The organism is Spirillospora sp. NPDC048911 (assembly GCF_043198015.1).
Lineage (GTDB): Bacteria > Actinomycetota > Actinomycetes > Streptosporangiales > Streptosporangiaceae > Spirillospora.
Window position 1 is genome coordinate 401801 of the sequence record NZ_JBICUD010000006.1, and the last position, 115042, is coordinate 516842.

Genomic DNA, 115042 nt, shown 5'->3' on the forward strand with positions numbered 1-115042 from the left:
CCGCGATTGGTCCGGTACCTGACAGCGGGGGCGAGGATCACCGCGCTGGCCGCCTCCCGGGATGGCGGTGTCGTCGCGGTGGGCACGGCGTCCGGACGCGTGATCCGCTGGGACCTGCGCAGCGGGCACCGTGACGAACTGACAGTGGGCAGCCGAGGGGTCACCCAGGTGGCGCTCAACAGCGACGGCATGGTCGTCGCGGTGGCCGACGGCGCGGCCGTGTGGGTAAAGGACATGGCGGCCACCGCAGCGTTCACGACGATGGGCGCCCACCTGGGCACCGTGGACCTCGCCGTATCCCCATCCGGAAAGACGGTAGCGGTGCTGGACGGCGGCCCGTCCAACAGTGCGAGAGCCACGCTGACGATGCATGTGCGTGCGTCCGGCGCATCCGTCCAGGTCCGTTCGGACTCTTTCGAGCATGTGGGGTTGACAGACGACGCCGAGGTCACGATGTTCAACTCGCTTGGCATGTGGCGGCGGATGGTTGCGAGCAACCTACGGTCCAAGGCCGCATTTCTGACGATGAGCACCCCCGCCGGAGGCTTCGCCCCGGGCAGTTCCCCTGATGGGGAGTACCTCGGCTACGCCAAATATGGGCAGGTGACGGCGTGGTCCACCCGGGACCCGAACGTCGACACCTCCACCCCCTCTGGTTTCCTCTCCTCACGCACACCCAACGCGCCGTCCGACGACCTGGTGATCAGCCGGGACGGGAAGTGGGCAGCGACCACTCGCGGCGGCGCTCTCTACGTCGGCCCCTTGAGCAAGGATTCGCAGTCGGCCGAGACAGCCCCCGCGGGGGAGCTGTTGACCGGCACCCGCGAAGTCCGCGGCCTTGCCTTTCTGGGACGTGACGGCACGCGCCTGGTTTCGGCGGTGGGCGAGTCGGTCGCGCTGTGGGACCTGCGCTACCCGGGGCGGCTCGCCGAACGCACCGGCATAACGGTCGCGGACGCCGCAGCGGCAGGGAACCCGCCGACGCTGGTGCTGCCGCCGGACGAACGGCTGGTTCTCATGAGCGGCTCGATCCAGGGCGCCGCGGTCTACGACTTCAGTAGCAGGCCTCCGCGCACGCTCGTCCGGAACGATACTGCCTCGAATACAACGCCGGTCTGGGATCGGGCACGGAAGCGTCCGCTGCTCCTGCGCTCGCTTGATCAGGAGGAGGAGCTCCAAACGTTCGAGGCGAAGCCGGTGACCGTCGGCCGCTGGACCACCGACGGCTCCGCCCCCATCGCCGCGAGCCAGACCCCCGACGGTGGAGAGGTCGTCATCGTGGACTCCTCCGGTGCCGTGCGCGTCAACAACATCTCGACCGGACGGAGCCGACGGATCGCCGCAGGCCCTCGCAGGAGGAACGGCCTTGACTACGTCGCCGCCGGCGCCGTTGACCCCGAGGCGCATTCCGCCGCCGTCGCGAGCACTCTCGGCGCAGCGCTCATCGACCTCGGCACCGGCCGCATCCGACAGGTCGGCGACGGCGCGGCCGTCCAGGTGGTGTTCACACGGAGCAACCTGTACGTCCAGCGCGCCACAGACGATCTGGAGGTCTGGAGCCGCGATGGCCGGACCCTTCAACGGACCTTCCCACCAGATGGCGGCTATCACTGGTCGTTCGCGGTCTCCCGGGATGAACGGCTACTCGCCCGGTTGCGCACGGATGGCTCGGTCGTCCTGACCGACCCCATGACGAGCGAGCTCGTCGGGAGCTTCCAGCTCCCCTATCCCGAGGGCTCGACGGCCACGACCCCGTACGGAGGCACGACGCTGGCCTTCACGACGGATCAGCGGGAACTTCTGACGGCCACCGCTGGGGGCGAACTGATCCGCTGGGCGGTCTCGGCCGATGCATTGACGGTGCGCGCCTGCGCGACGGCGGGTCGCGCCCTCACTCACCAGGAATGGGAGCGCGAGGTTCACCTCGGCCCGACGTCGAGTCGATCCTGCCCTCCGGCCGTGCGCCGATGACGGTGGCCTGCCTCTGCGGGTCCCTCGAGCACCACCTCAAGTTCAACCGTCCTATGAAGCAAGCGTAAGGATCAGGGTGGCTCCCAGCCCGTGGCCGTCACCTGGTGGACATGGCGGCAGATACCAGGGAAACCCATGCCCGTGGGCCAGGCGGAAGGCTTCGACCTCCCTCGGCTCCATCGCGATCAGCAAGATCAGTTGTTGTGGGACATTCCTGACGGCCTGCTCCATTTCCCACACAAGTCCCTCTCCGTGGCCCGCGCCGAGTATCACGGACCAGTGCCGCAACGGAATCGTCACTGGCGAAAGACCTGAGATAGAGCACGAAGGGCCCCTCGACGTCGGCCGCAGGGTCCAGGACAACGGTGAGCAGCCGCCGGCCATGCTCATGCGGCTGAGGCGCTCCGACTGCGCGGTTCGCGAGACGCGAAGATACAGCGCTCCGCAGTCGACTCCAGCCCGGCTATTGATCACCGCCCACATGGCCGGCGTGCCGCAGCCTCTCCATCCCATGTGCGCGCCATAGACCATCGCGGTCACGAGGTCGAGCGTGGTCACCGGCTCACCGTTCAGTGCACGCGCGTACTGGAAAAGAGGAACTAGCCCCCGTCGCCTCATGGTGAGGCACCCCGTTTTCGTTCTCCAGGGACGGCACATTCCGCCGTCTTCCACCGGCTCCATCAATAGCTCACCAGCGCCGCCAAGGCGCTACGCCTGAGGGGCCCGATGACGGAGGTACCCCGGACAAGCGTCCGACTTCGGCCAGTCAGAGGTCGTTTCCGGAGAGACGACGCGTCTCCACAGGCTTCTATGCGGTCAGAAGCGGTCTTGAGTTTCCGGTGCGGCGGATACCGAGGTCAGCCGGACAATCTGGAAGCCGGCGTCAGCGAGTACTTTGGGAAGGGCGCGGACCGCGTCCCTGTCCTTGTCTCGGCTCTCCTCATCCAGCGCCGCCCAGTCCACCATGTGCGGGTGACGCCGGCGCCCTTCATCACGGTGGGTGCCGTAGCTCCAGCCGGATCGTTCGCGCTCGCTGATCCACCTCACATGCTCCATACGAGCCAGCCGTTCGATCTCGTCGTCACCGAAGACGAACGGCGGATTCTCGCCGACGTGTGGAGCGAGGGTCGCGCCGATGGCCGCGAGCTTGTCCCCGACTCCCAGCGCCTGATCACGGTTGGCGTTTCGCAGGGACTCAGAGAGGTGCGCCCAAGGCACGAGCGCCGGAGTGTCCCAATGGGTCCTTCCACGCCGGGCCTGATTGAGCTGATAGTGGTCGTGGATGGCGCGGGCCAGCTGCTCGATCAAGTCGTCGCCGATGCGCGCCGGGTCACACGCCGCGTCCAGAACGCCGTGCACGACCAGCCGTCCAGCCAATCCATCCAGCAGAGTCTCGGCGCCGCGGTCGGCGAACGCCTCTCCGTAGGTGGTGTCCTGGTCGACCACCACGATGAGCGAGCCGGGCGAGCCGTGCCAGAGCCGGACGGCGGTCAGAGCGATGTGCATGGCCTTATCAGGGTCGTCGTGACAGAGGATCGTGCGGTCGGGCAGGGCCGAGTCATCGAACTCCTCCGGACGGAAGGCTCCCGGTGCGCTGTCGACCGCCCGGGTGTTCCACGACTGGAGGAAGGGATAGCGCTGAACGAGATCGGCCAGCGCGCACTCAGCACCGCGGTCCACGACCGTCAGCGTCGGCTGGCGCTTCCTGTACCTCTCACCGGAGCGGGCCGTCAACAACCGATGCTGGCGTGCCAGTTCCACCACCGCCTCCCGGCCGAAGGCGGTCAGCCCGACGATGAGGAAGCTCCAGTCGTCCTCGTTCAGAGGGTGCCGTTCCAACAGAACCCGTGCCGCTATCTGAGCCGGATTGAAGAAGTCGAGCCGGAAGCCCCGAGCCCGTCCCAAGCCGAGCCGGCGAGCCCTCAGCACCTGGCATAGATCTGGGTCGTCCACATACATGAAAGCCTGGAGCGGACGTTCAGAGACGCGCGCGATACGTCCGGCCGTCAGCGCCACCCGCGCGTTCGCCGCGCTCTCCGCGGAGAACGCGTACAACGCTTTGGCATGGCGCACACCGGCCGCCAAGAGCAGCTCACCCTCAGCAGGATCTCCATCGAGATGCCGATGGCGGTGCGCCGTCCCGCGGCCGCCGTACGGGCCAATGGTGACCACGTGCTCTCCCGCCGCCGTCAACTTCGCCGCTAGCACGGTCGAGGCCGGACCGTCCCCGCAAACCAGGCAGTGCCCGCGCGCCCTGCTCAGGCGGAAGCGCCGCCACCGCTCCGCACAGATCGTCCAGACCGCGTCAGCGATGGCGTATATGGCCACGATCGGCGCGACGAACCTGGCGATTTCCAAGGCGGCCGGATAGGGACCACCGTGGTCCAGCGGGACAGAATCCAGCACATAGAGCTGCAGCGAGTAGTAGAGGACGTCGGTGAAACTCCGGCCGAGATCGGGTCGCCGCGGAAGGTAGTCGGTGAAACCCACGATCCCGAGTACCAATGCCGCCAACGCGGCCATACCGAACCACAACCGCAGGACGGTCCTGCGAGACATGCCCTCCGAGATCTGTTTCACCGGCACGCCATCCCCTCGGCCCTTCGAACGGCCCGACGGACACATCCTCACGCTCAGCCACCCTCCGACCACCGCTTTGGCCGTTGCCGGTCACGCTCGCTCCGGCACGATGACGGCGAAGTCTTCGGATGCGCTGGCAGACGTTCGCGTTTCATCGTCTGTGCGGCCCTCCCGCACCCCCTGAGAGACATCACGAACGCTGGCCAGGTGCCTGCCAGCGGGATACCTTGCCGTCATCGGGACGGGGATGTGGTCGCCATGCACCGGCAGACCAGTGGGTACGACGCCTTCATCTCATACAGTCACCAGCGTGACGGGGCGCTCGCCGAAGCACTCGGGTCAGAGCTTCAGCGTTTTGCCCGGCCTTGGTACAGGGCCCGTGCGCTCCGCGTTTTCCGTGACCAGACCAACCTCGCCGCGGCTCCGGAGCTCTGGCCCGCCATTGTTCAGGCCCTGGAGAAGTCCGAGTGGTTTGTACTCATGGCCTCGCCCGCCTCAGCGCAATCAAAGTGGGTACAGCGTGAGATCCATTGGTGGGCGGCCCACCGTGCCACCCAGCGCGTTCTCATCGCCCTCACCGACGGCGACATCCGGTGGAACAACGGCGACTTCGACTGGAGTCGCACGGATGCGGTGTCACGGTCTCTCTCCGGTGCCTTCCCGCATGAGCCCCTATGGATCGACCTGCGCCATATTCGTCCTGCCACCGCCGATGAACGACCCCAATTAGGAGATCTGGTCGCCGAGTTCGCCGCCCCGATCCACGGCAGGGACAAAGACGCCCTCGTTGGTGAGCACGTTCGCCAGCAGAGGCGGACCCGACGTTTGACCCGGACGGTCATCGCGGCACTGACCACCCTTCTCGTCGTCGCCTCGCTCCTGGCCGTCCTGGCCTACAACTCCCGCAACCAGGCGGTCGAGCGGCAACGTATGGCGACCTCGCGCTTCCTCGCGTCCGAAGCTCTCACCGTGCTCGACGACCGGCAGGACCTCGCCGCCCTGCTCGCGGTCCGGGCGTTCTCGCTGGAGCGAACGGACGAGGCTAAGAGCGCCCTCCTCGCGGTTCTCCAGCACACGCCGACCGTCCAGCGCTTCCTCCGGAGCGAGGGACCGCGTGTCGAATCGGTGGCCATCAGTCCCACGGGCGACCTCGTCGCCGCGGGTGACAGCGACGGCGGCGTCAGCTTCTTCACGAACTCCGGTCGGCAGACCGTTCCCCGAATCACCGCGCACGACGGCATGACCTGGGCGGTCGCCTTCACCCCGGACGGCCGGAGCGTGGCTTCGGCCGGCAACGACGGCGTCGTCCGGCTCTGGAACCCTCGCGCCGGGACCCGGCTACGCGAATTCCGCCATCGTGACGAGGCCGTCCAAAGCCTGGCCTTCAGCCCGGACGGGCGATGGCTTGCGGCGGGCGGATCAGCGAAAAGGCGAATCGATCCCGGCGGCGAGACGGGGCGGATCAAGCGCTACATCACCATCGTGGACACCCGAACGTGGAAGTCGACCGTTGACCTGTTCGGTCATACGGGCGAGGTGACGAACCTGACCTTCGCTCCCGACGGGAAGAAGCTCTACTCAGGCGGAGGGGAAGCGCGGCTCATCGGCTGGAGCGTGCCTTCTTGGAAGGCAATGGACGAGACCTTTCTCCCGTACCCGCCCGACGCCATCGCCGTCAACCCGCGAGGCGATCTCGTCGCCACGACCGACATCGCCGATGGCGTCGCGACCGTGTGGGAGATCGAGACGGGGGCCGTCCGGGCGAGACTGAGAGTCTCCGACGACGTGGTCACCAGTCTCGTGTTCGCCCCGGACGGGGAGGAGCTCAAGGGGGGCACGATGTCATCGGCCATCGTGGCCTGGCGGATGCGGGACCTGGCCGCCGGACCCAGAACGGTGGCCAGGCACATCACCCGTGGCGAGAGCGGCTGGCCGGAGCTCGCCATCGCACGGACCGGCGCGCTCGTCGTGGGCACCGGCATGGGCGCGGTGATCCTTCATCAGCCCGGTGACCAGTCCCGGCTGGTGCTGCGGCACGGCCGGTTGTGCGGCACCGGGGCGTTGCGCAAGGCCATCTCTGTCCACCAGCACATCCTCGCGTCAGCTGATGCCTCCCCGGGAGCAGCATGGCAGTGGGACCACTGCTTCAAGGAAAAGATCGATTCACTGCTGCCAGCAGAGGAGAAGCGCTTGTTCTCGGCGCTCAGCCCAGATGGAAGGCGGCTGACCACCCAGGCCACGGTATTCGATCTTGACAGAAAGCGTGCGCTGTTCCCGTGGCCGAAGGGAGTGGCCTCCATGGCGTTCTCCAACGACGGCAGCATGATCGCCGTAGCCGGTGAGAACGGGGCCGTCCTGGTTCACGACGCCCGAACAGGTGCGCGCCTGGAGCATATTCCGCCCCAGGCGCCGATCAAGGAGGAGCTGGCCCTGCAGGCTTCGCTTGAGGTCTGGGATCCTCATGGGCCCGCGCTCCTGTTCTCCCCCGGAGACGACATCCTCGTAGTCGCCGATGTCAAGGGCCCCGTCCGGCTCTGGAAGGTGGACCGCGTACTGCGCACCCGTGATGCGGCGATCAGTCATCCTCTCCTCGGTCATGGCCGGGTCAATGCCCTCGCCTTCAGCCCCACCGAAGATCTGCTCGCGACCGGCGGGCAGGACCAGAAGATCAGTTTGTGGACGCTGCCCACGGGTCGGCGCGTGGCCTCGATGGCGGCCAACGGCCGGATCTACAGCCTGGCGTTCAGCCCAGATGGCCGGATGCTGGCCAGCGCGTCGATCGACCACGACCTCTGGGCCGTTCCGAGCGGACGCCGACTCGGCCGCTCCTTCCAGGTGGCCGACCGCAGTAGCAGCGACATCCGGTTCGCCGCCGACGGTGCCGTCCTCATGGTCATGGCCGACGAGTTCGACAAGGAATTCCATCAAGTCCGTACGGTCGCCACGGTCGACCTTGATCAGCAGTCCTGGGTGGCCAAGGCGTGCGCGCTGGCCAATCGAGAGCTGACGGTAGAGGAATGGCGCCAGTATGTGGATCCGACAACGAGACCTCGCAACCTATGCCAGCACGCCACTTGAGGCGAGATGCCGCAGGTCGAGGGAGCCTATGGGTCCGGTGCTCACGATTGAGCCTGAGGTGTTTCGGCACTTTGCAGAAGGTCCGGGACACATGAACGCGGAGGGTCGGTGCGTTCAGGCGGGTGATGGGGTGGGGTGTGTTCGGGGGGTTGTTGCGGGCTGGTTTTGGGCCCAGCGGATGGCTAGGGGGGCTAGGAGGCCTGTCAGTAGGAAGAGGGCTCCTACTACGTACCAGCCTGGGCGGCCCCAGGTTATGCAGAGTGTGATCAGGAGGGCGGGGCCTAGGGCGTCTGCCAGGCCTGCGCCCAGGCCGAACACGCCCAGGTATTGGCCGGTGGCGTGAGTTGGAGCTAGGGCGAAGGAGACTTCGAAGCCTCCGGCGGAGTGCCATAGCTCGCCGATCGTGTGGATTACTACTGCGGCCATGATTAGCGTTACGGCGGCCCAGGCTGGTATTCCGGCGGCTAGGGAGAGCAGCGCGCAGGAGATGAAGAACGCTAGGCCGGAGCGGCGGTAGGCGCCTCCACCGGCGGTGGGGGAATTGATGCCGCGGCTGGCTCTTACCTGGAGCGCTATGACGAGGATGGTGTTGACGAGCATGGTGCCTGAGACGAGCCAGCGGGGTGCGGTGGTCTGTATCAGCCAGAGCGGGATGGCCACCGTGAGCACCTTGAACTGGATGGCCATGATGCCGTCGATGGTGGTGAGCACGAGGTAGGGCTTGTCTCGGAGGGCGATCCAGCGAGGGCCTTCGGTGTGCGGTTCGGGCCTGATCGGGGGGAGAAAGATCAGGACTGCTGCGGCGGCCATGAAGGCGATCGCGTTGCCGGCCACTAGGAGTTGGTACGCGGTGAGGTTGTCTACCTGGACGGCCCAGCCTGCCATGAGGGCGCCCAGGGAGACGCCTACGTTCGTCACGGCGCGGAGGTAGGCGCGGAATTCCTGCGGCCGGTCCCCTCCGTAGTGCCTGATGAGCGGGCTGCGGGCGGCCAGCCCGGCGGCGCGGGCTGCGGTGGCTGTGCAGACCGCCAGAACGAACGGCCAGAAGGTTTCTGTGAGGACGAAGGCTGCTGTTGCGAGCGCCTGGATGACGAGGGTGGTCGTGTAGACGCCACGTGCTCCGTACGTGTCGGCCAGGTGGCCGACGGCGATTCCTACCGCCAGCGCGACGAAACCTGCGATGCCTAGGCCCAGCCCCACCTGGCTTGCCGGAAGGTGAACCGCCTGGGTGAAGTACAACACCCCGGCGGTCAGGTAGAGGCCGCTACCAACGGTGTAGACGAAGTTGGAGGCGGCGATGACGCGTTGTGGTCCGGCGTCCGGCAGCAGGTGGGGCATGGCGTTCCTGGGCAGGCGTTATGAGGCCTGCCCAGCTTGCTGCAAATAACTTGCAATAGCAAGGTGCTTGCAGTTGCCTTCTTTAGGCCAGGCGTTCTATGCGGGCTCTGCGGATCAGGTTCTTGCCCGGCTCGCGGACCTGCTCGAACGCGGCGTTGTTGAGCAGGGCGCAGCTCCCTGAGACCGACGTGACCTCCACGGTGGTGGACTTGTTGTTGTCGAGGTTGGTCACCTTGATCCGCGTCCCGACCGGGAGCTGGTTGCTGGACGCGGCGGGGGCGCCGGCCTCGCCGGAGAGCGTGACGGTCGAGCCGGGGCACACGACCTGGCCCACCGCGCCTTGGTCTGGGGCGGGCGCGGCAGGGGCCGTGCTTGCCTCGGGGCTGGTCGAGCCTTGGGCCGGGCCCGGGTTGGCGCCGCCGGTGGACGAGCCGGACTGCTGTGCCGCCGCTGCGGCCTCCTCCGGGCCGCAGAACGTCTCGGTGAACGCGTCGACGGTTTCGCCGCGCGCCTTCTTCGCCCGGGCGCCCAGGCAGAGCGAGGTCACCTTGTTCGCCGGACCCGCGCCGGTCTGCGCGTTCTTGGCGTTGGCGAACCGTTCACGCTGGCGGCACGTGAAAGCGAGGTCGAAGTTGAGCGCGGGATCGCCCTGGGCCGCCCGCGCGTTCACTGCCTCGCACGTCTTGCTATTGAGCACAGCCGGTTGCTCACCACGAGCCCTCGCCGCCTGCCGCTCCTGTTCGAGCGCCGCGAACTCCGTCTGGTCGCACTGCTTGGCGGCACCGACGTCCACTGCCTGTCCGGCCGAGATCTGCTGCTGGATCTGCGCGCAGGCAGCGGACGACTGAGCGGCGACCCTTCCGGCGACGCGCTGCTCTCCTGAGCCACAGGCCGCCGTTCCCGCCAGGCACAGCACTCCCAGCAGGCCGACCATGAGCCTTGTACTTCGCACAAATCCGCTCCTTCCACGGGCGATCTTCGCCCGTACTACGGAGCCCTCCGGCGCGAAGGTTCATCCTTTAAATCGGCCTGTACTGTGCCTCAAATCCGGCAGAAGGCCTGGTCGCGCGGCCTGTCCCGGCTCGCGATCGGTGAACGCCTCGCCGTTCGCCGCCGGACGCGGTGGCCCGGCGTTCGGCGCGGCCAGTGGTCGGATGAATCAGTGTATTGACGGCCCTGCCGTCCGCGTTTAGCGTCTCGAAGGATGTATACATAGGATGTATTTGCGTCGGGAGTGAGAGCCCCATGCCATCCCGCAGGCTCGCCGCGTTCGTCTCCGCCCTCGTCCTCGCCGTGACCGCACTCGTCCCGGTCGCGCACGCCGAGCTCTTCCATCCGCGCCAGCAATGGCTGCGCGCGTCTCTTGGCGGGCTCTTCCTCCATTGGGGCATGCGCACCGCCCCTGGCTACACCGACTGCGCCGCCTGGGAGAAGGCCGTCACCGACGGCGGCTGGACCCCTGACTACTGGGTGGACGAGGCGCGCAAGCTCAACGTGCAGTATCTGGTGCTCGCCTCGTTCCACAGCCGTCTCGGGTACGCGCGTGCGTGGCCGTCCAAGGTGCCCGGCACGTGCAGCACCAAGCGCGACTTCCTCGGTGAGCTCACCAAGGCTGCCAAGGCCAAGGGCCTGAAGACCATCCTCTACATGACCGACGACCCCAAGTGGTACTGGGAAGGGCTGCCCGAGGGGCAGAGCTGGATGGACTCCGCGGCCTACTCCGCCTACAAGGGGAAGCCGGTCGACCTGCACACCCGGCCGGGGTTCGGCGAGTTCAGCTATGACAACTTCGTCGAGGTCATGCGCACCCACCCCGACCTGGCGGGCTTCTGGATCGACAACGACAACGAGTACTGGGAGCAGAACGGCCTCTACGAGCGGATCCGCGCCGAACGCCCGTCCTGGACGCTCAGCAACAACAACGAGGACACGCCGATCATGGACATGGTCAGCCATGAGCAGAAGGTCGGCATGACCCCGCCCTACGACTACCCGCAGGCGGTGCTGACCCCGATGCCGCGGCTCACCGAGGGCGAGTGGAAGCTGCCCACCAAGGGCGCCTGGTGGTACGACGGCACCGACGCGGACGTGGACTACCCCGTGACGATGGGACGGATCTTCACCAACGCGGGATCGTCGGTGAAGTCGCTGATGGCCGAGACCGCCATGGTCAACGGGCGGTTCCCGCCCAAGCAGGAGGCGTTCAACGACTTCGTCGCCGGTTACCTGCCGAAGGTGATGCACACGATCCGCGGCGTCGAGGGCGGCGGTTACATGTACGGCGGCCTCCAGCCCGGCTTCTGGAACGACGGCGCGCACGGCGTCACGACGATCAGCAAGAGGAACCGCGATCTGCACTACGTCCACGTGCTGACCCGGCCATCGACTGATCACGTCACCATCCGCGACAACGGCTACAAGGTGCTGCGGGTCACCGACGTCCGGACCGGCCGGAGAATGCCGTTCAGCCAGGCGGACGGCTCGTTCACCATCAAGGGCATCAGCCAGTGGGACACCTACGACACCCCGTTCCGCGTCGACACGCTCGGACGGTACGGCCGTTACCCGAACGGCTGGGTCGCCCCGTCGGCGACCGCCTCGGCCGAGGGTTTCCCGGCGGCCAACCTGACGGACGGCGACTACCTGACCTGGTGGGACAACGGGCGGACGCTGCCGGTCTCGATCACGCTCAAGCTCAAGGTGCCGCTGCTGCCCGTCAAGTATCTGGCGATCAACCAGCGCGAATGGTCTCCGACGTACAACCGCAACTCCTTCGGCCGCCCCGAGGACTCCGCAAGGATCAAGAATTACCGGGTCTATGCGAGCAAGGACGGGGTCAACTGGGGCGAGCCGGTCAAGACGGGCACACTCGAAAGCGCCCGCGGCGTTCGTTTCGTCGACCTCGACCTGCGCGGGGCCCGCTTCGTGAAGCTGGAAGTGCTCGACACCTGGGCCAAGCCCGACGCGCCGAACTACTACCAGCGGCTCCTCATCGACGAGCTGTGGCTCGGCACCCACTACGTGCGATGACGATCTAGAGGAGTTTGTCGAGGGTGATGGGAAGGTCGCGGACGCGCCTGCCGGTGGCGTTGAAGACCGCGTTCGCGACCGCCCCCGCCGCCCCGACGATGCCGAACTCGCCGATGCCGCGGGCGCCGAGCGGGCTCAGCGCGGTGTCGGGGTGATCGAGGAACCGCACGCCGATGTCCGGAATGTCGGCGTTCACCGGGACGAGGTAGTCGGCGAGGTTGGCGTTCGCGAACCGTCCGGTCGTGGGCTCGATCTTGGTCTCCTCCAGCAGGGCGTGGCCGATGCCCATGACGACGCCGCCGATGATCTGGCTGCGAGCGGTGTCGGCACTGACGATCCGTCCCGCGTCGGCGACGGTCAGCCAGCGGGAGACGCGGGGTTCGCCGGTCCACCGGTTGACCCGCACCTCGCAGAAGTGCACGCCGAACGACCGGAAGCCGCGCGTGCGGTCCTGGTTGCGCGGCGAGGTCGCGGTGGCCTCCACGCCGGGCACGTCGAGACGGGTGAGCAGATCCCCGAATGACATGGTGAGGCCGTCGGCGACGAGCCTCCCGTCCTCGAAGCGCGTCGCCTTCCCGTGGAACGGAGACCGCTCGTCCGTCACCGCCACCCGGATCATCTCGGTCATGGCGGCGTCGGCGGCGAGTTGGACGGCGGGGCCGTTGGCTGACGTGGAGCCTGAGCCGCCGGCGTTGGCGGCGACCGGTGACGCCGAGTCGCCGAGCTCGGCCCGGACGCGGCGCACCGGGATCCCGAGGCTCGCGGCGGCGAGGCGCGCCCACACCGTGGACTGGCCGGTGCCCAGGTCGGCTCCCGTCCCCGAGACGGTGGCGGTGCCGTCCGCCGCCAGCCGCACCTTGATCGACGCCTGGCCGCGGGACGCGCCGTAGGTCGCCGTCGCGACGCCGAGGCCGACCCGCCAATCCCCGTCGAGGACCGCTCCGGGACGCGGGTTCCGCCGCGACCAGCCGAACTCTTCGGCGCCGACGCGGTAACACTCGTCCAGGTGCTTGCTCGACCAGGGCAGGCCACTGCTTGGCACGACCGGCGAGTCGTTCTTGCGGCGGAGTTCGAGCGGGTCCATGCCGAGCTTCTCGGCCAGCTCGTCGAGCGCGCTTTCCAGGGCGAACGAGCCGTTGGCCTCCCCCGGCGCGCGCATGATCGTGGTGACCGGCACGTCGAGGGTGACGACCTTGCGACCGGTGTGGAGGTTGGCCGAGCCGTAGAGAGACATCGTCAGGTTGGCCACGGACTCGAAGAAGCCGTTCGAGGCGGACTTGCTGGAGATGCCATCGTTCTTCACTGCCGTAAGCACCCCGGCGCGAGTGGCCCCAAGCGACACGGTCTGCGAGGACGCGGGACGGTGCCCGACCACGGTAAACGTCTGCTCGCGGGTGAGGATCGTCTTCACCGGACGTCCGAGGGCGCGCGCGGCGGCCGCCGTCAGCGGCGTGTGCGCCCACATGCCCCACTTGTTACCGAAGCCACCGCCGACGTGCGGGTTGATGACGTGGATCTTCGCGGCGTCGATGCCGAGGGTCTCGGAGAGCCTGGCGACGGCGAGCATCGCCCCCTGGGTGGCGGTGTAGATGGTGAGGTGGTCGCCGTTCCAGGTCGCCGTCGTCGGGTGGGGCTCCATCGCGGCATGGCTGTTGCTCGGCGCGGTGTAGGTCGCGGTGATCCGCACCTCGCTCGCGGCCAGGGCCTCGTCGATGGAGCCGACCCCCGGCGCGAGCACGTCGGTGGTCGGCGAACCGGAGGGCGGCGGCGTCGCGTCCTGGATCCCGTCCTTGAACGAGGCCCGCACCGGCTCGGCGGCGTACCGAGTCTGGATCAGCGCGGCGGCGTCCCGCGCCTGCTCGAACGTCTCGGCCACCACGACGCCGATGGCCTGGCCGTAGTAGCGGACGCTCGTGTCCTGGATCGGCGGGGTGAGCTCCGCGTTCTCCTCCTTGGCGTAGCGGAAGAGCTTGAGCGGATTGAACGGGGTGTAGACGGCCAGGACGCCGGGAGCGCGCTCGGCCGCGCCGGTGTCCATGGCGGTGATCGTGCCGCGCCCGATGGTGCTCGTGACCAGGTATCCGTAGGCGAGGCGATCGAGATGGTGGTCGCCGGCGTACGCCGCGGCCCCGGTCGCCTTGAGCCGCCCGTCCACTCTCATGATCCGCTCGCCTCCATCAGGGCGCGGGCGATCGTGCGCCGCACGAGCGTCACCTTGAACGCGTTGTCCGCCAGCGGCCTCGCCCCCTCGGCAGCGGCCTCCGTAGCGGTGGTGAACGCCTGCTCGGTCGCGGGGCCGCCGCGCAGCGCGGCCTCCACGCCGGGCAGCCGCCAGGGCACCGTGGCCACGCCGCCAACGGCCACCCGCGCGTCCCGCACCCGTCCGCCCCGCAGGTCGAGCGCGACGGCGGCGGAGGCGAGCGCGAACTCGTACGACATCCGGTCCCTGACCTTGACGTAGGTGGAGCGCCGGGCCCAGCCCAGGCGCGGAACGACGACCTCGGTGATGAGCTCGCCGGATCTCAGGTCGTTCTCGACGTGCGGCGTGGCGCCGGGGATGCGGTAGAAGTCGGCGAGCCGCACCGAACGCCGCCCACCGGCCCGACTTACCAACCGGACGGACGCGTCCAGGGCGACCAGCGCCACCGCGAGGTCACTGGGATGGGTCGCGACGCAGTTGGAGCTGGTGCCGAGGATCGCGTGTGCGCGGTTCTGCCCGGTCTGGGCGGGACATCCGCTGCCAGGCTCGCGCCGGTTGCACGGCGTGGTCACGTCGCGGAAGTAGCCGCAGCGGGTGCGTTGCAGGAGGTTGCCGCCGATGGTGGCCATGTTGCGCAACTGGGGCGAGGCGCTCTGCAGCAGCGCCCGCGAGACGACCGGCGGTACGGCACGGTGCCTGGCGACGTCGCCCATCCGTTCCAGCGCGCCGATGTGGAGCCCGTCGTGGCCGCCGCGGATACCGCGCAGCGGGAGGTCGTTGATGTCGATGACGTGCTGCGGCGTCAGCACGTCCAGCTTCAGCAGGTCGACCAGCGTGGTGCCGCCCGCGAGGAACGCCGATCCGGGACCGGCCGCCAGCCGCAGCGCCTCGTCGGTGCGGGCGGGGGCGGCGAAGTCGAAGGCGTGCATCAGGGGGCCACCTTCTTGATCGCGTCCACGATGTTGGGGTAGGCGCCGCAGCGGCAGATATTGCCCGACATCGCCTCCCGGATGCCCTCGTCGGTGCGGGGACGACCCTCGCGTAGGAGCGCGGCGGCCGACATGACCTGGCCGGGCGTGCAGAAGCCGCACTGGAGGCCGTCGCAGTCGATGAACGCGCGTTGGAGCGGATGCAGCCGATCGCCCTTGGACATCCCCTCGATGGTGGTGACCGTTCGTTCGTGCACGGCGGCGGCGAGGGTGAGGCAGGCGAGGACGCGGCGGCCGTCCACATGAACCGTGCAGGCGCCGCACTGGCCTCGGTCGCAGCCCTTCTTGATGCCGGTGAGCCGGAGCCGTTCGCGCAGCAGGTCGAGCAGGGTCACGCGCGGGTCGACGGCCAGCCTGGTGGTCTTCCCGTTCACCTTGAGCACGACCGTGACCTCCGAGCCGGGCGCTACGCCCGCCGCGTCCGCTGCACCCGTCGCGCCCGCCGCGCCGAGGTCGGTGGGCGCGACGGGGACGATCGGGGTGGCCGGGACGAGCATCGCGCCGGCCGAGACGGCCGTGCGGCCGAAGAATCCGCGCCGCGACAGCGTCATGGTGGCCTCCTCCAGGCTCAGGGGTTGTTCGCGTGGGTGAGGGTCTCCCAGGCCAGGAAGTAGTTGGCCCCGGCAGGCCGTTTGCTCTCGGTGTAGCGCTGGGTGGTCGGCATCTCGATCCCGGCCCGGTTCCGGTAGTGGTTGAAGACGACCTCGGTGGTCGGGCCGAGGCCGAGCTTGACCGAGCCCCCGCACAGGGAGGACGGCACGGACGCGCCCGTCTCCAGCCTCGTGTGGAAGTAGAAGCCGTCGGTGAGGCGCTTCTGAACCTCGCCGTAGAGGTTCAGGCCCTGGTGGTGGGCGGTTTCGGCGACGTGCGCGGCGGCTTCGAGTCCCCAGCCGGTGTGGCCGAAGTCGCGGCAGGTCTCCTGGGCGAGCCCGTCGGTGAACGTCGACTGCCCCTGCCAGTAGTCGATGAGCGCGGAGCCGGACTTCGCGCAGTTCGGCGGCGCCTTCGGCATCGCGCCGTCCGAGGTCTGGTAGACGTACGCCGGGACGCGGCCGCGCCAGATCCCGACCGCCTTGTCGAACGAGGCCCGGTCGTCGAGGAACACCGCGATCCCGGTCGCGGCGTCCATCATGATGAGCTCCCAGTTGCCGTTCGTGCAGCCGCGGCCGTTGACCACCTCGGGCAGGTAGACGGTGCGGAGCATGGTGGCGAAGCGGCTCGCCTGCGCCCAGCTACCGGTGTAGGTGTGCTTGATGAGCTCTCCCGCGCGGGAGAACGGGGCGCCCGCCCAGCCCGTCTGCAACGGCGCGTTGTGCCCGGTGTGATCGGTGACCACCGCCGACCAGGCGTCCATGATCTGAATGGCCTTCTTCGCGTACCGCTCGTCGCGGGTGACGTACCAGGTCAGCGCGTGGGTGTACGCGGCGATCGCGTCCCCGCGCTCGTCCGTGCAGCCGAGGTTGGGATTGGACGAGGGGCCGCACTCGACGACGGCCCGCGGCTTCGGCGTCCACGAGAGCGACGCGTACGAGCTCGCGCGCATCGCGTCGTAGGCGGCCTTCTGCGGCTGCGTCCCGGCCAGCGCGCGCTGGCGCATGACGTCGAGCTGGCCGCGGCTGACCAGCACCCCGGGATGGACGAACGGAGCGGCGGCCCGCGCCGCCGGGCCGGACGGCGCGGCGGAGCCGGACGGCGCGGCCGAGGCGGGCGAGATCGCGGCGGGGAGCGGCACGGCGAGGAGAACCGCGACGGCTACGGCGAGAAAACGGTGCATCGGTGACCCTTCGGGGTGATCATCGGTGAACTTTCACGGTGAGCGGCAGGTTTCGGGAGGAGGTGCCCGCCGACACGGTGTACGTGCCGGACGGGACGACCCAGGCGTGCGCGCCCACGTCCCAGCTGGCGAAGGCACGTTCGTCGAGCGTGACGGTGACGCGGCGGTGCCGGCCCGGGGCCAGCGAGATCTTGGTGAATCCCGCCAGCCGCCGGGGCGGGGCCGCCGCATCGTGCCCGTCGGCGCCGCCGACGTACACCTGGACGACCTGGCTGCCGCGCCGGTGGCCGGTGTTGGCGACGTCCACGCTCACCCGATCACCACGCACCTTCAGCCGCGAGAGGCGGAACGTGGTGTAGGAGAGGCCGTGGCCGAACGGGAACAGCGGCTCGATGCCCTTGGCGTCGAAGTGCCGGTAGCCGACCCGGAGCCCCTCGGAGAAGGTGGCGACCCCGTTCACGCCCGGGTATTGCTCGGGCGTGCTCGCGGGGGTGTCGGCCAGGCTCTTCGGGAAGGTGATCGGCAGCCGTCCGGACGGGTCGCGGTCGCCCAGGAGCACCGACGCGGCGGCGTTGCCGTGCTCCTGGCCGGGGTACCAGGCCTGGACGATCGCGGCGACCTCGCCGGCCCACGGCATGAGCACCGGGCCGCCGGTGTTGAGGACGACGACCGTGCGCGGGTTGGCGCGGGCGACGGCCTCGATCAGCTGGTCCTGGTGACCGGGGAGTCCCAGACCGGGCCGGTCGCGACCCTCGGTGTCCTTGTTGGCGGCGAAGACGACGGCGGTGTCGGCGGTGCGCGCGACCCGGACGGCCTCGGCGATCTGCGGGTCGGCCAGGCCCGGCGGCGGCGTCCACGCCACCGAGATCATGGCCTGCCCGCTCGGCTTGCTCCAGTCGACCTGGAACGTGTGCCGCTGCCCGGCCGTCAGGTGCACGGTGACCGACTTGGTGGCGCTGGGGAAGGAGCCCGCGTTCTCGATCAGCTTGGTGCCGTCGAGGTAGAGGGACGCTGCCCGGTAGTTGGTCAGGTGAAGCGTGTAGTCGCCGTCGGCCGGGGCGGTGAGCGAGCCGTTCCAGCGGATCGACCAGCCGTCGGGAGGAAAGCCGGGTACGTGCGGCGGCCCGCCGGAGGGGTCGATCGCGATCCACGGATCGACGCGAGTGAGCGCGGGTTCGCCCGTCCAGGTCGGGTTCTTGAAGTAGCGAGCGGTCAGGCCCGGCTTGCCGTCCTCCGAGGTCAGCGCGTACGTGGGGATCGCGGGCTGCGGGCCCAGCTCCACCGGCGGCATGCCCTGCGCGTGCGTGACCCGCACTCCCCTGCGCTTGAACGCGTCGAGCGCGTTCACCTGGTAGGTCGGGGCGACGCCGACGCTGCCACCGCCGCCGATCACGGCGGTGCGCGAGGACGGGCCGATCAGCGCGACCGAACCGCCCCTGCGCAGCGGCAGCACCCGGTCGTTCTTGAGCAGCACGGTCGCGTCTTCGGCGACCTGGCGCGCGACCGCGCCGTCCCCCTCCACATCGATCGGCCGCGTGACCTGCGGCCGGTCGAAGATCCCGAAGCGGAACATGGGGGTGAGGACGCGGCGCACATGGTCGTCGAGGTTGGCCATGCTCACCTGACCGGCCTCCACCGCGGCCTTCAGCTTCGCGCCGTAGTACTTGCCGACGGGCAGCTCGAAGTCGAGGCCGCCCTCGGCGCAGCGCACGGTGTCGTAGCAGGAGTTGAAGTCGGAGACCACGAGGCCGTCGAAGCCCCATTCGTTCTTGAGCACCCCCTGCAAGAGCTCCTTGTGCTCACACGCGTGCGCGCCGTTCACCAGGTTCTTGGCGCACATGATCGCGCCTGCCCGGCCGTCCTTGACCGCCATCTCGTAGGGCCGCAGGTAGATCTGCCGGAGCGTGCGCTCGTCGATCTTCTCGTCGACCGTATTGCGATCGATCTCCTGGCTGTTGGCCACGAAGTGCTTGGGCTCGCCAATGACGCCCTGCCCCTGAATGCCCTTGACCGCATCGGTCACGATGCGGCCGGAAAGATAGGGATCTTCACCAAAGGCCTCGAACGTGCGGCCGTTCAGCGGCACCCGCGCGATATCAACATCGGGCCCCTCCATCAGGTTGCGCCCGGTGTCGCGGGTCTCCCGTCCGAGCACCTCCCCGTACGCCCGCGCCGCCGCTCCGTCGAAGGTCGCGGCGACACCGAGCGGTGCCGGCAGCGCCGTCGTCTGGGGCTGGACCGGCCCGCCCGACCCGACCCCCGCGGGCCCGTTGTTGAGCCGCAAGGCCGGTATGCAGAGCCGCTCGATGGGCAGCGTCTCGCGCGCGTACCGGTCGTCGGACAGTGAGGCGGTCATCGACGCCTTCTCATCAAGCGTCATCCGCGGCAGCAGCAGCGCGGCCCTCTGCGCAGCCGGGAGCCTCCGGTCCATCCAAGGTTCGCCGGAACAACCGATGGGGCGGTCCTCGGCCCGGGCGGGCGCCGAGAGCACCGAACTCAGGAGCAGGAACGTGCCGATCGTAAGCAGTACGGGGTGCCTGGCCATACCTCAGGAAAGCGCTTACTAGCGACCCTGTCCAGAGATTCATCCGATCAATCCCCGCTAGAATCGCCACACCTCCCCCGAACAGGCCCTTTGATCACACATACATCGGAGGAAAGTTGAAACCTGGATCACCTCGGTAGGTTCGGCCCATGGAAGAACTCTCCACGGGGATCGGCCCCGCCGCGAAGATCGCTCTAAAGCACGCAGCGGCCGAGGACGACGCGTCCATGTGGTGCGCGAGGCTGGCGCGGTTCGGAATGATCGAGGAGGCCGAACGCCACTTCCGCCCAGCAGCCGAGGACGGCGATCTCGCCGCGATCAAGTGCATGGTGTGGCTCGCGTGGGAGGCCGGCCGCGACGCGCAACCCTGGCTCGAACGCGCCGTCGAAGCCGGAGACCCGTGGGCGATGTACGAACTGGGCGCCTCCCTGCCGCAACACCCGAAGGGACGGCAGGAAAAGGAGCGGTGGTACCGCCGCGCCGCCGAGGCGGGCCATGCTCTGGCGATGAACGACCTGGCCGCCCTCCTCAGCCGCGCCGGTCTCCGCGAGGAGGCCATGCGCTGGTACCAGCGCGCCGCCGAGGCCGGTGTCGAGATCGCGATGAACAACCTGGCCGTCCAGTACGTCCTGCAGGCCAGACCACAGAGGCCGAGCAATGGTTCCGAACGGCCATCAACGTAGGCAACGTCAACGCGATGGCCAACCTCGGCCGCCTCAAACTGGAGGCCGGCGAGCCAGAAGCGGCCGAGTCATGGTTCACCGCCGCAGCCGAGAAAGGCCACGAGGGAGCCATGCAGCAACTCATCGACCTCATGGCTGAGGGTGGCCACCAAGACGAAGCCAACCAATGGCGCGCCCGCCTCGAAGGCGGCGCCGAGCCGATCTAGACGCACGCCTGCGGTGGAATGAGTTGGGGCATCAAAGCGCCCCATTCTTTCAGAGGGCGGTTCGGAGGCGGTTCAGGCGTAGGGCCAGTTGGAGTTCTAGGGAGCGGTCTGGGGATTGCCAGTCTTCGCCTAGGAGTTGGGCTACGCGGTCGAGGCGTTGCGTGACTGTGTTGACGTGGATGTGGAGGCGTTCGGAGGCTCGGGAAAGGCTGCAGCCTGCGGCGAAGTAGGTTTCGAGGGTCTGGATCAGGGCGGTGCCCCGGCGTTCGTCGTAGGCGAGGACGGGGCCCAGGGCGGAGGTCAGGAACGCCGGGACGTCGCGTCCGTCGCCTACGAGGAGGCCCACGAAGCCCAGTTCGTCGGAGCTGGCGCCGTCGCCTGAGCGGCCCAGGGAGAGCAGGGCCTCGGCACAGCGTTCGGCCTCGCGGTGGGCGGAGGCTATGTCCGTGGGGGTGTGGATGGGGCCGGCGGCTCCGGCGGTGGCGGGGTGGCCCAGGGCCGCGGTCAGGTCACGGGCCACCTGGCGGGCTTCGGGGCCCGGTGTGGTTCCGGGGAGGAGCAGGATGACCTCGTCGCCGCGGGTCGCGACCAGGCCGTGGCGCAGGGAGGCGTGGGAGGTGGCCCAGAACGCGGCTCGTTGGCGGTCGCCGTTGTGGCGGGCCACGACGAGGATGTGCGGCGCGGTGAGGTCGACGCCGACGAGTTTCGCGCGGTCGCGGAGGGCCTCCTGGTCGGCGCGGTTGGTGAGCAGGTCGTTGAGGAGTTCGCCGCGCACGCGGCCTTCGGCCTCGGCGACGCTGCGGCGGAAGAGGAGAAGGAGAGCCGTGACGAGGGCTGCGCGTTCGAGGATGCGCTGGTCGGGATCCGGCATGTCGTCGGACGTGCGGAGGACGAGTGTCCCGAGGACCTCGGCGCCGGCGGCCATGGACGTGACCCAGAGGCCGCCGCGTTGAACGGTGCGGCCCAGAGAGCGGGACGCTGCCGCGGCCTCTTCGATGTCGGATTCGTCCAGGTCACCGCCTAGGGCCGCTAGACGGCGGCCTTCGGAATCTAGGACTACCAGGGCACCGCCCAGGACGTCGGTTACTACGGCGGCCACGTCTTCTACGCCGCCGCCCCGTACCACTAGGGCCGTCATGCGGTCGTGGGCTTGGGCGGCTCTTTCTACTGCGGCGCTGCGGGCTTGAATGAGTTTGTTGGCAGAGGAGAGCTCTTCTAGGGCAGCTCTGGTTTCTTCTAGGAGACGGGCGTTGTCTATGGCTATTGCGGCGTGGGCTGCTAGGGAGCCTAGGAGGGTGACTTCCTCTTGGACGAAGGGGCGCGCGCTGCGGTTGGCCGCGTAGAGAACGCCTATGCCACGGGCTCCTAGGCGCATGGGAACGCCCAGGATCGCTACGAGGCCCTCTTCACTAACGGCGGTGTCGATGAACGACATGTGGTGGAAACGCTCGTCCGCCGGATAGTCGGCGCTGGTGTAGGGCGTCGCCGTTTGGGCCACCAGGCCACCTAGACCCGCGCCCATGGGGAGGCGGAGGGCCCGGAACGCGGCGGATACGGAGCCGTCGGTCACGCGCATGTACGTGTCGCCGCGTTCGTCGTCGTTCAGCGTCATGTACGAGATGTCGGCGTGCAGGAGGCGGCGGGCCCTGCGGACGATGGCCTCCAGGACCGCGTCGAGATCGCGCAGCCCGGCGAGGTCGCCCGCGGTGTCGAAGAGGGCCGACAGCTCCGCCTCCCGGCGGGCGCGGCGCTCCAGGAGCGTCCGCACCCGCAGGGCGGCGAGCTTGGTCCGTTCGAGCTCGGCGAGCTCCTCCGGCGGCACGCCGGCGGCCCGGGCCTCCAGCAGCGGTGCCTCGAACTCGACCGGGGAGGCCTCCCGGGCGAGCAGTTCGAGGAAGATGGCGCAGGTCATGGTCCGACCATTGTCGGTGTCATCGTCAGTGAGCCGTCCAGCCGCCGTCGATCGCGAACGACGCGCCGGTCACCATCGCCGCCGCCGGGGAGCACAGGTAGGCGACCATCGCGGCGACCTCGTCCGGCTCGATGAGGCGACGGACGGCCGCGCGGGCCAGCATGATCTTGTCCAGGACCTCGGCGGGCGACAGGTCGTGCGCGGCCGCCTGGTCGGCGATCTGGGACTCCACCAGGGGGGTGCGCACGTACGCCGGGTTCACGCAGTTGGAGGTCACGCCGTGGGGCGCGCCCTCGAGGGCGATGACCTTGGAGAGACCCTCCAGCGCGTGCTTGGCGGCCACGTACGCGGCCTTGTACGGCGAGGCGCGCAGGCCGTGGATCGAGGAGATGTTGACGATCCGGCCCCAGCCGCGCGCGTACATGCCGGGAAGTGTCCGGCGGCCCAGCCGGAACGGGGCCTCCACCATGATCCGCAGGATCTCGGCGAACGTGTCGGGCGGGAACTGCGTCACCGGCGCGACATGCTGGACCCCGGCACTGTTGATCACGATGTCGGGGTCGCCGAGGTCCAGCGCGTCGACCGCCGCCATGTCGGACAGGTCGGCGGCCAGCGCGGCCGCGCCGATCTCGGTGGCGGCCGCCTCGGCCATGTCCGCCCTGATGTCCACGATGGTCACCGCGGCGCCGGCGGCGGCGAGCCGGGCCGCGCAGGCGCGCCCGATCCCGCTCGCCCCGCCGGTCACCAGCGCCCGCCGCCCGGAAAGGTCCAGGCCCTCCGCCGAACGGGCCGTGCTCGTCTCGATCACCGTGCGGTCACTTCCTGCCGGTCCGGCGTCTCGACCTGATCGGCCGCTGGGTCCGTCCCCTCGGCCGGGCTGCGGCGGGCGGCGCGGGCGGCGATGAGGTCCCGGGCCGTGCCCCAGACCCCGCGCCGGAAGACCAGCACGATCACCACGAAGATACCGCCGGTGACCAGGCCGGTCTCGGTGAAGCCCGCGGTGGCCAGGTAGTCGTTCAGCTCGACGATCAGCGCCGCGCCGATCGCGCCGCCCCACAGCGTGCCGATGCCGCCGAGGACGACCGCCATCACGGCCTGGCCGGACGTCGTCCAGTAGACCTCGTGCAACGACGCGAAGCCGTGACTGATGGCATAGAGCCCGCCGGCCAGCCCGGACAACGCGGCCGAGAGGACGAACGCCAGCAGTTTGTAGCGTTCGACCGGATAGCCGAGTGCCTGCGCACGCGCCGGGTTGTCTCGAATGGACACCAGAACGCGGCCGAACGGTGAACGCACGACCCGCCACACCGCGAAGAGCCCGAGCAGAACGAACGGCAGGCCCGCGTAGTAGAAGAAGAACGGGTCCGACAGATCCACCCCGAAGAACTCCCGGGGCACGCCCTGCAGGCCGTTCTCCCCTCCGGTCAGGTCACGCCATTGGTTGACGACGAAATAGACCATCTGGGCGAACGCCAGGGTCACCATGGCGAAGTAAATGCCGCGCAGCCGTACCGACAGATAGCCGATCGGCACGGCGAGCACCGCCGCGAAAAGCGCGCCGCCCAGCACCGCCACCGGGAACGGGACGCCCCAGTGCACAGCGATCAGGCCGGACGCGTACGCGGCGCCGCCCCAGAACGCGGCATGCCCGAACGACAGCAGCCCGGTGAAGCCGAGCAGCAGATCGAGTGCCGCCGCGAACAGCGCCCAGCAGGCGATGTCCATCGCCACCGGCGGATAGATCATCCACGGCAGCGCGAGCGCGGCGACCAGCCCGATAGCGAGGAGGACGGGCCGTGCGGCCAGCTTGGAGAGGATCACGGTGCCGCCACCCCCGAACGAAGATCGACTGCGTGCCTCACGACATCGCCTCCTCGCGGCCGAAGAGACCGGCCGGGCGCCACAGCAGCACGGCGGCCATCAGGATGAAGACCAGGGTCTGCGACAGCGCGGGGACGTAGAGGTTGCCCAGCGCCGACACCAGCCCGATCACGAAGCCCGCCGTGACCGAGCCGAAGATCGAGCCGAGCCCGCCGATCACGACCACCGCGAACACCGTGATGATCAGATCGGCGCCCATCAGCGGGTTGACCGCGCGCATCGGGGCGGCGAGCACGCCCGCCAGCCCGGCGAGCGCGATGCCGAAGCCGAACACCGGCGTGACCCAGCGGCCGACGTCGATGCCGAGGCCCCGGGTGAGCTCGGGCTTCTCGGTCGCGGCCCGCACGATCATGCCGACCCGCGTCCGGGTGAGCGCGAGCCAGACCAGCGCGCAGACCGCCAGCGACACGGCCAGCACGAAGACCTGGTACGTCGGGTAGGTGAAGAGCCCTAGGTCGAGCGATCCCGACAGGGCCGACGGGCGCGGATAGGGCTGCGACTGCACCCCGTACCGGCTCTTGATCAGGTCTTGCAGGATCAGCGTGAGGCCGAACGTGAACAGGAAGTTGTAGAGCGGGTCGAGTGGCGCGAGCCGCCGGATGACCAGCCGTTCCAGCACGACGCCGACCACGCCGAGCGCGACCGGCACCGCGACCAGCGCCACCCAGAAGTTGACGCCGAACGAGTCGAGCAGGACGAAGGCGCCGAACGCGCCGAGCATGTAGAACGCGCCGTGGGCGAAGTTGACGACGCCCAGCATCCCGAAGATGACGGCGAGCCCCAGGGCGAGGAGGGCGAAGAACGCCCCGCCCACCAGGCCGTTGAAGGCCTGTTCGAGCATGGGTGACCTCCCTACGAGGACGGGCAGCGGGCAGGCCTCAAAGCTTGCAGGCGGGGTCGGGCTGCTGGAACGCCTGGTCGGCCGGGATGGTCTTGAGGATCTTCTCGTAGTCCCAGGGCTCCTTGACCTCGCTGGACGGCTTCACCTGGGCGAGCGACACATCGTGCAGGAGGAGGTGGTCCTGGGCACGGATGGTGGCGTTCTTGGCGAAGACGTCCTGGAACTTGTGGCCTTCGAGCTGCTTGACCACGTCATCGGACTTGTCGGTGCCGGCGCGCTGCACCGCGTCCAGGTACTGGAGCGCCGCGCTGTAGTTGGCGGCGTGCGCGAACGTCGGCCGCTTGCCGGTCTTGGCCTGGAACTTGTCGGCCCAGGCCCGGTTGCCCTGATCGGCGTTCCAGTACCAGGGGTCGGTGAACTTCGTCCCGGCCAGCGCGTCCGCGCCCAGCGAGTGGATGTCGGTGAGGAACATCAGCCCGACCGCGAGCCCGATGCCCTTGTCGCGCAGCTTGTACTCGTTGTACTGCTTCACGAGGTTGACCAGGTCGCCGCCCGCCTGCATGGTGCCGAGCACCTGCGGCTTGGGGTTCAGGCCCGGCGCCTTGAGCAGGAACGTGGAGAAGTTGTCGTTCGGGAACGGCGCCGGGTCGCTCTTGACGACCGTGCCGCCCGCGCCCTTCACCGCCGTGGTGAAGCTCTTGTTCATGTCCTGGCCGAACGCGTAGTCCGGGTAGACGACGTACCAGTTCTTGGCGCCGTCCTTGGTCACCGTGTCGCCGGTGCCGTGCGCCAGCATGTAGGTGTTGTAGCCGTAGTGGAACGTGTACTTGTTGCAGTTCGCGCCCGTCAGCGCCGTGGTCGCGGCGCCGATGTCGATGAAGAGCTTCTTCTTCGTCTTGGCGATGTTGGCCACGGCCAGGGCCGCCGAGGACGTCGGCACGTCCAGGATCGCGTCGGCCTTCTGCCGGTCGTAGAGCTCCTGCGCCTTGGAGTTGGCGATGTCGGGCTTGTTCTGGTGGTCGGCCGAGATGACGTCGATCTTCTCGGCGACCGCCTTGTCCCCGTATTTGGCCTCGTAGTCGGCGACGGCCATCTTGACCGCCTCGATGCTGTTCTTACCGGACAGGTCGGCGTAGATCGCCGACTGGTCGTTGAGGACGGCCAGCACCAGCTTCCCGTCGCTGATCTTGCCGCCGCCCCCGCCCGGCCCGCCCCCGCAGCCCGCCAGCATCGTCCCTGCCACGGCCACGGCGGCCGCGCGTCCCAGCGCCTTCATATCGGTTCTCCCTAGATTCCGAGGTGGTGCAGGAGCTCGCCCTCGCGGGCCTTCATCTCGTCGTTGTCGAGCGACTCGACGATCCGGCCCTCGGCGAGCAGGTAGTGGCGGTCGGCGACGGTCGCGGCGAAGTGCACGTTCTGCTCGATGAGCAGCACGGTCACGCCCTGCGCCTTGACCTCGCGGAGGATGTCGCCGATCTGCGCGACGATCAGCGGCGACAGGCCCTCGGTGGGCTCGTCGCACAGCAGCAGCCGCGCGCCCATGCGCAGCACCCGGGCGAGGGCGAGCATCTGCTGCTCACCGCCGGAGAGCTTCGTCCCGGGGAACCCGCGCCGTTCCTTCAGCCGCGGGAACGTCTCGTACACCCGTTCCAGCGACCACGGATCGGGCCCGACGCGCGGCGGGAGCGTCAGGTTCTCCTCGACGCTGAGCGTGGCGTAGATGCCGCGGTCGTCCGGCACGTACCCGAGACCGCGCCGCACTCTCCGGTGCACCGCGAGCCGCGTGACGTCCTCGTCGACGAACGAGACGCGCCCCTCGGCACGCCCGTGCATGCCCATCACGCACCGCAGCAGCGTGGTCTTGCCCGCGCCGTTGCGGCCGACGAGCGTGACGATCTCGCCCTCGCGCACCTCCAGCCCGGCCTCGCGCAGAACCTGCGCCTCGCCGTACCAGGCCGACAGTCCCTCAACCCGCAACATGGGCGTCCCCTCCTGCCGGCGCCTCGCCGAGGTAGGCGGCGATGACCCGCGGGTCGTCGCGGATCTCGTCGTACGGCCCTTCGGCCAGAACGCGCCCGTTCTGCAGGACCGTGACCCGGTCGGCGAGCCGGGAGACGACGTTCATGTTGTGCTCGACGAGGACGACCGTCCGTCCTTCCCGCACCTTCTGGACGAGGTCGACGGTCCGGTCGATGTCCTCGACGCCCATCCCCGCCGTGGGCTCGTCGAGGAGCAGCACCCGTGGATCCAGCGCCAACGCGAGCGCCAACTCCAGAGCACGCTTTCGCCCATACGCCAACGTGCCCGCCGGAATGTGCGCGTGCGCCGCCAGCCCGACCTGTTCGAGCAGTTCCGAGGCGCGTGCCGAGAAACGGTCCAGCGCGCTGTCCGAACGCCAGAACCGCCAGGTGATCCCGCTACCGCCCGCCAGCGCCAGCTGCAGGTGCTCGCGCGGTGTGAGCTGCGCGAACAGGCTGGTGATCTGGAACGAGCGGGCCACGCCGAGCCGCGCCACCTGCTCGGGCCGCCGCCCCGTGAGGTCCCGGTCGCCGAGCCGGATCTGGCCCGCGCTGGGTTTGAGGAATCCGGTGAGCAGGTTGAACAGCGTCGTCTTGCCCGCGCCGTTCGGGCCGACCAGCGCGTGCACACTGCCGTCCGCCACGTCCAGGTCCACGCCGTCCACGGCGCGGAACCCGCGGAACTCCTTGACCAGGCCCTGTGCACGCAGAACAGGACCGTCCATGCGGCCTCCTCGGATAGCGGGGTGCCCGGAGCCGTGACTCCAGGTGGTGTGACGCAGGACACTAAGTCGCCATCCAGGGCCGTTCCATGTGGCACAGCCACACAATCCCCAGCCGCGCTAAGGGTGTGATCCACACCACACGCAGGTCAGGAACCTTTACACATCTCTCGACAGCTCAACATGTGGCTCACCCACGTAGCCCGACCCCGACCACCCTCAATACGTTCGCGACCGGCCCGCCGACCCCACGAAGAAGCGGCGCCGGCCTGCTCCCCACCACGCCTGTCCTCGCCACTCCCCTGGTGGCCGACGACACCCGGGCACGCCGCGATGTGGTGCACGCCCACGTGGCCCATGTCACTACAGCTCAGCACCATGAAGGCGGACCTCCCACCCCCCAAGGAGCCGCCATGAAGCCGCCCCGCCACACCCCCGACCAGTCGTCCCCACACCCGCGCAGCGTTCGCACGCGCGCCACAGACGCCGCCGCCCCCGGCCGGGGCCTTGGCGATCTGAGGCGTGCGGGCCGAAGCGTGGTGGCAGTAGCGACGGGACTGACCCTGGTCACAGCAGCCCTGAGCACCGCCTCCGCCCAGGCAGCGCCAGCCCAGATGGGGGGTGGGGGTTGTGGTGGGGTTCGGGTTCCTGGGGCGGAGAGGCAGGTCTCCGCTTGCCTGGATGATCTGACCACGGCCGGGACGGTGGCGTCAGGGCATACCATTCCCGCGGACTGGGCGGGCCTGCATCCGGCGGGGGCGCGCAATCCGAGCGGCGTGCGGGGCGTGCAGATCGACGGCTACTTCCCGGACACGTCCACGTTCAACGCGGCGCACGGCTGGAACCATGACTCGCAGTTCGTGATCCGGCTGCCGGCGCGCTGGAACGGCGGGCTCGTCGTGGCGGGGTCGCCGGGCGTGCGCGGGCAGTACGCGAACGACTACACGACCTCGGACTGGGCGCTGGCCAAGGGTTATGCCTACGCGGCGACCGACAAGGGCAACGTCGGCGCGACGTTCTACCGGGACGGCGCCCGGCCCGGTGACGCCATCGCCGAGTGGAACCACCGCGTCACCCAGCTCACCCGGGCCGCCAAGAAGGTGGTCGCCAACCACTACCGGCGACCGGCCCGCCGAACGTATGCCGCCGGGGTCTCCAATGGCGGCTACCTGGTCCGCTGGCAGCTCGAACATCACCCCGAGCTGTACGACGGCGGCGTTGACTGGGAGGGCACGCTCTGGCGGGAAGACGGCCCGAACCTGCTGACCTTCCTGCCGCGTGCGCTTCGCGGCTATGCCAAAGGCAACGCGGCTGAGGTGCAGGCAGCTGGCTTCCCGGCGGGCTCGTCTTTCCTCTGGGACTACCACTACAAGGTCTACTGGGACCTCACGCAGCGCATCTACCGCGAGGAGCTGGATCCCGACTACGACGGCGCCACCGAGGCGGGCACACCGTTCTGCGCGTCCGGCACACCGGCCTGCGACGCTGATTACGACTACGCGTCGCGGCCACGCTCGGTGCGCAAGGCGGTCAAGAAGATCTCGCTGAACGGGCGCATCGGGCGTCCGCTCATCACCCTGCACGGCACCCTCGACACGCTGCTGCCGATCTCCCTCGACTCCGACGCGTACGAGCGCCTCGTTCGCGCGAGGGGCCGGGACCGGCTGCACCGGTACTACCGGATCGAGGGCGGCAACCACGTGGACGGCCTGTACGCCGCCCACCCGGAGAAGATCCGGCCGATCCTGCCGTGCTTCCGCAGCGCGTTCACCGCCCTGGAGGGCTGGACGACGAGGGGCGAGACCCCGCCGCCGGACGCCACGCTCCCGCACCCGGCCACCGGGGATCTGCCGAACGAATGCTCGCTGACGCCGTAGGGCCTCCACTCCCGTGGAGGCCCCATGACCTTGACCAATTCCGGTCAGGCGGGCGGCAGCGGAGGCGTGAAGAGCCCGAAGCGATTGCCCGCCGGATCGACTACGTACGCGTACTTCAGACCGGAACCGGTCGCGGTGACGGGCAGTTCGACCTTGCCGCCGAGACGCTCGGTGCGTTCACACATGGCCGCCACGTCCTCGACGAGCACCAGGAACAACGCCTGGTCGTCCTTGCCCTCGACGAACGCCTCCGTGCCGGGATGCGCGAGACCGCCGCTCGGACGGTCGGCGCCCGGGTAGCTGATCAGGTCGTACCCGTCCTCGGCCGGGTCGTGCTGGAACCGCCAGCCGAACAGCTCGCCGTAGAACCGCCGGGCGTCCTCGGGCGCGGCGGCCCCCACCTGGAACCACGCGACCGTGTTGAACATGGGAACTGTCATTGGTCTCCTCCACAACGAGTGACATCGCCGCTTACGAGACCCACCTTCCAGCGCCGTCGCGACAACCCCCTGTCGGTGTTTATGTCAACGTCTCGCCATTATGCGAAGCCCCACCCCACCGCTGGCAGATCTGAACAAACCTCAGATAAGGGATTGACCACTCTTACCGCCTCATAGACGCTGACCTCACTCTGAGGAGCACCACGTGCGCCCCCGCTCGGCCAGCGACTCCTCAATCCCCTTGAGTGCCATGGAGGCGCGATGAGGCGCAAAGTCACCTCATTCTTCGCCGCGTTGACCCTCGGAGCAGGATTGGTGGCGGCCGCACCCGCCACCGCCGCGCCGACGGGCCCGACGCGGGCCAATGACAAGATCGAGGTGTTCACCGGTCAGCTGACGGTGGATCACGTCAAGAAACTGCGGGACGCCGGCCTCGACCACGAGGACGTCGCCCTGGGCAAGGCGTCCGGCGGCAAGATCTCCGCCGAGGTCGTGACGAGCCGGGCCAAGGGCGAGGCGCTGATCGCCAAGGGCGTGCCGCTCAAGCTCAAGACCGTGGACGGCAAGACCGCCAGCCAGCAGGCCAGGACGCTCGCCGCGCAGGGGAACGTGTTCCGGCCGTACTCCGGCGCGGGCAACATCCGCGAGGAGATCGTCAAGGCGGCGGCCGACCATCCGGCGATCGCCAAGGCCTATGACCTCGGCACGTCCCTGAAGGGCAAGCCGATCACCGCGGTGCGCGTCACCAAGGGCGCCCGGAGCCAGCCGTTCAAGAGCGGCCGCCCGGCCGTCGTCTACCAGGCGACGCAGCACGCGCGCGAGTGGATCACCCCCGAGAACGTGCGCCGCCAGCTCCACCACTTCCTGGACAACTACGGGAAGAACGCCGAGATCACCAAGATCGTCGACACCACGGACCTGTGGTTCGTCCCGGTGGTCAACGTCGACGGCTACGACCAGACGTTCAACCCGGACTACCGGCTCTGGCGCAAGAACCTGCGCGACAACGACGGCGACGGGCAGCTGACCAACCTCGACGGCGTCGACCCCAACCGCAACTTCCCCTACCGCTGGGGCTACGACGACGAGGGCTCGTCCCCGTATCCTGAGAGCGAGACCTATCGCGGCAAGAGCCCCGGCTCCGAGCCCGAGACCAAGGTCCAGGACGGGTTCATCAAGCGGCTCAAGCCGAAGTACATCATCAACTACCACTCGGCCGCGGAGTTGCTGCTGTACGGCGTCGGCTGGCAGACGCAGACGCCCAGCCCGGACGACCACATCTTCGAGGCGCTGCTCGGTGACGACGCGCATCCCGCGGTGCCGGGCTACGACCCGGACCTGGGCGCCGAGCTGTACACCACCAACGGCGAGTACGACGGTCACATGACCGAGAAGCGCGGCGCGCTGACCACCACCCCGGAGATGTCGACCTGCCAGACGGCCAGCGCCATCGACCCGAACGACCAGTGGGACCCGGCCGACTGCGCCAGCGTCTTCAACTTCCCGGACGACGAGAAGCTCATCGCGCAGGAGTTCCAGAAGAACCTGCCGCTGGCGATCGCCACCGCGAAGTCCGCGCACACCCCCGACCACCCGGTCTCGGTCGTCGGCCGCACCACGCCCGACCTGGTCGCGGACGCGTTCGACACCTCCTACGGCCGCACCCAGCCGGTGGCGGTCACGGCCCGGCGCTCGCTGAAGGGCCTGGAGCTGAACTACCGGATCAACAGCGGCCGGACCAAGACCGGCGACGTGCGCCGCTGGAAGGGCGGCGAACGGTACGGCGACGAGGGCACCGACTACTACGCCGAGTACCGCGGCACGGTCCGCAACACCAAACCGGGTGACAAGGTCGAGGTCTGGTTCGAGGCGCGCAACAAGAAGACGCCCGTCTCCAGCAAGCACTTCACCTACACCGTGGCGTCGCAGATCGGCGGCAACGTGCTCGTCCTGGCGGGCGAGGACGTGACCGGCGCCAGCCCGGCGCAGGGCGCCACCGAGGCCAAGTATGCGTCGCGCTACGTCGCCTCGCTCAAGAAGGCCGGTTACAAGCCGGACGTGTACGACATCGACAAGCAGGGCCGCAAGGCCCCGCACCACCTCGGTGTGCTCGGCCACTACAAGGCCGTCGTCTGGGAGACCGGCGACGACATCATCACCCGCAACGTCGGCCAGCCCGGCGGCACCGCCGCCAAGCTCGCGCTCGACACCGAGCTCAGCGTCCGCGACTACCTCAACGAGGGCGGCAAGCTGCTGTACGCGGGCAAGTTCGCCGGCTACTCCTCGAACGCCAACGGCGCGTACTTCTACCAGCCGAACGTGCCGTCGACGCCCGAGTGCGCCGACCCGAACGACCCGACCTGCCTGCCGCTGCTGAACGACTTCCCGCAGTACTACCTGGGCGCCTACGTCTACATCGACGGGGGCGGACAGGACGCCGACGGGAACATCTTCCCGCTCAAGGGCACGGCCGGGACCTTCCAGGGCCTCGCCGCGACCCTCAACTCCGGGGACTCGGCGAACAACCAGGACCACACCGGGGCGTTCGTCACGACGTCCAGTTTCCTGCCGAAGAAACAGTTCCCGCAGTTCGCCAGCGAGGCGCCGGTGAAGTGGACACGGCCGGGCGCGAACCCGTTCGGGCCGCACTCCGGTGCCTGGTACGCCTACAGCCAGCGCGGCGACTACTCCTACAAGAGGCTCACCAAGACCATCGACCTGACCGGGAAGACCAGCGGCAACCTGAGCTTCTGGACCTCCTTCGAGACCGAGGCGAGCTGGGACCACCTGTTCGTCGAGGCCCACACCGCGGGTCAGGACGACTGGACGACGCTGCCGGACGCCAACGGCAACACCACGACCGACACCGGCTCCAGCTGCCAGTCGGGCTGGCGGACCATCCACCCGTTCACCCAGCACTACCAGGGCCCGAACTGCGAGCCCACGGGCACGACGGGAAGCTGGAACGCCGCCTCCGGCAACTCCGGCGGCTGGAAGAACTGGTCGCTCGACCTCACGCCCTACGCGGGCAAGAAGGTCGAGGTCTCCGTCGCCTACGTCAGCGACTGGGGCACCCAGGGCGCCGGCGTGCTGCTCGACGACGCCAAGGTGACCACCAACGCCGGAACGGACTCGGAGACCTCCTTCGAGGCCGACTTCGGCGGCTGGACGGCGGCCTCGCCGCCGGAGGGCTCCGGCCTCTTCACCGCGACCTGGACCCGTTCGAACCAGGCGCTCGACGAGGGCGCGGTCGTCACCACGAAGGACACCGTCTACACCGGATTCGGCGCGGAGGGTCTCGACACGGCCGCCCGCGACGACTTCATCAAGCGAGCCATGCGCCACCTGCTCCGCTGATCGAGTTCGCTTGACGCCACGGCCCGTCCGGCAGCCAGCCGGGCGGGCCGTGGCGCGTCTAGACGAATTCGAGAGCGCGGACGATGGCGTCGGGCGGGTTTTCGGCGAGGTCTTCGAAGCGGCGTTCGGGGGCGGTCTCCTCCAGGAGGACGGCGCGGCGGACGCGGTCGATGCGGAAGACGCGGGCGTCGCCGCGCAGGCGGCACCAGCCGATCAGGTACCAGGCGCGGGTGCCGCCGGTGAACGCGACCGGCTCGACGTCGCGTTCGGTCTCGACGCCGTCGGCGTCGGCGTAGGCCAGCCGGACCACGCGGCGGGCGGACATCGCCTCCTCCAGGACGGCGGGGACCGAGGCGGGCTCGCCTGCGTCGAGCGGGGCGAGCAGGCGGATGCGCCCGGCGAGCTCGCGCGCGGACGCGCCGTCGGCCGCCGACATCGCCGCGACGATCTTCTGCAGGGCAGTGCGGGCGGAGCGCGAGAACGGCGAGCCCTCGGCGCGGCCCAGGCTGATGGCGACCGCGACCGCCTCGGCGGGCGTGAAGTTGAGCGGCGGCAGCGTGCGGCTCTTGTCGAGCGTGTAGCCGCCGCTGCGGCCCACGTCGGCGTAGATCGGGACGCCGCCCTGCTGGAGTGCGGCGATGTCGCGTTCGATCGTGCGGAGGCTCACCTCGAACCGCGCCGCGAGCGCACGCGCGCTGACCCGGCTCGGGGCGCAGGCCCGCAGATGTTCCACCAAGGCGTACAGGCGGTCGGTCCGGTTCACCCCGCGACAGTACGGCGCGGCTCTGACAGTTTCAGAGGGAGCGCAGGAAGCCGATCAGGGCCTCGTTCACCTCGGCCGGGCGTTCCTGCTGGGTCCAGTGGCCGCAGCCCGGCAGCCAGATCGTCTCGCGCAGGTCGGGCACGAAGTCGGACAGGTTCTCGATCATCTCCCTCGCGCCGGGCCCCTCCGTCACCATGTCGCGGTCCCCGGCGATGTACAGCGCGGGCGGCGTGATCGGGGCGCGGTGCCAGGCGGCGGTGAGCTCCCAGTTGCGGTCGAGGTTGCGGTACCAGTTGACCGGCCCGCCGAAGCCCGTCCCCTCGTACTCGCGGACGAACGCGGCGATGTCCTCGGCGGTCAGCCAGTCCGGGTACTCCTCCGGCTCCGGGCACACGTCCAGGAAGCCGCCGCCGTCGGGGACGATCGGGACGTTGGACGGCGCGTCGCCGGACGCCGCGTACAGCATCCGCCGGAACGTGGCGGCGGGGTCGCGCTCGAACTCGGCCTCGGGCACGTCCGGCTGCTGGAAGTAGACCATGTAGAAGCCGTCGCCCCGCAGCTTGCGCAGGGTGGCGACCGGCGGCTTCGATCCGCGCGGCCGGTGCGGCACCGACAGGCAGGCGACGCCCCGGACGAGATCGGGCCGGAGCTGCGCCGTGGTCCAGGCCACCGGGGCGCCCCAGTCGTGCCCGACGACGGCGGCGGGCGTCCCGCCCAGCGCGTCGATGAGCCCGACGGCGTCGCCCACCAGGTGCAGGAGCGTGTACTGGTCGACGGCCTCGGGCCCGCCGGTCCGGGCGTAGCCGCGCTGGTCGGGCGCCACGGCATGGAATCCCGCCTCCGCCAGGGCGGTCAGCTGGTGCCGCCAGGAGTACCAGCATTCGGGAAAGCCGTGCAACAGGAGGACCAAGGGCCCTTCGCCGGCCTCCGCCACATGCATCCGCAGGCCGCTGGTGGACTCGACGTACCGGTGGGCGATCTCGGTCATCCGCGCCGTCCTTCCCCGCTGAATGGGACGGAGCCGACGCTACCCGTCCCATTGAACGAACCGCGGGCCGGGAGGGGACACCCTCCCGGCCCGCGGTGAAACACGGTGAAACGCGGTGGGACTCGCCGGTCAGGTGCCGATGACGCCGCCGTCCTTCTTGCGGATCACGACGGTGGCGGCGCGGGGACGGCCCTGCGGGTCGAACTCGGGCCAGTTGCTGACCGCCCGCGGGTTCTCGGGGGTCGGCGTGCCGAAGGCCGTGGTGGCCTCGCCGGGGTGCTGGACGTTGACGAACATCGACCGCTGGTCGGGTGAGATCGTCCAGCCGGTGATCTCGGCGCCGCGCGGGCCGACGAGGAAGCGGCGGATGTCGCCGGTCTTCGGGTCGGCGGCGAGCAGCATGTTGTTGCCGATGTTGTCGTAGCCCTTGGCGGCCAGGTTCTGCGACGAGTTGGAGACGTCGGTCTCGATCCAGAGCCGGCCGGACCGGTCGAAGCCGAGGCCGTCCGGGGAGCCGTGGATGTTGTCGGGCCCCAGCTTGACCGCCGGGTCGTACTTCGGGTCGCCCGCGAGGTCGAAGATGTCCCAGGTGAACGTCAGCGAGGTGTTGTCGCCGTGCTTCTCGCGCCACCGCACGATGGAGCCGTACGGGTTGGGCTTGCGCGGGTTGACCTTGCCGCCGTTGCCCGCGCCGTTGGTCAGCGTGAGGTAGACGTCCTTGTTGTGCGGGTGCACCGCGACCCACTCGGGGCGGTCGAGCTTGGTGGCGCCGACGGCGTCGGCGGCGGTACGGGTGCGGATGAGGACGTCGGCCTGGTCCTTCCACCCGTTCGCCGCGGTGAGCGCGCCCTTGCCGAAGACGAGGGGCAGCCAGGTGCCGGTGCCGTCGTCGTTGAACTTGGCGACGTAGAGCGTGCCGTGGTCCAGCGGGCTCTTGCGGCGTGCGCGCAGGCGGCGCCAGGGCTCGCTGCTCACGAACTTGTAGACGTACTCGCCGTCCTGGTCGTCACCGGTGTAGACGACGACGCGGCCACGGGACTCGGTGACGGTGGCGCTCTCGTGCTTCACGCGGCCCAGCGCGGTGCGCTTCACCGGAGTGCTCTTCGGGTCGAACGGGTCGATCTCGACGACCCAGCCGAACCGGTTGGCCTCCTTGGGGTTGGCCGCGATGTCGAAGCGCGGGTCGGCCTTGTGCCAGTTGTACGGGGCGCTGCTCGCCTGCACGCCGTAGCGCTTCTGCTCGGTGTCGGGCGTCCAGCCGGCCTTGTCGGTGCCGAAGTAGCTGTTCCAGTTCTCCTCGCAGGTGACGTACGTCCCCCACGGGGTGTAGCCGCTGGAGCAGTTGTTGAGCGTGCCCCGGACCGGGCCGCTGGCGGCCAGCTCGGGGTGGCTGCCCTTGACCGGGCCGGAGAAGGTCATCGGGGTGTTGCCGTGAACGCGCCGGTTGTACTTGGAGTCGCGCAGCCGCCAGCCGTGCCGGTCCCGGGCGATCTTCACGATGCTGACGCCGTGCGCGTGGAGCGCCTTGTCGACCTTCTCCTTGGTGACGGTCGCGTTGCCGTCCTTGTAGAGGAGCGTGGTGTCGACGTACTCGTGGTTGAGGACGAGCAGGCCGCTGTCGCCGCCGCGCGACGTCGGGAAGTAGTGCATGCCGTCGTGGTGCATGCCGATCTGCTGCGCCTGCTCGGCCGCGGTGTTGGACGCGTCCTTCTTCCAGGCGGGGCCGCCGGCGCGGATCGGGGTGCCCCAGGGGATCAGCACCTGGGCGGTGTAGCCCTCCGGCACGGTCAGCGTGTCGGCGGCGCTGGTCGGCACCGCCTTGAAGCGCAGCAGCCCGCGGCCCCGGCCCGACGAGCCGGCGGCGGCCACGGCCTCGCGGCTCCCGCCGCCGGTGGCCTGCGCGACGCCCGCCACGGCACCGGTGCCGAGGAAGCCGGCCGCCGCCACGATCCCTCCGGTGCGCAGCACCCCGCGGCGGGACAACCGCCGCTCCACGACGTCCTGGAACGCGTCGTTCCCCGAGGGGTTCGAGCTCTGGTCGTCGGGGTCCACTGGGGAGCCGGCGAATGCTTCGGACATGGGCATGACCTCGTTCAAGACGTTCCCGCGGTCCGGCGGTCGCCGGACCGAACAGCCGACATATTGCCGAGGACGACCCGTCTCCCGAGCGGCACACAGGTGAATAATCAGGCATTTCACCCAAGCAACCGGGCCCGCTCAGACCCCGTTCACCTTCTGTTCGCCGTACGGCCAGCTACCGGCCCCGCGTTCAATGACCGGCCGCCGCGTCGCCTCATCCGCCCCGTGCCCAGCTCAGAAGCTCGTCGGCGGAGAGGGCGTTGACGAGCTGGTCGGGGCGGACGGCGCAGCGGGCGGCGCGGTCGCAGCCGAACGGCTGCCAGTCGAGCTGGCCCGGCGCGTGCGCGTCGGAGTCGATCGAGAAGCGGCAGCCCGCCTCGACCGCGAGCCGCAGCAGGCGCTTGGGCGGATCGAGCCGTTCGGGCCGCGAGTTGATCTCCACGGCGACGTCGTACGCGGCGCACGCGTCGAAGACCAGGGCGGCGTCGAACTCCGACTCCGGCCTGAGGCCGCCCCGCTTGCCGCCCGCCTTCACGATGCGCCCCGTGCAGTGCCCGAGCACGTTCACCCGCGGGTTGGCGATGGCGGCGACCATGCGCTTGGTCATGCCGACCTTGTCCATGCGGAGCTTGGAGTGCACGCTCGCCACGACGACGTCGAGGCGGTCGAGGAGCTCGTCCTCCTGGTCGAGCGAGCCGTCGTCCAGGATGTCGACCTCGATGCCGGTCAGGATCCGGAACGGCGCGAGCTCCTCGTTCAGCTCGGCCACCACGTCCAGCTGCCGCCGGAGCCGGTCCGGCGAGAGGCCGTTGGCCACTTTCAGCCGGGGCGAGTGGTCGGTGAGCGCGATGTACTCGTGCCCGATCGAACGAGCCGTCTCGGCCATCTCGCGGATGGGCGATCCGCCGTCCGACCAGTCGCTGTGGGTATGGAGATCACCCTTGAGCGCCGACCGCAGGGCCGCCGCCGCTCTATCGAACGCACTCCCCCCGCCCGCCCCGACGTCGACGGGCTCCCCCTCGGTGGCCTCCAGCCGCCGCAGGTAGGTGGGCACCTCGCCGCGCAGCGCCTCCTCGATCACCAGCGCGGTGACCTTGCCGATGCCGGACAGGCCGGTCAGCGTGCCGTCGCGGGCGTGCTCGGCGAGCTCGCCAGGCGGCATCTGCTCCACCTGGTCGGCGGCCTTGCGGAAGGCGCGGACGCGATAGGTCGGCTCGTGCGCGCGTTCGAGGAAGAACGCGATCCGGCGCAGGGCTTCGACAGGCTCCACGATCGAGACCGTACCCAGGTATGACGCCGGTGTCGCACCAGGGTGTCATCCGGCTCAGCCGCCCGCGCAATAGCCTGGGCTCATGACCAGCGACGACACCCGGAACCGCGGCGCGGGCGAGACGTTTCGCCTGATGTACCGCCCGTTCGTCGCCGCCGCGTTCACCGGCGGGGCCGACCCCGTCCCGGCGAACCGGCCCTGGCCGCCCGGCCTGCGCTGGACCAGGCGGATCGGCATCGGCCTCCTTCCGTTCGGTCCGGTGGCGCAGCTCGTCGACCTGGGCATCGCGATCATCATCTTCTTCGGTTCGTACTCGGTGTTGAAGACCGAGGCGCATCAGATGGACGCGGGATACAACAACCCGAGCCTCTTCTTCAGCCTCGCCTTCGGTGCCGCCGTCCCGCTGGCGCTGCGGCAGCGCCATCCCCTCGGGGCCTGGCGGTTCATCGCCCTGGCGTTCGTGTTCGGCACCAGCCAGGTGCAGCGCTGGATGACCACGCCGTACCTGCCTGGCGCGGTCTTCGCCGCGCTGCTGATCCTCTACTCGGTGGCCGTGCGCTGCCCGCGGCACGTCACGGTCGGCGTCGGGCTGATCTCGGTCGCGGGGACCTGGATGCTCTCCGCCGAGACCGCGGGCGGCGCGTCGGTCGTGATCCTCCTGCCCCTCCTGGCCGGTTTCGTCGTCCGGCAGCGGCGGACCACCCGCCAGGAGCTGCTCGAACGCGAGGAGGCCGCCCGGCGCGAGCTGGCCGAGCAGGAGCGCCGCCACCAGGCCACCGAGGCGGTGCTGACCGAACGCCAGCGCATCGCCCGGGAGCTGCACGACGTGGTGGCCCACCACATGTCCATGATCGCGATCCAGGCGGAGGCCGCGCCGTACAAGGTCACCGAGCTGCCCGACGAGACCCGCCGGGACCTGTCGGAGATCCGGGCGACCGCCCTCGACGCGCTGACCGAGCTGCGCCGCATCCTCGGCGTGCTCCGGCAGGAGGAGGGCGCCGAGACCGCCCCGCAGCCCAGCCTGGACCGGCTGGACGAGCTCATCGCCGGGGCGCGCGGCGCCGGGCTGACCGTGGCGGTCACCGAGACCGGCGACCGGCGGCACGTGCCGCCGGGGTACGAGCTGACGGTCTACCGGATCGTCCAGGAGGCGCTCAGCAACGCCATGCGGCACGCGCCCGGCTCCACGGTGGCGATCGCGATCGACTTCGCCGCGGAGGCGCTGCGGGTGAGCGTGGTCAACGAGCCGCCGCCGGACGGCCGCCGGCCGCAGGAGCCGCCGCCCGGCGGCGGGCACGGCCTGGTCGGGATGCGCGAGCGGGCTGCCATGCTGGGCGGGGAGCTCACCGCGGGCCCGACGCTGGGCGGCGGGTTCGAGGTGGACGCGATCCTGCCGACCCGACGCTAGAAGGGGACGATGTGACCATCCGGGTGGTGATCGTCGACGACCAGGGCATGGTGCGCACCGGCTTCGGCGTGCTGCTGAACGCCCAGCCCGACATCGAGGTCGTCGGCGAGGCGGTGAACGGCGCGGAGGGCCTGCGCGCGATCGCCGAGCTGCGCCCCGACGTCGTCCTCATGGACGTGCGGATGCCCGTCATGGACGGCCTGGAGGCCACGCGCCGGCTGCTGTCGGGCGATGAACCGGCCGAGGACGAGGCGCTGCCCAAGGTGCTCATGCTCACCACGTTCGACCTGGACGACTACGTGTACGAGGCATTGCGCGCCGGGGCCAGCGGCTTCCTGCTGAAGGACGCCTCCGCCACCGAGCTGTCGGACGCCGTGCGCGTCGTGGCCGCCGGGGACGCGCTGCTGTCGCCCTCGATCACCAAGCGCCTGATCTCCGAGTTCTCGCGGCTCGGCGCGCCCCGGCAGCCCGCCCGCAAGCAGCTGGACGCGCTCACCGACCGGGAGACCGAGGTGCTGGCCCTGGTCGCCCGCGGGCTGTCCAACGGCGAGATCGCGGCCGAGCTGGTGGTCGCCGAGCAGACCGTCAAGACGCACTTCGGCCGCATCCTGATGAAGCTCGGCCTCCGCGATCGGCCCCAGGCGATCGTCTACGCGTACGAGGTCGGCCTCGTCACGCCCGGCTCCTAGCCCCTGTCACACCGGGGTCGTACTCCAGAAGACGGCTCCCTGGGGTGATCTGCTCTACAACGCCCTTTTTCTACCTTCCTGATCAGTGGGAAATCCCCGCTGACCAGGAAGGACGTGGCACATGGGCCGCCGCTCGAACGACCAGGACAGGTCCGCGCGCAGGATCCTGCTCGTCGCCCTGGCGATCCTCACCGCGTCGACGCTGACCAGCGCCGCGAGCAGGCCCGAGCAGTACGCGGCGCCCGCCGCGATCCCGGGCCTCTCCCGGCCCACGCTCGCGACGCACTACCAGGCCGTCCGCAAGGACATCGGCGATGCGCTCGCCACCGCGCGGAAGCTGGGCGACGGCGAGCGGGTCCGCGTCCTGTCGGCCTTCCTCGGCTCCGGCCGCCGCTTCCTCGCGTTCGACGCGCGCGGCGACGGCCGGGCGGTCGAGGTCCACGGCGACCTCGCGCGCGCCGGCCGCATCGCGGTCGTGGTCCCGGGCGCGGACAACGAGCTGGACAACTACGACAGCTGGAAGTTCGCGGGCGGCGGGGCCAAGGCGCTCTACGACCAGATGCGCGCGGACGTGCCGGGCGAGCGCGTCGCCGTGATCGCCTGGCTGGGCTACGACTCGCCGTCCACGCTCAGCCCGGTGATCCTCACCGGCGGCCGGGCCGGCTCCGCCGCCCGCGGGCTCCGCCGGTTCCTCGACGAGCTGCACGGCGTGAACCCGGCCGCCCGGTACTCGCTGCTGGCCCACAGCTACGGCTCGGTCGTCGCCGGCAAGGCCGCCGCGAAAGGCGGGCTGGCGGTGGACGAGATCGCGCTGTTCGGCAGCCCCGGCACGTCCCTCGGCTCGGTCGCCGACATGCGGACGCACGCGCGGGTCTGGGCCGGCCGCTCGACCGGCGACTGGACGGAGTACGTCCCGAAGGTCGAGTTCGCGGGCCTCGGGTTCGGCGAGGACCCGACGAACCCGCGGTTCGGCGCGCTCCGCTTCGACGCCGGCGACGGCACGCACAGCGAGTACCTCAAACCCGGCAGCTCCTCACTCCGCAACCTGGCGCTCATCGCGCTCGGCCACGACTCGGAGGTCGGCCATGCTCGCCACGAGGACGCGTGACCCCCGTCCCGCTGAAACCGTCGCCGCCGGCGGCAAGGGAGCCGTCTCGGGAAGGCGGGGGCCGGCGGCCCGGATCGATGCCGCCACACCGCCTCACCGCGACCGTGCCGTGGACGCCCTCCGGGCGTTCGCCATCCTCGGCGTGATCCTCGGGCACTGGCTCGTGACGGCGTTCGTGCCGAGCGGCGACGGGCAGCTGGCCGTGACGAGCCCCCTCGCGTCGATGCCCGCGTTCGCCCCGGTGTCGTGGGTGCTCCAGACGCTGGCGATCTTCTTCCTGGTCGGCGGTTACACGGCGGCGAAGGGATACAAGACCGGCGAGCCGTACCTGCCGTGGGTGAGGCGGCGGCTGGGGCGGCTGCTGCGGCCCGTACCGGTGCTTCTGCTCGCGTGGGTCCCGGCGACGGCGGCGCTGTGGTGGGCCGGATACGAGGCCGGGACGCTGCGGACGCTGGTGAAGCTCGTGCTCAGCCCGCTGTGGTTCCTGGTGGTCTACGGCGCGCTGACCGCGCTCACTCCCCTGATCCTGGCGGCCTGGCGGCGCGTGGGCGTCCGGGGCGCCGTGATCCCGGTGGCCGTCACGGCCGTGATCGATCTGGCCAGGTTCGGCCTGAACGGCCCGGCGTGGCCGGGCTGGGCGACTGTGATCACCGGCTGGCTGGTCCCGTTCTATCTCGGCGTCGCATGGGCGAACGGGGCGCTGCGTTCGCGCCGGACCGCCGTGGGCCTGCTCGCCGGAGGCGCTGCCGCCACCGCGGGTCTGATCATGTACGCGGGATATCCGGCGAGCATGGTGGGAGTGCCGGGAGCGGCGACCTCCAACCTCAATCCGCCGACCCTGGCCGCGGTGGCCTTCGGCATCGCCCAGGTAGGGCTCGCCCTGCTGCTCAGACGGCCCCTGGCGCGCTGGATGGAACAGCCCCGGGCGTGGGCCGGGGTCGCCCTGGCGAACCTCTCGGCCATGACGTTCTTCCTCTGGCACCAGACGGCGATGATGACCATCACGGTCGGCGCCGCCCTCACCGCCGGCACGCTGCCGGGGCTCCACTCCGCGCCCGACACGCCGATGTGGCTCATGCACCGGCTGCCGTGGCTGCTCGCGTTCGTCGCCGCCCTCGCGGGGTTCCGGGCGCTCGCCCACAGGTTCGAGCGGCCCCGGCGCTGAGCCACGGATGGTCCGATCTTGATCCCAACTTCGGGGGCCCCGCGTACATCCAACGAGAAGACCCCGGCGCCGTGCCGCACGGCGCCGGGGCTCGCTCGGACCACGCACGCCGACCGCCGGATGCACCGACCATGGGCCGCCATCCGGTAGAAACGACGGATCATGCCGCCTCGTACGACCGCCCTCCGCGGGTTCCTGGAGCACGCCCTCCAGTCCTCCGCGTCCGCCGCGTCCACACCGGCACGCCCCGCCTCGCGGCGGCGTGCGGGCCCCCGGCGCGCCCGGCGGCTCAGACGCGCGCTGGCCTGCGCCGTCACCATCACCGGCGTCCTTCTCACGACCGCCGGCACCGGCCACGCCGACCCGTACGCCGCGCCGCCGGCGGTGCCCACGATGGCGCCGTCCACGCTGGACGCGCGGTTCGGCATCGAGCGGCAGGCGATCGAGCAGGCGCTGGAGACCGCCCACGCCGTAGGCGACCGCGAGCGGGCCAAGGCTCTCGGCGGGCTCCTGCAGCCGGGCCGGAGATTCCTCTATTTCGATCCGCGCGGCCGAGGCCGCGCCATCGAGGTCGTCGGGGATCTGACCCGTGCCCACCGGGTGGCGGTCGTGGTCCCGGGCGCCGACTCCACCCTCTCCGGCTTCGACTCCAAGTCCGGCAAGCCGTGGTCGGCCCCCGGCGGCGGCGCCCGCGCGGTGTACGAGCAGGCCCGCAAGATCAATCCGTCTCCCGGCCTGGCCGTCGTCGCCTGGCTGGGGTACGCGGCGCCCAAGACGTTCAGCAGCGACGTGCTCACCGACGAGCGCGCGGGGCAGGGCGCCGTCGAGCTCAGGGCGTTCCTCACCGGCCTCAACCAGGTGAATCCCGAGGCCAGGGTCGGCCTGCTGTGCCACAGCTACGGCTCCGTCGTCTGCGGCCGCGCCGCCATGGCCGGGGCGGGATCCGCCCGCGACGGCTGGCGGCAGGTCACCGACATCGCCCTGTTCGGCAGCCCCGGCACGACCGCCTGGTCGGCGGCCCGGCTCAGCCGCACCGCCCGGGTGTGGGCGGGACGCGGCGCCACCGACTGGATGGAGGACGTCCCGCACGTCCGCATCTTCGGCCTCGGGCTGGGCCCCGACCCGGTCTCGTCCCGCTTCGGCGCCCGTGTCTTCGACGCCGGTCCAGGCGGCCACAGCGACTATCTGGCCCCCGATTCCCGCTCGCTGAGCAACCTCACGTACATCGCCATGGGCGATCCCTCCCACGTCAGCCAGCCGGCCTGACCCCGCCCGGCGCGTGGAACCTCCCGGGTTGAAAACCCTCACCGAGGTCTGGACACGCCCGGGATGGTGGCACTCTGGGGATGTGGACAACGCGAGCGAGGCCGCTGTTCGGGAGCAGACCACCGAACGGCTCGAAAAGGCCATGGGCAAGTTCGGCACGGCCGCCCTGGCCAGCATGGAGGAGCAGCTGCCCTGGTTCCGGCGCATGCCGGCCGACCAGCGCTCCTGGATCGGGCTGGTGGCCCAGGCCGGCATCGCCGCGTTCGTCGAGTGGTTCAAGAGCGCCGAGGAGTCCCGGCCCGCGATCGCCGGCGAGGTGTTCGGCACCGCGCCGCGCGAGCTGATGCGCTCGATCAAGCTCAAGCACACCATCGACATGGTCCGGGTGATCATCGACGTGGTCGAGACCCGGCTGGACGAGCTCGCGGCGCCCGGCGGCGAGGCCCAGCTGCGCGAGGCGATACTGCGCTACACGCGCGACGTCGCGTTCGGCGCCGCCCAGGTCTACGCGCAGGCCGCCGAGACCCGCGCCGCCTGGGACGCGCGCCTGGAGGCACTGGTCGTCAACGCGGTGCTGCGCGGCGAGGTCGACGACGGCATGCACTCGTGGGCGGCCGCGCTGGGCTGGACGTCCAAGCCGGTGACGGTGATCGCCGGGTTCACCCCCGAGGACGAGGAGCCCGAGGTCATCATCGACCAGATGCAGCTGGCCGCGCGGCGCGCCCGGGTGGACGTGCTCGCCGGGGTCCAGGGGCACCGGGTGATCGTGATCGTCGGCGGCGCCGACGACCCGCTGGAGGCGGCGCGTCCCGTGGCCGCCAAGTGCGGGCCCGGGCCGGTCGTCGTCGGGCCGCCGGTCGATGATCTCTACGACTCGACCGTCTCGGCGCGCGCGGCGCTGGCCGGGCTGCGCGCGGCGGCCGGGTGGCCGGACGCGCCGCGGCCGGTGCTGGCGGGCGAGCTGCTGCCCGAACGGGCCCTCGACGGCGACGAGGAGGCCCGCCGCTACCTGATCGAGCAGGTCTACGACCCGATGTGCGCCGCCGGGGCTCCCCTCCTCGACACCCTGACGACCTATCTGGAGCAGGGCTCCTCGCTGGAGGCGACAGCCCGGCTTTTGTTCGTTCACCCCAATACCGTGCGTTACCGGCTGCGACGCGTCGCCGAGCTGACCGGGCTGGCGCCCACCGACGGCAGGAACGCCTTCACGCTCAGGATCGCCCTGGTCCTGGGCCGGTTCGGGACCCGTCCGGCCAGGACGTGAGACCCGGACCCTAACAATGTCTCGTTTATCCGCCTTGTAGGTCTCGTACAAACCCTCGCGACGAAAGTTCGTGCTGATCCGCATCGGCACCGGCGTCCCGCACCGGGCAGGCTGGGAGCCGTGATTCTTCTCGCATCGCCCGGCCAGGGCGCCCAAGCCCCAGGATTCCTCCAGCCATGGCTGGAGCTGTCCGGTGTCGCCGACCGCCTGGCCTGGTGGTCCGCCGTCACCGGCCTGGACCTGGTGCGCTACGGCACGACGGCCGACGCCGAGGAGATCCGCGACACCGCCGTGGCCCAGCCGCTGCTCGTCGCCGCCGCGCTCGCCGCCTGCGAGGCGCTCTACCCCGATGGCACGCGTCCCGACGCGGTCGCGGGCCACAGCGTCGGCGAGCTGGCCGCCGCGGCGATCGCCGGGGTGCTCTCGCCCGAGGCGGCGCTGGTGCTCGTCCGCGAGCGGGGCCGCGCCATGGCGCAGGCCGCCGCGGTCACCGAGACCGGCATGACGGCGGTGCTCGGCGGCGACGCCGACGAGGTGCTCGCCGCGATCGACAAGCACGGTCTCACGCCCGCCAACGTCAACGGCGCCGGCCAGATCGTGGCCGCCGGCACGACGGCCCAGCTCGCCGCGTTCGCCGACGAGCCCCCCGCCAAGGCGCGGCTGCGCTCGCTGTCGGTCGCCGGGGCGTTCCACACCGAGCACATGGCCCCCGCCGTCGACACGCTGCGCCGGCTCGCGCCGGGCGCGCCGGTGGCCGACCCCGCGACGACCCTGCTGTCCAACCGCGACGGCGCGGTGATCGGCTCCGGGCGCGAGTACCTCGGCCGCCTCGTCGAGCAGGTCAGCGCCCCGGTGCGCTGGGACGCCTGCATGGCGACCATGCGCGAGCTGGGCGTCACCGCGATCATCGAGCTGCCGCCCGCCGGCACCCTGGTCGGGCTCGCCAAGCGCGAGCTCAAGGACGCCGGGGTGCAGACACTCGCCCTGAAGACCCCCGATGACCTCGACAAGGCACGCGAGATGATCGAAGCCCACACCTCGCGGATCGAGGCGCACACCTCATGACCACACCGACCCCCAAGGTCCGGCTCCGCGTTCCGAACGTCGCTCCGGGTGCGCGCATCCTCTCGTTCGGCGACTACCAGCCGTCCAAGGTCGTCACCAACGACGACCTGGCCAAGACCGTCGACACCAACGACGAGTGGATCCGCAGCCGCGTCGGCATCGCCGAGCGGCGCATCGCCGGAGACGACGAGTCGCTCGTCGACATGGCCGTGCACGCGGGCGGCAAGGCACTGGCCGGAAGTGGCCTCGGCCCCGGCGACATCGACCTCGTCATCGTCGCCACGGCGTCACACGACGTGCCCATGCCGAACGTGTCGGCGCCCACCGCGCACCGGCTCGGCATCCACGCGCCCGGCGCGTTCGACCTCAACGCCGCCTGCTCCGGCTTCTGCTACGCGCTGGCCACCGCCAGCGCCGCGGTCCGCGGCGGCAGCGCCCGCAACGTGCTGGTCATCGGCGCCGAGAAGACCTCGCAGTGGATCGACTGGACCGACCGGTCGACCTGCATCATCTTCGCCGACGGCGCGGGCGCCGCAGTGGTGACCGGCAGCGACGAGCCCGGCATCGGCCCGGTCGTGTGGGGCAGCGCCGGCGACCAGTCCGACAAGATCTCCATCGCCGACCGCAACTCGTTCATCACCCAGGAGGGCCAGGCCGTGTTCCGGTGGGCGACCACCGCGATCGCGCCCATCGCGCTGGAGGCCTGCGAGCGGGCCGGCATCACCCCCGCCGACCTCGCCGCGATCGTCCCGCACCAGGCCAACCTGCGCATCATCGACTCGATCGCCCGCAAGGTGGGCGCGACCAACGCCGTGGTGGCGGACGACATCGTCACCTCGGGCAACACCATGGCGGCATCGATCCCGCTCGCCCTGGCCCACATGATCGAACGCGGCGACGTCCAGTCCGGCGCCCCGGCCCTGCTGATCGGGTTCGGTGCCGGGCTGGCCTACGCTGCCCAGGTCATCCAGATCCCGTAGGCACCGATCGTCCTGCGCCCAGAGCTCTGGACCAATCAAGGAGGAGAAGGCAGAACATGAAGGCACAAGCCACCGAGCAGGAGATCCTGGACGGCCTCGCCGACATCATCGACGAGATCGTCGGCATCGACAAGGCCGAGGTGACTCCGGAGAAGAACTTCATCGACGATCTCGACATCGACTCGCTGTCGATGGTAGAGATCGCGGTGGCCGCGCAGGACAAGTTCGGCGTCGAGATCCCCGACGACGAGCTTCGCAACCTCAAGACGGTCAAGGACGTCATCAACTTCGTCCAGAACCTGCAGGCCTGACGATGCCGGGGCGCGGCGCGCCACCGGCCGGCCCAAGGCGCGCCGCCTTCCGACCCCCAGTTGCGAGGAGCACTCACGATGAGCACTAGCCAGACCACAGTCGTCGTCACCGGCATGGGTGCAACGACCCCTCTCGGTGGAGACCTGCCGTCGACATGGTCCGCGCTGCTCGCCGGCACGTCCGGGGTGCACAAACTCGACTGGGAGAACGTTGACGACCTTCCGGTGCGGTTCGCGGCCCAGCTCAAGGTGGACCCGTCCGAGGTCATGCCCAAGCAGGCGCTGCGCCGGCTGGACCGTTGCCAGGCGATCGCGCTGATCGCGGCGAAGGAGGCCTGGGGTGACGCCGGTCTCAAGCCGCGCACCAAGAAGGGCTACGAGGAGGGCGCCGACGGCTTCGAGATCACCGACGGCGACCGGCTCGGCGTCGTGGTGTCCACCGGCATCGGCGGCCTGCACTCGGCCCTCAAGAGCTACGAGGTCGAGAAGGAGAAGGGCTGGACCCGCGTCTCGCCGTTCACCGTCCCCATGCTGATGCCGAACGGCTCGGCCGGGCACGTCGGCATCGAGTACGGCGCGATGGCGGGCTCGCACGGCATGGTGAGCGCCTGCGCCTCCTCCGCCGAGGCCGTCGGCTACGCCATCGACATGATCCGCAACGGCCGCGCCGACGTCGTGATCTGCGGCGGCACCGAGGCGTGCATCCACCCGCTGCAGATGGCCTCGTTCGGCGCCATGCGCGCGATGTCGACCCGCAACGACGAGCCCGAGCGCGCGTCCCGCCCCTACGACAAGAACCGCGACGGCTTCGTCCTCGGTGAGGGCGCCGCCGTGATGATCCTGGAGTCCGAGGAGCACGCCCGCGCCCGCGGCGCCACGATCCACGGCATCGCGGCCGGCTGCGGCTACTCCGGCGACGCCTACGACATCGTGCTGCCCGACCCGACCGGCTCGGGCCAGGCCAAGGCCATGCGCCGCGCCTTGGCGAACGCCGGTCTCCAGCCCGAGGACATCGCGCACGTCAACGCGCACGCCACGTCCACGCCCGCCGGCGACGTCGCCGAGCTCGCCTCCATCAAGGCCGCGCTCGGCCCCGAGGTCAGCTCCAAGCTGACGGTCACCGGCACCAAGTCCATGACGGGCCACCTGCTGGGCGGCGCCGGCGCGCTCGAGTCGGTCATCACGATCCTGACCCTGCGCGAGGGCCTGGTGCCCCCCACCGCCAACCTCGAGGACCTCGACGACGAAGTCGACCTCGACATCGTCTACGGCGAGCCGCGCGCCCTGCCCGACGGCCCCCTCGCCGCCCTCAACAACTCGTTCGGCTTCGGCGGCCACAACGTCTCCGTCGTCTTCCAAAGAGCCGTGTAAATCGCTCGAAACAAACACCGCCCCCAAGCCGCTTGGCTCAGGGGCGGTGTTGTTTTGCTTGTGGCGGCAGGAGCGGGAGCAGCTCAGCGAGGGAGCAACCACGCGACGACCTCAACCGGCGCGAGCGCGTCCGGAGGCCTGAGAGCCAAGCGAGGCGCAGGCGAAGCTGGGCTCGAAGATCGCGAAGCGATGCAGCGCTCGCCTTGAGCTTGGTTGCGGGTGAGCCGCCAGGCGAGCCCGCAGGCCAAGATCAAAATTTATACAGCAGCGTGCAGCCAGCGAACTGGGGCTCCGTCGCCGGCTCGGCGGAAGGGCTCCAGCTCGTTGTCCCAGGGGGTGCCGAGGAGACGGTCGAGCTCGTGCTCCAGCGTGGTCTTGCCGACCGCCGCGTTCGCCATGACGGCGCGGAGGCGGTCTTCGGGGACCATGATGTCGCCGTTGGCGCCGATCACTCCGGTGAAGACTCCCAGGGACGGGGTGAAGCTGTAGCGCACGCCGTCACAGCCGGGCGTCGGATCCTCGGTGACTTCGAATCGCAGCAGTTTCCAATTCCGTAGCGCGGAGGTGATGCCGGCCGCGGTGCCCGCGGCCGCCTCCCAATGGAGCTCCGCGCGCAGGGTGCCCGGGGCGGCGGGCTGGTCGGCCCATTCAAGCGAACAGGGCACGCCAAGAACACCTGCGGCGGCCCACTCGACATGCGGGCTCAGCGCAGGTGGCGCGGAGTGGACGTAGAAAACGCCACGTGCGGTCACCGGACCTCCTGGATCTGTACTGAGGCTCGTCTTCCCCTACGGCCTCGTACGTCCCAAGACGGCGTCCGCGCCCCTCATTGTGCATCATCCGAACGTGACACACCACCGCACGACCATTGTTTGCCGATCGCTTGACCGCGAGAGCTTCGCCACTCAGGGGTCCGGTGGGATGAGGGCACACGAAAAAGCGACGACCCCGCTCGCATCCGCAGAGCCCCCGCAGCGGTGCCTGCGAGCGGTGGTCAGGTGGCCGTCGCGAGTACGAAGTTACGGACCACCGCGTCCCGCGGGACAGGGACACCGGTCCTTGAAGCTCCGGGTACCGTTCAGGATTCAACGGTCACGCCGCCGGGCCGCGACCAGGACCGCCGTCATGGTCACGGCGACCGCGAGGTAGGCGACGTAGTCGCCGAAGCGGTCGTACGGTGTGCGGCTTGAAGGTGATGGCACGCGAAGCGTCACGATGACCGAGCCGCGGCGGCCGGTGTCCAGCCACGCGAGACGGCGGCCGCGGGCGTCGAACGCGGCGGAGACTCCGGTCAGCGCGGCCTGCACGGTGGGACGGCCGGTCTCGGCGGCGCGGACGGCGGCGAGCGAGGCGTGCTGGGGCGGGGCCCAGCTGTCCTGGAACGTCGAGGTCGCCGACTGGTAGACGATCACCTGGGCGCCCCGGTTCACCACGGCACGGCCCAGGTCGGGGAACGCGGACTCGAAGCAGACGAGGGGCCCGATCGTCACCCCGGCCGACATGACGCGGGCGCCCGTTCCGGGGACACGGTTCTCGGCGGCCGCGGCGCTGATCCGGCTGAGCCACCCGATCGCGTCGCGGAACGGGATGTATTCGCCGAACGGGACCAGCCGCGTCTTCACGTACCGGTCCTCCACCCCTGTCGGCCCGATCAGGACCGAGCTCTTGGAGATCCGGCCCGTCGCGTCGCGGGCGTCCTCGTTCACGAGAAGGGGGCCGTGCGCCGCGAGCCGGGACGTCAGGTCCGGCCGGCGCGCGAGGTCGTAGCCGACGCTGCTCTCGCCCCACACGACCAGGTCGGCGGGCGGGAGCCCCGCCGTGATCCGTTCGCTGGCGGCGAGCCGTTCGGCACGGTCGTCCACGACCCCGGGCTGGACCAGCGCGACGGTGAAGGTGCGGTCGGCGGGCGGCTCAGCCGTCAGCGCGTACGAGGCGGGACCGGCGAGCAGGATCATCAGGGCGAGGGCGATCAGGCGCGCACGGAGGCGCGGTGTGCCGAGCGCCAGGACGACGGCCGTGTTGACCGCCACGATCGCGAACGAGATCAGCCAGACGCCGCCGAGCGCCGCCAGGCTCAGGATCGGCGGGTACTCCCACTGGCTCGCGCCGAGGAGCGCCCACGGGCCGCCGAGGCGCGGCCACGAGCGGAGGAGCTCGATGACCAGCCAGCCGCTCGGCACCACGATGAGCGCGGCGAACGGGCGGGCGGGGATCAGGCGGCGCACCGCCGCGCCCCAGGCCGCCCAGGGAAGACCGAAGACGATCGCGATGAGAAGCAGGCCGGGCCCGATGTTCGGCAGCGTCCAGTAGAGCGCGGCGAGGAGGTACCCGGCGCCGAACCACCAGCCGCGCACCGCCGCCTCGCGCACGGTCGGAGCCGCCCGCATGAGCGTCAATCCCGGTACGAGGACGATCCAGGCCAGCCAGCCGAGACCGGGCCGCGGAAAGGCCAGCAGCGGCGCGGCCCCGGCGAACAGGCTCGCCGCGCGTTCCAGCGTGAGGGCTGCCACCAGGGCCGTCGCCCGCGTTCCCGGGCTCGGGATCGCCGGCCGCCGGAACGCCCCGCGTCCGATCACCTTCCCAGTAACGCACCGGTCGGCCGCGTTCCGCCAGGTCTTCTGTGCCAAGTCCGGTTACCCGGCGACACAAGAGGGGCACGATGGGCGCTGGAGCGGTCACGAAGAGTGAAAGCGGGTGCCAGTGTTCGATCAAGAGGTGCGGCTCGAACGACTGCTCGCACGCCACCGCGACGCGGCGGTCGTCGAGCCGCTCACCGGCCGGCCGGCGCTGATCCGGCGCGACCAGATCCTCGTCGCCGGGCACGACGCGCCCGCCGCCGAGGACCTCGTCCGGCGCTGGTACGACTCGCGGCAGGAGGAGCACGGCGTCACCCGGCTGCGGCTGCGCGCGCCCGCGAGGGTCGACGTCTGCGAGCTGGCCGCGCAGCTCGGCGGCGACGGGCGGCACCGCCGGCTCACCGTCTCCCCCAACCACCTCGTCCAAGGCCAGCCGCTGTGGTGGAGCGGGCCCGCCGACCTGCCCCGCCCGGCCCCGCCGCTCCCGAGACCGGAGGCCGGGCAGGGCCGCGTCGAGCAGGAGTGTGTTGAGCAGCGCCGCGTCACGGTGGCCGTCCTCGACACCGGGCTGTCCCCGCACCCCTGGTACGAGGAGACGGACTGGTACGCCGAGCGCCTCCTTATCCGCAGTTCAGAGTTGGATCTGGCCGCTTGACCTGCGCTTCTGCTTCCTGGACATGTCCGTGAAAGCGTCGTTCAGCTCGGAACAGAGGACTCTTCGTTCGTGCCGCTGCTGCTGGTGCGGAGCCGACGGATTTCGCCGTGAGCGAGTTCGAGCCGCCGTGTCAGGTCGGCGACCTGTTCACGCAGTGTCTTATTGCGGGCCAGCGTGGCTTCCAATCTCCGCTGTAGCGAGGCCTCGCTTGCAGGTTGCCTTCCGGTCCTGGCAGGTGCAGGTCTGCGGCCTTGGAGGTGAGAGATGGCCTTGATGAGATCGGGTTGGGTGTATAGCCAGGAGCGGGAGACACCCGCTGCGCGGGCGATGCCAGCGACGCTGACGGGATCGGTGTTGCGGCGAGCGTCCTGGATGGCGGTTTCCGCTCGGGAACGTGCGAGTTCGCTGCGCCTGCGGGCTGCCTGGCGGAGAGCGTCTGTGTTGTCAGCCAGCGGCATTGAGATCTTCTACCTGCCCGCCAGCGACGATCTGACCCGACCGCAGACTCCTCAGGCTGGTGATCAGGTTCTCCAGTTTGATCAACGTTTTGGTGTTCTTCTCGACGACGCGTGTGAGCCCAGATGCCTTGGCGTCGGCGATCAGCTGGGTCGTTTCCTCCAGCTGTCGCTGATGCAAGGGCAGGAACTCAGCGGTGGTGAGGAAGAACCTGCAATCCAGGCACGGGTTGGCGTATTCGCAGTCGGTCTGGATCGGTGCCCCGCAGTAGCCGTTGGGCAGTGTGACCTTGGCCCGGACCATGGACAACCGCATCCACTGAGCGTCCGCCAGCGGGTGGTCGGGTTCGGGCTCGGCGATCTGGCCTTCGGCGTTGACCTTGGTCGCCCGTTCCCAATGCTCGCGGACGGTCTTGTCCAGCAGCCGGGCGTAAACGGCCGTCATCTGGGGCGACATGTGATCGAGGAGTTGCTGGACGACGTGCTGAGGGACGTCAGCGTTGATCAGTCGTGTGCCGAGGGTGTGCCGGAACTGGTGAGCGGTGACTCGGATGGGCTTGTCGTTGTAGACGAGTTCGATGCCCTCCAGCCAGCGGCCGAGCTGGCTCCGCCACCAGGACGCGCTGGCAGGGCGGGCTCCGTCCAGGTTGGCCTGGTGGCCTGGAAAGAGCCAGGGCGAGCCGTTCTCGAAGCGGTCGCGGACGCGGTGCTGCTGGTCAGCGATGTCAGCGGCCATGGACTCGCTGATCGGGAAGAACGCGGGCCTGCTGCGCATCTTGTAGTTGATCCAGGCGAGGTAAGGAGCGCCGGAGGCGTCTCGGATGACGCAGTCGAAGGGGAGCTTGCGAGCGTCTTTGAGTCGCAGGCCGCAGTTGATCAGGATCTTCAAAATCAGCCGACCGTCGTCACTGGGAAACAGCGCGAGGTTGGTCGGTGCCTCCATTTGCGCCATCACCTCTTCGGGAATCCACCGCGGTTTGGGGACCTTGCGGGGTGGGGTGTCCTCGAAGCAGAACGCGGTCGGCGACAGGCCGGGCTGCCAGGCGTGCCGGTGGACGTCACGCAGGAAGGTGCTCAACGAGGCGATCTGGGCCCGGCGGGTGTCAGCATCTGGCCAGTCGATGCGCAGCTTGGCCAGCCATGCCTCGATGGCGTCCCGATCGAGTCCGGCCGGCTGGAGATCTTCACTGAGGAACGCGGCGAACTTGCGCAGGCTCTTGAGATTGATGGCCAGGGTGCTGGGATCGATGTCCTGGCTGAGCCGCCACCGGACCCAGCGTTTCGCCAGGTCTCTCAGCCAGGGTTGCGGAACTTCCCCGAACCGCAGGTAGCGGATGGCCTCGTGTTGGATGCCCAGGATCCGCAGATCCCAGGTGTCCCGCGGATACTGATCGGCCCACGGGTCGTCGGCGACGAGCAGCATGTGCAGCCGCAGTCGGGTGTCGAGCACGAACGCCAAGGCGGTTGTTGCGAACGTCGTGCGGTCAATCTGCTTGCCGCCCGCATGGGTCGTCCTCCACTGCCGTTCATCCCAATCGAGCAGGCTGGTGAGCGACGGGTCCTCTGCGGTTGCCCTCACGATCAGATTCACAGCTTCACGGATGGTGCGGACCAGGGCCCGTTTGGTCGCCTCATCGTGGCGGCATTGCAGCCCGAACTGGACTTCCAGACGCAGGTGTCGCTCCAGACGGCCGAGATCGACGCGTGGGTCCTTGCCGTGGGCGAGCTCGGCGAACCACGTCTCGAGATCTGGTCGTCCCCGGGTGCGCCACCGCTCCCAGTGGGGCCGGCACAAAGGTTGGTCTGGGCCGTCGGTCCATCGTGGGCAGTCGGTGGGGAAGCAGCAAACGCGTTCTCCACCGGTTTGAGGCAGCTGGTAGAGAGTCCGGCCTGCCCAGTCCTCAACGTTTGGGCGCCCGGCTCGAGTCCATGCTTCACCGTGGCGATGGCACAGTCCCCGGCCTCGGGAAGCTCGGTTGCAGCCGCGGATCAAGCAGGCCTTCGGCGGGGCGTTGCGTGCCCGAGTGTGCTCCTCTTCTGCCAGCAGCCACTCTTCGAATCCAGTGCCGGGCCGCCGCTTCTCGTGGATCTTCCAGCGCTGGTAGTGGCCTTCGCAGAGACCGCGGGCAGTGTGACTGATCGCGGTTGGGCAGCTGATGACTGTGCAGAGCCCGGAGAAGAACACCGCGCTGTCGCGCGGCGGGTGGAAGATCTCGGCGCGGAACTCGGGGCGGACGACCTCGACCAGATGTTCCAGCAGGTGCGGATGAACCCGCCCCTGGACGATTGGGGCTGCCACTCAGCTCTCCACGTCTGCTGCGGCATCGAGGACCCCGGCGTCGACCAGCGCTCGACGATGGTCCTCGACGCTCAGGTGGGAGTAGGTGCTGTGGGTCGTCTGAGCATCGCTGTGCCCGAGCAACTCGGCGACGATCTCCATCGGGACCTTTGCCCTCAGCAAACGCGTGGCGAAGGAATGCCGCAAGGCATGCGGCGTGTAGCTGTGAACGCCGCTATCTCGCCGGAGCCGGCGGCTGTGGTCCTTAATGCTCTCGGGCGTCATCGGTGCGCCGTGTGGCCCCCGGAACAAGTTCACGAAGACGTAGTCGCAGTCCAGTGCTCCGTACTCGGTCTCCATGTAGTCGGCGTAGGCGTCGAGCACGATGTTGCCGACCGGCACGATCCGAGCCTTCAACCCCTTCACGCGGACCTCGTTTACGTTGGCCTCCCGCGGGACCACGTGCACTTCTCCGGCTCGCAGCCGCAGGTCCGAGTGCCGCAGGCCCAGGGCCTCTCCCAGTCGCAGTCCTGTCTCGTTCAGCAGGATGATCCAGAACCTTTCGCGTGCCCGCCGACACGCCTTGAGGAGCCGAGCGATCTCCTCATCGGTCAGCGACGTTGGTGTCTTGCGGACCGGCTTGATTCGGATCGGGCTGAAGCCGTCCTGATCGAGGCGCCCGCGACGTGTGTGCGCCAACAGCGGCACGTAGCTTCCGGTCGGTCGGCGGCCGACTGGATCACCCAGCAGGGCAGGCACGCGCGGATCGCGGCGCGAGTGGAACCGGTAAAAGCCAGCAACAGCAGCCCGCTTGCGGACCAGTGTGCTGCCCTCGACCACCGACTCAACCGACGGCAACGCGAAAACCCCCGGCTCACGGGCCGCCGCTGGACGTCTCAACCACTCAAAGAACTCACTCAGCTGCTCAAGGGTGAGCGATCGGAAGTCCCGCTCCAATCGCTCCAGCCACTCAAAAAAGTCCGCAAGGTCGTGCGCGTATCCGCGGATCGTGTTCGGCGACCGACGCTGGGAGGCCAGATGCGACAGATAATCCTCGACCGGCCAAATCGGAAGATCCCCCGAGTCGAGCACCGTGTACGAAACCGGGCCGCCATCAAAGGACCGCAGCCGTTGAACCCGAGGCACCCACAACCCCACATCACCGTCAAGGACACGACAGTGCCGGGTGTCCATGACGAACACCCGGCACCAAGATCCCTAACGATACAGACATCAAAGACACGTGCAAACGAACCCCCTATAAAGCGGGACGAGGTGACCGAGGTCCTGGACGCCGACCTCGACTTCGAGCTCGACGCGCAGGCCGGGCACGGCACGTTCATCGCGGGCGTCCTGCTCCAGCACGCGCCCGCCGCCCGTATCCGCGCCCGCCGGGTGCTCGGCGGCGACGGCGTGGGCGACGAGGTCGACGTCGTCCGCGCGTTGTCGTGGCTGGCGAGCTGGGGGCGGGCCGACGTCGTCAACCTCTCGCTCGGCTGCCACACGTTCGACGACCGCCCGTCGCCGGTCCTGGCGCGCGCCATCGCGGCGCTCGGCCGCCGTACGGTCGTCGTCGCGTGCGCGGGCAACACGGCGAGCGACCGGCCGTTCTGGCCGGCCGCGCTCAAGTCCGTGATCGCGGTCGCGGCCCTCGACGGCTCCCGCCGGGACCGCGCCTGGTTCTCCAACTACGGCTGGTGGGTGGACGCCTGCGCGCCCGGCGTGGACATCACCAGCACCTACGTCCGCTTCGACGGGAAACGGCCGCGCGTGAACGGCATCGACCCGGACGCGTTCGAGGGATTCGCCGGCTGGAGCGGCACGTCGTTCGCCGCGCCCGCCGTGGCGGGCCGGATCGCGGGCCTCGCCGCGGCCGGACCGTCCGCCGTCGAGGCCGCCGACCGCGTCCTCGATCCGGCCGCGGCGCCTACCCTTCCGGACCTCGGCGTAATCATCAGGTCTTGAGCACGGCACGGCGGCGAAGCGGTAACCGTGCGCGTCGCCGCACTGACACGACGGCGCCGCGCCCCTAGGGTCGTCGATCAGCGGGGGGCCTCGCGAGGAGACGGCGATGGCCCTGGACGAGGGACGGGCAGCGGAACGGGACGAGGGCCCGGAAGAGGAGACGGCCGAACTGGTCGTCCGGGCGCGCGACGGGGACGGCGCCGCCTGGGGCCGGCTGGTCGACCGGTACAGCGGGCTGCTCTGGTCGATCGCGCGCTCGTACGGCCTGGACGAGGCCGACGGCGGTGACGTCGTGCAGCTGACCTGGCTGCGCCTGATCGAGCGCATCGACCAGGTCACCGAGCCGGGCGCCGTGGGCGGCTGGCTCGCGACCACCGCCCGCCGCGAGAGCCTGCGCGCCGCCCAGCGCGGCGGCGCCCGGCGGCTCCCGTACGACGTCCACGAGGACGCCGCTCCCCCGCCCGAGCAGATCCTGCTCGCCCGCGAACGCCTGGGTGACGTCGCCGCGGCCCTGCGGGCGTTGCCCCGCCGCTGCCAGGTCCTGCTGCGCATGCTCGCCCTCGCGCCGAGCTACGCCGAACTGGCCGCCGCGCTCGACATCCCCATCGGCAGCATCGGCCCGACGCGCGCCCGCTGCCTGGACACCCTGCAGCGGAGGTTGCCGCGATGAACGAAGCCGAGCTCCTCGTCCACCTGCGCGCCGCGTTCCACGCTCTCGACCCGATCCCGGCGGACGTCCTCGCCGCCGGGCGTTCGGCGATCACCTGGCGCCGGCCGGGCGCCGTGCTCGCCGAACTCGCCGACGACCGCAGCCGCCCCCTCGGCACGGACGTTCGGGGCACGGACGTTCGGGGCGCGGATGTTCGGGGCGCGGATGCCCGGGGCGCCGTGACCCGCCTGCTGACGTTCGCCGGTGCCGAGCTGGCCGTGGAGATCGAGGTGACCGGGACGGACGGCACCGGCCGCGAACTCACCGGGCGGCTCGTTCCGGCCGCCGACGCCCACGTGCGCGTCCGCCATCTCGTCCATGCGCACGAAGAGTTGTCCGCCCGGACGGACCGGGCCGGCCAGTTCGTGCTCCCCGTGATCCCGGAGGGCCTGGTCAGCCTCGAATTCCGGCTCTCCGACGCCACGTCCATCGTGACGAGCTGGGTGCGGCTTTGACCGATCTCCTGCGTCTCGCGGTGACCGATCCCTCCGCCGCGCACGCCCGCGCGCTGGCCCTCCTCCCGTCCACCGACGATCGCCCGCTGGTGCTGCGCGCGGCGGCTCTCGCGGCGAACGAACTGGGTCTCCTCGACGAGGGGCTCCACCATCTCGACCAGGCTCTCGCCGAAGCGGAGTCATCGGGGCGTTCTTACGCGGCCGCTCAGATCCGCATGAACCTCGTGGGTCTGCTGGCCGCTCGCGGCGACATCCCGGACGCGCTCGCGGCGGCGGCCCGAGCCGAAGGCGTTCTCGCGGGAGAGGACGCGGACCGGCTCGCCGCCAACCTCGCCGGCGCGCTGGCACGTGCGGGACGGCTGGCCGAGGCGCACGCGGCCGCCGCCCCCGCGTTGCCCCGGCTCCGTTCGGGCGGCGATCCGGTCACGTTGATCGGCCTCCTCACCAACCTGGGTCTGGCCCGCGCGCTCCACGCCGATCTGCCCCTGGCCGAGTCCCTCCTGGCCGAAGCGGTCGCCGTCGGTTCGGAGGCCCGTCTCCAGCACCAGACCGCGATGGCCCGGGCGAACCTCGCCTACGTCGTCTCCCGGCGCGGCAACGTCTCCCGCGCGTTGAGGCTCTATGCCGAGGCCGAGCCTGACCTGACGGGAGAACGCCTGGCCCAGACACGTCTCGACCAAGCGGAGACCCTCATCGGAGCCGGATTCCCTGCCGAGGCCCGGCCGCTCCTCGGCACGGCCTTGGCGGACGCGGCGGCCCACGGTTACGCCTGCGACGTGGCGGACGGCCTGCTCCTCCTCGCGCACGCCGAGCTCTCCGACGGGGATCCCGAACGCGCCGCGGCCACGGCGGAACGGGCCCGCGCCGCGTTCGCCGCACAGGAACGGACCGGCTGGATGCTCCTCGCCGAGCACCTTCTCCTGCGCGCCCGCTGGGCCGAGGGCGACCGTTCGACGGTGCTGCTCCGCACGGCCACCGCCACCGCCGAGCGCCTCGAACGCGGGGGCTGGCTGGAGGCGTCCGCCGAGGCCCGCATCATCGCGGCCCGCGTGGCCCTCCACCTCAAGCGCCCGGCGGGCCACCTCCTGGCCCCGCTAAGCCGGGCGAGCACGAACGGGCCCGCTTCACTGCGAGCGGCCGCCTACCACGCGATCGCCCTCGAACGGTGGGCACGCCATGACCGGCCGGGTGCTCTCAGCGCCGTCTGGTCTGGGCTTCACGTACTTGAAGAACACGCCGATGCCTTGGGCGCGGCAGACCTCCGGGCGCGGGCGGCAGGGCTGGGCTCCGAGCTCGCCGCACTCGGCCACCACCTCGCCCGCTCCGCACGCGAACTCCTCACCGCGGAAGAACGCCGGCGTGGCCTGGCACGGCTCCCCCTCACCGCCCGGACCGCCGATCCCGAACGGGCCGCGCTCCTCACCGAGCTCCGCGAGACCAGTGCCCGCCACACCACACTGACCGCCGGAGGCCGGTCGCCCTCTTCGACGCGTCTCGACGAGCTCGAATCCAAGATCCGCACGACGACGCGGCGCCGCTCCGTCACGCATCCCTCGTACAACCCGGGCCTTCCCGCGGTGATCAGCGCCCTCGGCGACCGCGCGCTCGTGGAGTACGTCCAAATCGGGGCGGACCTCCATGCGGTCACCGTCTCCGGCGGCCGTCCCCGACGCCACCACCTGGGCACGTTCGCTGAGGTCACCGTCCACACCAACCTGATTCGCGCCGCGAGCCGCCGTCTGGCCGCCGCCCCTCATGACGACCAAGCCCAGACCAGCCTGGCCCAGGCAGCGATCCACCTGGAAAAGCTCCTCATAGGCCCTCTCTGCGCCGCTGTCGCTGACCGGGAGCCCGTCATTGCCCCGGCCGGCGCCCTGCACACACTCCCTTGGGCCGCCCTGCCCTCCCTTGCCTATCGTCCGTTCACGGTCGTCCCCTCAGCCACCTCATGGCTGCTTGCCCACCGCCAACGCCCGACTGGAAATCACGTGGTTCTGACCCACGGGCCCAACCTCACGCACGCCGCCGCAGAGATCCGTGCGCTCCGCCAGCTCCACCCCGCCGCCCGCACGCCCGGCCGTGCCGAGGACGTGCGGGCCGCTCTCAACCACGCAGGCCTCGCGCACCTCGCCGCCCACGGCGAATTCCGCGACGGCAACGCCCTCTTCTCGCGCCTGCACCTCGCGGACGGTCCCCTGATGGGCTACGACCTGGAGGAACTGGAAGCCCCACCGCACATCGTCGTCCTCTCGGCCTGCGACCTGGGCCGGGTCGAAACCGACTCCGTCACCGGAATGGTCGGCACCCTCCTGGCCCTCGGCACCGCGACCGTGATCGCCAGCGTCACCCCCGTCCGGGACGAGGCGACACCCCCGTTCATGCTCGCCTTCCACCAGGCCCTCGCAGCGGGCGACTCCCCCGCCCGGGCCCTCGCCGCCGCTCCCCGCACCCCCGGCATCACGGGCTTCCAGTGCTTCGGGAGCGGCTGACAGCTGACGGTTGGCGGCTTCTAGTCGGTGTCGGTGGCCGCGAGGACGGCCAGGCGGCGGGCTCCCGGCTCTGTCGCCACCAGGCCGATGTCCCACGCGACCTGCTCGAACCAGCCCGTCCGGGTCTCGAACGTGTACCACGTGCACGCGTTCACAAGGCGCTCGACCTCGTCGAAGGGAGCGTCCTCCGCGGCACCGGCCATACCTGCCAAGGACTGCCAGGCCGCCAGCCTGCCGTAGGCGCCGTGAACCCCGGAGGGGTAAGCGCCTCCCATCGATGCGGCCGCGAAAAGGATCTGCCAGGCGCGGGCCACAGGACAGGGAGCGACGGACAACCCCGGCCGTTGGCCGAGCCCTTCGAGGCAGGCCAGGCCCAAGCCGCCCAGGAGGTCGCGAGGCGACTCGATCGGGGCGTCCACGTCGAAGACCCTTGCCTCGGCACGACCGTTCGACGCCTCCGCCCACTTGGCGACTGCCCTGGTCATCGCCGTCTCTCTGGCCGGCGTCATGACCTCGGAGGCGACGAGCGAGGTGGTGCCCGGCAGTTGCGTGTCCGGTTGATCCGAGGGGCCGAAGGGAAGCGAAGCGCTCGCACCGTGAGCGTTGTAGCGCGGCAGGCCTGGATTCCGTTCCGCTGCCGAGCGGCTCAACGGCAGCCACCTCAACGGGTGGTCTTGCCAGTGCGGCGACGTCGCCCAAGCTGAGATCCCTGGGAGCTGCGCCACCTCTTCGCCTCGCAGAACCAGCTCGTGGGTCAGACAGGCGCGCAGCTCTTCGGAGGCGTCCGTCGCATCGCCGTCGAAGAGCACCGCCAGATCCCCCGGCGACTGGTTCGAACTGAGGACGGACGCCAGATACCGGGCACGCCCCTGGCCGCTGGTCGTCGCGTCCTGGCCGCCGGTCTCCGCGTCCAGGCGCACGACTTGCTCGACATTGGCCCGGCCGGGCGTGGAGGCCAGCAGCCTCAGCGCATGGTCGAGGACGCTGCCGAACTGCCACACCCGCCAGTCGGCCTCGGCAGCCTGATGTGACGCGATGCCCAGGTCCGCGACGAACGCGGCGTCCCCGGCCTCGACCCGCCGGTCCGCGATCTCCCAGATCTCGCCCACCCGCTCCAGCTCGGGCAGCCGCCTGATGATCTCCTCGATCTCGTTCATCGTGACCCGAGCCTAGGGCCCGGAGACGTTGACCGCGGTCAGGGAATGAGATGGGGCACGGCGGAGGCACGACCGGTGGCCAGGAGGAGCAGGTCCGCGGCCGAGCCCCGGACCTCGTCCGGGCCTTCGCCTGCCTGCCAGTCGGCATCCGTGGCGATCAGCTTGAGGCCGCGGAGACGCTTGCGGGCCCCGTAGAACGCGCTGCCGTGGACGTGTCCGAGCGCCGCCACCGCCGGCTCGATGGGCATCGTCCGGGAACGGCCCAGCGGGCGGGCGATGTCCTGGCCGTGCACGAGGAAGTCGACGAGCGGGTCGAGGGGGCCCGCGCCGGGGGCGCGGCGGTCCGAGCCCGCGGTCTCGCGGATCTGGGCGATGAGCTCGGCGCGTGTGTGGCGGGCGGCGAGCCGCCGCGCCTCGTCGGCGGTCATGCGGTTCCAGTCGCCGCGCGCCCGGATCACACCCTTGATCGTTCCGCCGAGGGTCGTGCGGGTGGACATCGTCAGGTGGGCGGCCACGTCGCGCACGGTCCATCCGTCGCAGAGGGAGGCCACGTCCCATTCGTGGTCGTCGAGGCCGTCGAGGAAGTCGGCGATGCTGAGGCGCTCGGCCTTGAGTGCGGCGAGGATGTCCATGTCTCTCCTTGTGCGGTGCCTTTATGGAGAGGTCGAACGGGAGCCGCCGGAATCGACGGCCGGCTCAGGATTTCTTCCGGTCGCCGCGCTGGACGCGTTCGATCAGGTCGTCGCGCAGGTGGCCGTAGCCCGTCTCGGCCCAGACTCCGGCGGCCTCGTAGTAGGGGACGCCGCCGTCCATGAGCGTCTCGGGGGTCTTCCTGGCGCGGGCGGCCTTGGCGCAGGCCCGGCACGACGTGATCCGCAGGCGGTTGCGCGTGCCGACCGGGCGCCAGTCGAGATCGACGACGGCGTCGCCGTGGAGGGGGTTGAAGAAGCAGAGGGGGCTGACCGGGATCTCCTTGCCGCCTCCGGAGACGGCGCGGGCGGAGGCGAGGGCGTCGCGGCCCTGGTCGACGAGGACCAGGACGCCCGCGAGGTCGGGCACGCCGGTGGCCGAGTCGAGAACCTTGCCCGCCGCCTGGTAGGCGTCCAGGGCGCGGGTCATGAGGGCGTTCGCGCGTTCGCCCGTGACGTTCACGTCGTCGAGGAGCTCGCCGAACGTGATGACCTCGTGGGACGCCTGCTCGCGGAGCTGGTCCTCGGAGGCGCGGCTGGCGGTGGCGAAGACCGCCCGGGGCAGAAGAAGACCGTTTCCGGCGCGTTCGACCGCGGTCACCCGGCGGCGGCGCCAGAGCAGGAGACCGGCCAGGCCACCGGCCACGGCCACGCCCGCGGCGGTCAGCGGGAGGGCGAGGTCGGCGCCGCCCTCCTTCCGGGCGGCGGGGGCGGGCGACCGCGCGGGCGCCGGGCGACGGCTGCCGTAACGGCGGTCGATCTCGGCGGAGATCCGCTTGTACTCCTGAGTCCCCGTACCGGCGATGATCAGGTCGACGGTGTGCGCGAGCTTCGTCGCGAGGGTGGCGTCGCGCAGGGCGTCGTCGAGGCCGGCCGCCCACGCCGCGTCCCGCGCCTGGTGGTCGCCGCCCCATTCGCGCGCGGCCAGATCGTCCGGATCGTCGTCGAGCGTGATGAAGATCCCGTCGCGGCCGAGCCTGCCGTGGACGACGCCGGCGAGCTGATCCGGGTCGGTCCAGGTACCGCCCTTGACCAGCGGCACGAGCAGCACGTAGATCGGCGCCGGGGCCTTCCGGAGCTTGGCGAGGAGGCGGGTGCGCTCGGCCTTGGGCATGGCGCTGGCGAGCGAGGGATCCACGTAAATGGGCGAACGCCGCAGCGCCGTGGCCAGCCGTTCGCCGGCGGAGGGTTCAGTCGACACCGAGATACTCCAGAACGCGGGGGACGAAGTCCTTGTCCTTGGCGCCGAACGCCGTGTCACGCCAGACGCCGGGCACCTTGTGATGCGGCCGCGGCCCGTCCGGCCCCGGGACCTGGAGGACCTGGCCGGGGAGATCCTTCGCGGGCCTCTTGGCGCAGGACGCGCACAGCGGACGCCGATCCGGGACGAGCGGGGTCACCCGGTGGGCGTGGGACGGCCCGTGCAGGGGATTCACGAAGCAGGGCGCAAGCGGGGTCGCGGTCTGGTGCTTGAGGGCCGCCTGCCCCTGGCGAGCCAGGACGATCACTCCGACCAGGTCGAGCGTCCGGTCACGGTCGCCGCCCGCCTCGTCGTAGAGGATCTGGGCGGCGTCGAACGCGGAGGCGGCGTAGGTGTGGCCTCGGTTGCCTTCGGCTTCCGGAAGCTTCCTGCGCAGACGTCCCAGCTCGGCCGCTCCGGTGCGGCGAAGCCACCGCGTGGTCGGCTTGGTGGGCGCGTTGGCGAACGTTTCCTTCCCGCTCCCCCTCCTCGGCCCGGCCGAACCGAACGCGATCACTCCGCGGCCGGCCCAGTAGAGGGCGAGGGCGGCGAGGGGCCCGACGAGCAGCAGCCCCAGCAGGAACGGCGACTTGAACTCGGCTTCGGGCGTCGACAACTGGTTCTCTTGGCCGAACGGGTCTGGCGGGGTCCAGAGGTTCGGCATCGTGGGCGGCGCGGTCCTGGCCGTCCGGCTCTCGTCGAGGCGCTTGACGAGCCTGCCCGCGAGCCCGGCGAGCGGGCGTTCCGAGTCGGGCGGGGAGCCGGGATCCGGGGAGCCGAAGTACCGCGGAACGTTGAACGACGCCGCCTCCAGCGAGCCCCGCGCGTCCGCCATCAGGTAGAAGCCGTCGCGCCGCAGCCGCTCGCGCAGGGCGAAGAGCAGCGCCTCGTTCCGCCCCTGCGACTCGGATTCGCGGGGGTTCGGGATCACGATGACGAAGACCGGCGTGCCGAACTCACGGCTCGCGGTCGCCATGGACGCCTTGAGCCGGGCGCGGTCCGCCTTGCCGAGGGCGTGCGAGAGGTCGGGGTCGACGAACAACGGATCCCGCTCAAGCGCCGCGACGACCCGTACCAGCCGCCGATCAGCCCCCGGCGGGTAGCTCACCCCCGGACGAGGCTCGCTGGCCAGGCCTGGTGCCGCGAGGACAAGGAGCAGGAGGGCGAACGTCGCTGCCACCAGGGCGGCCGTCCGCTTGCAGGCGATCATCGGGACGTCTTTCGACGGCGGCGCCAGACCAGGAGGCCGAGGACCGGGAATCCGCCCAGCGCGGCGCCGGCCCCGAAGGCCAGGTGCTCGCGCTGCTCCGCGCGGCGTTGCGCCCGGTCGTGGGCGTCCAGGCCGATCCTCAGCCGGGAGGGCGGGCGGGGCCGCAGGTTGTCGCGGCGTTCACGCGCCTTGCCGGACGAGGCGATCTCCACGAAGCGGTCGATCACCGCGACGGCGCCCGCGTCGTAGGGCATCTCCAGATCCGCGGCTATCCACGCGTCGTCGGCGTTCAGGGCCCTGCCGCTGCCGAACTGCCGTGCCTCGCCGCCGCTGCCGTTCGGGCTCACGACGACGTAGATCCCGTCCTTGCCGAGGCGGTCGCGGAGGAGCGAGATGAGGTCCTCAGCGTCGCTGTCCTCTCCGGGCAGGATGGGCGTGACCACGACGAACGCGGGCACGCCGAGCCGTGCGACGGACCGCTTGATGCGCGCGGCGGCGTCCGCGGGAAGGGCTCTCGGGGCGTGGTCGGTGACGTAGACGGGATCATGCCGCAGGAGCGCGGCGAACCGGTCCGCCGGCGACGCGGCCAACGCAGCCGATCTTGGCGACGCGGGCGACCTTGGCGACGCGGGCCACCTTCGCGACGCGGGCCACCTTCGCGACGCGGAGGCCTGAGCAGTGGAGGCCTGGACCTCGGAGGCCGGGGCTGTGAATGCCTGGACCTCGGAGGCCTGGACTGCGGAGGCCGGGAGCGCGGTGCAGACCGCCAGAAGGCAGGCGAGCAGACCTTTCGCAAAAGGGATGGACCACCGCCGCATGGTGGACGAGTTTAGTGACCGTGAGCTCCTGACTCGCCCGTGGCCACGGGGTTTGTGGGATCACTCACCCAGTTGGACCACGAACCCACGTAGAGCGCGGCGGGCACGCCCGCGACCGTGAGGGCGAGGATCTCGTGCGCCGCCGTCACCCCCGAGCCGCAGTAGACGCCCACGTCCGCCGCGTCGGTCGCACCGAGTTGGGCGAACCGTTCCCGGAGCAGTTCCGACGGCAGAAAGCGCCCGTCGACGCCCACGTTGCCGAGCGTGGGGGCGTTGACGGCACCCGGGATGTGGCCCGCGAGGGGATCGATGGGCTCCGTCTCGCCCCGGTAACGTTCGGCCGCGCGGGCGTCGAGCAGCACGCCCGACTTGGCCAGCGCGGCCGCGCCCTCGGCGTCCAGAAGCGGCAGGCGCCCGGCCTGGGCGATGAAGTCACCCGGCTTCACCGCGGGCTCCTCGGTCGTGACAGCGCGTCCGGCCTCGGTCCACGCGTGGTAACCGCCGTCCAGCACCCGGACGCGTTCATGCCCGAAGTAGCGCAACGACCACCAGACCCGGGCGGCGGCGGTCGAGTCGGCATCGTCATAGACGACCACCAGCCGGTCGGCGGAGACCCCGGCACGCCGCATCGCCGACTCGAAGTCGGCCACGGCAGGGAGAGGATGCCGGCCGGCCGGGCCGGGCGGCCCGGCCACGTCCCGGTCGAGATCGACGAAGACCGCACCGGGCAGATGGCCCCGCCGGTAGGAGTCGATCCCGGGAGGTCCGGACAGATGCCACCGTACGTCGAGCAGGATCGGCGGCGGAGCCGCGTGGAGCAACCGGGCGAGTGCGGACACATCGATGAGAGGGTGCACATCGCCAGTCTGACCGTCGGCGCCCGGATTCGGGAGAGGCGCGGCGTCGTTCCCTCCCGCTACACCCCTCACCCCAGCCCCCTCCCAAAGGACAAGCTTCGCCTCGGCATCGTCACGTTGCCCAGCGTACGCGCGACATCACCGGCCGCGGCGCATTCCGCGGCGACCCGCGAGGACCGCCACCAATCCCTGGCGCGCCCGCGCGGGCAATCACCCGACGCGACCTCCATGGTCACCCCCCAGCAACCGCCGCCCGCCGCCGTCCGCCGCCGCCCGACCAGGGTGAGCCCGCGAGCGATCACCGGACGCGCCCGCCCCAGCGATCGCCCTACTCTCGGGCGACGCGCAGCAGGGGGACGAGTTGTTCGGCCGGGACGAGCGAGCCGTGCATTCCGGTCATCAGCGAGGCGAAGGGTTCGAGGCGGCTCGCGATGATCGCCATGTCGGCGTACGGCACGGCGATCACGTCGCCGATGCGGGCCAGCATGTCCGGCTCGACCGGCCCGAACCAGCCCTCCGCGACCGCGTCCGCGCGCGAGTAGACCCACGCCCGGTCGCCGAGGAGCTCGCGCCAGGTCGCCAGGACGTCCCCCGCCGCGCCCTCCCGGGCGTACACGTAGCGGCACCGGGCGTCCCCGCCGAGCATGGCGACCCCCGCCTGGAGCTCGGGCACCTCGTCGAAGTCCACCCGTTCGGTCGGGTCGACCATGCCGTGATCGGCGGTGATGTAGAGGCCCGTGCCCGGAGGCAGCACCGACGCGATCCGTTCGGCGAGCAGATCGACGAAGCGCAGCTGGAACCGCCAGTCGGCCGAGCCCGAGCCGTAACGGTGCCCGGTCGCGTCGAGATCGGCGTGGTAGACGGTCACGAACGAGCGGTCGCCCTCCCGGAGCGCCTGCCGCGTCCGCCCGACGAGCTCGCCCATGTCCTCGGCGGGACGGTACGTGGCGCCGCGCGCCGTGGCGATGCTGAGACCGGTGTTGCGGTAGAAGCCCAGCGCGACGTACGAGACGTTCACGCCGTCCGCGGCCGCCTTCTGGTACACGGTCGGCGCGGGCTGGAACGTTTCCGGATCGATGTCCGGGTCCTTCCAGCGCAGGCAGTTGAGGAGCCGTCCGGCCCCGGGGATCGCCACCTGGACGCCCAGCAGCCCGTGCCCGCCGGGCGGCAGCCCTGTCGCCAGCGACCCCAGGCTGGCCACGGTGGTGGCGGGGAAGCCGGCGGTCAGCGGCCCGCCCGGCAGCGAGGCGAGGAACGGGGCGTCCTCCGGATGGGCCCTGAGCAGCTCCCAGCCCAGCCCATCGATGATCAGCACGCACGCCCGCGGCAGGCGCGGCAGTGCCAGCACGTTCCGCGTGCCCGGCACCCCCAGCCCCGCCAGCACCGAAGGCGGCAGGTCGGCCAGCGCGCCCGCCCCGTACCGCGGGACCGGAACGGGCGGCGGCGACGCGCTCAATTCGCCGTGGCGGACGACAGCGCCTCGGCGAAGGCCAGCACCTGGGAGACCGCGTCGGCGCCGTCAGCGGCCTCGCTGACACGCAGGGACAGGTCGTCGGCGGTCACGCTGCCGGTGTAGCCGTGGTCGGCCTCGCAGTTCTCGTCGCCGCAGGTCGCGGGTTCCAGGTCGATGTGGGCGATCGCGCCCCAGCCGATGGTCAGCACCACCTCGGTCGGCGGCACCCCCGGCACGTACGAGGCGGGGTCGGGGACCACCCGCGTCACCGCGACCGACTGGACCCGGCCCAGCTTGACGGCCTCGGTGGTGGTGGAGGCGTGCGGTTGCGCCATGCCCTCGCCCGGCGGGTGCTCGTCGGTATGGCAGACCAGCAGCCGGCTGGCCGACAGCACCAGCACGGTCACATGCCGCCGGACCTCCATCGCGGGGTCGAACGTCGCCTCGTGGTGCACCACGTAGGCGAGCACCGGCTCAGAGCCGATGGCCGACTCCACCGCTTCCGCGACCAGGGCCGGGTAGTAACCGCTGCGCTCGATGGCGGTTCGCAACCCGTGGGCCGTCGCTCGGGTTTCCCTCATGAACCCATCCTGCCCTGTTCCGGGTGGGCCGCGCACATGCCGGACCCGAACATGGTCATCCCCGCCCCCCCGGGGTACGAGACATGGCATGGAATACAGAGATCCAATGCCTTCGCCGCCTCCGGTCCCGCCGCCACCGGCCCCGTCTCCACCAGGCCCGCAACCCCCCATCCCAGCCCCGGAACCGCCCGTGCCGCCTCCTGAGCCCGCGCCCGGCCCCACGCCCCAGCCGCCCCCGGGCCCGGTCCCGCCCGGCCCGGCGCCAGACCCGGTGCCGCCAGGCCCGGGCCCCGACCCGTCCCCGCCCGGTCCACCACCGGACCCGTCCCCGCCGGGCCCGCTACCAGACCCGGTCCCGCCAACCCCGACCCCCAGCCCACCGCCCCCACCAGGCTGACACCGCACCAGACCACCCAGCCGCACCAGGCTGAACCGGCCGCAGCGGGCGGCCGGACGCAGCCCGAACCGCGGGCCCGCCGCCCGTTCAAGGCGGCGGGCCCGCGGTTCGGGTTTGCCCGGTCATGGGAGGCGGCGGGGTCCGAGTTCGGGCCGGGGGCCCAGGGGACGTTCCAGGCGGAGGGTCACATTCTGGACGGCTATGCCCGAGGGAGATGCCTGGACGGGGTCGAGGACGAGTTTGGCCACTTCCGGCAGATCGTGGGCCAGTTTCGCCACTCGCTGGAGGAGCTCTTCCAGGGAGGCGACGTCTACAGGGTCGGCGCCGCGGTGGCCCAGGAGGAGCGGGGCCGTGCGGATGGCACGGACCAGTTCGGCGGCCTCCACATCGGTGAGGGGGGCCAGCCGGTAGGCGCGGTCGTCCAGGAGGGCGGCTGTCTCGTCGGAGAGGCCGAACGAGATCACGGCGCCGAACGAGGGGTCTTCCAGGGCGACGATCCGGGTGGGGACGCCTTCGGAAGGGCCCTTCGTGACGGTGATGCCGTAGCAGTCGAGGAGTTCGGCGGTCTGCTCCTGGGTCGGGGGACCCTTTTCGAGCCACCCCTCCACGAGGGCACGCGCGCGGCGCCGGTCGGTGTCGGTGAATTCGGGGAGCCGGCCGGGCGGGCGCTGGCGCCACTGGGCGTAGCGGATGACGTAGGCGAGGGCCCGGACGGCGTCCTCGGGGGCCGGGTAGGACGGGATCGAGCCCTCGGCGGCCGAGCCGCCGGGGCCGGGCACCCGCAAGTCGGCCGGCATGCCCTTGAACCCCAGGTACGTGGCCACGATCGGCTTGGGGCTCCCGGCGGCGAGCCGGCGGATCTTCTCGGGCACGCGCAGGTCGTAGCCGCCGATGGTGGGCGGGGTGAACAGGGCGACGACGGCGTCCACGGAGTCGTCCTGGAGCGCGTCGACCAGGGCCGCCTCGTACTCGTCGGCGTCCGCGAGGGGGCCGAGGTCGATCCGGCGGCGGCCCTCCAGCCCCAGGGCCGCGGCGGCGTCCTGGGCGAGCAGGCCGAGCGAGTCGGAGTTGTCGATGATCGCGATGCGGTCGCCCGCCGGGAGCGGCTGGTAGGCCAGGAGCTGGGCGACGTCGAAGAGCTCCGAGAGGTCCTCGACCCTGATCACGCCCGCCTGGGCGAAGAGGGCGCTGACGGCGTGGTCGGGCAGGCTGAGGGCGCGGGCGGCGTGCCCGATCGGCACGCCCTGCGTACTCCGGCCGCTCTTGACCACGACGATCGGCTTGCGCCGGGAGAGGCGGCGGGCCAGCCGGGTGAACTTGCGCGGGTTGCCCAGCGACTCCAGGTAGAGCAGGACCGCCTTGGTGGCCTGGTCCTCCTCCCAGTACTGCATGAGGTCGTTGCCGGAGACGTCCGCCCGGTTGCCCGCCGAGACGAACGTGGACAATCCAATGCCTCGTTCGGCCGTCCGCTGCAGAATCGCGATCCCCAGCGCGCCCGACTGGGAGAAGAAGCCGACCGGGCCTCGGCCAGGCATTGTCGGCGCGAGCGTCGCGTTCAGCCGTACGTCAGGGTCGGTGTTGGCGATGCCCAGGCAATTCGGGCCGACGACACGCATCCCGTATGCCCGCGCCAGGCGAACGAGCTCTTCCTGGCTGGCCCGTCCCTCTGGCCCCGTCTCGCCGAAGCCTGACGAGACCACCACCAAGCCATGCACGCCCTTGCCGGCGCACTGCTCGACGACCTGGTGAACGCTGTCGGCCCGTACGGCCACCACGGCCAGATCCACGTCATCTGGGATCTCCAGAACCGAACTGTACGCGCGCACCCCGGCGACGGCGGTCGCGGTCGGATGCACGGGGTAGATCGGCCCGCTGAAGTCACCGTGCAGCAGGTTGCGCAGCACCGTCTGCCCGACGCTGTGCTCGGCGCGGCTGGCGCCCACCACGGCGACCGACCGCGGGAAGAGCAGGCGCTGGATCGACCGCGACTCGGCCCGGTGCTCCCGCGCCGCCATGACCTCCACCGACGTCTCGGTCGGCTCCAGGTCCAGCACGAGCTCGATCACGCCGTCCTCGAACCGCTGCTCGGCCCGGTAACCCACCTCGCGGAAGACCCTGGTCATCCGCCGGTTGTCCGGGAGCACGCTCGCCACGAAGCGGTTCAGCCCGCGTTCCCGGGCCGCCGCCGCGATGTGCTCCAGCAGGACGGCGCCCAGCCCGCGCCCCTGGTGCGCGTCCTCCACCAGGAAGGCGACCTCGGCCGTCCCGGGCCGGTCGGGCAGCTGGTCGTACCGCACGACGGCGACCATCAGGTCGGCGATCGTGGCGATCAGCGCCACCCGCCGCTCGTAGTCGACGGTCGTGAAGTGCTCGATCTCCCGCTCGGTCAGCCGCGGGCGCGGCGAGAAGAACCGGTAGTAGATCGACTCCGGCGACAGGCGGGCGTAGAAGGCGCGCAGCAGCTCGGCGTCGTCGCTCCGGACGGGACGCAGATGCGCCGTCCCGCCATCGGTGAGGACGACGTCGGCCTCCCACTGGTCCGGATACACGTACCCGAGGGTAGGGCACGGCCGTATCACCACAGGTCCCGGCTCTGACACTGGAACAAACTTGGACAAGGAGATGCAAAAACGCCGGGTTCCGGGGTTTCGCTGCGCGTTCGAGACCTACTCGGGGTCCAAGAGCTGTTACGGTCGAGCACACGCCCCTGAATGCCGCTCGCGCGGGCCGTGTTGATCGAGGTGATGACTCCATGACGCGCGTGGTCGTGGTCGGCGATTTGATGACTGACACCGTTGCCCGTGCCGCATTCCCCCTGGCCAAGGGGAGTGACACCCCTGCCGCCGTAACCTCGCACGGGGGCGGCTCCGGCGCCAACGTCGCCTCCTGGCTCGCCCTGGAAGGCGTCGAAGTGGCGTTCGTGGGCCGCCGTGGCTCCGACATCGCCGGCCGTAACCGGGACATGGAACTCATGGGGTACGGCGTCGACGCCCGCCTCGTGATGGACCAGGAACGCCCGACCGGCACCTGTGTCGTGTTGATCACACACAAGGGCGACCGGACCATGCTCTCGGACCCCGGCGCCAACGGCGCGCTGCTCGCCGAGGACGTCGAACGGTGCAAGGACCTGTTCAACCAGGGCACCCACCTGCATCTGTCCGGCTACTCGCTGATCAACGAGGGTTCCCGCAAGGCCGCCACCCACGCCCTCGAGCTCGCCCGCCAGGCACAGATGTCGATCTCCGTGGACGGCGGCTCGTCCTCCCCGCTCAAGCGCATGGGGGCCGAGCCCTTCCTGGAGTGGACGCAGGGCGCCCGCCTCCTGGTGGTCAACGCCGACGAGGCCGAGGTCCTCACCGGCCGCGACTCCCCCGCCTCCGCGGCCAAGGTGCTCACCGCCTGGTACCCCCAGGTAGTGATCAAGTCCGGTGCCGACGGCGCCCTCTGGTACACCAACGGCCGCCCCGAGCCCATCACCGTCGCCGCCGAGCCCATCGAAAAGATCATCGATGGCACCGGCGCGGGTGACGCGTTCGTCGCGGGCTTCCTCCCGGCCTGGCTGGAGGGCAAGCCCCCCGCCGAGGCCCTCACCGCCGGCAACCGCCTCGCCGTCCAGGCCATGCAGCACCTGGGCGCCCGCCCCAGCCTCGACGTCATGGACAACCCCATCAAGAACTGACCCCCCCACACCCGTCACCGACCGCCCCCCTACCAGCGCGCCCACCCGGCAGCAGCACACGCCGACGCGGGCACGGCAGCCGCAACACCGCCCGCTACCGTGACACCGCCCGGCCACAGCAACCAGGGCCACGGCCGATGACGGCGGCCTAGAGGCTTCGGCGACGGTGATGGTCTCGAGCGCGGCGGCCATGTGGCGCCCCCAGCGACGCCGACGGACGCGGCGTGTGGCGGGCGGCTTGCCGTGAGCCAGGCCGTGGCAGAGGTAGCGCTGGCGCGTAGCGGGGCTCGCGTCGGTGCGTTCACCGGGCCGGGCCTGGTCGGGGCAATGGGCTCGCGGGTCACCCTCGGCGATCGCGCTGACCACGGCGGTGCGGTCCTTACCAGCGGCGTGGCCTCGGCGGCCTTTGGCGATTAGGGCAGCCTCGGCGGCCCTGGGGCTTTGGCGACGGCAGTGGTCTCCATCTGGCGCCCCCGGCGAGGCTGGCGGACGTGGCGTTCTCGGCGGATGGCTTCGCGGGTCGCGACGGCGCGGAGCGCGGCGGTGTGGTTCTTGTAGGCGGCGCGGCTGTGGGTGTTAGGGGGGATGGGGTTTCGTGAAGCGGCGGGAGTCGTGGCGGACGGCGTTCCAGAGGCGGTTGAGGGGGTGGCCCAGCGCGTAGCGCTGGAGGTCGGCGCGGTGGACGAAGGCGCCGGTCATGATCTCGGCCTTGGGTTCGAGGTCGTCGTAGAGGCGGAGGGAGCGGAGGGGGACCTCGTCGGGTTCGCCCGGGCCGCCCATGCGGCGGCCGATGGACTCGGTGACGACCATGCAGCCGCGGACGAAGCCCGAGCGCAGGAGGGACAGGCCGTAGTGGATGTCGTCGATGTCGGCCACCACGTCCAGGCGGTCGCGGAAGTTGGGGCCGTACCAGCAGGCCAGGAAGTCGGCCACCAGGCCCGCGGGCGGGACCACCAGGGGGACGTCGGCCAGGCGGCTGGTCGGGACCGGGTCGTCGGGGAGGTCGTCGGGAGTGAGGTTGGTCAGGAGGATCGGGGCGCCGCGGGCGAACTCGATCACGTCGTAGTCGCGCAGGCGCTGGTCGCCGTCGGCGGTGCTGACGATGCTGCCGCAGATCAGGTCGACCTGGCGGGTCTCCAGCCGGGACCACAGGTCCTTGGTGCGGACGTGGACGACCTTGAACTCCACCTCTTGCTGCCGGAACTCCTCGGACACGCGCTCCCAGGAGCGGGAGATGATCGGGAGCGTGAACTCGGTGGTGCCGACGGTGAGCATCCGGCCGAGGCGGCGGCGGCTCCAGTTGACCGCGTCCGTCCACTGCGCGACGGCCACCCGCGCCAGCTGGACGGCCTCCTCGCCCGTGGGCGTGAACAGGTAGTCCTTGCCCCGGCCCTGCCGCAGGGTGAGCACCTCGCCGCACATGGCCTGGTAGTTGCGGTTGAGCGTGTCGAGCTGCTTCTGCACGCTGGACTGCTCGCGGCCGAGCACGCGCGCGGCGCGGAGCGCGGACCCGGTCTCGTGCACGACGAGGAGGGTCCGCAGCTGATCGAACGTGGTGTCGAGCAGGCCGGGTGGGCAGTCGAGCAGCCGGTCCAGGGCGGAGGTCTTGGAGGACACGGACAGGGACGGTACTACTCCCGCCGTGGCCGGGGAGACCCGCCCCCAAATGACCTTGGGAGCATTTCAGCAGGACAGAGCGACATTTTCAGTTGATCACCGCCAGGACCAGCGGCAGGACTGCGGGGACGCCCGCCTCGCGGAGGTGGCGTGCGGCCACGGTCATCGTCCAGCCTGTCTCGATCCGGTCATCGACGAGGAGGATCGGGCCGGAGGGCTCGAGGTCCGGTGGTGCCAGCGAGTGCCAGACCGAGCGGAGGCGCTGGGCGCTGTTGTGGCGGCGGGGTATCGGGTCACCGAGGGGAACGAACTCGCCGAGGTGGGGCAGGCGGCCGATCTCGGCTATGCGGCGGCCCAGGCTCTCTACTAGGCGGGGGCGAGTACGGGAGCCGATGGTGACCACACCGGTCGGGCGTTCGGTCCAATTCCAGGCGGACAGCACCTTGACCACGGCGCCGAACATCTCGTCGGGGATCTCGGTGTCGGGGGCGCCCTCGGCGAGGAGCTCGCGCAGCCGGTTGCCCCAGCCGATGTCGGTGAGGCGGCCCAGGGCACGGCCCTGCTCGGCCACGATGTCGGGGCCGATGCGGCCGGAGACGCCGAGGTCGTCCTTGACGGCGGTGGGCCACATGCGCCGGGGCGCGACGTCGACGCCGGGGCGGCGGAGGCGGTCGCGGGCCTGGGCCGCGTTCGTATCGCTGACGCCGGTCGGCCAGTAGGTGCCCGTGCAGTTGTCGCAGCGGCCGCACGGCGTGGCGGCGGGGTCGTCGAGCTGGCGGCGCAGGAACTCTTCGCGGCAGCCGGTGGTGTCGAGGTAGTCGAGCATCGCCCGCTGCTCGCGGGTGCGTTCGGCGGTGACGCGTTCGTAGCGTTCACGGTCGTAGGCCCAGTCGAGGCCGGTGGCCGTCCAGCCGCCCTTGACCCGGCGGACGGCGCCGTCGACGTCGAGGACCTTGAGCATCATCTCCAGGCGGCTGCGGCTGAGGTCGACCCGGGGTTCGAGGGCGGCGGTGGAGAGCGGGCGGCCGGCCGCCTCCAGGGTGTCGAGGGTGGCGCGGACGACCGGCTCGGGCGGGAACGCCAGGCCCGCGAAGTAGGCCCAGATGTCGCGGTCTTCGAGGCCGGGCAACAGGATGACCTCGGCCCGCTCGACCCCGCGCCCGGCACGGCCGATCTGCTGGTAGTAGGCCACCGGTGACTGCGGGGCGCCCACATGCACGATGAAGCCCAGGTCGGGCTTGTCGAAGCCCATGCCCAGGGCGCTCGTCGCGACCAGCGCCTTGAGCTTGTTGTCGTGGAGGTCCTGCTCGGCCTGGAGGCGCTCGGCGGGGTCGGTCTGGCCGGAGTAGGCCGCCACCTCGTAGCCGCGCTCGCGCAGATAGCCGGCGATCTCGTGGGCGGCGGCCACGGTGAGGGTGTAGATGATGCCCGAGCCCGGCAGGTCGGCCAGATGCTCGCCCAGCCAGGCGATGCGCATCTCGGCCACGGGGAGACGGACGACGGCCAGACGCAGCGACTCTCGTTCGAGCGGGCCGCGCAGCACCAGAGCTTCAGAGCCCCCGCCCAGCTGCTCGGCCACGTCCTTGGTGACGCGTGCGTTGGCCGTGGCGGTGGTGGCCAGCACCGGAACACCGGGCGGGAGGTCGGCCAGGAGGGTACGGAGGCGGCGGTAGTCGGGACGGAAGTCGTGACCCCAGTCGGAGATGCAGTGGGCCTCGTCGACGACGACCAGGCCCGCTCCGGCGGCGAGCTTGGGCAGGACGAGGTCGCGGAAGTCGGGGTTGTTGAGCCGCTCCGGGCTGACCAGGAGCACGTCGACCTCGCCCGCCTCGACCTCGGCGAACACGCGGTCCCAGTCTTCGGTGTTGGCGGAGTTGATCGTGCGGGCGTGGATCCCGGCCCGGTCGGCCGCCTCGATCTGGTTGCGCATCAGCGCGAGCAGGGGGGAGACGATCACCGTCGGCCCGGCGCCGCGCTCGCGCAGCAGCCGGGTCGCCACGAAGTAGACCGCAGACTTGCCCCAGCCCGTGCGCTGCACCACCAGCGCGCGCCGCCGTTCGACGACCAGGGCGCGGATCGCCGTCCACTGGTCGTCGCGCAGCCGGGCGTGCTCTCCCGCCAGCGCACGCAGGCAGCGCTGCGCCTCGTCGAGCAGGGCCTCATCCGGCAGGGCCTCATCCGGCAGGGCCTCATCGAGCGGGGCCTTGTCGAGCGGGGCCTCGTCACCGCGCGGGCTTTCCTCGTCAACCATGCCTCCTTGCTACCAGCCGCCACCGTCACCACGCACCAGAACCCCGTTCTGTGGAAAACGTGGGAGACGACCACCGCCACATAGATTGCACTCCTGACTAGCTTGCTCTACTGTTCATCTCGCTAGGGAAGCTACCTAGCCATCTGAACGACCAGCTGAACGAGGAGAACGTCATGAACGAGCAGCCGCGCTCTACCCCTGATCCCGCCACCACGGCTCTGCCGTTCATGGGCATGAGCATCGCGCTCAGCAGCCTGTACTTCGGCAGTTCCACGCTCGGCCTGAGCGTGATCGGCGTCCAGGCCGTCGTGATGTTCGTCCTGCTGTACGTGGTGGTCCGCAAGGCCGTGCGCACTCGGCTGGCCTCTGCTGACGACATTCCGTTGCGGCGCCTGCGCGTCACGATGCCTGTGGCGATGACTCCGATCGCCGTCGCCGGGGTCGTCACCGCCGTGACCTATGGACTCTTCCCGAACAGCGACGCCGCGGGCACTCTGGCCGGCGTCACGGTGGGTGGCGGCCTCATGTTCACCGTCGGCGCATTCGTCCTGCGCCTGGCCATGCGCAACGCCCCCCGCTGAACGCCACTATCGAAAAATGATCAACGGCTCTCGTGGGCCACGTGTTTTTACTCAGTTAGTGCGCATTTTCGCCAGTGAATTTCGTCGCTGACTGACTCGCGCCATCCGCCCATTGCGGCTACCGTCCGCCTAAGCCTTCAAGGCAAGGGGGCGGGGTCGGAATGAGAGTACGAACCTGGCTCGCAGCATGTGCGGTGGGAGCGTCATCGGTTCTGCCGGCACCGGCGGCGCTGGCGCACACTCCCCCGCAGCCGGTCTCCGGCGTCCTCAGCCATAGCGGCAAGTGGATCACGGACTCGCAGGGACGGCATGTCGTCCTGCACGGCTTCAACGTGGTCGCCAAGGCGTCACCGTACGAGCCGTCCAAACTCGGGTTCGGCGAGGCGGACGCGAAGTTCCTGGCCGCGCATGGGTTCAATGCCGTGCGGATCGGGATCGTGATGAGCGGCCTGCAGCCACGGCCGGGGGTGTTCGACGAGCGCTATCTCGCCAGCCTCAAGACCACCATCGATCTGCTGGGACGATATGGCATCCGCAGCCTCATCACGTTCCCGCAGGATCTCCTCAACACCAAATTCCGAGGCACGGGCTATCCGGACTGGATGATTCGCACGGACGGCATCCCGCCCGATTTCCTCAACTTCGACATGTTCACCAACCTGCTGTTCAATCCGGCGCTCCACCGGGCGAACGACAACTTCTGGAACAACGCGCCCGTCCACGGCAAGGGCCTGCAGGAGTGGTACACCGGCGCGTGGGTGCACGTCGCGAAGAAGTTCCGGAACGACCCGGCGGTCCTCGGCTACGACCTGTGGAACGAGCCGTGGCCAGGAAGCGCCTGGCCCACCTGCGCGCCTCCGTTCGGCTGCAAGGACTTCGACTCCAAGAAGCTCGCGCCCTTCTTCACCAAGATGATCCGCGCCATCCACGCCGTGGACCCCAAGCATCTGACGTTCTACGAGCCGAACCTCGTCGCGACGTTCGGCCCGCCCATCCACCTGGGCAAGCCAGGCGACAAGCAGAGCGGCATGTCGTTCCACGCCTACTGCCCGGATCTCACGGGCCGGGAACTGCCCGCCTGGATGTACGCCGTCTGCGACGCGGTCCAGAAGGTCGTCTTCCACCAGGCCGAGGCCCAGTCCAAGCGCACCGGCGACGCGCTCGTCCTGTCCGAGTTCGGCTCGACCCCGTATCCCCGGGAACTCTCCTACGTCGTCCGTCTCGCCGATAGCCACCAGCTCTCGTGGATGGAGTGGACGTACTGCCGCTGCAAGGACCCGACGGAGGCGGGGATCATCGAGGGTCTTGTCTACGACCTCACCAAGCCCCGCGGCGGCGCCAACATCAACACCACCGCCTTGAACGCCCTGGAGGAGCCCTATCCCCAGGCCGTCGCGGGCACTCCGCAGAGCTACGGCTTCGACCCGCAGACCAAGACCTTCTCGCTGGTCTACACACCCAAGGGCCGCGCCAACACCATCGTCTTCACGTCCCCGATGAACTACCCCGGCGGCTATAGGGCCACAGTGAAGGGAGCGGACATCCTCTCCCGTCCCAACGCATCCACCCTCACGCTGAGGGCCAAGCCGGGCGCGACCTCCGTCAAGCTGACTTTGACGCCTGCGTAGCGAGCTGCTCGTCCGCCAACTGCGCCAGCACGCGATAGGTGTTGGCGCCGCCGTACCGGCGGATGAGCGGATAGGCGAGCTGGTCGACGGCTGCGGCCGCCGCCGCCAAGGGCAGCCCGGCGGCGGTCACGGCGACCCGTGCGGCGATGCGCCGGCGCCGTCGGCCCGGGTCGTTCCAGGGCCGGTCGGGGTGCGGCGGGCTGAGCCGGTTGAGCAGGAGCGTGACGACCATGAGCAGGTCGAGCTCCTGGTGGGCGGCTCCCCGATCCACTGCCACGACGCGGAATCCGCGGGCTGCCAGCGCCGTGGTCAGGTTGGCCAGGGGGATGAGGTGCAGGTGCTGGGGCTGGAACCAGTTGTGCCACCAGCGCCCGGCCAGCCGCGCGACAGGCGACGCGGGGTCGGGCACCTCGATGAGCAGGTGCCCGCCCAGCGGCAGGACGCGGGCGGCGGCAGAGAGCTCTGCGGCCGGATCGAGGGTGTGCTCCAGGTAGTGATGCATGCTCACGACGTCGTAGGTGCCGGACAGCTTGTCGGCCAGCTCGCGGAACTGACCGCGATGGGCGAGATCGACCCACCCGCGCCGTTCCGCTTCCAGGATGCTCGCCCCTGAGTCCAGCGCGTCGAAACGCGTGTCCGGCCAGATGTCGCGTGCCGCGTTGCAGAAGTGGCCGTGCCCTCCGCCGACATCGAGCCATGCCGCGGGTTTCGCGTGCCCGCGGACCATGCGCGCCCGTGCGCGATAGTGCGGCCACCCCAGGCGGAACCCGCGTTCGACCTCGGCCTCACCGATACCGTCGTAGTAGTCCTGGTAGTAGAAGCCCAGACCCTCTTCTGTCAGGCGCGGGTTCTGGAAGCTGTGCCCGCACGCGGCGCAGTGGTCGATCCGGAACGTTCCCGGCTTCCGCTGCTGGTAGTCCCCGCTGACGAGGCGCTTGCGCACGACGGTCGCACCGCACCAGGGGCAGTCCGGCCGAGGCTGCTCCACGAACCGCTCCACACCCTGGCGGACGCTGCTCTGATAGTGGGCGCGCAGACGCGGCAGGTCGGTGTTCGGCTCCTCGCGTGCCAGCGCCACCCGCAGCGTGCGCAACGGCGCGGCCAACGGCCGTCGCACTGCGAAACCGGCCAGGTTGTACGGACGAAGCGGCGTACGCGTCGTCGCCAGGAAGGGGTGGGCGCAGGAGGCGGCGACCACGGCCGAGCCCCACAATGGCCGCCGCGCCGAGAGCGCTCCCACAGTCGCCAGGCCGCCCAGGACCCCCGTCAGGTAGGAGGGCAGGTCCAACTGCCAGCGTCGGCGTAGGATGGCCCGGCGTTCGGCCGGGCCGAGGGCGGACGCCGGCAGGGCAGGCATCCACGGAACGACGGCGAGGTCCATGGTGACGGGGGCGTACTGCTTGAGCCGGACGGTCAGCTCGTCCATCTCGGCGGCGGACAGGCCCTCCAGCTTCGTCAGTTCGGCGCGCCTCAGCACGTCCGCGCTGACAACGAGCGCATGCCCCGCGCCTTCCCCGCGGGCGAGCCGCGCGGCGCGGAACGAGGCGGGGTCCAGCCGCCGCACCAGCTCCAGCGCCCGCGCCGCGTCCAGCCCTTCGGGCACGAGATCCAGCACGTCCAGGCCCTGGGCCGCGGCATGTGCGCTCGCCGCCCTGCGCGTTGCCGCGTCCAGCCGCACCCCTGCCGCCGTCACGAAGTGGTAGTCACCGGCGGTCTCGATGGCGGTGACGTCCAGATCGGCTGGGTCCGGAAGCACACGGAGCCGCGCGGCCCGCGACCGGCGCCAGATCCCGTCCGCGACGAGTGCGGCCGCCACCGACGCCGTCACCCAGGAGGACCTGGTCATCGCGCTCACACCCGCTTTGCGCCGAGCGCGCGCATCATGAGCGGCCACGCACGGTCGAGCTCCGGCTGCCAGTACTTCCAGTTGTGCCAGCCGTTCCCGTAGATGTGCGTGGTGGCCGGGATGCCGAGCTGCTTCAGCCGTGCCACGAAGTCGACGGTGGTGGCGCCCACGAGGAACTCGCCGAGCGCGCCCAGCACGTTCTGCCGGATCGGGGTCTCGAGCGGCTTGTCGTAGGGACCGGGCAGGCCGGTCGTTCCACTGGAGATGTAGAGACCGGTACCGCGCAGGCGTCCTGCGAGCTCGTACGGGTCGTGTGCCTTCCAGTTCTTCTCGTCCACCCCTGGGACGCCCCATACGCGGAACGGGTCGAAGCCAAAGGGAATGCCTTGAATCATCAGGATCGGCGGGATACCCGGCTTCGTCAGGTGCAGGATGCCGCTGAAGCTGACCGCGTACTTGAACATCCCTGGATGACGGGCCGCGTACGCCACCGCGCCCTGGCCGCCCGAGGAAACGCCTAGCGCGGCGCGCCTGACGCCCGCACGGTAGTTGCGCTCCAGGAGTTGCAGCACTTCAGTGGTGTGGAACGTCTCCCATTTGGGCGTCCCGCCCTTGCCGTAGTTCCACCAGTTGGCGGAGCCGCCGTTCTTACCGCCCGACGGCATGACCACGAGGACGTCCCACCGCGCGGCGAGCTTCGCCAGTTGGCTGCCCTTCACCCACGACAGGTAGTCGTCGTTGCCGCCCTGGTAGGCGTACACGACCGGCCAGGTGCGCTTGGCGCGGCGCGACCAGCCCTTGGGCACCAGCACCCGGATCATCTCCGCCGTGCCGATCGCCGGGGTCCGCACCGTCAGGTCCACCGTCGAGGCGTTGACCCACTTCTCTGAGACGATCTTCGCCCCGCTGTCGGCGGGCACCCGCGCGGCGACAGGCGCGGCCCCGGGCGACGCACTGGCCGCGCTCGCACCGGCCGCGCTCGCACCGGCCGGGTTCGGTGCCACCCCCGACATCCCGGCGGCCAGCACGATGACGAACGACCCGCGGGTCACCCGCCGTAGGAACAATGAGCCGTGACGCATCGACGCCCCCTCTGCGAAAGGTGCCCCCTTCCATGCCGCACCGCGCGGCAGGCCCCTGGGGACGGTCGTGACGGTACGCCGCGAACGCCCCCGGAGGGCAGAGAGATCGTGCGTGAGTCCGGCCCGAGATTTCAGCCGAAGATGACAAGAAAACAGCAGGTCACATCTTATAGTGCCACCAGATACTGGCAGAGTTGCCGGGCGCTGGCGGAGTGTGATCGGGCCTGGGCCCGATCACGATCGTTCAGACGACGACGACCTCCAGCGTGCGGGGACCGTGCACGCCCTCGACCCGGTCGAGCTCGATGTCACTGGTCGCCGACGGCCCGCTGATCCAGGTCAGCGGGCGGGACGCGTCGAGCCGGGCGAGCGCCTCGGGCACCGTCCGGACGATCTGGCCGAGCCGCACCACGCACAGATGATGGTCGGGCACCAGCGTCAGAGCGCGCCGCCCCTGATCGGCCGACCCGTCCAGGACGATGGTCCCGGTCTCGGCGATCGCCAGCGCGCAGCCTGTCACCACCCCGTCCAGGGCGTCGAGCTCGGCGGCCGACAACACCGGATCGTCCTTGACCGCCTCAACTCCCGCCAGCCACTGCTCCGGCACGCCGGATGGCGCGGCGATACGCCCGCCCCGTGCCGCCAGCAGCCGAGCCACCAGCGCGTCCCCAGCGTCCGACGTGTCTGCGGAGGCTCGGTGTACGACCGCCTTGTAGTCCACCAGGCGGTCGATCAGGAGCTCGACGATGTCCGTTCCGGAACGGGTCCGCTGATAGTCGCGGGGCACAGCTACGTCCTGGGGACGCTCAGCTGCGGGCACATCCGCCAGTGCCGCCCTTACCTTCGCCAGGATCTGCTCCCGCGTGCTCATCGGTTCCGCTCCCACCACTCACGGAACGACTCCGGCGGCGGTGCCGGTATGTCCCTGGTGTCCGTCCAGCCCGCCAGCGGCCCGGGCAGGCGCCGCGGTGTCAGCCGGCGGAAGCGCCCGGCGGCTCGCTGTCCCGCCTTCAGCAAACCTGGCGACTGCAGAACGCGGCGTGCCCCGGCCATGGCCAGCCGCTCACCACGGTGCCCCTTGCCGGCGGCGACCTTGGCGCGCAGGTCAAGCAGCACCTCAGGAATGTTGATTTCTACCGGGCAGACGTCATAACACGCGCCGCACAACGTCGAGGCGTACGGCAGTGACTTGTCCAGCTCCGACGACATGCCGCGCAGTTGCGGAGTCAGGATGGCACCGATCGGCCCTGGATAGACCGATCCGTAGGCGTGGCCCCCGGCCCGTTCGTACACCGGGCACACGTTCAGGCAGGCGGAGCAGCGGATGCAGCGCAGCGCCTGCCGCCCCACCTGGTCGGCCAGGACGTCGGTCCGGCCGTTGTCCAGGAGCACCAGGTGGAATTCCTGGCCCTCCACTGCGCCGGTCCACATCGACGTGTACGGGTTCATACGTTCGCCGGTCGATGAACGAGGCAGTGTCTGCATGAAGACTTCGAGGTCCTGCCAGGTAGGCACGAGCTTCTCTATGCCCACCACGGAGATCAGTGTCTCGGGCAGCGTGAGGCACATCCGCCCGTTGCCCTCCGACTCCAGAACCACCAGGGTCCCTGTTTCGGCGACCGCGAAGTTCGCGCCCGAGATCCCGACCTTGGCGGCCAGGAACCGTTCCCGCAGGTGGAGCCGGGCGGCCTCGGCCAGCGCGGGCGGATCGTCCGCCAGGTCGGCGGGTGCCGGCCGCCCCCATTCCGACATGGAGCGCCGGAAGATCTCGCGGATCTCGGCACGGTTGCGGTGGATCGCCGGGACGAGGATGTGGGACGGCCGGTCGTCGCCCAGCTGCACGATCAGCTCGGCGAGGTCGGTCTCGTACGCGGTGATCCCGGACTCGGCCAGTGCCTCGTTGAGCCCGATCTCCTGCGTCGCCATCGACTTGACCTTGACGACCTCGGTCTCACCTGTGGCTTTCACGAGCCTTGTGACGATCCGGTTGGCCTCGGCGGCGTCAGCGGCCCAGTGCACGTGCCCGCCCGCCTTGACGACGGCGGCTTCGAGCTGTTCGAGGTAGACGTCCAGATGACGAAGCACCTGGTTCTTGATGGCGGCGCCTGCCGCGCGTAGCTCCATCCAGTCCGGCTGCTCGCCCACAACAGCGGCCCGCTTGCCACGGATAGTGTGCGTGGCCTTGTGCAGGTTGTGCCTGAGCTGCGAATCACCGACCGCCTTGGCCGAGGCAGCGGGAAACGCGGGCATCCCGACGAACGTTCCGGACACGCCTGTCATGCGGGCTCCTCCTCTGTAGAGGCGAGGATTTGCGCCAGGTGCATGGTGCGCACTCCGGCACGCTGCCGCCGCATCGTCCCGCCGATGTGCATCAGGCAGGAGTTGTCGGCCGCGCACAACACTTCGGCCCCCGTGTCGAGAACGTTCCGCACCTTGTCAGTGCACATGGCCGCCGACACCGCCGGGTTCTTGACCGAGAACGTGCCACCGAATCCGCAGCACTCCTCTGCACCGCCCAGCGGCAGCAGCTTGAGCCCGCGCACCGCCGACAACAGCTTCTCCGGCCTAGACCCCACCCTCAGCGAACGCAACGAATGACAGGTCGGGTGGTAGGTCACGGTGTGCGGGAAGTAGGCCCCCACGTCCACGACCTCCAGCACGTCGACCAGGAACTCCGACAGCTCGTACACCCCGGACGGAGGCTCGACCCCCAGCGACGGATACCACTCCCGCACCATGGCGGCGCAGGAGCCGGACGGCATCACGACCGCGTCATATCCGCTGAAGATCTCGCCCACGCGGCGTGCCAGCGGCTCGGCATCGGCCCGGTAGCCGGTGTTGAAGTGCATCTGACCGCAGCACGTCTGCGCCGACGGGAACTCCACGGTGCAGCCGAGCCGTTCCAGCAGCCGGACGGTGGCCCGCCCGGTGCCAGGGAACAGCGTGTCGTTGACGCAGGTCACGAACAGCGCGACGCGCAACGTCACCCTTCCTTCACCCCCCGATCCCGTACACACGGCTGGCCGTGCCACCGAAGACCTCGTCGCGCTCCGTTTCGCTCAGCCCGTCCAGAGCGGCCTCTGCCAGCTCCAGCACCTGGTCGTACGAGGCAGCCAGCGTGCAGACGGGCCAGTCCGACCCGTACATCACCCGCCTTGGCCCGAACGCGTCCACCACGTGCCGGGCATACGGCAGGACGTCCGCGCTCTTCCAGCCCGACGCGGCTTCGGTGACCAGGCCGGACAGCTTGACGGTGACGTTGGGCAGCCCGGCCATCGCCATGATCCATGATGCCCACGGTTCCCACGCCTCACCGGCGATGTCCGGCTTGCCCGCGTGGTCGAGGACGAACGACACCTCCGGCAGTGCTTCTGCGACCGCCAGCGCCGCGTCCGCCTGCGGAGGCTTGACGAGCAGGTCGTAGACCAGCCCGGCCTCTCCCACGGTCCGCAGCCCGCGCCGCACGTCAGGACGCGCCAGCCACTCCGGGTCTGGCTCGTCCTGCACCTGGTGCCTGATACCGACGAGCGGCCCGGACAGCGCCGCGATCGTGTCGGCCACGTCCGGTGTGGTGAGGTCGATCCAGCCGACCACACCCTCGATCGGCCTGGCGTCTGCGACGGCCAGCAGTTCGCGGGTCTCGTCCAAGCTGTGCAGTGCCTGGACGACGATCGACCCGGTCACGCCGAGGGGCTTCGCCACTTCGGTATAGCGCTCGATGTCGAACCGGCCCCGGAGCGGGTCCGCCCAGGGGCCGTCCATCCACCCGTACTCCCGGACGGCGGTGTCCCACAGGTGCTGGTGCGCGTCGATCATCACCGATCTCCTCGCGACGGAACGGGAACGTCGGCGGCCAGCAGACCACCATCGCGCAGGTCCGTCCAGAGGTCCTCGGGAACGTCCCGTTCGAACAATGCCGCGTTGTCCTCCGCCTCGGCGGGCGTACGACAGCCCGTGAGCACGCTCGCCACAGCGGTATGCCCGAACGGGAAGCGCATCGCCGCCGCCCGCAAGGGCACCTCGTGCCTATCGCAGACGACCCGTAGCCGCTCCACGCGCTCCAGCAGTTCCGCAGGGGCGGCGGTGTAGTTGTAGGTCGTTCCACCTGCCAGCAGGCCCGAGTTGTAGACCCCACCGATGACCACGGACGTGCCACGCTCAGCACACGCGGGCAGCAGTTCGCTCAGCGCCGACTGGTCCAGCAACGTGTAGCGACCCGCGCACAGCACCACGTCCAGATCCAGCCGCTGGACGAAGCGGGTCAGCATCTCCGCCTGGTTCATGCCGGCGCCGATGGCACCGACGATCCCCTCGTCCCTCAGCGCCGCCAGCGCCGGATACGCCTCGGCATAGACCTCGTCCTCGTGCTCGTCCGGGTCGTGGAGAAGGACCACGTCCACCCGGTCGAGCCCCAGCCGTTCGAGAGACGACTCCAGCGACCGGCGCACGCCGTCGCCGCTGAAGTCCCACTCCCGCTTGACCGGGGGCTCGTCCACGAAACCCTGGTCGTCGGGCTCCTCGCCCGGCCGGCGCGGCCGCAGCAGCCGCCCGGCCTTGGTCGAGATGGTGAACGAGTCGCGCGGGACGCCCTCCAGCGCCTCACCGATCAGCCGCTCGGCGGTGCCCGCGCCGTAGTGGGGAGCGGTGTCGAGATAGCGCATCCCGAGCTCAAGGGCCCGCCGCACCGTCTCCACGCCCTCGGGAACCGGCGCGTAGAGCCCCCCGATGGCCGCGCTGCCGAACGACAGCGCGGTCACCGGTACGTCCGACCGCCCGAGCAGCCGCCGCTCCCCGACCTTCATGGAGGTCACTCCTGCGCCTGGCCCGAGGTCACCCTGGAGACGACCAGCGCGAACAGGATGATCGCGCCGTAGATGGCCTGCTTCCAGAACGACGCGACCTGCGCCAGCGTCAGCAGGTTGTCGACCACGCCGAGCAGCAGCACGCCGGTGATGGCGCCGGTCATGGTGCCCTTGCCGCCGTTCATCGAGATCCCGCCGATGACGGCCGCGGCCATCACCGTGAAGATCATGTTCTGGCCCTGGTTGGCGTTGATGGCGCCCACGTAGCCGGTGAGGCAGAGCCCCGCCGCGGCGGCGAGCACGCCCGCGACCACGTACACGGCCCAGGTCACCCGTTCCACCCGGATGCCGGCCGCGCGGGCCGCCTCCGGGTTGCCGCCGATCGCGTACAGCGCCCGGCCGAGCCGGTGGTAGCGCAGCACGAACCCCGCCACGGCGAAGCACACCGCCGCCAGCCACACCGACAGCGGCAGCTTGATGAACGTGGTCGTGGCAACGGAGAAGAACGGCTCGGGCATGTCGAACAGTGTCTTGCCCTCCGTGGCGCCCGTCAGCAGGCCGCGCAGCACGATGAGCATGGCCAGCGACACGATGAACGCGTTGAGCCGGAGCTTCACCGACAGGAACCCGTTGAACGCGCCGATCGCCCCGCCCACCACGAAGATCGCCAGGATCCCCAGGAACGTGGGCCACTCCGTCCCGAAGCCCGCCGACGCCGCCGGGATCACCAGCAGCGCCCCGAGGCCCGGGGCGATGCCGACCGTCGACTCCAGCGACAGGTCGATCTTGCCGGTGATGAGGATCAGCGACTCGGCGAGCACCACCAGCGCGAGCGCGGCGGAGGCGCCCAGGATGCTGATGATGTTGCGTTCGGTCAGGAAGCTGTCGTTGACGACGGCGCCCAGCACGACCAGCGCGATCAGCGCGGGCACCAGCGTGAACTCGCGCATCCGGCGCAGCACCGCGCCCGCCCCGGCCGCGCCGCCGGCGGCCTTCGCCGCGCGGCCGCCACCGCCGCCGCTGCCGCCGCCCCGCGGCTCCGCCACGGTCTGACTCATGAGGACACTCCCTCGATCGATGCCACGAGCTCGTGGTCGTTCCATCCGGCCGCGTGCTCGGCGGTGATCCGGCCGTGCAGGAACACCAGCACCCGGTCGCAGGGCCGCAGGTCGTCCAGCTCGTCGGAGATGATGATCACGGAGGTGCCGCGCTCGCGGATCTCGTCGACGAGGGCGAGCAGCGCCTCCTTGGACTTCACGTCGACCCCGGCGGTCGGGTTGATGAGGACCAGCAGGTTCGGCTCGACGGCCAGCGCGCGGGCCATGACGACCTTCTGCTGGTTGCCGCCGGACAGCCCGTTCACCGGCTGGTCCGGGCCCTGCGTCTTGATGTCGAGCTCGCCGATGGACGCGGTCGCGGCGGCGCGCTGCCGCCGCGGCGTGATGATCCCGAACGGCCCGAGCCGCCCGGAGATCGTCATGGTCGCGTTCTCGCCGACCGACAGCTCCGAGACCAGCCCCTGGGCGTGCCGGTCGCGCGGGACGAACCCGATCCCGGCCGCCATCGCCTTCTTCACGTCCCCGAACGGCAGCGGTTCGCCGTCCAGAGTCGCGGTCCCGGCGTGCGGCTTGCGCAGGCCGACCAGCGTCTCGGCCAGCTCGATCTTGCCGCTGGCACTGGACCCGGCCACGCCGATCACCTCGCCGCGGCGCACCTCCAGCGAGATGTCCGAGAACGCGCCGTCCGACAGGCCGTCCACCGCCAGCCGCACGTCGGCCGTCACCGGCTCGCGGTGCCCGGTGCTGCGGCCCAGGTCGGCCGCCTCCCCGGTCATCGCCTCGACCAGCGCGGCGCGCGGCAGGTCGGCCACCGGCTCGGTGGCGATCCAGCGGGCGTCGCGGAAGACGGTGACGGTCTGGCAGACCTCGTACACCTCTTGCAGGTGATGGGAGATGAACAGGAACGTCACCCCCGACTCCTGCAACGACCTCATGCGCGTGAAGAGCCGTTCGATCTCGGCGTTGTCGAGCTGGGCGGTCGGCTCGTCGAGGATGATGAACCGCGCCCCGAACGACAGCGCCCGCGCGATCTCCACGAACTGCCGGTCCTGCACGTTCAGCTCGCGGGCCGGGATCGCCGGGTCGACCTGGACGTCCCAGGTCTCCAGCAGTTCGGCGGCCTCCCGCCGCATCCGCTTCCAGCCGATCACCCCGCGCGTGCCGGGCTGGCGGTTGATGAAGAGGTTCTCCGCGACCGTCAGCTCGGGGATGATCGTCGACTTCTGGTAGACGCAGGCCACCTTGGCCCGCCAGCCGTCGCGGTCGCCCGGCGCGGGCGCGGGCGCGCCGTCGAAGCGCACCTGCCCACCGTCCGGCGGGAAGATGCCGGTCAGGATGTTGACCAGCGTCGACTTGCCCGCGCCGTTGCGGCCGACCAGCGCGTGCGACTCGCCGGGCACCACGGTGAGCTGCGCGTCGGCCAGCGCCACCGTGGACCCGAACCGCTTGCTCACGCCGAGGGCCTCGGCCAGCGGCTTCGCTCCGGTCATCTGCTCACCTCGGTCATGTACTCACCTCGGTCATGTGCCCACCGCTCACTTGTCCAGCGCTCACTTGCCCACCGTGTTGCCCCACAGCGCCTTGTCGTCGACGTTCTCCTTGGTGACGAGCGGCGCCGGCAGCTGGTCCTCCAGCAGACCGCTGGGGAGCTTCACGATCTCGCTGCCGTGGTCGGTCTTGCCGGGCTGGAAGGTCTTCCCCTCCATCGCGGCCTTGATGTAGTAGAGACCCCACTTGGCGTAGGCGTCGGCAGGCTGCGACACGGTCGCGTCGATCTCACCCTTGCGGATGGCGTCGAACTCCTGGGGGATGCCGTCGTTCGACACGATCGAGATGTGCTTGGGGTCGCCCGCCTTGAAGAGCATGTTCTTGCTCTTGAGCGCCTGGAGGGTCGGCGCGAGGTAGACGCCGCCCGCCTGCATGTAGATGCCCTTGAGGTCCTGGTTGGCGTTGAGCAGGCTGTCCAGGCCGGACGCGGCCTTCTCGGCCTTCCATTCCGCCGGGATCTCCAGCACCTTGATCTGCGGGTAGGTGCTCTTCATGCAGTCGCGGAACGCCGTCGACCGGTCGCGGCCGTTCACCGAGGCCAGGTCGCCCTGGATCTGCACGACCTTGCCGGACTTGATCTTGTCGCCGAGGTACTTGCATGCCTTCTGCCCGTACGCGACGTTGTTGGCGCGGACGACCATCGCGACCTTGCCCTTGTCCGGCGCGACGTCCACCGCCACCACCGGCACGCCCTTGCGCTCGGCCTGGTTGAGCCCGGCCACGATCGCGGCGCTGTCGAGCGGAGCGATGACGAGCCCGCGCACGTTCTGGTTGAGCAGGTTGTTGATGTCGGTGATCTGCTGCGTCGGGTCGGAGTTGGAGTTGACCGTCGGCAGGATGTCGACGCCCTCCTGCTTGGCCATCTGCGGTACGTAGTTGTTGTACGACTGCCAGAACGGCGAGGTCAGCAGCGGCAGGCCGACGCCCACCTTGCCGCCCTTGGCGTCCCCGGCCTTGGCGCCGCCACCGCCGGTGTCCGACGTGCTGCCGCAGCCGGCGAGCAGGACGATGGACAGCGTCGCCGCGGCCCCGGCCAGGATCTTGGTGCGGATCATCGTTGACTCCTCCTCGGAAGGTACTTCAGTTACGGGGCCGAAGCCGTAGTCCCTGCATGCCGCCGTCGACGGCGAGATCGATGCCTGTGGTGGCGCTCGCCAAGGGGCTGGCGAGGTAGGCGATCGCCGCGGCGACCTCCTCGGGCGACACCAGCCGCCCGCTGGGCTGGCGGGCCTCCAGCGCGGCGCGTTCCGCCTCCGGGTCGGCGGCCTTGGCCAGCAGACGGCCGATCCAGGGGGTGTCGGCCGTGCCGGGGTTGACGCAGTTGACGCGGATGCCCTCGCGCAAGTGGTCGGCGGCCATGGCCAGGGTCAGCGACAGCACCGCGCCCTTGGTCGCCGAGTAGAGGGCACGTTCTGGCAGGCCCGCCGTTGCCGCGATCGAGCAGGTGTTGACGATCGCCGCGTTCTCTGACTCGCGCAGGTAGGGCAGCGCGGCCCGGCTGACCCGGACCATGCCGACGACGTTGACGTCGTAGACGCGATGCCATTCGTCGTCGTCATTGGCCTCGATCGTGCCCTGCGCGCCGATCCCGGCGTTGTTGACCACGACGTCCAGGCCGCCCAGGTGCTCTGCCGCGTCCCGTACCGCCACGCGGACCGAGGCGTCGTCGGTGACGTCCGCCTTGACCGAGTGGAACGGATCGGGCGCCTCGTTCACGTCCAGGCAGACCACGGCCGCGCCCCGCTCTGCCAGCAGCGTGGCGGTGGCGAGGCCGATGCCCGACGCGCCACCGGTGACCAGGGCCCTGATCCCGTCGAACTCTCTTCGGCTCGGCTCCATCAGCTCCTCCAGATCTCGCCGTCGGGGTGGGCATAGGCGGCGAGACTCGCCGCCTTCATCTGGGTGGACATGCCCGGCACCGCCGGCGCCAGGTAGTGGCCGCGGGAGATCCGCACCGGGTCCTCGAAGTGCTCGTGCAGGTGGTCGACGTACTCGATCACCCGGTTCTCGGTGCTGCCGCTGACCGCGACGTAGTCGAACATCGACAGGTGCTGGACGGCCTCGCACAGCCCGACGCCGCCCGCGTGCGGGCAGACCGGGACGCCGTAGGCGGCCGCCAGCAGCAGGATCGCCACGTTCTCGGTGACGCCCGCGACGCGGCAGGCGTCGATCTGCAGCACGTCGATCGCCTCGGCCTGGAGCATCTGCTTGACCATGACCCGGTTGGCGATGTGCTCGCCCGTCGCGACCTTGACCGGCGCCACGCCGCGCCGGATGGCCGCGTGCCCGAGGACGTCGTCGGGGCTGGTCGGCTCCTCGATCCAGTACGGGTCGAACGGCTTCAGCGCCTCCATCCACTCGATGGCGGGCGCGACGTCCCAGCGCTGGTTGGCGTCCACCGCGATCCGCACGTCCGGGCCGACCGCCTCGCGAGCCAGCCGCATGCGCCGCACGTCGTCGGCCAGGTCGGCGCCGACCTTCAGCTTGATCTGGGTGAAGCCGTCGGCGACGGCCTCACGGGCGAGCTTGCCGAGCTTGTCGTCGGTATAGCCGAGCCAGCCGGGCGTGGTCGTGTACGCGGGATAACCGCGTTCGAGCAACTCGGCGGTGCGGACGGCGCGGCCCGGAGCGGCATCCTGGAGGATTTCGAGCGCCCGGGCAGGGGTGAGCGCGTCGGTGAGGTAACGCCAGTCTGCGAGATCGACGACCTGCTCTGGCGTCATCTCCGCGAGCAGCCGCCAGACGGGCTTGCCCACGACCTTGCCCGCCAGGTCGAACGCGGCGTTGATGATCGCCGCGGCGGCCATGTGGACCGCGCCCTTCTCTGGGCCGAGCCAGCGCAACTGTGAGTCGTGCAGGAGGCGCCGGGCGAAGCCGCCGAGGTCACGCAGGTCCACCTCGGTGTTCTCGACCAGCGGCGCGAACGCCTCGATCGCCGCGACGCAGACCTCGTTGCCGCGCCCGATGGTGAAGCAGAAACCGTGACCCTCCAGGCCCTCGTCGGTCCGGAGGACGACGTAGGCGGCGGAGTAGTCGGGATCGGGATTCATCGCGTCCGAGCCGTCCAGCTCCCGGGAGGTCGGGAAGCGGACGTCGTGCGCGGCCAGCGAGACCACCTTCACCGGACCACCTGCTTCTGGCGGCCCAGCCCGTCGATCTCCAGCTCCACCACGTCGCCCGCGCGCAGGAAGGGCTCGCCGGGGCGGCCGAGGGCCACGCCCGCCGGCGTGCCGGTGTTGATGACGTCGCCGGGGTCCAGCACCATGAACTGGCTCAGGTACCAGATCACATGGTCGATGCCGAAGACCATGTTCTTGGTGGAGCCGTCCTGGCGGAGCTCACCGTTCACCCAGAGGCGCAGGGCGAGATCCTGCGGGTCGGGTACTTCGTCGGCGGTGACGAGATAGGGCCCGAACGGGTTGAACGTCTCGCACGACTTGCCCTTGTCCCACGTTCCGCCGCGTTCGAGCTGGAACTCGCGTTCGGAGACGTCGTTGCTGATGGCGTAACCGGCGATGAGCCCGCGCGCCTGCTCGGGCGAGTCCAGGTAGCGGGCCCGGCCGCCGAGGACGACCGCCAGCTCCACCTCGTAGTCGGTCTTGACGCTGCCGCGCGGGATCAGGACGTCGTCATGCGGTCCGACCACCGTGTTGGACGCCTTCATGAACAGGACCGGCTCGGCCGGGAGCTCGGCGCCCGTCTCCTCGGCGTGGTCACGGTAGTTGAGGCCGATGCAGACGACCTTCCCCGGCCGCGCGATGGGGGCGCCGATCCGCTCGGCGGCCTCCAGCGCGGGTAGATCGCCTGCGGCGAGGGCCCGCCGCGCACGATCCATGCCTTCGCCGAGGAACGCGCCGTCGATCTCGGCGGTGACCCCCGACAGGTCCCGCGGCGTGCCGTCCTCGTCCAGGACCGCGGGCCGCTCGGCGCCCGCCGGTCCCACGCGCAGCAGCTTCACGAAGCCGTCCCCCTCACGTTCTCGTCCGATCTCCTGAAGTGATCGGACCACTCATGGACTCATCAGACCACTTTCCCCCCATATCCTGGCAAGAGCTCGAAACAAAGTCGTTACTTATGAGGATTGGTCAGACCATGCCCGTTGATGTCAGGATGGCCGCGTGACCGACGACAGCACCCCCCGGATCACCGTCACGGAGCGGGCGATCGCCCAGATCAAGGCGAAGCTCGCCTCCGGCGAGCTGATCCCGGGGCAGCGGCTGCCCACCGAACGGGACCTCGCCGCCGAGCTCGGCCTCTCGCGCAGCTCCATGCGCGAGGCCATCCGCGCGCTCACCGTGCTGGGCGTCCTGGAGGCCAGGCACGGCGCGGGCGTCTACGTCACACAGCTGGAACCAAGCGACCTGCTGGAGACCTTCGGCGCGGTCGCGGAGATCTCACGTGGTGAGACGCTGCTGCATCTGGTGCAGGTCCGCAAGATCCTTGAGCCGGCCGCAGCGGCCACCGCCGCCGCCCGCATCACCGAGGAGGGCCTGGCGCTGCTGCGCGCCGAGATGCGCGCGATGGAACGCGGCACGACCTCCGAAGAGATCGTCGGGCACGACCTGGAGTTCCACCGGCTCATCACCGAGGCGGCCGGCAACCCGGTGCTCGCCGCGATACTCGGCGGGCTCAACAGCCGCACGTTCCGGGCCCGCGTCTGGCGCGGCTACCAGGAGGAGAACGTCTTCGCCCGGACGTTCTCCGAGCACGAGGCGATCTACCGGGCGCTCGCCGAGCGCGACCCCGAGTCCGCCCGCATCGCCGCCGCCGTGCACATCGGCGCGGTCGAGGGCTGGGCCCGCGACCAGGCCGGCGACGGCCTGGCCCCGGCGGAGGGCACCGTTCGAGACGGTTCGTAACGCAAGGTAGCCTGCCCAGGGAAGATCACTGATCAGGCGCGGAGGATCACGTCTGCGTATGGGGCGGGCAGCGGAACGGGTGCGGCGCACCTTCCAGGTTCTGATGGACGGGGCTCCGGCGGAGCCCCCCGAGGACGAGCCGGGCGAGCTGGTCGATCCGCGGGCGATCGACCTCGTCCTGCGGGTCGGCGATCTGCTGCTGGCCAGCGGCGAGTCGACCGAACGCATCAACGAGGCGATGCTCAGCCTCGCGCAGGCCTTCGAGCTGCCGCGCTGCGAGGTCCAGGTGACCTTCACCTCTCTCCAGATCTCCGTGCATCCCGGCCTGGGCGCGGTGCCCGTCACCGCCGCCCGGACCGTCCGGCGCCGCACCCCCGCGTTCTGGCGCCTCGCCGAGTTGCACTCCCTCGTCCAGGAGTCCTCCATCGGCATGCTGGAGCTGGACGACGCGCACAAGAGGCTCGCCGAGATCAAGCACGGCCGCGCCCCGTACCCGCCCTGGCTCCTGGTCGTGTGCTTCGGGCTGATCGCCGCGTCCGCTGCCGTTCTGGTGGGCGGCGGGCCGCTGGTCGCGAGCACCGCGTTCGTCGCGACGCTGCTCGGCGACCGCACCGCCGCCGCGCTGGCCCGGCGCGGGGTCGCGGAGTTCTTCCAGCTCTCGGTGGCCTCGGCGATCGCGGCGGGCGCCGCCGTGCTGGTGATCGCGCTGGGCAACCCCAACCGGGCCTCGACGATCGTCACCGGCGCGATCCTCGCGCTGCTCCCCGGCCGCCCGCTCGTGGCGAGCATCCAGGACGGCATCACCGGCAACATGGTCAACGCCGGCGCCCGCCTGCTCGAGGTCTTCTTCCTGATCACCGCGATCGTGGCGGGCCTCGGCGTGATGGTCTACGCCGCGGTGCACTTCGGCGTCGACATCGACGTCCAGCACCTGCCCGACTTCCCGGCGTTCCTTTCTCCGGTCGCGATCCTGGCGGCGGCGGCGGTCGCGGTGACGTTCGCGGTCTGCCTGGTCGTTCCGCGGTCGGTCCTGATACCCGCCGCCGTCGGAGGCGGGCTGATCTGGGTCCTGTACGTCACGCTCCTGGGCTGGGGCGTCAAGCCGGTCCTCGCCTCGGCCATCTCCGCCATGGTGATCGGCACGCTGGGCAACCTCTACGCCGCGCGCCGCCACGCCCCCGCCCTGCCCTACGTCGTCCCTGCCATCTCGCCGCTCCTTCCTGGAACGCTCCTATATCGCGGCATGGTCGAGATCAACACCGGCTCGCCCGAGAACGGCATGCTCAGCCTGGTCGCGGCTCTCTCCGTCGGTCTCGCGCTCGGCGCCGGCGTCCAGCTCGGCAGCGAACTCGTGCGAGCCTTCCAGCGCGTCGGCCTCAGCGCCTCGGGCCGCTGGGCCCGCCCGGCCGCCCGCCGCACCCGGGGCTTCTGACCTGCGCGCCCGCGACGCGCGAAGAAATGTCAGTGGCGCGGCCTAGATTCGCGGCATGTACCGACAGGGAGACATCCTCATCCTGCCCGTGCCTGAGGAAGCCGTTCCCCAGGCCGTACGCGCCCTCCCGCCCGCGCCGCGCGACGGCCGGGGCCGGATGGTCCTGGCCCTCGGCGAGGCCACGGGGCACGCGCACGCGCTCGTCGCCCAGGGCACGCTGCTGCGCGACCCCGACCCCCTGAAGGCCGACTACCTGCACCTGCCGTCCGGCGGGCGGCTGAGCCACGAGGAGCACGCCGCCATCAGCCTGCCCAAGGGCTGGTACCGGGTGATCCGCCAGCGCGAGTACGTGCCGGGCGCCGTCCGGGTCGTGGCCGACTGATGACCGCCACCGTGATCGGCACCGACTGGCAGGCGACGGCGTTCGCGACGGGTGCCACAGACCGCGAGCAGGCCGAGGCCGGTATCCGCGCCGCCTACCGGGCCGCCGATCTGCCCGAGCCCGAGCACTTCATCTGGGTCCCCTCCCCCATGGCCGGCGCCGTGACCGCCGCCGTCCTGACCGGCCACGCCGAGCCCCTGGAACACGCCGGCCTGACCGACGAGGTGGCCGCCGCCCGCACCACCCTCGCCGCCGCCGCCTCGGGAGACGCGCCTCTCGAAGCCGCCGCCCCTGGCGACGCGTCCGGCCACGCCATCTTTGGGAGCGCCGCCCCCACAGACACCGGCTCTGGGAGCGCCAGCTCCGCGAGTGTCGCCCCTACGGGCGCCACTCCTGCGGGCGTAGCTTCTGCCGCTGGCTTCCTTGCGGGTGTGGGGGCGGGCGGGTCTGTGCGTGAGGCCGTGCGGACGCGGCCTTGGGAGCGGGCTCGGGCTGAGGCCACCGCCGAGCTGGGGCCGCAGGGATGGGCACGTGCCTGGGCCGAGACCGGCGCGCCGCTCTGGTCGCAGGTCAACGATCTCGTGACGCGCGTCCGGCAGGCCGTGCGCGCGCCGGTCGACGAGGCCGCCGACGATTCGGCCGACCGGAAGGTCGCCGACGCCGTGGCGGTGCTGCGCGGTGCCTGCGTGGAGGCGGTGCTGGGCCAGCACGACGCGCCGTGGCTGGCGCTCTTCGACTCCCTCGATCGTCTCGACGGGCTGTCCGGCCTCGCGGCGGCCGCGCGGGCGGCGGGCTGGTGGTGGCCGTACGAGCGGGTCGCCATCGTCTCCGAACGCCCCGTCGAGCTGCACCGCGACGAGCCGGGCCGTCTTCACCGGGGCGACGGCCCGGCCCTCGCGTACGCCGACGGGTTCGCGCTGCACGCCTGGCGCGGCATGCCGATCCCGGCCGGCTTCATCGCCTCGCTGGGCGGGCTCGACCCCGCCCGTATCGACGCGGAGGAGAACGCCGAGCTCCGCCGGGTGATGCTGGAGATCTTCGGCTACGACCGCTATCTCGCCGAGACCGGCGCCCGGCCCGTGCACAAGGACGAGACCGGGGTGCTGTGGCGCATCGACCTGGCGGGCGACGAGCCCGTGGCCATGGTCGAGGTGGTCAACTCCACCCCCGAGCCGGACGGCACGTACCGCACCTACTACCTGCGCGTCCCGCCCGCCACCCGCACCGCCCGCGAGGGCGTCGCCTGGACGTTCGGCGTGACCGAGGCCGACTACCGCCCCGAGCAGGAGACCTGACCCGAGCGGCATCGCCGCAGGGCAGGAGACCTGCCACAGAGCCGGTGCCCGTCGGTGGCCCCTTCCCCGCTACCGACGGGCACCTGTCATCCGCCCGCCCCGGCTAGTTCGCGCCGGGAGCCGTGGCGGTGTAGCCCGTGCCCGTCACCAGGAAGTAGGTGCTGGGACGCCCGTCCGGACCACCCGGCATCTCTTCCGCGAGGGGAAGGCCCCCACGGAGATCGATGATGAGCTTGTACTGGCCGGGCCCGACGCCCTCGGCGCCGGCCCGGGTGAGTCCCTGGCCGCGCCGGCCGCGGGCATCGGCCACCTCGCCGAGCGACCGGACGTCCGGCAGGTCGGCCAGGACCCGGTAGCAGGCGGCGCGCACCTGCGGGCTCACCGGCCCGCCCGGGTGGAAGAGCACGTCCGAGGCGGCGGCCCACAGCTGGGCCGAGTCGCCCTCCACCGGTCCGGCCAGGCCGCCCGACCGGGTCCAGGCGAGCAGTTGGCGCCGCAGCTCCGCGGGCTTGGCCGACAGCTTCGCGGGGTCGAGCCCGGACTCCGTTTCCCCGACCTTCGGCCCCCGGGCATGTCCGTGTACTCGCTGCTGTCCTTGTCCCCGGCGCTGGTGCACGATGTAGGGCCGCTTCTTCGTGCCCACCCGGTGCCACGAGCCTTCCTCCACCTCGAACCGCAGGTAGCGGCCGGTAGATGGGGCCGCCTCGCTCTTGGCGGCGGCGGCGAGCAGGATCCGGCGGGCCGGGGTGTCCTGCGGGGCTCGGCACGGACGTGGTGTCGTTCCCGGCGATCACGACCGCCGCGGTGACCGCCGCCGCGGTCGAAGGCGGCCCGGCGCCGGAAGGCGATCAGGAAGGTCTCGGCAGCGAGGTCGTCGGCGGTCTCGCAGCCGAGCCGCCCGGCCAGGTAGCGATGGATGTCGGTGAAGTAGCGGTCGTAGAGCCGCGCGAACCGCTCGGGATCGCGCAGCGACTCCGCGACGAGGGAGGCGTCGTCGCGGGCCTGGGGAGGAGCTTTCATGAGTTCCTTTCGGGTCGCGGTCACCCCGTTGTTGGCCGCGGGCCCGATCGTGTTCACGGCCGCCACGCTAGGCGATCATGACCCCTGATCCTCCGCGCAGAGGGCGTCGCTGGCGCGGTGCTCGCCTTGCTGGCGCGGGATTCCGGCGATCTTGAGGCCGGTGAAGTCCGGGCCGAGCACCACGTCCACCGTGCCGCTGGGCACGGAGGCCGACGCGACGGGCTTGGCTCCGGGGATCAGTGCGGCGATGGCCTTGGCCTGGGCGGCGCCGCCCTTGCCGTACCGGATCTGGGTCTTGGCCGCGGGGCTGCGCAGGTTGCCGACCTTGGTGACCTTGAAGCCGCGCTCCGTCAGGGTCGCGGCCGCCAGGCGTGCCTGGCCTTCGGCGCCGGAGCCGTTCAGGACCCGGATCGCGGCCTGGATGGGCGGCGGCGGGGCCGGTTCGGTGATCTTCTCGTCGTTGCGGACGGCGTTCAGGAATCGCGTCGCGGCGGGCTGCGCGAGCTGGCGGCGGTTCCGGTCCGGGGCGTACGGCTCGTCAGGGACGGTCAGGAAGCGCACCCTGCCCGCGGTCAAGTCGCGCATGCCCTGCGCGATCTTCAGCATGCGGGACACGGTGAGCTCGCGGTCGGTGGTGAGCGACCTGGCCGAGGAGGTGAGCAGGGTGTTGAGCCTGCCCGGGTCGGTCAGCACGCCGCCGCTCATGGCCTGCTTGGCGAGCGAGCCGAGAAAGCGTTGCTGCCGCTGGATGCGCTGGGTGTCCGAGCCGTCGCCGATCTCCTTACGGGCCCGTACGTACGCCAGCGCCTGTTTGCCCTCGACCCGGTGCGGGCCCTTACCCAGGTTCAGCCCGGATTTCGGGTCGTTCACCGCCTCGTCCAGGCAGATCGGCACGCCGCCGACGGCGGAGGTGATCTTCTCGAAGCCGACGAAGTCGACCTGGACGAAGTGGTCGATCTTGATGCGAGTGAGCTTCTCGAGCGTGTCGATCGTGCACGTCGGCCCGGCGCGCCCGATCGCCTCGTTCAGCATGGCGAGCGAGGACGCCGGGGCCCGGCTGCCGTCCTCGCGCCTGCAGGCCGGGATCGGCACCATCAGGTCGCGCGCGAAGCTGATCCCGACCGCCTGCCCGCCCCCGGGCGACAGGTGCAGCAGGATCATCGTGTCCGAGGCGGGCAGTTTGTCGCGCAACGACCGGCCGTACTGGACGTTGGCGCCCTCGCGCGTGTCGGAGCCGAGCATCAGGATGTTGAGCGCGTCGTTCAGCTTCCTGGGCCGCTCGCCGGTGATCAGCTTGTTCGGGTCCTCGTGCCGGATGCTGTTCTGGATGCGCCAGTAGTAGCCGTACGCGCCGAGCGTAATGGCGACGGCCGTGGCGGCGAGGGCGATGGAGACCCAGGCGAGGGCGCGGCCGCGGCTCCGCGGCGAGGTGATCGTGGTCATCGGCGCGCGTCGACGGCCTTGACGAGGCGGTCCCGCTGGCGGCCGAGCGAGGCGGGCGGAGCGTGTTCGAGGTGGAGCCCGAGCGCGCGGAGCAGGGCGAGGAGATCCATATCCGACGTTGACCTTTCGCTGCGGTTTGTCGGTGATATCTCGCCACCTCGGCCCGGTCGGGTTCACGCCGCGGCTATCGTCGGTGGTCATGGGCGGTCTGGACGACGTGCGGCGGACTCTGCTGGCACTGCCCGGGACCGAGGAGGTCCCGGGGCGCAACGGGCACACGTACTTCCGCACGTCCGGCACGATCTTCACGTGGATCACCGAGGACGAGCGGAAGGCGATGGTCAAGGCGATGCGCGCCGAGCAGGCCGCGCTCGTCGCCGAAGCGCCCGAGGTCTACGAGCCGGGTTACTCGTCGGGACGGTTCGGGTGGGTCGTCGTTCACCTGGAGAAGGTGGACGAGGGTGAGCTCGCGGAGCTGTTGAACGAGGCGTGGCGGCTCACCTACCGCCCGCCCCGTCAGAGATGAGGGATCCGTTCGAGGACGCCCCCGGCGAAGACGTCGTAGAGGCCGAGCGGTTCCAGGTGGACGTACCCGATGTGGCAGTCGCAGACGTCGAGGGGGCACGGGCGCGGCTTGAGCGCCGTCCGGAACGAGCCGTCGTAGAGGTTGCCGAGGACGGCCGGGACGAAATGGCACCGGCGCACCGTGCCCTCGCCGTCCACAGAGATCACGGTGTCTCCGGTGCGGCAGGCTTGGCCGAGGCTGGCGTGCGGGTGGCGGCTGAACGAGAAGAGCGGGTCGATCGCGGTCCAGCTGGCCGCTTCCGCGTCGGTGTAGGTGCGTCCCTCCGCTGCGTTCACCCAGACGTAGGTGCCGGGCGGCAGATCGGCGCGGAGGCGGCGGGCGGCGGCCAGGTGCTCGGGCTGCCCGACGACGCCGACGCTGAAGCGGATGCCGCGCGCGTTCAGGTCGCGGCACTTGGCGAGGAAGCGCTCGTACGGCACCTGGCCCGGATGGTAGGTCGTCCACAGCGCGAGGGTGGATGTGTCGGCCTCGGCCGTCCAGTCGACGCGGTGGCTGAGGTTCGTCTGGATCGCGACGCGTTCGACATGCGGGAGATGGCTGAGCTCGACCAGGGCGCGGCGGTACCACGAGCGGACGAGCCCCTCGCCCCACGGCGTGAAGAGCACCGAGACCGGGTGGGCCTGCGCCGACACCCAGCCGGCGAAGCGTTCCAGGGCCGCCCGGTCGGCGCGGAGCTGCTCGGGGGTGTCGCGGCGCTTGGCGAACGGGCAGTAGGGGCAGTCGTAGTCGCAGCTGGCGAGCGGGCCCCGGTAGAGGATGGTCAGCGCATCGGACGTCGGTCCACCAGTCGTCATCGTGCCTCGTACGAGTCCATGAGCGCGCGCACCCGGCCCGAGAAGAGCGCCGGCCCGATCGCGTCGGAGTAGGCCAGCCCCTCGGCGGTGAGCGTGATGACGTCGTCGTCCAGGTCGAGCCAGCCGTGATCTGCGAAGGCGGCCGTCTCCTGGCTGAAGTCGGCGGCGGCATCGGTGTGGAAGCGCTCACGGTAGGCGGCACGGTTCAGGCCCGACGTCTGGAGGAGGGACTGGATGAGATGCCGTCGCCTGCGTTCATCTTCGTTGAGTACGAAACCCACGCGAGCCGTACCGAAGTCGTTCTCGCCAACGTAGTCGTCGATGATTCCACGCACCTGGCTCGCCCCTACCGCGTACTCGAACGAGTAGTGCAGCTCGGACGTGTACGAACGCGCACCACAGCCCAGCCCGACCATGCCGTCGGTCTGGCAGCAGTATTCGGTGCCGCCGGAGCCACTCCCCGCCAGCCGGAACATCCGCATCGACACCTGCTCATAGCCGTTGGCGAGCAGATGGTCGCGGCCGATGCGGTAGAGCTCCAGCCGCTGGTCGTCCCAATCGCGGGCCTGCCGTCCGAGGCCGGTGAGCGGACGGACGTAGAGCGGATAGAGGTAGAGCTCCTCCGGCTTCCAGGTGAGGGCGGAGTCGAGCGAGTGCAGCCAGGTCTCCGGGGTCTGCCCGTCGATGCCGTAGATCAGGTCGATGTTGAGGACCGGGAAGCCCACGGCGCGGATGCGGTCGAGCGCGGCCTCCACCTCGGCCCGCTTCTGCGGCCGGACGGCGGCGCGCGCCTCGGCGTCGACGAAGCTCTGCACGCCGATCGACACACGGGTGGTGCCGCGGTCGCGGAGCACGGTCAGCCGGTCGGTGGTGGCCGTGGCCGGTGAGGTCTCGACGCCGAGGGGGATCGCCGCGAGGTCGCCGAAGCGGTAGGCGATGTCGCAAAGCCGGTGCAGCTCGGCGGCGGTGAGGTAGGTCGGCGTGCCTCCGCCGAACGCGGCCGTGGCGAACGAGGCGTCGCCTAGGGCCTCCTGTACTGCCGAAGCCTGCCGTTCTAGAGCGGCGAGGTAGGCGTCGGTCAGCTCCTCAGGCGCGCCCGTACGCGTGAAGAGATTGCAGAAGCCGCAGCGCATCTCGCAGAACGGAATGTGGAGATAGAGGAAGAGCGCGTCGCGGGATTCGTGCGCCCACACCTCGCCGAGCTTGGGCTCTGGCCGCAACGGGCGGTAGGCGGTCTTGTGAGGGTAGGCGTAGACGTAACTCTGGTACGGCTTCACGGGCTCCACCGGCTTCACGAGAGAACGAACTCCCCGTACGGAACGGTCCAGACGACCTCGTGACCGATGCGGTGACCGGTGTGCCCGTCCTCGCCGTACGCCGTCCCGTGATCCGAGCACACGATCACGAAGCAGGGGCGCCGCATCAGGCCGAACAGGCGTCCGAGCTGCCCGTCCACGTACCGCAGTGCGGCGGCGTGGCTGGCTCGGGAGTCGCCGTCCTCCCGCGTCCCGCCGTCCAGGTAGAACCAGTTGGGCTGGTGCAGCGCCGCCACGTTCAGCAGCAGGAACAGGCGTCGGCCGGCGGGCAGCCTGCCCACGACCTCACCGATCCGGTCGATCTGATGGGCGAGCGAAGCGGGATCGGTGACGCCGAACGACGGCTCCCAGTGGCTCTCCGCGAAGAGCCCCGGAAGCGCCGAGCCCAGCGGCGTCAGCTTGTTGAAGAAGCCCACACCCCCGACGCACACCGTGTGATAGCCGACTTTGGCTAGCCCGGCCGGAAGGTCTGCGGCGTCGAACGTCCACGTGCCGTCCGCTGTGGTCTCGCTGCCGGGGAACCTCCCCGCGAACAGTCTCGGGTGGGGCCCAGGGCTCGCCGGGGTCGGCAGGAAACCGGCGAGCATCGCGGTGTGCGCCGCATAGGTGAAACTGCCCGGGGTGTGCCGCCGTTCCCACCGGCCGCCCGGCAGCAGGCTCGCGAGCGTCGGCGTACCGCCCGCCTCCGCCAGCTCGGCCGCCACGTCGTAGCGCAACGTGTCGAGCGTCACCAGCAGCACATCATGGCTGCCGACGATCTCGTTCATGTCGTTCATACCGGGACGTTCCTCAACGAAGCGGCTTTGACCTGGGCAGTGTAGGTGTCCAGGCCCTCAGCCGACGTGCCGGGGAGGCCGGTCAGCCCCGGCAGCAGATCCCCGAAGGCGTTCACCTCGCCAATGGCGAACCTCCGCCAGCCGACCCCGACGAGAAGGTCGACCCCGACCATGAGGCTGCGCGGGAAACACCCTGCCGCCTGCTCGCACACCTCCAGGGCCCGCCGCCAGCCGCTCTCCCCCAGCGCGTCCCGCACCGCCCCGAGGTCCCCGCGCGTCCCGCCCAGATGGAGGTTCGTCATCGCGTGCCGGCTGGTCCGCACCACCGCGTGGGTCGCCTCACCGGCGATCACGACGACCCGCAGATCCAGCGTCCGGCCGCGCATCGACGCCTTGGGCACCCACGCCTCGACGTGCAGGCCGTCCGGCGCGAGGGCGTCGATCAGCGCCGCGACCTCGCGTTCCGACTCGTACGAGCGCACGCGCAGCGAGTTGTGCGGGCCGCGCGGTGTCACCGCCACCGACGTGACCGCCTTGATCCGGCCGCCCGGGGCCGTCTGCAACGCGACGACCCCGGCCGCCGACGATCCGTGCGCGGGCTTGACGAAGACCCGCCGCAGCCGCCCGTCCGCCATCCGCGCCCGCAGCTCGCCGTAGCCTCCGACCTGCGGCAACGCGACCGGAACGGGCACACCGGCCGAGCTCAGCAGCGCATGGCACCGCCGCTTGTCGAACATCACCGCGATCTCGTGCGGATCGTTCAGCAGTCGCGCCCCGGCCGCTTCGGCGGCGGCGCCGATCCGTTCCAGCGCCGCGGTGAACGTCGCGTACCAGCGTGCTCCGCCGCCGACCCGGGACGGATCACCCGGCCCGCGCAGCAGCGCGTCCGCCTCGGGATCCTCGCCGGGCGAGTCGACGCGCAGCCGCGTGCCCGGCTCGATCGCGAACCGGGCACCCCGCAGCACGTCCGACCAGGCGATCACCGGCGGCTCGGCGTCGCACGCGGCCGCGAACGACGCGACCCGCCGATCCCCCGGGGTCCCGATGACGGTGAAGGTCATTCCGCCGCCGCCACGTTGAGACCGACGTCCCACTCCGGCTCGCGCAGGAACGGGAAGACCGGCGGCCCGCCGAAGTCGGAGAGATGCTTGTCGAAGCCCATGGCGCCTACTCCGAGACCGCGACGTAACGCCAGTCGTCGTCCTCCGGCGTCTCCTGCTCGCTCAGGTCGACCTCGACGCCGGGCAGGGCGGCGCGCACCCGCTCCATCATCGCGTCGGACAGGAAGTGGTGATGCAGGTCGAGGCGCTTCAGATGGGTCAGCGGCTGCCCCGACAGCAGGCTCTCGGCGCCGTCGTCGGTCATCATCCCCATGGCCAGGCTCAGCGACTCCAGCCGCGCGACGACCGGCGCCCCGGCCACCGCCGCCGCGATCTCGTCCTGGAGCTCGGAGTCCTCCAGCCCGAGGTGCCGGAGCGCCGGGAGCCGCTCACCGCTCAGCACCGGGGCGAGGTCGCCGATCGTCGCGTCTCCCCCGTACTCGTCGACGCCGAGCCACAGGTCGAGCTGCTCCAGGTTGGGCAGGTCGCTCGCGCCCACGGCCCGGACGACGCTCGCGGGCAGGCCGCCCGACTCGAACCGCAGCACCCTGAGCGTCTCGCTGCGGAACGGATCGAGCCGCAGCCCCTGCCCGCCCCGTACCTCGAACCGCTCCAGCAGCGGGAACGCGGCGAGCAGCGGGCTGACGTCGGTGTGCTCGATCCACGAGATCTCCGACTCCTCAGGGGTGATGTCCCCGAGGAAGAGCGCCCGCAGCTTGGGGAACCGGTCGGCGGCGCCGGCCAGCAGCGCCACCGGGTCGGCGACCTCCTTGTCGTACGAGGCGCCCCAGTACCCGATGACCAGGGCCGTCACCTCGGTGGTGTCGACCCTTTCCAGGAAGGCCGCGAAAACGTTGTCGAACGCGTCCTCGTCGAAGCTCGTGCGGAGCGCCCAGGCCACCCCGCCCGGCTCGGGGAACTCGCCGTCGGGCGCGGTGTCCTCGGTGAACGGCTCTATCAGGAGCCCGGCGTATTCCACGAGGTGGTCGTAGATGGACATGCGGTCCCTTTCACTGATCGTCGGCTCCCTGTCCTACCAGGAACGCCCGACAAACCAGGGCCACTCGCCCAAAAAGCTCCACGTCCGCATGCCCTGACCTCGAAAAGTTCGGACCTGATACGGCCAGGGCCCTCCGCCAACCAACTCCGGGAAACGGCGGTCCAAACGTTCGACCCCATGCCATTAAGACCCCCGGAGGTTCCCCATGAGCAAGAAATTCGGTGCGCTTGTCGCCGTCGGCGCGGCCGCCCTGATGATTTCGACCGCCACCGGCTGCAAGGTGGAGATCAACCAGAGCGGCAAGACCACCGGGGGCTCCAGCCCGAGCGGCTCCGGTTCCGGGCACTCCGGCGGTTCGAAGGGCTCCGGCTCGGGCTCGGGCTCGTCGACGAACGGCGGAAAGACCACCCCGAAGCCCGGCGGAACGCCGCGCCTCGTGGTTTCCGACGACTCCGTCTACCTGGTCTGCCCCGGCGACGATTGCACCCAGGAGGTCACGCTCCGCAACACCGGCACCGCGGCCATGAAGCTCTACAGCTTCGTGATGCTGGACGACGCCAACTTCTACACCGACAAGACGTGCGCCAACTACGAGCTCAAGCCGGGTTACAGCTGCACCTTCCGCGTCTCCTACCGGGGCCCCGCCGAGAACCACATCTACACGGCCCGCCTGGTCATCCACCAGAATCTCCCTGGCGACCCCACCTACATCGCCCTGACCAAGCAGCCCATCCCGGCCTGACCCTCAGGCCGGGTAATGCGCCCGGCCTTCGGCGTCGACCTCGAACGGCCCGGCGGGCAGGACGCAGAACTCGTTCCCCTCGGGATCGGCCATGACGAGGAAGCCGCCCTCGTCGTACTCCGTCAGCCGCCGCCCGCCCAGCGCCTCGATCCGCCGCTGCTCGGCCGCCGGATCCGCGGCCGCGAGGTCGAGGTGCACCCGGTTCTTGCCGGTCTTGGGTTCGGTGACCCGCTGGAAGCCGAGCGCCAGGCCGTTCTCGCGGCGGAGCCAGACGTAGGGGCCGGTCCTGGCGGCGACGGGCCGGCCGAGGAGCGCCCCCCAGAATCCGGCCAGGCGCTCCGGATCACCGCAGTCGATCGTGATGTCCCTGATACTCAGCTCCGCCATACGACGATCGTCGCAGAACCACCCCTGCGGGGGAGGTGGACGGGCCGTGCGGGGGAAGTTCCGCGCTTGGGCCGCGGGAGATCGTGGTCCGCATGACCACGAAGGTGAAGATCAAGCTGGCGGTGATCGCGGCCCTGACCGCGCTCATCGCCGGGGCGCTGCTGGCCACCGGCCCGGACGAGGCCAAGGCGGCGGCCTTTCAGAGCAGCGGGAGCGTGCGATGACGGCCATGACCGCGGCCAAGCCCGCCGGCACCGTCCGCACGACCAAGGGGCCCGTTCCGCGCTGGGCCGACTGGGCCGCGCAGGCGACGTTGTGGTGCGCGCTGCCGTCCGGCATCTGGCGGATCCTGTTCGGGTTGGGCCTTCCGGCTGGTTTCACCGGGTCGCAGGACCCGTCGGACGGCCCCTGGTACGTGCTGCCGTACGTGATCGGACTGACGGTCCTGTCCGAGGCGCTGGCGTTCCTCAGCATGGGCCTGGTCCGGCCGTGGGGCGAGGTCTGGCCGCGCTGGATCCCCTACCTGCGCGGCCGTGAGATCCGGCCGCTCGCCGCGATCATTCCCGCCGCCCTCGGGGCGGCCGCGCTGACGGCGATCTGGACCCCGATGGTGTTCGTCGACTTCGAGCCCGATCCGGAACTGCCCCACGGCTCCAAGGGCGTGATCCTGCTGCTCTGCTACGCGCCGCTCGTGGCCTGGGGACCGTTGCTGGCGGCGGTCACCGTGGCGTACGCCGTCCGCCGCCGGCGCCACGGATGACGGCGAGACGGATCACCGGCCTCCGTCTCGCCGTCCCGCGATCACGCGCGGAACGCGTCGGCGTTCTCCGCGGCCCACTGGGCGAAGCCGCGCGCGTCCCGGCCGGTGATCTCCTTCACGGTCGGGACCACGGTGTAGCCGGCCTCCGGCGTGTTTCCCAGGGCGTGGACGAGGAACTCGATGGTCTCCTCGCCCATGCCGTCGGCGCGCCACTTGGCCCGCGCCTCGTCGACGGTCAGCTCCACGAACCCGATCTCCCGGCCGATGGCCGCGCCCAGGATCGCGACCTTCTCCCTGAGCGTGATCGCCTCGGGGCCGGTGATCGTGCAGGTCTCGCCGTCGTGGCCGCCCTCGACGAGGATCGTCGCGGCCACGGCCGCGATGTCGCGCTCGTGCACCAGGGCGCTCAGCCGCTCGCCGAACGGCTCCTTGATGACGCCCTCGGTCTTGACCGTCTGGGCCCACCAGCGCAGCGTGTTGGACATGAACTCGACCGGCTCGAGCAGCGTCCACTCGATGCCGCTCGCGGCCAGGGCCTGCTCCAGCTCGCCCTCCGCGCGCCCGCCGAGCACCGTGATCCGCCGCACGCCCGCCTCGGCGGCCAGCTTCACCAGCCCGGCACCGTCCGGCAGCGGCGTGTAGTCGTCGCCCGCGAAGTTGATGAGGTGCGCGGCCTCGACGCCGTCGAAGACGCCCGCCAGCGAGTCGGGGCGGGCGAGGTCGCCGGCGACGACCTCGACGCCGTCGGGGAGCGCGGCCGAGGCGGGGTTCCTGGTCAGGGCGCGAACCGGCCGGCCGGCCGCGAGGAGCTCGGCGACGATGAGACGGCCGACGGTTCCGGTGGCACCGGTGACGAGAAAGGTCATGACTAGCTCCCAAGGATCGGAACGGAACGTTCTGCTCTCACCATAGCAGAACGGAACGCTTTATTCCGTATCCAGAGGCGACTTCTGTCCGGAAGGCGTCACCGAAGGCGCGGAAGGCTAGGGGCAGTTGGGCGGCGGGCCCGGCCAGGCGCGGGGACGGGGGCCTGGACGGCGGAAGGAGACGGGGACCTCGTCGGCCGGGTCCTCGAAATCTTCGAAGATCTCGTCGTCTTCGGTCGCGGCGCCCAGGAGGCCCGCGGTGAGGCCCTGGCCGGGGGCCGACATGCCTTCCAGGGCCTGCGTGAAGTGCTCGTCGTCGAGGAACTCCACGTTCTCCTGGGTGCGGAGGGCCACGAGGACGGCGCGGCGGAGGAGCTCCTTGATGAACGAGGCGGTCACGCCCTCGGTGCGTTCGACCACGGCGTCCAGGTCGGCGTCGAGGCGGAGGTGCCGCGCGTAGAGGCGGAGCAGGCGCAGCCGGCCCTCGGCGTCGGGACGCGGGATCTCCACCGCCAGGTCGACGCGGCCGGGACGTTCGGTGAGGGCGCGTTCGAGGACCTCGACGCGGTTGGTGGTGAGCAGGAACACCACGTCGGCGTCCTCGGCGATGCCGTCCATCGCGTCGAGAAGGGAGAAGAGGATCGGTGAGCTCTCGAACATCTCGCGGTCCTCGGCCACCAGGTCCACGTCCTCCAGGACGATCACGGCCGGCTGGAGGCGGCGGGCCAAAGCCACGGCGTTGTCGAGGAAGCGCATGGCCGGCCCGGTCAGCTGGATCACGGTGTAGCCGGTGAGCTGCCCGATGAGGTAGCGGACGCTGTGGGTCTTGCCGGTGCCGGGCGGCCCGTAGAGCAGCACGCCGCGCTTGAGGTGCTGGCCGGCGGCCAGGAGGCGGTCGGCCTGCTCGGCGATGCCGACGACGTGCGCCTGGATGCCCTCCAGCCGGCCATCGGGAAGGATCACGTCCGCCGCGGTCAGCTCGGCGCGCGGAAGGAACGTGACCAGCTGGTTCTCCATGTGCTCGCTGACGCCGAAGCTCACGAACTGGCCGCGCAGGACGTCGTGCTTCTCCTTGAGGCGCCGCACCTCGTCGCGGACCGCCTTGGCGACCTCGCGTTCCCGGGCGAAGACGACCAGGCCGACCTGCCGGTTGTAGTCCTCGGTCGTCTGGACGCCGAGGACGACGGGCGTGCCGTCGGCGGCGCGGCTCGGCACCATGCCGAGCTTGACGACCTCCATGTTGCGGTCGGGCGCGATGCCGGTGGTGCCGTAGTCGGCCCGCCCGAGCCGGAACGAGCCGAAGTCGAGCGCGCGCGTCAGCATCGAGTCGAGGCTCTCGAAGTGCCGCTCGCCGCCCGCGATCCCGAACCATTCGGCGTCCGGCGAGTGCTCCTGGAGATAGGCCTCAACGCCGCGTTGCAGGCTGGCGTGATCCCAGTCGGCGAAGTCCTCGTCGACGGTGAGCACGTCGTGGAACTCGCAGCCCAGGTGATCGGTCAGCCGCCTGATCAGGGGCGACCGGGCGTTGTCGTCGCTGACCCTGTCCGCGGCGGAGCGCAGCAGGCGCTGGAGCGCCGCGGCGATGGAACGCGCGGTGGCGGGGTCGAGTTCGCCGTCGGGTCCGGACACGTGTTTCCCCGTTCGGTCGGCCGCCCGCACCAGAGTGGCAGGCCGTCCCCGCCGGCCGCGAGCGAGTTTCGCACCCGTAGAGACGAGGAGGCCCCGGACGGAGTTCCGTCCGGGGCCGTTGAGCACGCATGTGTCAGGAGGTGGCGATGAGCACCGAGCCCTTGTACTTGTCCTCGACGAACTTCTTGACCTCGGGACCCTGGAGCAGCTGGACCAGCTTCTTCACCCGCGGGTCGTCCTTGTTCTCCGGCAGCGTGACGATGCCGTTGGCGTAGGGGTTGCCCTCGGCCTTCTCAGCGACCAGGGCGTCCTTGTTCGGCGCCAGGTTCGCCTCGATGGCGTAGTTGCCGTTGATCACCGACAGGTCGACGTCGTCCAGCGACCGGGGCAGCTGGGCGGCCTTGAGCGCCTTGAACTTCAGGCCCTTGGGGTTGGACGCGATGTCCTTGTCGGTCGCGCTGGTGGACGCGCCCGGCTTCAGGGTGAGCACGCCGTTGTCGGCGAGCAGCTTCAGCGAGCGGCCGTAGTTGGCCGGGTCGTTCGGGACCGCGATGGTGGCGCCCTGCGGCACCGCCTTGATGTCCTTGACCTTCTTCGAGTAGATCCCCAGGGGCTCGAGGTGGACCGGCGCGACGAAGGTCAGCTTGCTGCCGGCCTTCTTCTCGAACTCCCGCATGAACGGCACGTGCTGGAAGTAGTTGGCGGTGACCTGCTTCTCCTTCAGCGCGTTGTTCGGCTGCACGTAGTCGTCGAACGTGACGATGTCCAGCTTGAGGCCGGCCTTGCTCGCCAGGTTGTCCTTGACGTACTTGAGGATGTCGCCGTGCGGCACCGGGTTGACGGCGACCTTGAGCGGCGCGTTCTCGTCCTCGGACGCGTCGGACGAGCCGCAGGCGGTCAGCCCGGCGAGCAGTCCGACGGAGGCCAGCGCGATAGTGATCTTGCGAAGCACGAAGAGTGCCTTTCTCTTGGTGGGGATCTGTCCGGGAGAGGTCTATTTGTGGGTGAGGCGCCGGGCGAGGAGGTCACCGGCCGCCTGGACGATCAGCACGATGGCGACGAGCAGCACGACGGTGGCGATCATGACTTTGGTCTCGAAGCGCTCGTAGCCGTAGACGATGGCCAGGTTGCCGAGGCCGCCGCCGCCGACCGTGCCGGCCATCGCGGTGTAGCCGATCAGCGCGATCACGGTGACCGTGAGGCCGGCCACCAGGCCCGGCCGGGCCTCGCGCAGCAGCACCTTGCCGACGATCTCGCGGCGGGTGGCGCCCATCGCGTGGGCCGCGTGGATGACGCCCGGATCCACCTCGCGCAGGGCGATCTCGACCATCCGCGCGTAGAACGGGATGGCGCCGACCGTGAGCGGCACGATCGCGGCGGTGTTGCCCAGGCTGGTGCCCGTGACCACCTTGGTGAACGGGATGATCGCGACCATCAGGATGAGGAAGGGCAGCGACCGGCCCACGTTCACCACGAAGCCGAGCACCTTGTTGAGCGGCGGGATCGGCAGCAGGCCGCCCCGCTCGGTGAGCACGAGCAGGACGCCGAGGAGGGTGCCGAGCACCGCCGTGAACGCCGTCGCCACGGCGGTCATGGTGAGCGTCTCCTTGGTGGCCGGCCACAGCAGCGGCCACACCTCGCTCCAGGTCATGAGAGCGCCTCCTCTGCGGTACGGGCCTCGGGTGGGGAGGCGAGGCCGCCGTGGACCTCGACGGTCAGGCCGGACTCGCGCAGGTGCGCCAGCTGGGCCGCGTTGACCTGCGGGTCGCCGGGAAGCTCGATGCGCAGCCGGCCGATGCGGGCGTCGCCGATCTCCTCGACGGCGCCGCCGAGGATGTTGACGTCGATGGAGTACTTGCGGGCGAGGGTGGAGACGAACGGCTTGTCGGCGCTGTCGCCCTCGAACGTCACGTCCACCACGGTGGTGCCGGGCCGGACGGCCGGCTCGGGCAGCGGGAACAGGCCGCGGGCCAGCTCGGAGCCCGGCCGCAGCAGCAGGTCGCGGACCTTGCCCGACTCCACCACCCGGCCGTCGCGCATGATCGCGGCCGAGTCGCAGATGCGCTTGACCACGTCCATCTCGTGGGTGATCAGCAGCACGGTGAGGCCCAGCCGGCGGTTGAGGTCGCGCAGCAGCTCCAGGATCGACGCCGTGGTCTCCGGGTCGAGCGCCGACGTGGCCTCGTCGGAGAGCAGCACCTTGGGCCGTCCCGCGAGCGCGCGGGCGATGCCGACGCGCTGCTTCTGCCCGCCGGAGATCTGCGCCGGGTAGGCCTTGGCGTGCTCGCTCAGCCCGACGAGCTCCAGGAGCTCGGCCACTCGCTCGGCACGCTCGGCCCTGGGCACGCCCATGACCTCCAGCGGGAACGCGACGTTGCCGGCGACCGTGCGGCTGCCGAGCAGGCCGAAGTGCTGGTGGATCATGCCGATGCCCTGGCGGGCCGTGCGCAGCCCGCCGCCGGAGAGCGCGAGCAGGTCCTGCCCGTCGATCACCACGCGGCCCGCGTCGGGCCGTTCGAGGAGGTTGACGCAGCGGAGCAGGGTGCTCTTGCCGGCACCGCTGCGGCCGAGCACGCCGAAGATCTCGCCCTCGCGGACCTCCAGGTCGACGCCGTCGACGGCGGTCACCTCACGCCCGCGGGCGCGGTAGACCTTTCGGAGTTTTTCGATCTGAATCAAGGGAATTCATCCGTGCGGAAGTCACCGCCGTCAGGCGGAGCGGGTGATCAGGACAGGACTGCCGACGATGCCGGGACAGCCGGGAACGCGGGAAACGCGGGCTCTACGAGCGGCCGGGCGGCCACGGCGCGTGGCTCAGCAGATGCAGTTCGAAGATCATGTGCGGCTCGGGGGTCGGAGTTCGCTCGCTTCGGGGCGCGAGGCTCTGGCAGGGGCCCTCAGAGGTCACACATTCGACGACGGCACGCACAGCGCATGGCCCGCGGTGACAGCGGGGCGCGCGTGAGGTGGGTGCGTACGTCGATCATGATGTCATCAGTAAACCCGCTCGATATAGATGACGCAAATCGGGCCGCACCCGCTATGACCTGCGTCACTACGCCATGGGTACCGGCGTCGCCGCCACTTCAGCGGCCCTCGGGGTACCCGATGCGCACGGAGCCCGAGCCGGTGGTGGCACTGATCTGCCCGGTGGCGGCGTCGTCCTTCAGGGCACCGTCGATCTCACGTCCGCCCGAACGGGTCTCGCCGTCCACCCGGTAGTGCGAACCGCGCGGAACGGTGACGACGGCGCCGCCCGACCCCGTCCGCACGCTCACCTTCGCGGGCGGGTCGGCGAACGCGAGGTCGATCGAACCGGACCGCACGCCCGCGTCCACCTCGGGCGAGAGGAGCCCCTTGCCGGCGATCGTGCCCGAGTTGGCCCCCGCCCAGATCCTGCCGCGCAGGTTCGCCAGCCGGACCTCGCCCGAGCTGCCCTGGATGCGCACGTCACCGGCGATGTCGCGGACGTCGACCTGCCCGGAGGTCGTCTGGACACGGAGCGACACGGCGGGCGGCACCTGAAGGTCCAGCTCGGCCTCGCAGCCGAAACCGGCGAACGGTGTCTCGTCCTCGCCACAGACGACGAGGATCTTCAGCACCCGGGCCTGCACACTCTTGATCACTTGCGGCCTGCGGACGGACCAGCGCAGCGTGCTGTGGAGCCTCGTCCGCCCGGTCGCGCCGGCACCGACGGCGACGCTCGCGGCACCCGCGTCGACCTCCACCGCCGTGATGGCGCCGGGCACGATCTCGGTCGCGCTGGCGGTCCGTTCGAGCACCTCGCCCAGCGTGGTCACGCCGGTGGGAACGACCACCACCATCGCGGTCAGTGCCGCCAGCACGATCCAGACGCTCCTGCGGCGGGGCCGTTCCGGCGGCGCCGCGCCCATGCCGCCGCCTTCGGCCGTCCGAGATCCGGTCATCGTCACGCCGTCTCTCCCCCTCGGAGGTACGTCAGCACCGCGAGCACCCGGCGGTGGTCGCCCTCGGCGTGGGGCAGGTCGAGCTTGGCGAGGATGTTGTTGATGTGCTTGGCCACGGCACTGTCGCTGACGACCAGCTTCTCGGCGATGCCCGCGTTGGAACGGCCCTCGGCCATGAGCTCCAGGACCTCGCGCTCGCGCGGCGTCAGGCGTTCGAGCGGATCGCTGTTGCGGCGCAACAGCAGCTGGGACACCACCTCGGGGTCGAGCGCGGTGCCGCCGGTGGCCACGCGCCGCAGCCCGTCGAGGAACACCGAGACGTCGGCGACGCGGTCCTTCAGCAGGTAGCCGACGCCGCTGGTGTTGGCCGCCAGCAGGTCGGCCGCGTACCGCTCCTCCACGTACTGGGACAGCACCAGGACGGCGACCTCGGGCCACTGCCGGCGGATGACCAGCGCGGCGCGGATCCCCTCGTCGGTGAAGCCGGGCGGCATCCGCACGTCCACGATCGCCGCGTCCGGACGGTGCCGCTCCACCGCGGCGAGCAGTCCCTCGGCCTCACCGACCGCCGCCACGACCTCGAACCCGGCCGTCTCCACGAGCTTGGTCAGCCCGGCTCGCAGCAGGACCGAGTCCTCGGCGATCACAATGCGCACGGCAACTCCACGGTGATGGTCGTCGGTCCCCCGGCGGGACTGGTGATCCGGAACGTACCGTCCACGGACTGCACGCGCCGCGCCAGCCCCGCCAGCCCGGTCCCGCCCGAGCCGCCGCCGTCGGACGGAACGGCGCCGCCGATCCCGTCGTCGGTGACGGTCACCCGGAGGAGGTCGCCGATCCGGTCCACGGCGATCTCCACCTTGGTCGCCTGAGCGTGCTTGACCACGTTGGTGAGCGCCTCGGAGACGACGAAGTAGGCCACGGCCTCGACGGTGGAGGACGCGCGCTCCGGCACGTCCACCCGGAGCCGTACGGGCAGGGGGACGCGGGCGGCGACCCCGGAGAGCGCGGCGTCCAGGCCGCGGTCCTCCAGCACGGCCGGGTGCAGGCCGCGGATCAGGTCGCGCAGCTCGGTGAGCGCCTCCTTGGCCTCCTCGTGCGCCTCGACGATCACCTGCATGGCCTCGGCCGGGACGCCGGTGAGCGTCTCCCGTGCCAGCCCGAGGTTCATGGCCAGCGAGACGAGGCGCTGCTGGGCGCCGTCATGCAGGTCCCGCTCGATGCGGCGCCGTTCGAGGTCGGCCGCGTCGACGACGCTGGCGCGCTTCTCGGCGAGGTCCTCGACCTTGCGTTCCAGCTCCTCGGCGCGGCTCGGGCCCAGGAGGGCGAGCCCGGCACGCGTGTCGAGGCGGGTGACGCCGCTCGCCAGCCAGGGAGCGGCCACCAGCAGCAGTACTCCACCCGCGCAGATGATCGCGACGGTGATGTCATGGCTGTTGAGCGACACGCTGCTGGAGTCGGGAAGCGCCCAGGCGAACGTGGGG

At 70.6% G+C, this 115042-nt stretch carries 99 protein-coding genes (2 of these 99 cut by a window edge); 33 read left to right on the forward strand and 66 right to left on the reverse strand.

Annotation, left to right across the window (positions count from 1 at the left end; genetic code table 11):
* Positions 1-1971: the 3' portion of a TIR domain-containing protein gene (locus tag ACGFNU_RS28320; RefSeq protein ID WP_392598360.1), read on the forward strand. Its footprint begins 822 nt before the window's first position; only the last 1971 of its 2793 coding nucleotides appear in the window; its start codon lies off the left edge, out of view; its stop codon occupies positions 1969-1971.
* A 51-nt stretch (positions 1972-2022) separates the two neighbouring features.
* Here ACGFNU_RS28320 and ACGFNU_RS28325 read toward each other — a convergent pair whose 3' ends face one another.
* Positions 2023-2529 (reverse strand): hypothetical protein, encoded by a 507-nt coding sequence (locus tag ACGFNU_RS28325; protein WP_392598362.1) that lies wholly within the window; start codon positions 2527-2529, stop codon positions 2023-2025.
* A 258-nt stretch (positions 2530-2787) separates the two neighbouring features.
* Entirely contained in the window at positions 2788-4557 is a 1770-nt protein-coding gene (locus tag ACGFNU_RS28330) for a RyR domain-containing protein (protein WP_392598364.1), read from the reverse strand.
* A gap of 252 nt (positions 4558-4809) precedes the next feature.
* On the opposite strand from ACGFNU_RS28330, the gene ACGFNU_RS28335 reads away from it, so the two are divergent.
* Positions 4810-7629 carry a toll/interleukin-1 receptor domain-containing protein gene (locus tag ACGFNU_RS28335; protein WP_392598366.1) on the forward strand — a complete coding sequence of 940 codons (2820 nt, stop codon included), beginning with the start codon at positions 4810-4812 and terminating at the stop codon, positions 7627-7629.
* Between the two features lie 114 nt (positions 7630-7743).
* Here ACGFNU_RS28335 and ACGFNU_RS28340 read toward each other — a convergent pair whose 3' ends face one another.
* Positions 7744-8967, reverse strand: coding sequence for an MFS transporter (locus tag ACGFNU_RS28340; protein WP_392598368.1), 1224 nt, complete (start codon positions 8965-8967; stop codon positions 7744-7746).
* An 82-nt stretch (positions 8968-9049) separates the two neighbouring features.
* Entirely contained in the window at positions 9050-9919 is an 870-nt protein-coding gene (locus ACGFNU_RS28345) for a hypothetical protein (protein WP_392598370.1), read from the reverse strand.
* A 293-nt stretch (positions 9920-10212) separates the two neighbouring features.
* On the opposite strand from ACGFNU_RS28345, the gene ACGFNU_RS28350 reads away from it, so the two are divergent.
* Positions 10213-11997, forward strand: coding sequence for an alpha-L-fucosidase (locus tag ACGFNU_RS28350; RefSeq protein WP_392598372.1), 1785 nt, complete (start codon positions 10213-10215; stop codon positions 11995-11997).
* Between the two features lie 4 nt (positions 11998-12001).
* Here the strand turns inward: ACGFNU_RS28350 and ACGFNU_RS28355 are convergent, their stop codons facing one another.
* Genes ACGFNU_RS28355 through ACGFNU_RS28375 form a run of 5 tightly spaced genes read right to left on the reverse strand, consistent with a single transcriptional unit; the run spans position 12002 to position 19316 of the window.
* On the reverse strand, positions 12002-14158 hold the full coding sequence (locus tag ACGFNU_RS28355) for a xanthine dehydrogenase family protein molybdopterin-binding subunit (RefSeq protein WP_392598374.1): 2157 nt from the start codon (positions 14156-14158) through the stop codon (positions 12002-12004).
* Positions 14155-15126 (reverse strand): FAD binding domain-containing protein, encoded by a 972-nt coding sequence (locus ACGFNU_RS28360; RefSeq protein ID WP_392598376.1) that lies wholly within the window; start codon positions 15124-15126, stop codon positions 14155-14157. Before ACGFNU_RS28360 ends, ACGFNU_RS28355 begins: the two co-directional genes overlap by 4 nt.
* Positions 15126-15737, reverse strand: coding sequence for a (2Fe-2S)-binding protein (locus ACGFNU_RS28365; protein WP_392598378.1), 612 nt, complete (start codon positions 15735-15737; stop codon positions 15126-15128). The genes ACGFNU_RS28360 and ACGFNU_RS28365 overlap by 1 nt, the downstream gene beginning before the upstream one ends.
* 17 nt (positions 15738-15754) lie before the next feature.
* A complete protein-coding gene (locus tag ACGFNU_RS28370; RefSeq protein WP_392598380.1) occupies positions 15755-16960 on the reverse strand; it encodes an alginate lyase family protein in 1206 nt (401 codons plus the stop codon).
* Positions 16961-16979: 19 nt separating this feature from the next.
* Positions 16980-19316: a glycoside hydrolase family 3 protein gene (locus tag ACGFNU_RS28375; protein ID WP_392598382.1), complete on the reverse strand. Its 2337-nt coding sequence runs from the start codon at positions 19314-19316 to the stop codon at positions 16980-16982.
* 338 nt (positions 19317-19654) lie between these two features.
* On the opposite strand from ACGFNU_RS28375, the gene ACGFNU_RS28380 reads away from it, so the two are divergent.
* Both ACGFNU_RS28380 and ACGFNU_RS28385 read left to right on the forward strand, forming a co-directional pair.
* Complete coding sequence (locus ACGFNU_RS28380) at positions 19655-20188, forward strand: tetratricopeptide repeat protein (protein WP_392598384.1); 534 nt, start codon at positions 19655-19657, stop codon at positions 20186-20188.
* 14 nt (positions 20189-20202) lie between these two features.
* Entirely contained in the window at positions 20203-20394 is a 192-nt protein-coding gene (locus tag ACGFNU_RS28385; RefSeq protein WP_392598386.1) for a hypothetical protein, read from the forward strand.
* A 49-nt stretch (positions 20395-20443) separates the two neighbouring features.
* On the opposite strand, the gene ACGFNU_RS28390 is transcribed toward ACGFNU_RS28385, so the two are convergent.
* Genes ACGFNU_RS28390 through ACGFNU_RS28420 form a run of 7 tightly spaced genes read right to left on the reverse strand, consistent with a single transcriptional unit; the run spans position 20444 to position 27771 of the window.
* Entirely contained in the window at positions 20444-22306 is a 1863-nt protein-coding gene (locus ACGFNU_RS28390) for a helix-turn-helix domain-containing protein (protein WP_392598388.1), read from the reverse strand.
* A 25-nt stretch (positions 22307-22331) separates the two neighbouring features.
* Complete coding sequence (locus tag ACGFNU_RS28395; protein WP_392598389.1) at positions 22332-23114, reverse strand: 3-hydroxybutyrate dehydrogenase; 783 nt, start codon at positions 23112-23114, stop codon at positions 22332-22334.
* Positions 23111-24127 carry a branched-chain amino acid ABC transporter permease gene (locus tag ACGFNU_RS28400; RefSeq protein WP_392598391.1) on the reverse strand — a complete coding sequence of 339 codons (1017 nt, stop codon included), beginning with the start codon at positions 24125-24127 and terminating at the stop codon, positions 23111-23113. The genes ACGFNU_RS28395 and ACGFNU_RS28400 overlap by 4 nt, the downstream gene beginning before the upstream one ends.
* Positions 24128-24164: 37 nt before the next feature.
* Positions 24165-25028 (reverse strand): branched-chain amino acid ABC transporter permease, encoded by an 864-nt coding sequence (locus tag ACGFNU_RS28405; RefSeq protein ID WP_392598393.1) that lies wholly within the window; start codon positions 25026-25028, stop codon positions 24165-24167.
* 37 nt (positions 25029-25065) lie between these two features.
* Positions 25066-26304, reverse strand: coding sequence for an ABC transporter substrate-binding protein (locus tag ACGFNU_RS28410; RefSeq protein WP_392598395.1), 1239 nt, complete (start codon positions 26302-26304; stop codon positions 25066-25068).
* A gap of 11 nt (positions 26305-26315) precedes the next feature.
* The gene (locus tag ACGFNU_RS28415; protein ID WP_392598397.1) at positions 26316-27008 is read right to left on the reverse strand and encodes an ABC transporter ATP-binding protein; all 693 of its coding nucleotides are present in this window, start codon (positions 27006-27008) and stop codon (positions 26316-26318) included.
* The gene (locus tag ACGFNU_RS28420; protein ID WP_392598399.1) at positions 26995-27771 is read right to left on the reverse strand and encodes an ABC transporter ATP-binding protein; all 777 of its coding nucleotides are present in this window, start codon (positions 27769-27771) and stop codon (positions 26995-26997) included. The genes ACGFNU_RS28415 and ACGFNU_RS28420 overlap by 14 nt, the downstream gene beginning before the upstream one ends.
* Positions 27772-28472: 701 nt before the next feature.
* Here ACGFNU_RS28420 and ACGFNU_RS28425 point away from each other — a divergent pair.
* The gene (locus ACGFNU_RS28425) at positions 28473-29645 is read left to right on the forward strand and encodes a tannase/feruloyl esterase family alpha/beta hydrolase (protein WP_392598401.1); all 1173 of its coding nucleotides are present in this window, start codon (positions 28473-28475) and stop codon (positions 29643-29645) included.
* A 44-nt stretch (positions 29646-29689) separates the two neighbouring features.
* On the opposite strand, the gene ACGFNU_RS28430 is transcribed toward ACGFNU_RS28425, so the two are convergent.
* Positions 29690-30085, reverse strand: coding sequence for a VOC family protein (locus ACGFNU_RS28430; RefSeq protein WP_392598402.1), 396 nt, complete (start codon positions 30083-30085; stop codon positions 29690-29692).
* 261 nt (positions 30086-30346) lie between these two features.
* On the opposite strand from ACGFNU_RS28430, the gene ACGFNU_RS28435 reads away from it, so the two are divergent.
* Positions 30347-33442 (forward strand): M14 family zinc carboxypeptidase, encoded by a 3096-nt coding sequence (locus ACGFNU_RS28435; protein ID WP_392598403.1) that lies wholly within the window; start codon positions 30347-30349, stop codon positions 33440-33442.
* Positions 33443-33500: 58 nt separating this feature from the next.
* On the opposite strand, the gene ACGFNU_RS28440 is transcribed toward ACGFNU_RS28435, so the two are convergent.
* The 4 genes from ACGFNU_RS28440 to ACGFNU_RS28455 all read right to left on the reverse strand — a co-directional run bounded on the left by ACGFNU_RS28440 (position 33501) and on the right by ACGFNU_RS28455 (position 38542).
* Complete coding sequence (locus ACGFNU_RS28440; RefSeq protein ID WP_392598405.1) at positions 33501-34205, reverse strand: helix-turn-helix transcriptional regulator; 705 nt, start codon at positions 34203-34205, stop codon at positions 33501-33503.
* Between the two features lie 31 nt (positions 34206-34236).
* The gene (locus ACGFNU_RS28445) at positions 34237-35193 is read right to left on the reverse strand and encodes an alpha/beta fold hydrolase (protein WP_392598406.1); all 957 of its coding nucleotides are present in this window, start codon (positions 35191-35193) and stop codon (positions 34237-34239) included.
* Between the two features lie 129 nt (positions 35194-35322).
* Positions 35323-37272 carry a PhoX family protein gene (locus ACGFNU_RS28450; protein WP_392598408.1) on the reverse strand — a complete coding sequence of 650 codons (1950 nt, stop codon included), beginning with the start codon at positions 37270-37272 and terminating at the stop codon, positions 35323-35325.
* Positions 37273-37486: 214 nt separating this feature from the next.
* Positions 37487-38542 carry a PHP domain-containing protein gene (locus ACGFNU_RS28455; protein WP_392598410.1) on the reverse strand — a complete coding sequence of 352 codons (1056 nt, stop codon included), beginning with the start codon at positions 38540-38542 and terminating at the stop codon, positions 37487-37489.
* A gap of 82 nt (positions 38543-38624) precedes the next feature.
* On the opposite strand from ACGFNU_RS28455, the gene ACGFNU_RS28460 reads away from it, so the two are divergent.
* The 10 genes from ACGFNU_RS28460 (at position 38625) to ACGFNU_RS28505 (ending at position 49169) form a co-directional block, all read left to right on the forward strand.
* Positions 38625-39950, forward strand: a complete 1326-nt coding sequence (locus tag ACGFNU_RS28460; RefSeq protein WP_392598412.1) for a sensor histidine kinase — start codon at positions 38625-38627, stop codon at positions 39948-39950.
* A gap of 11 nt (positions 39951-39961) precedes the next feature.
* Positions 39962-40639 (forward strand): response regulator, encoded by a 678-nt coding sequence (locus ACGFNU_RS28465; protein ID WP_392598413.1) that lies wholly within the window; start codon positions 39962-39964, stop codon positions 40637-40639.
* A 121-nt stretch (positions 40640-40760) separates the two neighbouring features.
* A complete protein-coding gene (locus ACGFNU_RS28470) occupies positions 40761-41747 on the forward strand; it encodes an alpha/beta hydrolase (protein WP_392598415.1) in 987 nt (328 codons plus the stop codon).
* Positions 41725-42912, forward strand: coding sequence for an acyltransferase (locus ACGFNU_RS28475; protein ID WP_392598417.1), 1188 nt, complete (start codon positions 41725-41727; stop codon positions 42910-42912). Before ACGFNU_RS28470 ends, ACGFNU_RS28475 begins: the two co-directional genes overlap by 23 nt.
* Positions 42913-43074: 162 nt before the next feature.
* Positions 43075-44178 (forward strand): alpha/beta hydrolase, encoded by a 1104-nt coding sequence (locus ACGFNU_RS28480; RefSeq protein WP_392598419.1) that lies wholly within the window; start codon positions 43075-43077, stop codon positions 44176-44178.
* A gap of 82 nt (positions 44179-44260) precedes the next feature.
* A complete protein-coding gene (locus tag ACGFNU_RS28485) occupies positions 44261-45442 on the forward strand; it encodes a PucR family transcriptional regulator (protein WP_392598420.1) in 1182 nt (393 codons plus the stop codon).
* Positions 45443-45562: 120 nt separating this feature from the next.
* A complete protein-coding gene (locus ACGFNU_RS28490) occupies positions 45563-46507 on the forward strand; it encodes an ACP S-malonyltransferase (protein WP_392598422.1) in 945 nt (314 codons plus the stop codon).
* On the forward strand, positions 46504-47487 hold the full coding sequence (locus tag ACGFNU_RS28495; protein WP_392598424.1) for a beta-ketoacyl-ACP synthase III: 984 nt from the start codon (positions 46504-46506) through the stop codon (positions 47485-47487). The genes ACGFNU_RS28490 and ACGFNU_RS28495 overlap by 4 nt, the downstream gene beginning before the upstream one ends.
* A gap of 56 nt (positions 47488-47543) precedes the next feature.
* Positions 47544-47798, forward strand: coding sequence for an acyl carrier protein (locus ACGFNU_RS28500; protein ID WP_392598426.1), 255 nt, complete (start codon positions 47544-47546; stop codon positions 47796-47798).
* Positions 47799-47876: 78 nt separating this feature from the next.
* On the forward strand, positions 47877-49169 hold the full coding sequence (locus tag ACGFNU_RS28505; protein ID WP_392598428.1) for a beta-ketoacyl-[acyl-carrier-protein] synthase family protein: 1293 nt from the start codon (positions 47877-47879) through the stop codon (positions 49167-49169).
* Between the two features lie 257 nt (positions 49170-49426).
* Here the strand turns inward: ACGFNU_RS28505 and ACGFNU_RS28510 are convergent, their stop codons facing one another.
* A complete protein-coding gene (locus tag ACGFNU_RS28510; protein WP_151563507.1) occupies positions 49427-49921 on the reverse strand; it encodes a DUF3145 domain-containing protein in 495 nt (164 codons plus the stop codon).
* A gap of 333 nt (positions 49922-50254) precedes the next feature.
* The gene (lnt, locus tag ACGFNU_RS28515; RefSeq protein ID WP_392598430.1) at positions 50255-51745 is read right to left on the reverse strand and encodes an apolipoprotein N-acyltransferase; all 1491 of its coding nucleotides are present in this window, start codon (positions 51743-51745) and stop codon (positions 50255-50257) included.
* Between the two features lie 118 nt (positions 51746-51863).
* Here lnt and ACGFNU_RS28520 point away from each other — a divergent pair, with 118 nt between their 5' ends.
* Positions 51864-52400, forward strand: coding sequence for a hypothetical protein (locus ACGFNU_RS28520; RefSeq protein ID WP_392598432.1), 537 nt, complete (start codon positions 51864-51866; stop codon positions 52398-52400).
* 41 nt (positions 52401-52441) lie between these two features.
* On the opposite strand, the gene ACGFNU_RS28525 is transcribed toward ACGFNU_RS28520, so the two are convergent.
* From ACGFNU_RS28525 to ACGFNU_RS28535, 3 genes are read right to left on the reverse strand one after another with little or no spacing between them, the layout of a single operon-like run.
* Positions 52442-52858: a DUF6262 family protein gene (locus tag ACGFNU_RS28525; protein WP_392598433.1), complete on the reverse strand. Its 417-nt coding sequence runs from the start codon at positions 52856-52858 to the stop codon at positions 52442-52444.
* Complete coding sequence (locus ACGFNU_RS28530; protein ID WP_392598434.1) at positions 52845-55154, reverse strand: tyrosine-type recombinase/integrase; 2310 nt, start codon at positions 55152-55154, stop codon at positions 52845-52847. Before ACGFNU_RS28530 ends, ACGFNU_RS28525 begins: the two co-directional genes overlap by 14 nt.
* Positions 55155-56327 (reverse strand): tyrosine-type recombinase/integrase, encoded by a 1173-nt coding sequence (locus ACGFNU_RS28535; protein WP_392598436.1) that lies wholly within the window; start codon positions 56325-56327, stop codon positions 55155-55157.
* On the opposite strand from ACGFNU_RS28535, the gene ACGFNU_RS28540 reads away from it, so the two are divergent.
* The 4 genes from ACGFNU_RS28540 (at position 56313) to ACGFNU_RS28555 (ending at position 60751) form a co-directional block, all read left to right on the forward strand.
* Positions 56313-57098: a S8 family serine peptidase gene (locus ACGFNU_RS28540; RefSeq protein ID WP_392598437.1), complete on the forward strand. Its 786-nt coding sequence runs from the start codon at positions 56313-56315 to the stop codon at positions 57096-57098. The two genes, ACGFNU_RS28535 and ACGFNU_RS28540, sit on opposite strands and share 15 nt — an antisense overlap.
* 106 nt (positions 57099-57204) lie before the next feature.
* A complete protein-coding gene (locus ACGFNU_RS28545) occupies positions 57205-57768 on the forward strand; it encodes an RNA polymerase sigma factor (protein ID WP_392598439.1) in 564 nt (187 codons plus the stop codon).
* Positions 57765-58262, forward strand: a complete 498-nt coding sequence (locus ACGFNU_RS28550) for a hypothetical protein (RefSeq protein WP_392598441.1) — start codon at positions 57765-57767, stop codon at positions 58260-58262. The genes ACGFNU_RS28545 and ACGFNU_RS28550 overlap by 4 nt, the downstream gene beginning before the upstream one ends.
* The gene (locus tag ACGFNU_RS28555; RefSeq protein ID WP_392598442.1) at positions 58259-60751 is read left to right on the forward strand and encodes a CHAT domain-containing protein; all 2493 of its coding nucleotides are present in this window, start codon (positions 58259-58261) and stop codon (positions 60749-60751) included. Before ACGFNU_RS28550 ends, ACGFNU_RS28555 begins: the two co-directional genes overlap by 4 nt.
* 20 nt (positions 60752-60771) lie before the next feature.
* Here ACGFNU_RS28555 and ACGFNU_RS28560 read toward each other — a convergent pair whose 3' ends face one another.
* From ACGFNU_RS28560 to ACGFNU_RS28600, 9 genes are all read right to left on the reverse strand, one after another.
* Positions 60772-61908: a DUF6183 family protein gene (locus tag ACGFNU_RS28560; protein ID WP_392598444.1), complete on the reverse strand. Its 1137-nt coding sequence runs from the start codon at positions 61906-61908 to the stop codon at positions 60772-60774.
* Between the two features lie 38 nt (positions 61909-61946).
* Entirely contained in the window at positions 61947-62540 is a 594-nt protein-coding gene (locus ACGFNU_RS28565) for a maleylpyruvate isomerase family mycothiol-dependent enzyme (RefSeq protein ID WP_392598446.1), read from the reverse strand.
* 64 nt (positions 62541-62604) lie between these two features.
* On the reverse strand, positions 62605-63798 hold the full coding sequence (locus tag ACGFNU_RS28570; RefSeq protein ID WP_392598448.1) for a hypothetical protein: 1194 nt from the start codon (positions 63796-63798) through the stop codon (positions 62605-62607).
* The gene (locus ACGFNU_RS28575; protein ID WP_392598450.1) at positions 63788-65047 is read right to left on the reverse strand and encodes a hypothetical protein; all 1260 of its coding nucleotides are present in this window, start codon (positions 65045-65047) and stop codon (positions 63788-63790) included. The genes ACGFNU_RS28570 and ACGFNU_RS28575 overlap by 11 nt, the downstream gene beginning before the upstream one ends.
* Entirely contained in the window at positions 65044-65637 is a 594-nt protein-coding gene (locus tag ACGFNU_RS28580) for a hypothetical protein (protein ID WP_392598451.1), read from the reverse strand. The genes ACGFNU_RS28575 and ACGFNU_RS28580 overlap by 4 nt, the downstream gene beginning before the upstream one ends.
* A 239-nt stretch (positions 65638-65876) precedes the next feature.
* On the reverse strand, positions 65877-66722 hold the full coding sequence (locus ACGFNU_RS28585; RefSeq protein WP_392598453.1) for a sulfurtransferase: 846 nt from the start codon (positions 66720-66722) through the stop codon (positions 65877-65879).
* Between the two features lie 328 nt (positions 66723-67050).
* Positions 67051-68178, reverse strand: a complete 1128-nt coding sequence (locus ACGFNU_RS28590; protein ID WP_392598455.1) for an alkaline phosphatase family protein — start codon at positions 68176-68178, stop codon at positions 67051-67053.
* Positions 68175-68756, reverse strand: a complete 582-nt coding sequence (locus tag ACGFNU_RS28595) for a DUF5998 family protein (RefSeq protein WP_151563482.1) — start codon at positions 68754-68756, stop codon at positions 68175-68177. The genes ACGFNU_RS28590 and ACGFNU_RS28595 overlap by 4 nt, the downstream gene beginning before the upstream one ends.
* 519 nt (positions 68757-69275) lie before the next feature.
* Entirely contained in the window at positions 69276-71702 is a 2427-nt protein-coding gene (locus ACGFNU_RS28600; RefSeq protein ID WP_392598457.1) for a GNAT family N-acetyltransferase, read from the reverse strand.
* Between the two features lie 203 nt (positions 71703-71905).
* Here ACGFNU_RS28600 and ACGFNU_RS28605 point away from each other — a divergent pair, with 203 nt between their 5' ends.
* Positions 71906-72832, forward strand: a complete 927-nt coding sequence (locus tag ACGFNU_RS28605) for a carbohydrate kinase family protein (RefSeq protein WP_392598458.1) — start codon at positions 71906-71908, stop codon at positions 72830-72832.
* A 576-nt stretch (positions 72833-73408) separates the two neighbouring features.
* Here the strand turns inward: ACGFNU_RS28605 and ACGFNU_RS28610 are convergent.
* Both ACGFNU_RS28610 and ACGFNU_RS28615 read right to left on the reverse strand, forming a co-directional pair.
* On the reverse strand, positions 73409-74449 hold the full coding sequence (locus ACGFNU_RS28610) for a LysR family transcriptional regulator (protein ID WP_392598460.1): 1041 nt from the start codon (positions 74447-74449) through the stop codon (positions 73409-73411).
* Positions 74450-74537: 88 nt separating this feature from the next.
* Complete coding sequence (locus ACGFNU_RS28615; protein WP_392598462.1) at positions 74538-76700, reverse strand: RecQ family ATP-dependent DNA helicase; 2163 nt, start codon at positions 76698-76700, stop codon at positions 74538-74540.
* A 173-nt stretch (positions 76701-76873) separates the two neighbouring features.
* On the opposite strand from ACGFNU_RS28615, the gene ACGFNU_RS28620 reads away from it, so the two are divergent.
* Positions 76874-77281, forward strand: coding sequence for a hypothetical protein (locus ACGFNU_RS28620; RefSeq protein WP_392598464.1), 408 nt, complete (start codon positions 76874-76876; stop codon positions 77279-77281).
* A gap of 194 nt (positions 77282-77475) precedes the next feature.
* Positions 77476-78909: a cellulase family glycosylhydrolase gene (locus ACGFNU_RS28625; protein ID WP_392598465.1), complete on the forward strand. Its 1434-nt coding sequence runs from the start codon at positions 77476-77478 to the stop codon at positions 78907-78909.
* Here the strand turns inward: ACGFNU_RS28625 and ACGFNU_RS28630 are convergent.
* From ACGFNU_RS28630 to ACGFNU_RS28690, 13 genes are all read right to left on the reverse strand, one after another.
* Entirely contained in the window at positions 78884-80755 is a 1872-nt protein-coding gene (locus ACGFNU_RS28630; protein WP_392598467.1) for a class I SAM-dependent methyltransferase, read from the reverse strand. The two genes, ACGFNU_RS28625 and ACGFNU_RS28630, sit on opposite strands and share 26 nt — an antisense overlap.
* A gap of 5 nt (positions 80756-80760) precedes the next feature.
* Positions 80761-81837, reverse strand: coding sequence for an alpha/beta hydrolase (locus ACGFNU_RS28635; protein ID WP_392598469.1), 1077 nt, complete (start codon positions 81835-81837; stop codon positions 80761-80763).
* A gap of 244 nt (positions 81838-82081) precedes the next feature.
* Positions 82082-82708: a lactate utilization protein C gene (locus tag ACGFNU_RS28640; protein ID WP_392598471.1), complete on the reverse strand. Its 627-nt coding sequence runs from the start codon at positions 82706-82708 to the stop codon at positions 82082-82084.
* Positions 82705-84108, reverse strand: a complete 1404-nt coding sequence (locus tag ACGFNU_RS28645; RefSeq protein ID WP_392598814.1) for a lactate utilization protein B — start codon at positions 84106-84108, stop codon at positions 82705-82707. Before ACGFNU_RS28645 ends, ACGFNU_RS28640 begins: the two co-directional genes overlap by 4 nt.
* A gap of 5 nt (positions 84109-84113) precedes the next feature.
* The gene (locus ACGFNU_RS28650; RefSeq protein WP_392598816.1) at positions 84114-84818 is read right to left on the reverse strand and encodes a (Fe-S)-binding protein; all 705 of its coding nucleotides are present in this window, start codon (positions 84816-84818) and stop codon (positions 84114-84116) included.
* Between the two features lie 13 nt (positions 84819-84831).
* Positions 84832-85653, reverse strand: coding sequence for an amidohydrolase family protein (locus ACGFNU_RS28655; protein ID WP_392598473.1), 822 nt, complete (start codon positions 85651-85653; stop codon positions 84832-84834).
* Positions 85653-86639, reverse strand: a complete 987-nt coding sequence (locus ACGFNU_RS28660) for an aldo/keto reductase (RefSeq protein WP_392598475.1) — start codon at positions 86637-86639, stop codon at positions 85653-85655. The genes ACGFNU_RS28655 and ACGFNU_RS28660 overlap by 1 nt, the downstream gene beginning before the upstream one ends.
* Positions 86640-86644: 5 nt before the next feature.
* Positions 86645-87697, reverse strand: a complete 1053-nt coding sequence (locus ACGFNU_RS28665) for an ABC transporter permease (RefSeq protein WP_392598477.1) — start codon at positions 87695-87697, stop codon at positions 86645-86647.
* Positions 87694-89187 carry a sugar ABC transporter ATP-binding protein gene (locus ACGFNU_RS28670; RefSeq protein ID WP_392598479.1) on the reverse strand — a complete coding sequence of 498 codons (1494 nt, stop codon included), beginning with the start codon at positions 89185-89187 and terminating at the stop codon, positions 87694-87696. The genes ACGFNU_RS28665 and ACGFNU_RS28670 overlap by 4 nt, the downstream gene beginning before the upstream one ends.
* A gap of 60 nt (positions 89188-89247) precedes the next feature.
* Entirely contained in the window at positions 89248-90300 is a 1053-nt protein-coding gene (locus ACGFNU_RS28675) for a sugar ABC transporter substrate-binding protein (RefSeq protein ID WP_392598481.1), read from the reverse strand.
* A gap of 25 nt (positions 90301-90325) precedes the next feature.
* Positions 90326-91084, reverse strand: a complete 759-nt coding sequence (locus ACGFNU_RS28680; RefSeq protein WP_392598483.1) for an SDR family NAD(P)-dependent oxidoreductase — start codon at positions 91082-91084, stop codon at positions 90326-90328.
* Entirely contained in the window at positions 91084-92367 is a 1284-nt protein-coding gene (locus tag ACGFNU_RS28685; RefSeq protein WP_392598485.1) for an enolase C-terminal domain-like protein, read from the reverse strand. The genes ACGFNU_RS28680 and ACGFNU_RS28685 overlap by 1 nt, the downstream gene beginning before the upstream one ends.
* Entirely contained in the window at positions 92364-93203 is an 840-nt protein-coding gene (locus tag ACGFNU_RS28690) for a fumarylacetoacetate hydrolase family protein (protein WP_392598487.1), read from the reverse strand. The genes ACGFNU_RS28685 and ACGFNU_RS28690 overlap by 4 nt, the downstream gene beginning before the upstream one ends.
* 160 nt (positions 93204-93363) lie before the next feature.
* On the opposite strand from ACGFNU_RS28690, the gene ACGFNU_RS28695 reads away from it, so the two are divergent.
* From ACGFNU_RS28695 to ACGFNU_RS28710, 4 genes are read left to right on the forward strand one after another with little or no spacing between them, the layout of a single operon-like run.
* Complete coding sequence (locus ACGFNU_RS28695) at positions 93364-94104, forward strand: FadR/GntR family transcriptional regulator (RefSeq protein WP_392598488.1); 741 nt, start codon at positions 93364-93366, stop codon at positions 94102-94104.
* 58 nt (positions 94105-94162) lie between these two features.
* Positions 94163-95536: a threonine/serine exporter ThrE family protein gene (locus ACGFNU_RS28700; RefSeq protein WP_392598489.1), complete on the forward strand. Its 1374-nt coding sequence runs from the start codon at positions 94163-94165 to the stop codon at positions 95534-95536.
* A gap of 55 nt (positions 95537-95591) precedes the next feature.
* Positions 95592-95918, forward strand: a complete 327-nt coding sequence (locus tag ACGFNU_RS28705; protein ID WP_392598491.1) for a hypothetical protein — start codon at positions 95592-95594, stop codon at positions 95916-95918.
* Complete coding sequence (locus tag ACGFNU_RS28710; protein ID WP_392598493.1) at positions 95918-97213, forward strand: DUF6745 domain-containing protein; 1296 nt, start codon at positions 95918-95920, stop codon at positions 97211-97213. The genes ACGFNU_RS28705 and ACGFNU_RS28710 overlap by 1 nt, the downstream gene beginning before the upstream one ends.
* 103 nt (positions 97214-97316) lie before the next feature.
* Here ACGFNU_RS28710 and ACGFNU_RS28715 read toward each other — a convergent pair whose 3' ends face one another.
* Both ACGFNU_RS28715 and ACGFNU_RS28720 read right to left on the reverse strand, forming a co-directional pair.
* The gene (locus ACGFNU_RS28715) at positions 97317-97856 is read right to left on the reverse strand and encodes a hypothetical protein (protein ID WP_392598494.1); all 540 of its coding nucleotides are present in this window, start codon (positions 97854-97856) and stop codon (positions 97317-97319) included.
* Between the two features lie 452 nt (positions 97857-98308).
* Complete coding sequence (locus ACGFNU_RS28720) at positions 98309-99676, reverse strand: LCP family protein (protein ID WP_392598496.1); 1368 nt, start codon at positions 99674-99676, stop codon at positions 98309-98311.
* 199 nt (positions 99677-99875) lie between these two features.
* On the opposite strand from ACGFNU_RS28720, the gene ACGFNU_RS28725 reads away from it, so the two are divergent.
* The gene (locus ACGFNU_RS28725) at positions 99876-100202 is read left to right on the forward strand and encodes an MmcQ/YjbR family DNA-binding protein (RefSeq protein ID WP_392598498.1); all 327 of its coding nucleotides are present in this window, start codon (positions 99876-99878) and stop codon (positions 100200-100202) included.
* Here ACGFNU_RS28725 and ACGFNU_RS28730 read toward each other — a convergent pair.
* The 5 genes from ACGFNU_RS28730 to ACGFNU_RS28750 form a co-directional block, all read right to left on the reverse strand.
* The gene (locus ACGFNU_RS28730; protein ID WP_392598500.1) at positions 100193-101056 is read right to left on the reverse strand and encodes an STM4011 family radical SAM protein; all 864 of its coding nucleotides are present in this window, start codon (positions 101054-101056) and stop codon (positions 100193-100195) included. The genes ACGFNU_RS28725 and ACGFNU_RS28730 overlap by 10 nt on opposite strands.
* Entirely contained in the window at positions 101053-102351 is a 1299-nt protein-coding gene (locus tag ACGFNU_RS28735) for an STM4012 family radical SAM protein (RefSeq protein ID WP_392598501.1), read from the reverse strand. Before ACGFNU_RS28735 ends, ACGFNU_RS28730 begins: the two co-directional genes overlap by 4 nt.
* A complete protein-coding gene (locus ACGFNU_RS28740) occupies positions 102348-103148 on the reverse strand; it encodes an STM4013/SEN3800 family hydrolase (protein ID WP_392598503.1) in 801 nt (266 codons plus the stop codon). Before ACGFNU_RS28740 ends, ACGFNU_RS28735 begins: the two co-directional genes overlap by 4 nt.
* A complete protein-coding gene (locus ACGFNU_RS28745; RefSeq protein WP_392598505.1) occupies positions 103145-104209 on the reverse strand; it encodes an STM4014 family protein in 1065 nt (354 codons plus the stop codon). Before ACGFNU_RS28745 ends, ACGFNU_RS28740 begins: the two co-directional genes overlap by 4 nt.
* Before the next feature lie 106 nt (positions 104210-104315).
* A complete protein-coding gene (locus ACGFNU_RS28750) occupies positions 104316-105248 on the reverse strand; it encodes an STM4015 family protein (protein WP_392598506.1) in 933 nt (310 codons plus the stop codon).
* Between the two features lie 205 nt (positions 105249-105453).
* Here ACGFNU_RS28750 and ACGFNU_RS28755 point away from each other — a divergent pair, with 205 nt between their 5' ends.
* On the forward strand, positions 105454-105990 hold the full coding sequence (locus ACGFNU_RS28755; RefSeq protein ID WP_392598508.1) for a hypothetical protein: 537 nt from the start codon (positions 105454-105456) through the stop codon (positions 105988-105990).
* A 3-nt stretch (positions 105991-105993) separates the two neighbouring features.
* On the opposite strand, the gene ACGFNU_RS28760 is transcribed toward ACGFNU_RS28755, so the two are convergent.
* Positions 105994-106377: a VOC family protein gene (locus ACGFNU_RS28760; protein WP_392598509.1), complete on the reverse strand. Its 384-nt coding sequence runs from the start codon at positions 106375-106377 to the stop codon at positions 105994-105996.
* 92 nt (positions 106378-106469) lie between these two features.
* On the opposite strand from ACGFNU_RS28760, the gene ACGFNU_RS28765 reads away from it, so the two are divergent.
* Complete coding sequence (locus ACGFNU_RS28765) at positions 106470-106601, forward strand: hypothetical protein (protein WP_392598511.1); 132 nt, start codon at positions 106470-106472, stop codon at positions 106599-106601.
* Positions 106598-107137 (forward strand): hypothetical protein, encoded by a 540-nt coding sequence (locus tag ACGFNU_RS28770; RefSeq protein ID WP_392598512.1) that lies wholly within the window; start codon positions 106598-106600, stop codon positions 107135-107137. The genes ACGFNU_RS28765 and ACGFNU_RS28770 overlap by 4 nt, the downstream gene beginning before the upstream one ends.
* Before the next feature lie 41 nt (positions 107138-107178).
* Here ACGFNU_RS28770 and ACGFNU_RS28775 read toward each other — a convergent pair whose 3' ends face one another.
* The 8 genes from ACGFNU_RS28775 to ACGFNU_RS28810 form a co-directional block, all read right to left on the reverse strand.
* The gene (locus ACGFNU_RS28775; RefSeq protein ID WP_392598514.1) at positions 107179-108003 is read right to left on the reverse strand and encodes an NAD(P)H-binding protein; all 825 of its coding nucleotides are present in this window, start codon (positions 108001-108003) and stop codon (positions 107179-107181) included.
* 117 nt (positions 108004-108120) lie between these two features.
* Positions 108121-109632 carry an AAA family ATPase gene (locus tag ACGFNU_RS28780; RefSeq protein ID WP_392598516.1) on the reverse strand — a complete coding sequence of 504 codons (1512 nt, stop codon included), beginning with the start codon at positions 109630-109632 and terminating at the stop codon, positions 108121-108123.
* A 133-nt stretch (positions 109633-109765) separates the two neighbouring features.
* Positions 109766-110584 carry a MetQ/NlpA family ABC transporter substrate-binding protein gene (locus ACGFNU_RS28785; protein ID WP_392598518.1) on the reverse strand — a complete coding sequence of 273 codons (819 nt, stop codon included), beginning with the start codon at positions 110582-110584 and terminating at the stop codon, positions 109766-109768.
* A 42-nt stretch (positions 110585-110626) separates the two neighbouring features.
* Positions 110627-111283 carry a methionine ABC transporter permease gene (locus ACGFNU_RS28790; RefSeq protein ID WP_392598520.1) on the reverse strand — a complete coding sequence of 219 codons (657 nt, stop codon included), beginning with the start codon at positions 111281-111283 and terminating at the stop codon, positions 110627-110629.
* Positions 111280-112311, reverse strand: coding sequence for a methionine ABC transporter ATP-binding protein (locus ACGFNU_RS28795; RefSeq protein WP_392598522.1), 1032 nt, complete (start codon positions 112309-112311; stop codon positions 111280-111282). Before ACGFNU_RS28795 ends, ACGFNU_RS28790 begins: the two co-directional genes overlap by 4 nt.
* A 407-nt stretch (positions 112312-112718) precedes the next feature.
* Positions 112719-113558 (reverse strand): DUF4097 family beta strand repeat-containing protein, encoded by an 840-nt coding sequence (locus ACGFNU_RS28800; RefSeq protein WP_392598524.1) that lies wholly within the window; start codon positions 113556-113558, stop codon positions 112719-112721.
* 2 nt (positions 113559-113560) lie between these two features.
* On the reverse strand, positions 113561-114214 hold the full coding sequence (locus tag ACGFNU_RS28805; protein WP_392598526.1) for a response regulator: 654 nt from the start codon (positions 114212-114214) through the stop codon (positions 113561-113563).
* Positions 114202-115042 carry the 3' portion of a histidine kinase gene (locus ACGFNU_RS28810; protein WP_392598528.1) on the reverse strand. Its footprint extends 410 nt past the window's final position, so the window shows 841 of its 1251 coding nt (coding positions 411-1251); the start codon falls outside the window, past its right edge — the gene reads right to left on this strand; it ends in the stop codon at positions 114202-114204. The genes ACGFNU_RS28805 and ACGFNU_RS28810 overlap by 13 nt, the downstream gene beginning before the upstream one ends.

Coding starts and splice junctions, on each gene's coding strand:
- ACGFNU_RS28720 (WP_392598496.1), bottom strand. CDS start 99,676: ATGACCACGATCACCTCGCCGCGGAGCCGCGGCCGCGCCCTCGCCTGG.
- ACGFNU_RS28595 (WP_151563482.1), bottom strand. CDS start 68,756: ATGAGGGAAACCCGAGCGACGGCCCACGGGTTGCGAACCGCCATCGAG.
- ACGFNU_RS28550 (WP_392598441.1), top strand. CDS start 57,765: ATGAACGAAGCCGAGCTCCTCGTCCACCTGCGCGCCGCGTTCCACGCT.
- ACGFNU_RS28480 (WP_392598419.1), top strand. CDS start 43,075: ATGCCGCCTCGTACGACCGCCCTCCGCGGGTTCCTGGAGCACGCCCTC.
- ACGFNU_RS28745 (WP_392598505.1), bottom strand. CDS start 104,209: ATGACCTTCACCGTCATCGGGACCCCGGGGGATCGGCGGGTCGCGTCG.
- ACGFNU_RS28575 (WP_392598450.1), bottom strand. CDS start 65,047: ATGATCGCCTGCAAGCGGACGGCCGCCCTGGTGGCAGCGACGTTCGCC.
- ACGFNU_RS28475 (WP_392598417.1), top strand. CDS start 41,725: ATGCTCGCCACGAGGACGCGTGACCCCCGTCCCGCTGAAACCGTCGCC.
- ACGFNU_RS28365 (WP_392598378.1), bottom strand. CDS start 15,737: ATGACGCTGTCGCGGCGCGGATTCTTCGGCCGCACGGCCGTCTCGGCC.
- ACGFNU_RS28755 (WP_392598508.1), top strand. CDS start 105,454: ATGAGCAAGAAATTCGGTGCGCTTGTCGCCGTCGGCGCGGCCGCCCTG.
- ACGFNU_RS28705 (WP_392598491.1), top strand. CDS start 95,592: ATGTACCGACAGGGAGACATCCTCATCCTGCCCGTGCCTGAGGAAGCC.
- ACGFNU_RS28765 (WP_392598511.1), top strand. CDS start 106,470: ATGACCACGAAGGTGAAGATCAAGCTGGCGGTGATCGCGGCCCTGACC.
- ACGFNU_RS28435 (WP_392598403.1), top strand. CDS start 30,347: ATGAGGCGCAAAGTCACCTCATTCTTCGCCGCGTTGACCCTCGGAGCA.
- ACGFNU_RS28545 (WP_392598439.1), top strand. CDS start 57,205: ATGGCCCTGGACGAGGGACGGGCAGCGGAACGGGACGAGGGCCCGGAA.
- ACGFNU_RS28605 (WP_392598458.1), top strand. CDS start 71,906: ATGACGCGCGTGGTCGTGGTCGGCGATTTGATGACTGACACCGTTGCC.
- ACGFNU_RS28775 (WP_392598514.1), bottom strand. CDS start 108,003: ATGACCTTTCTCGTCACCGGTGCCACCGGAACCGTCGGCCGTCTCATC.
- ACGFNU_RS28390 (WP_392598388.1), bottom strand. CDS start 22,306: ATGACCTGCGCCATCTTCCTCGAACTGCTCGCCCGGGAGGCCTCCCCG.
- ACGFNU_RS28700 (WP_392598489.1), top strand. CDS start 94,163: ATGGGGCGGGCAGCGGAACGGGTGCGGCGCACCTTCCAGGTTCTGATG.
- ACGFNU_RS28450 (WP_392598408.1), bottom strand. CDS start 37,272: ATGTCCGAAGCATTCGCCGGCTCCCCAGTGGACCCCGACGACCAGAGC.
- ACGFNU_RS28665 (WP_392598477.1), bottom strand. CDS start 87,697: ATGAGTCAGACCGTGGCGGAGCCGCGGGGCGGCGGCAGCGGCGGCGGT.
- ACGFNU_RS28535 (WP_392598436.1), bottom strand. CDS start 56,327: ATGGACACCCGGCACTGTCGTGTCCTTGACGGTGATGTGGGGTTGTGG.
- ACGFNU_RS28355 (WP_392598374.1), bottom strand. CDS start 14,158: ATGAGAGTGGACGGGCGGCTCAAGGCGACCGGGGCCGCGGCGTACGCC.
- ACGFNU_RS28370 (WP_392598380.1), bottom strand. CDS start 16,960: ATGCACCGTTTTCTCGCCGTAGCCGTCGCGGTTCTCCTCGCCGTGCCG.
- ACGFNU_RS28770 (WP_392598512.1), top strand. CDS start 106,598: ATGACGGCCATGACCGCGGCCAAGCCCGCCGGCACCGTCCGCACGACC.
- ACGFNU_RS28470 (WP_392598415.1), top strand. CDS start 40,761: ATGGGCCGCCGCTCGAACGACCAGGACAGGTCCGCGCGCAGGATCCTG.
- ACGFNU_RS28460 (WP_392598412.1), top strand. CDS start 38,625: ATGACCAGCGACGACACCCGGAACCGCGGCGCGGGCGAGACGTTTCGC.
- ACGFNU_RS28800 (WP_392598524.1), bottom strand. CDS start 113,558: ATGACCGGATCTCGGACGGCCGAAGGCGGCGGCATGGGCGCGGCGCCG.
- ACGFNU_RS28375 (WP_392598382.1), bottom strand. CDS start 19,316: ATGACCGCCTCACTGTCCGACGACCGGTACGCGCGCGAGACGCTGCCC.
- ACGFNU_RS28680 (WP_392598483.1), bottom strand. CDS start 91,084: ATGGAGCCGAGCCGAAGAGAGTTCGACGGGATCAGGGCCCTGGTCACC.
- ACGFNU_RS28430 (WP_392598402.1), bottom strand. CDS start 30,085: ATGACAGTTCCCATGTTCAACACGGTCGCGTGGTTCCAGGTGGGGGCC.
- ACGFNU_RS28655 (WP_392598473.1), bottom strand. CDS start 85,653: ATGATCGACGCGCACCAGCACCTGTGGGACACCGCCGTCCGGGAGTAC.
- ACGFNU_RS28670 (WP_392598479.1), bottom strand. CDS start 89,187: ATGACCGGAGCGAAGCCGCTGGCCGAGGCCCTCGGCGTGAGCAAGCGG.
- ACGFNU_RS28750 (WP_392598506.1), bottom strand. CDS start 105,248: ATGTCCATCTACGACCACCTCGTGGAATACGCCGGGCTCCTGATAGAG.
- ACGFNU_RS28640 (WP_392598471.1), bottom strand. CDS start 82,708: ATGAGCACGCGGGAGCAGATCCTGGCGAAGGTAAGGGCGGCACTGGCG.
- ACGFNU_RS28445 (WP_392598406.1), bottom strand. CDS start 35,193: ATGACCGAGATCGCCCACCGGTACGTCGAGTCCACCAGCGGCCTGCGG.
- ACGFNU_RS28415 (WP_392598397.1), bottom strand. CDS start 27,008: ATGTTGCGGGTTGAGGGACTGTCGGCCTGGTACGGCGAGGCGCAGGTT.
- ACGFNU_RS28660 (WP_392598475.1), bottom strand. CDS start 86,639: ATGAAGGTCGGGGAGCGGCGGCTGCTCGGGCGGTCGGACGTACCGGTG.
- ACGFNU_RS28410 (WP_392598395.1), bottom strand. CDS start 26,304: ATGAAGGCGCTGGGACGCGCGGCCGCCGTGGCCGTGGCAGGGACGATG.
- ACGFNU_RS28340 (WP_392598368.1), bottom strand. CDS start 8,967: ATGCCCCACCTGCTGCCGGACGCCGGACCACAACGCGTCATCGCCGCC.
- ACGFNU_RS28500 (WP_392598426.1), top strand. CDS start 47,544: ATGAAGGCACAAGCCACCGAGCAGGAGATCCTGGACGGCCTCGCCGAC.
- ACGFNU_RS28675 (WP_392598481.1), bottom strand. CDS start 90,300: ATGATCCGCACCAAGATCCTGGCCGGGGCCGCGGCGACGCTGTCCATC.
- ACGFNU_RS28620 (WP_392598464.1), top strand. CDS start 76,874: ATGAACGAGCAGCCGCGCTCTACCCCTGATCCCGCCACCACGGCTCTG.
- ACGFNU_RS28790 (WP_392598520.1), bottom strand. CDS start 111,283: ATGACCTGGAGCGAGGTGTGGCCGCTGCTGTGGCCGGCCACCAAGGAG.
- ACGFNU_RS28350 (WP_392598372.1), top strand. CDS start 10,213: ATGCCATCCCGCAGGCTCGCCGCGTTCGTCTCCGCCCTCGTCCTCGCC.
- ACGFNU_RS28710 (WP_392598493.1), top strand. CDS start 95,918: ATGACCGCCACCGTGATCGGCACCGACTGGCAGGCGACGGCGTTCGCG.
- ACGFNU_RS28385 (WP_392598386.1), top strand. CDS start 20,203: ATGGCCAACCTCGGCCGCCTCAAACTGGAGGCCGGCGAGCCAGAAGCG.
- ACGFNU_RS28630 (WP_392598467.1), bottom strand. CDS start 80,755: ATGACCAGGTCCTCCTGGGTGACGGCGTCGGTGGCGGCCGCACTCGTC.
- ACGFNU_RS28525 (WP_392598433.1), bottom strand. CDS start 52,858: ATGCCGCTGGCTGACAACACAGACGCTCTCCGCCAGGCAGCCCGCAGG.
- ACGFNU_RS28360 (WP_392598376.1), bottom strand. CDS start 15,126: ATGCACGCCTTCGACTTCGCCGCCCCCGCCCGCACCGACGAGGCGCTG.
- ACGFNU_RS28380 (WP_392598384.1), top strand. CDS start 19,655: ATGGAAGAACTCTCCACGGGGATCGGCCCCGCCGCGAAGATCGCTCTA.
- ACGFNU_RS28725 (WP_392598498.1), top strand. CDS start 99,876: ATGGGCGGTCTGGACGACGTGCGGCGGACTCTGCTGGCACTGCCCGGG.
- ACGFNU_RS28635 (WP_392598469.1), bottom strand. CDS start 81,837: ATGCGTCACGGCTCATTGTTCCTACGGCGGGTGACCCGCGGGTCGTTC.
- ACGFNU_RS28335 (WP_392598366.1), top strand. CDS start 4,810: ATGCACCGGCAGACCAGTGGGTACGACGCCTTCATCTCATACAGTCAC.
- ACGFNU_RS28730 (WP_392598500.1), bottom strand. CDS start 101,056: ATGACGACTGGTGGACCGACGTCCGATGCGCTGACCATCCTCTACCGG.
- ACGFNU_RS28560 (WP_392598444.1), bottom strand. CDS start 61,908: ATGAACGAGATCGAGGAGATCATCAGGCGGCTGCCCGAGCTGGAGCGG.
- ACGFNU_RS28740 (WP_392598503.1), bottom strand. CDS start 103,148: ATGAACGACATGAACGAGATCGTCGGCAGCCATGATGTGCTGCTGGTG.
- ACGFNU_RS28615 (WP_392598462.1), bottom strand. CDS start 76,700: ATGGTTGACGAGGAAAGCCCGCGCGGTGACGAGGCCCCGCTCGACAAG.
- ACGFNU_RS28405 (WP_392598393.1), bottom strand. CDS start 25,028: ATGCTCGAACAGGCCTTCAACGGCCTGGTGGGCGGGGCGTTCTTCGCC.
- ACGFNU_RS28505 (WP_392598428.1), top strand. CDS start 47,877: ATGAGCACTAGCCAGACCACAGTCGTCGTCACCGGCATGGGTGCAACG.
- ACGFNU_RS28565 (WP_392598446.1), bottom strand. CDS start 62,540: ATGGACATCCTCGCCGCACTCAAGGCCGAGCGCCTCAGCATCGCCGAC.
- ACGFNU_RS28760 (WP_392598509.1), bottom strand. CDS start 106,377: ATGGCGGAGCTGAGTATCAGGGACATCACGATCGACTGCGGTGATCCG.
- ACGFNU_RS28420 (WP_392598399.1), bottom strand. CDS start 27,771: ATGGACGGTCCTGTTCTGCGTGCACAGGGCCTGGTCAAGGAGTTCCGC.
- ACGFNU_RS28495 (WP_392598424.1), top strand. CDS start 46,504: ATGACCACACCGACCCCCAAGGTCCGGCTCCGCGTTCCGAACGTCGCT.